Raw genomic sequence first — 111,842 nt, 5'->3', positions numbered from 1 at the left:
CAGGTTTTCGTCGATCAGAGTGTCCCATGGCTTATTCTGAGGCCTGTTTGCCATTCGTTTCTCCCGCAACACCTTTTACCTTCAGGCGTAAGTTAAATTACATTTCTATGGAACAAACGCGAAGACCGTGCGTTTGTTCCATAGAATTTTTGGTGACAGGAGAAAAAAATTGTCGACCTCTACAACAGGACAAGCCCTGACTCTGTCGGACCTCATCGCACCGCATCTGCCCTATTTGCGCCGCTATGCACGTGCGCTGACCGGGGCTCAGTCCTCCGGCGACACCTATGCGGCTTCCACTCTGGAGGCGATCCTGACTGATCCCTCCTGTTTTGATGCGGAAGAAGTCGGAGGCAAAGTCGCCCTCTTCAAAGTGTTCCACAAACTCTGGGGCAGCTCTGGCCAGCCCGTTGCCGAATTTGATGAGGGCCCGCGCGCGCGGGCTTTGCAGCATCTGGCATCTCTCACGCCCAACACCCGCGAAGCGCTTTTGCTGAACACGGTCGAAGCATTTTCCGTCAGTGAAGTCGCTGAGGTCATGGAAATCGAGGCAGATGAGGCAGCACGGCTGATCCAGCTGGCCCGCGACGAGATGCAGCAGGCTGTGACCGGAAAGATCATGATCATCGAGGATGAGGCGATCATTGCGATGGATCTCGAAGGCATTGCTTCCATGATGGGGCATGAGGTGACCGGGATCGCACGGACGCGCAAGGCTGCCGTCAAGCTGGGCGTGGAAGAGAAGCCGGATCTGATCCTTGCGGATATCCAGCTGGCCGATAATTCGAGCGGCATTGATGCCGTGGCCGATCTGCTGGAAGAATTGGGCGATGTTCCGGTCATCTTCATCACGGCCTTCCCCGAGCGCCTGCTGACTGGCGAGCGCCACGAGCCTGCGTTTATGATTGCCAAGCCTTATGTGCCCGATCAGGTAATCTCTGCCATCAGCCAGGCGATGTTCTTTTCATCGACCGATACGCTGACGAGCTGATCGCAGCCTTTGATGAAAGCTGAGAACCCTGGGTAGAGATGTCCGGGGTTTTTTCATGTCTGCAGCTCCGGTCGAATGCGGGGCGAGCAGATATGAAAACGCCCTGCGCACGTTTCAGTCCGCAGGGCGTTTTTCGTGGATGCGCCGCGATTTTACGAGGCGGACATTGCCCTCAGCATCCATGCGGCTTTTTCGTGAAAGGCCGCGCGTTCGGTCGCCAGATCGCCTGTGACCATATCCTTGCGCGCTTCCGCCAGTTCAATGAGCGCATGCAGACGGTGTGCTAGGCGCATGTGGTCACGCTCGAGATCCTTGCACATCTCACCGGCACTCGGCATCTGGCCCAGATCGTCGATTGCGCTGTCCGAAAGCACGCCGCTGATCTTGCCAGACGTCAGGTGCCCAAGGGCCCGGATGCGCTCAGCCAGCTCATCTGCGGCGGCGAACATATCCTGATATTGGGTCTCGGTGAGATTGTGCAGCGAGAAGAACAACGGCCCCTCGACGTTCCAGTGATAAATATGGGTCTTCAGAGTGAGACGGTACGTATCCGCCAGCACGTCGCTCAGCCCTTCGGCAATTGGCGTCGTATCCCGAACACCGGTTTCCACTGGGGCAATTTGCGGTTTCACGTTCAGTGCAGCTGTCATGTTATATCCTTTCGAGCGAGGAAATCTTGGGGTGTCGTCAGCGGCTGCCTGTTAGCGGCGTACAGCGCGAAAGATGATCGCGGCGACGAACAGCACCAGAAAGATGAAGAAGAGGATCTGTGCGATCCCGGCCGAGGCGCTGGCGATACCGCCAAAGCCAAAGACGGCCGCGATCAGCGCGATCACCAGGAATGTCAGTGCCCAACCAAGCATGGGAGTCTCCTTTGCCGTGTTACGTTGCTCGCCCGTTGCGAGCTTCGATAATACAACGGGAACAACGTGCTTTTGTTCCGCTCACGTTCAGGGAAACTTGGGTTTAGTGCCGTGGCAGGGGCGCGACGGTCCGGGCCATGGGCCAGAAATGACGGATTAGCCTGTCCATGCGCGCGCTGGTTTCAGTGCGCCGCTCTTGATGACAGTTTTGGCAAAAACCGACCGTTCAGTCCGCGTATGTCCGCGGTTATTTCAGCGGTTAAAGACCAGTTTGAGCGAGAAAGAAAACTGCGATCCCGGAAGGTCGCGCGGCGCTTTGCGGAAGCGGCGGGCGCTTGCAACCGCACGTAGGGCGGCTTGATCAAAGGCGGCAGAGCCGGAAGACCGGGCAACTCCGTAGTTCAAGAGTTGGCCATCCCGGCTGACCGTTAAGGTGACCACGACGGCAGCGTCGCCACGCCCGCCGGAGGGATAGCGCTGACGGCGTGCGATACTGGCGCGGATCTTTGCACCCCATACGGCCCTGAGCTTGGCTTGTCGGCCTTTGCTGGCGGTGCTCGTCCGTGTCTCGGCGGACGCGCCGGCCTGACTGCCGCCACCGGAACCGGCTGCACGTTGCTCTGCCCGACCTGCGCTGGTGGTCTCGGCTGTCTGTGCCGTTTCGGGAATGTCTTCTGGTTCCGGCTCAGGCTTTGGTTCCGGCGGAGGAGGCGCCGGAGTCGTGTCGATTTCCGGTGTCGCAGTGTCTTTCGGTTCGCTCATGGCCAGCCGGACCTCGGCTCGTTGCGCAGGCACGCTTTCGACCTGTGGCAGCTCTGGCGGCGCAATATCCATATCGGGCGTGTCGAGGGTTTCTTCCAGAACTGGGGGTGTTTCCGGCGGTCGTTCCCACTTTTGCACCATCTCACGGACTGTGGGTGCGGCCCCGGCAAGCGAGATGAGGGCTTCACCGCCCGCCCCAGCATCTTCGCTGCCATCGGCGGGGATGTTTGCAAAAATTGCCACATGCGCCGCGATCGCCAGCGCGGCAAACAGGCTACCTTCTATCCAATGTTTCATTTCGGGCTCACCACCAGTTCGACGCGGGCAAACCCTGCAGCCGACAGATCCCTCAGCAATCCGGCGGCGGTGGCCGCTTCAAGCTCTGCATCGGCCCGCAATTGCAGCACGGCATCAGCTGACGCGAGTTCTGCCAGGCGGGCCAATGCCGCATCGCCGTCCTGCCCGTCAAAAGACAACCTGCCAGCTTTGTCGACATAGAGCGTTGCGTCGGCGTCCAGTGGTGTCTCCAAATCTGCTTCGGGTGGGTTCACCTCAAAGGGATCGGGTTGGGCCAGGCGGGACGTCATCAGAAAGAAGATCAACAGCAGAAAGACCACGTTGATCATTGGAACGATCGACTCCGCGCGTGGGCGGCGGGGGGCGTCTGTCAGGTCCATCAACGACTACTCCACCAACACGACGGAGGTGAACCCTTCGCCGCGCAGCACTTCGGTGAGGGTCACGATGCGTTGCAGGCTCGCGCCGTCCTTGCCGCGCAGGATCAGCACGTCGGCCTTGTCCTCGACCAACGGCGTCAGTGCGACCGCCAGTTCGGTTTCCGCCACTGGTCTGCCGTTCACATAGACCTCGGCCGGCGCCACATCGATCAGGCGGGGTGGGCCGGTGTACTCACCGCCACCCGCCGCAAGCGGCAATGGCAAGGCCGCGTCGATGCCAAAGCGTGACGCCAGCATGAAGAACACCAGCAAAAGGAACACCACGTCGATCATCGGCGTGAGGCTCGGCTTGCGCCGGGGGCGGGCAGGGGTGTCGAACAGCATTGCGGATCATTCCGCCGCAAGTCGGATGGTTTGCGGCTTCTCGGTGACAAACAGACGGGTTGCGCCGTCTTCGACATCGCGGCGAATGCGGTCGATGACCGACTCGAACCACGTCAGCGCCGCAGAGGCAGGAATGGCAACCGCCATACCGGCAGCGGTGGTCAGCAGCGCCTCCCAGATGCCACCGGCCAGCATCGAGGGGTCGGCCTTTGATCCGGCGGCCTGCAGCGCCTGAAAGGCCGCAATCATCCCCATAACGGTGCCAAGGAGACCCAGCAGCGGCGCAATGGTGGAGATCAGTTCCAGCGCGCCAAGGCCACTGCGGGCCGAGCCGAGTTCGCGTTTTGCGACGCGGGCCGTTTCCTCGCGGGCATGTGCATCAGGCATCGACTTCAACGCGGACAGAGCCGCGGCAACCACCTTGGAGCGGACGCCACGGCGACCCTGGACCAGCGTCAGCGCCCGGTCCGCATCGCCTGCCTCATAGGCGGCGACCGCTTGACGGGCCTTGCCTTTCGACCAGGCGCCGATCAGCGCCAGGCGCCAGATTTTCCACAAGATCAGCGCCAACGTAATGACCGACAGGGCGGCAATGGCCCAGATCGAGGGACCGCCGTCACGCAGGAATGTCTTGGCCTCGTCGAAGGCGCCTCGCGCCATTGACGGCAGATCCTGAGCAGACGCCGGTTCGGATGCCGCAGGTGACACATCGTCCGCGTTGGTGCGCGCGACCGGCAGGGCTTCTGACGTCGAGGAGGCCTGCGACGTCGAGGGAGTTGCGGAAGCCCCATCGGTGGCAGGGCTCTCGCTTGTCGTCACCGGGGCAGTCTCTGCAGTGATTGGCGTATCCGGCGTGTCCGGGGAGGTCGGTGCCGCAGGGGCCATCATATCGGTGGCAACGTCAGGAACAGGAGCTTGCGTCGCGGGAGCGTCTGGAGCCGCAGTCTGTGCCGTGGCGAGCACCGGCAGCAGCAGGAATGTCGTAAGAACGAGGGACTTTTTCATTGTCGGCTCCGTCTAGCAAGGCCTGGCACTGATCCCGCTCAGTAAGCGGGGTGCTGGCAGAATGGCTTGGCTACACGATGCGCGCGGTCATGCGATCCGTGATTGGCTAGAAAGAGGCAATGGCCCCACGATTGGCGCCTAATTTAGCATAGCGTTTTTGTCAAGTTAAGGCTGTGCATCAGACTCGGCCGGTCGGGTCCAATAGGCGGCAATATAGTGATCCTTGGCGTTGAGGCCGGCAGATTTCAAATGCGCCCGGACTTTCTGGGCTGCGCTCTTTTCCGCGGCCAGCCAGACCATATGGCCCGGCCAATTCGCAAGCGTCGCAATCGCGAGATCCCCCAGGTCCCTGTCGTTCGAACCGTGATGCTCGATGCGTATTCCGGGGTGATGCGGCATGAGGTAGTCTGCGCTTTCGGGGGTGGTCAGCTCCAGCACCACGCGGCCGGAGGCCTTGGGGCCGAGGGCGTCGAGGATACGTGCGACGGCAGGAAATCCGGTTTCGTCGGCATAGATCATGATCGTCTCGACCTCCGGGATCCCGCCGCCGCCGGGGCCGGTCAGGCCGACACGGCAACCGGGGCTGACGCTGCGCGCCCATTCGGTGGCTCGTCCGCCGTCATGTTCAAAAATGTCAAAGACCAGGCGTCCGGTTGTGAGATCCAGCGCGCGGACCGTATAGACTGGTCGGTGCAGCGTGGCGTCTCCCTTGGGCCAGATCGTTTGGCCGGTCTCCGACAGATAGGGCCATTGCGGCGTGTCCAGAGCCGGGTTCGGCAGGGCCAGGCGGAAGTGAATTGCATCCGTCGTGAAATGGGTCAGATCCTCTGCCTGCGCGGTGACGCGGAGAAATGAGCCGGGAATCCTCTCGACGTGTTCGACGGTGATGAACTGGAAATTCGGTGGCCGGCGGCCGGCGCTTTCCTGTGCATCGGACCAGCAGATTTCTGCGGCGATCTCCGGGGCGAGGTGCTCGATCGTATCGCTGAGGCTTTCCTTCAGCACATAGAGCCAATCCGCACGAGGGGCGCCGATCCTGGCCAGGGAATGCGCGTCACGGCGCTGAAGACTGTAGTTGCCGTATGTGGTCTCGATCTGCACCTCGTCGTCGCTGTCGATCACCACCGGCAGGTCAAACTCTTGCGCGCGCTGCTGAATCACGCTGCGGATGGCGGGAAAGGACAGGCCGGGCAACAGGGTCTGCGCTTCGAAGGAAAATCTCTCTTGCATGGACATGGTAGAGCCTTCTCAGGTTGGAATGACGTGGGGGGTGGCGTGGTTCGGATCGGCGATGATGGTGCAGGGCAGGGCAAAGACCTCCTGCATCATGGTCTCTGTGATGACGTCTTTGGGGTTGCCCTGGCTGTGCACGTGACCACCGCGCAGCGCGATGATGTGATCGCAGTAGCGCGCCGCAAGGTTGATGTCGTGCAGGACCATGGCAACCGTGCGCTCGGTCTGTTGGTTCAGCCTTCGCACCAGTTCCAGAAGTTCGATCTGATGCGGCAGATCAAGGAATGTGGTGGGTTCGTCCAGCAGCAGCAACTGTGTGTCCTGCGCCAGGGCCATGGCGATCCAGGCGCGCTGACGCTGACCACCCGACAGGGTATCGAGCGACCGGTGTTCCATGCCGTCCAATCCCGTCGCCGCAAGGGCAGCGGCCACGGCGGCAGCATCCTCGACCGAATGCTGGCGCCAGGCCGATTGATGCGGGGTGCGACCGCGCAGCACCAGATCGCGGATTGTCAGCCCCTCCGGAGCGACAGGTGACTGCGACAGGATGGCAAGGCGCCGTGCAACGGATTTGCTGTTCTGGCTGGCGATGCACTGTCCATCGAGGATGACTTGCCCGGTGCCCGCCTTCTGCAGGCGGGCGAGGCTGCGCAGCAGGGTCGACTTGCCGCAAGCGTTTGGACCGACGATGGCGGTCACTGCGCCGTCGGGCAGATCGACAGAAAGCTGGTCGAGAACCGTGTTGTGGGCAAAGCGGACGCTCAGGTCCCGGGCGGCGAGGCGAGGTTGGGCGCTCATGATCTAGAGGGCTCCTTTGCGAAATTGGGCGACCAGAAGCCACATGAGAACCGGCGCACCGATCACGGCGGTGAAGACGCCGGCAGGCAGTTGCACCACGGGTACGAGACGGGCGGCGGTGTCCGCGCCGAGGGTGACCAAGGCGCCCACAAGTGCCGCGGCCGCGAGAACCGGTGCGCCGGTGCCAAGCAAGCGACGTGCCACAGGCCCCGCAACAAAGGCGACAAAGGGCAGTGGTCCGGCGACGCTGACCGCAAGCGCGGCAAGGAGCACGCCAATACAGGTGATGACCAACCGCAGGCCGGCCAGACGTAGGCCGAACCCCTGCACGATATCGTCGTTCATGGTCAGACGGCTGAGGGGGAATTGCAGCCAGAGAAGCACGGGGGTCAACAGAAGCAGACCGCCCCAGATCAGCGCGGCATCTGTCAGATTGCGCGCGTTGAGCGTGCCGGTCAGCCATTGCGCCATATCGGCGGCGCGCTGTTCGTCCGTCATGCTCATCAACAGGTCGCTGGTGGCGCCCAAGGTCAGGCTGGCACCGATCCCCACAAGGATCAGCCGATAGGGATCGAGACCCGTGCAGCGCCGCCTGTCCCAGGCCAGCACCAGCACCAATGCCGCCGTCAGCAGCCCTCCCGTCAACGCCCAGGGCAGCACAAAGCGGACTGAACCGAACAGCAGGATAGCCAGCACCGCGCCGCAGCTGGCACCGGCGTTGAACCCGATCACATCCGGCGAGGCCATCGGATTGCGCAGCATGGACTGGAAGATCGCACCGGACAGGCCAAATGCTGCCCCCGCCCCAACGGCGACCAGCACGCGCGGCAGGCGATGATCGAGCAGGATCATCCGGGTGATATCTTCCATGTCGCCGCGCAGCGCGGTCCACAGGTCCGCTGCGCCAACCGGAAAGCTGCCCATGTGCAGGGCCGCAAGGCCGCCGGTCAGAACCAATAGCATCAGGCCGAGCCCGACCAACAGGTTGCGTCGTGCCAGTTGCAGCGACAGTGTGCCGATACGAAGGGTATAGGTCATAGCGCGCGCACTCCCTTGCTGCGGACCAGCCAGATCAGGACTGGGCCGCCGAGGATCGCGGACATCACCCCCGCCTGCATATGTCCGGAGAACAGAGCCGAGCGGGCAAGAATATCGGCTAGGCCCATCAGAAGTGCCCCATAGACCGCGCTATAGAGCGACAGCCAGCGTACATCGGCCGGGGCGGTTGCCCGGGCAAGATGCGGCACGATCAAGCCAATGAACGCAATGGGACCGGCCATCGCGACGGTGGTGCCGCACAAGATCACGATGGCCGCTCCGGTGAGCAGTTGCAGCAGACCGACCCGAACGCCGAGACCCTGGGCCGTGCTTTCGCCCAGTTGCAGCGCGTTGAGGCTGAACCCGGCGACAAAGGCCAGCAGGAGCCCCACGATCAGGAACGGCAGCAGGGTCGAAACCATGTCCAGCGTGACGTTGTCGAAACCGCCCAGAACCCAGACGCGATAGACCTCCAGCGAGGACCGGCTGACCAGCAGCAGGCCGCGGATCAAGGCGTAGAACAGGGCGCTCACTGCGGCCCCAGCGAGGATCAGGCGTCCGGTACGTGACGGGGCGTTGCCGCCCAGTATGAAAACAAGACCCGAGGCCAGCGCGGCCCCTCCAAGAGCGGCCCAGATGAACTGAGCAGGATCGGTGATCCCCAGCGCAATGGTGCAGAGCACCACGCCAAGCGCGGCACCGGCGTTCACTCCCAACAGGCCGGGATCGGCCAGCGGATTGCGGGTGAGCGCCTGCATCAGGGTGCCTGCCACGCCCAGGCTGCCGCCGCAGAGCAGCGCGCCCACCACGCGCGGCAGGCGGATCTGCCAGATGACAATATGATCCGGCGCATCGGGGTCATAAGCCAACAGTGACTGCCAGATATCGCCCCAGCTGACCGGGCGCGCGCCCATCCGCAATGCCAGCAAGACGCTCAGAACCAGTAAGAACAGCCCGGCTGCCAGCCAGATCAGCCGATGCGGCGTCCGGTGTCGGGGCAGGGCGCGGGACGTGACCTCAGCTGTCATCAGCGGGACCTCCTGCAAGAATGCCCGCGGCCCGCGAGGAGGTGACTTCGGTCGCAGGATCACCGTCCATGGCCTGCTCCAGCAGCGGCACCAGCGTGTCGAGCGCATAGTCGAGACTGAGCGGGCTTGAATGCGACAAGGCGGAGGACAGCATCAGGTCGGAGTAGATCTCCCGCCCCTCCGAGTATGCCCGCATGAACCGGCGCAGGGGCAGGCGATTCAGACGGGCCACCGAGGCCCCGCTGTCGAGCCAGATCAGCACATTAGCATCAATCGGAGAAAGGTCCTCGTCCGGCACCTTTACATATGCATGGTTCAAATTGCTCTGGGACCGGATCGCCTGAGGTGTGACAAAGCCAAGTTCGGACAGGAACTTGCCGCGGATGTCATATTCCGTATAGGCGCCTGTGGTGCCAGCCCAGACCATGATGCCAGTTGCGCCCTGCCATTCGGGATGATCGACGCGTACACGGGCGATGCGCTGATTGATGCGGTCAACCACTGCTTCTGCCTTGTCTGACCGCCCTGTGGCCTGGCCCAGCCGCAGCAGCATATCCTGCCATGTCATGCCGTAGTCGCCGGTTCCGGGGGCCGAGGCGACTGTGGGGGCAATTTGCGACAGCAGATCATATTCCCGTCTGGTCATGCCGGACCATTGTCCGACGATCAGGTCGGGCTTCATCGCGGCGATGGCCTCTATGTCGATTTCGCCCTGCATCACAACGGGTGTCTCTTCGCCAAGCGCCTCTTGGCCCCACGGCCAGACGCCAAATTCGAACGGGCCGTACCATTTGCGGAGCGCATAGGGCACCACGCCGAGCGACAGCAGGAAATCATGCCCGATAAAGCTGAGCGAGACCACGCGCGTGGGCTGAGCCTCGATACGTGCGCTGCCATAGAGGTGGTCGATTTCCACCGGAAACGCGTCGGCCGCACTTCTGTGTGGCAGCAACGCAAGGATCACCAGAATGAACAATTGACGCATGGGGCGCCCTTTTCAGGTTCGGGCTGAAGTCGGAACGCCCCCAGACCTGATGGCAGGTCCGGAGGCGCGGTTTTGGTTAGAATTTCGACGTGAGCGTCAGGGACACATTGCGACCCTCGCCGATGTAGCAGGCACCGGATTGGCAGGTGGCAACGTAATTCTCGTCCAGGAGGTTCTGGATGTTCAGCGCCACCTGCCAGTTGTCACGGGAATAGGTCACGGCCGCGTCGTAGAGCGTGTAGGCGGGCGTCTCATAGGTGTCGCTGCCGCCCCACGCGGCCCCGGTGTATCGCACCCCGGCGCCGAGCTTCCAGCCCTGCAGTGTCCCGATTGTTGGCGTGTAGTTGACCCAGAGCGACGCCGCATTCTCGGGCACCTGCCCGATCTGCGCACCGCTGGAGTTTTCGGTGTCGAGGTAGGTATAGGCCGCATCAAAGCTGACGTCGCCGATGCGGTGGAACAGTTCCAGTTCCAGCCCTCTGGCGGTGGCTTCCCCGGTCTGGATTGAGAAACCCGGGTTTGCCGGGTCGCTTACGGTCATGTTGGATTTGGTCAGATCAAACACCGAGGCCACAAAGAGCGTATCGGATCCGGCGGGCTGATATTTCACCCCGATTTCATATTGCGTGCCCTCCGTCGGTTCAAACGGCGTGCCGTTGACGTCACGCCCGACCTCGTCCTGACGGAAGCTCTCTGCGTAGCTGAAGTAGGGGGCAACGCCGTTGTCGAACCGGTAAAGCGCGGCAAAGTTCCCGGTCCATGCGCTGTCGTCTGCGGCGACGGAGGTCGCGCCAAAACTACCGGTGCTCGCCCCGGTCTTGATGCTGCCGTAGCGCAGGCCAAAATCGATGAACAGCCGATCATCCACGACCGCCCGGTTCTGCAAATAGGCCCCCCATTCGGTAATGGAGGTGCCGGGGCTGTCTGTCACGGTGATGCTGGGATAGCCCGTGTACGTCGGGTTGAAGGGATCAATCGGGGCGATTTGCGCGCCATATGCGGTGTCACTGTCGTAGTAGCCGCGCGAATAGCTGGCCCCGATGATGCTGCGCATATCTACCCCACCCAGCGCGTAATTCGCGGTGGCATAGGCGTCGAGTGCAGCAGACTTCATCTCGTTCTCGGCACGGTAGAACGTGCGGTTGATGGTGCCATCGGGATTGTAGCGTCCGTTGGCGGTGTTATCAAAGGCCCACCAGGCATGCTGATAGAGCGCTTCGCCCTCCAGATACCGTGCGCTGGCATCAACGCTCCAGACCTCGTTGAACCTATGGCTCACCATGGCGGTGACGCCGCGCTGTTCACTGTTGAAGACATCAAAGCCGGGCTCGCCGACGAACAATGTATCGTCAAAATAGGTGCCATTGCCAAAGCCGGTGGCAGGCTCAAGCGTGCCGTATAGCGAGGCAAACTGCAAAAGCGGGCTGCCGTCGCTCTTTTGGTAATTGGCGAGCAGCGTCACCTCGGTGTCATCGTTCGGGCGCCAGGTGATCGACGGTGCCAGCGCCAGCGAGTCATCCTGAGAGAAATCGACCGGGGTGTCCGCATTGCGCAGCACTCCAACGATGCGGTAGCGCAATGTGCCGGACGTATTGAGGTCGCCGCTGACGTCAGCCGCGATCTGCGCGCGCTGGTTGGACCCGACGGAGAGTTGCCAGAGGTTGTCGCTGTCCTGTGCGGCGGTTTTTGAGGTGGTGTTGACCACGCCGCCCACGGACCCGCTGCCATACAGCCCTGATGCGGGTCCCTTCAGAACCTCGACGCTGTTCAGCAGGAAGGGTTCTGGTTTGGTATCATTGTAATAGCCGTAGCGGGCGTTGAGGCCATCGTGCAGCGTGGAGGGGGCAAAACCGCGCACGAGCGACCAGTCGGAACGGTTGTCGAGCCCCCATTGCCCCGCCGTGATGCCGGAGGCGTATTGCAGCGCCTGTTCCACGTTGGTGGCACCCCGTTCCGCGATCTGCTGGGCGGTGACAACATGGATCGCCCGAGGGGTCTCAAGGATCGGATCGCCGGTCTTGGCCACTGTTCCGCTGTCGAGCGCCACGCTCTCGCCAAAGAACACCTCGGCGCGGTTGGCCTTTACCAGAATTGGTTCGAGTTCGATAACCTCTGCCGAAGCGGGCAGAGCCGCCATCAAGGCCAGAAAAGATACAGCTGTTGTCCGACGTGCCATTGTGCCACTTCCGCTCGTAGTCGTGTTGGTCTCATGTCTACCTGGCGGAAAAGCTTGGTACGGCTGCGGCTATAAAACCCATATAAAAGAGTCAAGTATTATTGCGTGGCGCGCCCTGCTGTACCCAACGGCAGGCACGCGATGCATCGCCAATGAGCAACAGTATGTGCCGCCCTTCAGCGCTGGTGATCGTGGCGGTTGAGAGTGGGTTGACAGTTTGGTGACGCAGAGTCCTAAATATCCAACATTTTTGAATTTCAGGGACGAAATGCTGTTCTCTCGCCGCCCGACCGAAGACGATACGGTTGTCGCCATGCTCGCCTCTGCGATCCGGCGCGACATTTCCTTTGGCACGCTGCGCCCGGATGAGAAGCTCAAGATCGAAGCCCTGCGCCAACGCTATGGCGGCTCCAACCATTCGATGCGGGAAACTCTGCGGATGCTGGTGTCCGAGGGCATGGTCGAAGCCACAAATCAACGCGGGTTCAGAGTGACCTCTGCAACGGAGGATGATCTTGCCGATATCCTGCTGATGCGGCTCGAGGTTGAGAAGCTGGCCCTGACACGCGCCATGGTTCAGGGCGGTGTCGATTGGGAGGCCTCCGTCGTGGCCTCGCATCACCAGATGATGCGGGCAGAGGATCAGGTGCGCGAGGATCCCAACGACGTCTCCGCGCTGGAATGGGATGAGGCCTGCCGGACACATATGCTGTCTCTGATCGCGGCCTGCAATTCGCCGCGCCTGATCGACATGGCCGGGCGGTTCTATGACCAATCGCGCCGTTTCCGGCTGGCACGTCTGCGCGAGGGGCGAATTGCGTTCGAGGCCCGTCGCACCCGGCACGAAACACTCAAGACAGCCATCATGGACCGCGACACACAAAGGGCTCTGGCGCTTCTGGAGGAGGACATCCGGGCAGACCTGCGCGGCTGACGGAACCAGAGCCAAAGACTAAATTCCAATGGGAGGACAACAGGATGACCTTTAACAGACGACAGACACTTGCGCTCATGGGGGCGGCTGCCGCTTCTGGGCTTGCGGCACCCGCCATCGCATCGGGCAAGAAGCCGGTCGTTGGCGCGCTGAGCCTGACCAGCCACTCCGGCAGCTACATTGCGCTGGAGCGCGGCTACTTCAAGGAGGCTGGCCTCGACGTGGAGCTGAAGTTCTTTCAGGCCGCACAGCCAATGTCCGTGGCGATTGCCTCCGGCGATGTCGACTTTGGCGTCACCGCGATTTCCGGCGGTCTGCTGAGTCTCGCGGACAAGGGCGCGATCAAGGTGATCGGTGGCGCGCTCTCCGAAGAGCCGGGTATCGACGGGCAGAAAATCCTCGTCTCTGATGCGGCGTATCAGGCCGGGCTGACCTCGCCCGCGGGTCTCGACGGTCGGCGCTTTGGCATGACCACGGCGGGATCCTCGTTCCACTACATGGGGTCCAAGATCGCGGGCGCAGAAGGCGGCACGCCCCAGTTTGTGCCATTGCAAAAGGTCGGTGCGATCATCGGCGCATTGAAGTCGGGTCAGATCGACGCCTGGTCCATCGTGCCGCATATTGCCAAACCGCTGGCGGGCTCCGGCGCGGTGCACATCATTGGGGATGTGGCGGATTACCTGCCGAACTATCAGGTCACCACGGTTTTCACCTCTGCCAAGAATGCCAGCGATGAACGTGGCCTGACCGAAAGCTTCCTCAAGGGCTTTGGCATGGGTGTCGCCGACTACAACGCCACCATGGTCGACAAGGAAAACGGCGACGAGGCCATCAACGAGATGGTCGATCTGATCCACAAATACGTCTACACCGACCGCCCGCGCGAAAAGGCCGCCCCCTCGATCATCAACGGCTCCATGCGCCTGAACAAGGATGCGGCGATCAATGTGACATCGGTTGCGGATCAGCTGGCCTGGATGCAGGCGCAGGGTTTGGTGGACAGCGGCATCACGCTGGAGACCTTCCTTGATACCAGCTACGTCGAGACCATCGGCGCCTGAACCGGAACTTCCGGGAGCGGCTCTGGCGCCGCTCCCAAGACAAGGCATATATCTCATGGATATTCGACTGGACGGGATCAGCCATGCCTATGGCGAGACCGAGGTCCTGCGGGACATATCGCTTGATGTGGCCTCGGGGCAGATCGTCTGCCTCGTGGGGCCGTCGGGCTGCGGCAAGTCTACGCTGCTGCGCTTTCTGGGCGGGCTTGAACGGCCCTCGGCCGGGCGGGTGCTGCAACTGGGTACCCCGCCAGAAGGCTGTCTCAACCCGCTGACCTATGTGTTTCAGGACTTCGCCCTGCTGCCCTGGCGCAGCGTGCGTGGGAATATTTCGCTGGTGCTGGAGGATCACGGTATCTGGGGCGCCAAGGCGGATGAGATCATCGCGGATGTGCTCGCGCGCACCAAGCTGACCGATTTTGCCAAGGCACTGCCCAAGCAATTGTCCGGCGGCATGAAGCAGCGGGTGGCGATTGCCCGCGCGCTGGCGGTGAGGCCTGCGGTGATGCTGATGGACGAGCCGCTCTCCGCGCTCGACAGTCAGACGCGCGAATTGCTGATGGATGATCTGATCGCCCTCTGGGAGCGCCAGCCCTTCACCGCCGTCTATGTCACCCACAACCTCGCCGAGGCCGTGCGGCTGGGCCACAAGATCGTGGTGCTGTCGCGCCGGCCGGGGCAGATCCGCGAGGTGGTTGAGATTGCAAAACCGCTGTCAGAGCGCGGATATGCGGATGCGGAGTTGGAGCAGGTACAGAAACACCTCTGGAACCTGATGCGAGACGAGGCCCGCGCGGCGGATGAGGAGCTCTTGAATGTCTGACACGTCTTTGTCGCGCCAACCGCTTGAGGTCCGTTTTCGCGGGGGCGGGTTTGCCCCCAAGGCGCATCGCTGGGTTGGCCTTGCCGTCTTTGCCGTGATCATCGGCTTTGTCGAATGGGGCACGCGGGTCGGCTTCATCTCGGCCCTGACCCTGCCCAAACCCTCCGATGTGCTCGCCACGCTGGTGGAGCTGTGGCAATCGGGCCTGATCGTCAAACATATGGTGCCGTCGTTGACCCGCCTTGCCGTGGGGGCCGCGCTGGGCGCCAGTGTCGGCGTGGGCGTTGGCATTCTGATCGGACTGTTCTCCTTTGTGCGCGCCGGACTGGTGCCGCTGACGGCGGCGATCTTCCCAATCCCGAAAATCGCGCTGCTGCCGCTGTTCGTGATCTGGTTCGGCATCGACGAAGGGTCGAAATACGCGCTGATCGCCTTTGGCACCTTCACGCCCACGGTGGTTGCAACCTATGGCGCGGTGGACAATGTGGATCGCTCCCTGATCCGCATGGGGCAGAGCTTCGGCCTGTCGTGGCTGTCGATCGTGCGCAAGATCGTGTTGCCCGGGGCGATGCCCGGCATCCTCTCCGGTCTGCGGATCAGCCTCGCCATCGCCATCATCCTGCTGGTCGCGGCAGAGATGCTGGGCGCGCAATACGGCATCGGCGCTTATATTCTCGAAGCGGGCTCGCTCTATGATCTGGAGCGGCTGTTTGCCGGCGTGGTGATCCTGTCGCTGCTGGGGGTGCTGACCTCCGGTGCCATCGGCATGATCGAGCGGCGGGTGCTGGACTGGCGGTCCTGACGGGGCGTTGCCAGGCGCGGTGTCAGGCGTTCCAAAGCACCGCGCCCAGGTCCGAGACGTCATAGCCGCCCATGCTGGTTGCGCGCTGGGCAAAGGTTTCAGTCCGGCAGAAGGTCAGAAATGTCTGGAAAGGGGGCTCGAACCAAGCCTTGCGATCCACCAGCAGGGCAAATTCCTCCTGCACCAGCGGGGTAAACCGCAACCCGTAGCTCTGCGCCATCGCCTCAAGGCCAAAGGTCACATCCGCCGCACGCCGGCGCACGCTCTCCACCGCCTCGTCCTCTGACCGGGCCACTTCGGTCAGTGTCAGCTCCGCAAGATCAAGCTGTGCCTCTGCAGCCAGATCACGGAAAAGCCGATCCGTGCCCGATCCCGGTTGGCGCGGGGCAAGACGCAGGCCTTTGATATCGAACAGAGATGCGGGTGCGGGGTGGTCTTCGCGATGGACAAGGCCACGCTGACGGCTGGCAAAGCGGATGAGGACGCAAGTCTGGCCCTTGGCGACACGCTGCGCCGCAGGGATGTTCCAGACGCCGGACTTACTGTCCCGCAGATGCAGGCCCGCTGCGATCCCATCGCCCTTGGCGAACCGCTCCAGCCCGTCCATTGACCCGTCGAAATAACTCGCAAGGCCGGAACGCGACTGCCGAACGGCCCAGTCGAGCAAGGGGTCATGACTGCCCAGCAGAATCTGTGGGCGGTCGACCTGCGGTTGCGGCGCGGCCCCTCCGGACTTGGCCTGCTCGATCCAGCTGCGGATTTCGGCGGCCGGAAACAGTAGCTTGCCAGTGGCACGGGAACAGGGCACCTGGCCTGAGGCCGCCAGATCATAGATCTTGCGTTCCTTCAGGCGCAGCAGCTCCGCCAGTTCGGGGACGGTCAGGTATTCGTGGTCTGGGAAATCGAGATCGGTCATGTCGCAGTCTGTTGGGGGCGGCGAATGTGCCGCCCCGCAGACTCTATCAGTTCTTCGGCGCGTTGGGGAAGAACAGTTGCTGGTCGCTGACTTCATAAGCGGCGATGGCACTCTGGCCATCTTCGGAGATCAGCCAGTCGGCAAAGCTCTTGGCCGCCTCGACATTGACCGAGGGGCATTGCGACGGATTGACCGGGATCACGCCATATTGGTTGAACAGATCGTCGTCACCCTCGACCTTGATCTCATAGTCCTGCTTGTTGCCAAAGCTGATCCAGGTGGCGCGGTCGGTCATTACATAGGCGCCCATGCCGATGCCCGCGTTAAGCGTTGCGCCCATGCCGGAGCCGGTCTCGCGGTACCACTCACCGGATCCGGTCGCCGGATCGACCCCCGCATCAGCCCAGAGCGCGACCTCTTTCTTGTGGGTGCCGGAATCGTCCCCGCGCGAGGCAAACAGCGCCTCGGAGTCGGAGATCTTCGACAATGCACCTTGCACATCATCCATGCCACCGACGCTTGCCGGGTCTGCGGCGGGGCCCACGATGACGAAATCATTGTACATCAGGTCGGTGCGCGTGGTGCCAAATCCCGCCTCGACGAATTTCTCCTCAGACGCCTTGGCGTGGACCAGCAGCACGTCACCATCGCAGTTCTGCGCGTTCTTGATCGCCTGGCCTGTACCGACAGCAACGACATTCACCTGGATGCCAGTTTTGTCCTGAAACATCGGCAGCAGATAGTCGTAGAGGCCCGAGTTCGCGGTCGATGTGGTCGATTGCACGATGATCGACTGGTCGGCGGCAATGGCGCTTGTGGCGAGAGTCAGCGCGACAATGGACGCACCGAAGGACTGGTTCAGCTTCATATGGGATCTCCCTTAAGGTGTTGGTCAGAAAACAAGTCTGCCGTTCAAATAATCCCTCGCCGCAGAGGATTGCGGTTCGGGAAAGAAGTCGCACGCCGGGCTGTGCTCGGCCACGCAGCCGCCATGCAGGAACACCACATCATCGGCGAGACGCTTGGCCTGGCCGATGTCATGGGTGACACAAATCACGCGAATGCCACTGGTGCAGGCGTCGCGCACAATGGCCTCGATCGCCTGGGCGGAGGCAGGGTCAAGGCTCGCGGTCGCCTCGTCCAGCAACAGCACCTCCGGCTCTGTCGCGAGCGCACGGGCCAAGGCAAGCCGTTGGGCCTCCCCGCCGGAAAGACGCCGAGCCGGGTGGCGGGCCTTGTGGAGCAGGCCGACGTGGTCCAGCACTGCGTCGCGCGACCGGCGAGGCTTGCCGCGCGCTTTCAGGACAAAATCAATATTGGCGGCGACGGAGCGGCGCAGCAGAACCGGCTTCTGAAACACCAGAGCCTGCCGTTTGGTGACTTGCGCCGGGGATTGATTGCCCCATGCAATCTGTCCGGATGTGGGCGCGATCAGCCCGTGCAGGATTTTCAGTAGCAGGCTCTTGCCGGCCCCGTTGGGCCCCATGATCGCGGTGCAGCCATGGGGCGCCAGATCCAGATCGAGACCACGCAGGATGGGCGTGCCATCACAGCTCAGTTCGAGCCCGCGCACGCGCAAGGGCAGCAGGTTTGCCTCACGCTGGGCCGGCCGTGCCTGTGGTGCGAAGCCAACGGTGTCGATGCTAGACATAGGCCTGCCTCCGCGCGCTCATCCGTAGGCTCTGCACTGCAGCATTGACCCCCAGTGCGATCACCAGCAGCACCAGCCCAAGCGCCAGCGCCAGCGCCAGATCCCCTTTGGAGGTTTCCAGTGCGATTGCCGTGGTCATCACACGGGTCAGATGGTCGATATTACCGCCCACGATCATGACCGCGCCCACTTCGGCCACAGCGCGACCAAACCCGGCCAAGCCAACGGTCAGCAGCGAGTATCGGGCATCCCACAGAAGTGCTGTGATCGTTTGCACACGGCTCAGACAGAGCGAGCGGAACTGTTCCGCGTACTCCGTATGCAAATCCTCCAGCACCTGCCGGGACAGGGCGGCGACGATCGGTGCGATTAGAATTGTCTGTGCGATGATCATCGCACTTGGGGTGTAGAGTAGGCCCAGAAACCCCAGCGGCCCAGATCGTGACAGGTGCAGGTAGACCAACAGGCCAACCACGACGGGCGGCAGCCCCATCAGGGCGTTCATCAGTACCAGGACCGCGCCACGACCGCGAAACCGACTGATCGCCATCCACGCGCCGACCGGCAACCCTATGAGGCAGGCAAACATCGTGGCACTGAGGCTAACGCGCAGAGACAGGCCGACGATCTCATAGAGATCGGCGTTGCCGGAGGTTACCAGCTGAAGCGCCAGCGAGAAGGCTTCTCCCATATTTTGCAAAATTTACAGCCCGTGCATTTTGTTCCGCATTCAGGTTAGGTGCCGAGCCACGTGAGGAGCAAGTATGTCTGCGCCGTCCTGCGATAAAAGGCGACATCTCGGACATTTTTGGATGCTGAAGGACTGCATAATTTACGGAAGTGGACAAGTTGACCCTGGGTGGTGATGCGATTTCATCAAACCTGGATAGTCCCGCGGCGACGGGAGTCTCTTCGTTATAGGAGGCACACACAACGGGTGGCGCTTGGCTCACTGGTGAATTCAGGCGATTTTCTCTGCCAGAGAGACTGGGTGAGACGGGCCTCGCTTTGAGCGGACGATCCGGTGCGGGCCAGGCAGGTTTTTTGCCCCCCAAGATGTGCATTTGGGGCACGTCCTTTTCAAAAGATGTCAGGCTTTTTCAGTCCTGTTCTGGTACCATCGGCGCGGATTGTGAAAGCCATTGATGTGCTGGAAAACGTCAGCGCCGTTTCTTGGCGCATATGCTGGAGCCTGCGCCATATCATCTCTGCTTCGATGGTTTTGAGGCCACGCTGCCGAGGTTTCACAACAGTTGCCTCTGCCGCGCATCGAGCCCTGGAAGCCGTGCTTGGCACACGGGCTCTTGGCTGTCGTGAGAGCAATGTTGGCAGCCGCGATCCGTGCGGTGGAGGCCGCTTCGGGGAGAACTGGCTTGCATGATCAGACCCCGGCCCCGCCGAGCGGACGGTCAAGAGCTGTCCCTCCGTCCTCGGAGCCATCAGTCGTGGTTCAGGCCGCTGCGACCGAAGCGCTGGGCTTGCTCGACGGTCGAGTGTCCGGAGGGTTGACAGTCAGATGTGCAGGGGGCTGTTCCAGTCGCCAACGTTCGAAGGCGGCATCAAACGCACTTTCGAGGTTGCGTGCATAGCCAGATGTATCAAACAGCGGCGTTCTTCGGCGGTTCACCATTAGTTTGCTCCGCAGCGCCAGCAACGCATCCGGGTCCTGAGCATATTGCAACGCGCGAGCTTCGTAATCGGCGTCATCTTTTGCGATGAGCGTCGGAAGGTTCATCGCGCTCAACAGGCTTGCCCCGACGCGGGCGGCAAATTGCTGTCCGGGGCGTGTGAGAACGGGAAGCCCGGCCCATAGAGCATCGCTGCAGGTCGTGTGCGCGTTGACGGCAAACGTATCGAGAAACAAATCGGCTACTTTTTGACGCGCGAGATGTTCATCCTGCTGCATGCGACCCGCGAAGATCAACCGATCGCCGCAAACGCCCCTGAGCTCAGCTTCGCGGCGCAGGTTGGCTTCCGAGGTCGGTCCACCGGACAGGAGCCATAGCACACTGCCATCGACCTTGGTCATCAGGCGCATCCAGATGTCAAATTCGCGCGGGGTGATCTTGTAGCTGTTGTTGAAGCAGCAGAAAATAAAGCCCTCTTCCGGCAGGCCGCAGTCTGCGCGTGTGAATTGACGGGGCGCGATATGACGCTGGTCGTCGTTGGGCTGATAGCTGTGGGGCAGGCGGATCAGATGCTCTTCGAAATGACGTTCGCTGCCGACGGGGCTCACCACCGAATCGGTGATCAGATAGTCCATCGCCGGGGTGCCCATGGTGCCGGGATAGCCGAGGAATGACATGTGTACGGGGGCAAGGCGGCTGGCAAAAATTCCGCTGCGAGAGCGGCCAGTGAACCCCTTCAGGTCTACCGCGATGTCCAGATCTTCCGCTTGTGCCAGCGCGATCAGGCCGTGATCCGACAGCTGCCCGACCGCGTGAAACTTGTCTGCTGCCTCGCGCGCAAAATCTTGCTGGGTGTCGCTGCGATCAGGTCCATAGGAAAACAGCTGAATCTCGAAGCGCGACTTGTCATGGCTGCGCAGCAGGCCACTCATCAGGTGCATGGTGGCGTGGTTGTGGAAATCGGCCGAAAAATATCCGATGCGCAGCCGGTCGGGGCGCGATGCAGGTCTCGCGGCGCAGGGTGTTGCCGCTTGCGTCGTGGGCATATGAGATTCGGCATATGCGTGTGTGCGCAGCCGCAGCAGGTCTGGATTATCTTCTAGGCCAATGGTCATGAACGGTGCGACAGGCGTGCCGCGCAGGCCAAGATGGCGACGATGGGTCTGATAGTCGGCAATCCAATTGAAATCGTTGAGCATTGCCATGGCATGCAGTTTGTTCGCGCGGATGCGGTCGTCATCCGGGTTGATGGCAAGAAGTTTCGCGAACTGCGCATTTGCCGCTTCAAACTCCCGGTCCAAGCAGAGCATTTGCCCGTAGTTTGAACGCGCCTCATATAGGTCTGGAGCGTGGTCGAGGGCCTGCCTGTACAGTTCTTTGGCGCCGGCAGTGTCCCCTATCTGGCGTTTGGCATTTGCCAAGTTGTAGAGGATGACTGCGTTATCGGGCGCCAGTTCTCGCGCAGCATCGAGCAAAGGGGGCGCGTCTTCTGGGCGTCCTATTTCGGATAGGAAGTTGGCAAAATTGTTCAGCGCCAGCAGGTGATGCGCATCGAGGGTCAGCGCCATCTGATAATGGGTTTCGGCGGCCTTGATATCGCCCTGCACCGCGTAGACATCTGCCATTCCGACGTAGGCTTCGGGGGTGCTCGGGGCCAGTTCGCGTGCACGGTTCAAGCAGGTGAGCGCGTCGTTGAGTGCACGGCGCTTAAGGTGGCACAGGCCTTGGATCGTCCACAGGAAAGCAGACGCCGCATAATGCTGGAGCAATTTGGCACAGGCTGTCGAGGCGTCTTCGTAACGGCCTGCGGCGAAGACAATCGAGACACGCTCTCGCATTGAAGACGGTAGCGGATCGTTGGCGGATTTTGGGTGTAACTGATGGGGTGGCGCCGAATCGGCGAGAGAGCGGGGTGGGGCGCTGTTCTGCGCCGCGGTCATCACATCAGCATTCTGCAGAGAGTGTGCAAAGGTCATGGAGTCCAATCTCATTTTCGCGCTCTATGGTCCCGGCCCTGGCCTGCGGTCATGCAGGAAGGCGCTTCTGCCTACCGGTGAAACTGACTATGAAACGTGAGAATTAAGATTGAATTGACTGCTTCTGGCCGCCATTCAGAGAGGCGGGCCTTGAATTCGCCATGCCGCTCGGTTACATCGCCTTCCAGTCGACAAGAGAGAGTGTGAGAGCCCTATGGCCACCATCAATCCAGTACAGTTCATCCAGCAGGTGCGCGCCGAAGTCAGCAAGGTTGTCTGGCCGACCCGCCGCGAGGTTCTGCTGACCACTGTCATGGTGTTCATCATGGCTGCGCTGACCGCGGTATTCTTTGCATTGGTGGATCTGTTGATCCGCTTTGGCTTGAATGGCGTTCTCGGGATGTTTGGCTAAGGCGCAGCTGCGCGTTTCACCAAGCCTGGCCGCGCCGTAGCCCCTTGATCTTATCCGCACAGGGGGATAGGTCAGCCGATACTGGAAGGGGCGTGCGGCGATTCGCACGCCGCTTTTTGTTGGGCTGCAGCCAAAGGCTGTTTGGAGATATTTGGCAGGTCATTCGCCTGCCGGGAACACAAGGACACTCAGGTTCATGGCGAAACGGTGGTATTCGGTCAGCGTTCTTTCGAACTTCGAAAAGAAAATCGCAGAACAGATTCGCGCCGCGGTCGTGGAGCAGAGTCTCGAGGACGAGATCGACGAGGTTCTGGTTCCCACAGAGGAAGTGATTGAAATCCGGCGCGGCAAGAAGGTTTCGACCGAACGCCGCTTTATGCCGGGCTATGTGCTTGTGCACATGGAAATGTCCGACAAGGGCTATCACCTGATTTCCTCGATCAACCGCGTCACCGGTTTCCTGGGCCCGCAAGGCCGCCCGATGCCGATGCGCGATGCCGAGGTACAGGGCATCCTGGGTCGCGTCGAGGAAGGTGTCGAAGCGCCGCGCACGCTTATCTCCTACGAGATCGGTGAGCGGGTTAAGGTCAACGATGGCCCCTTCGAGGACTTCGACGGCATGGTCGAAGGTGTCGACGACGACAACCAGAAGCTCAAGGTCACCGTGTCCATCTTTGGCCGCGAAACCCCAGTGGAGCTGGACTTCACCCAGGTGACCAAGCAGAGCTGATCCAGTCGTCCGCGAGGACAGCGATCCGAATTTCCCGTTGGGAACATGGCAGTCGGCCCCTATGATGGGGCCGATTTTCTTTTGTTCAGCCGGAGTCTGCCACCGATGAAACTGCTTGTGGTGTCGACCAATGCCGCCCTGACCATGGGAGGCGAGGCGATGAAGGCACTGCAATATGTGCAACAGCTGCTGGCGCAGGGGCGTGACGTTACCCTGATCACCCATGACCGTTGCCGCGCGGCGCTGGCAGGTCAGCTGCCCGAGGGTCGGGTGATCTACGTGCGTGATAGCGCGATGATGAGGGCCTGCTGGCGCACGCCGGGGCTGGCGCGTCTGGTCAACAGTTTCTTCCATCTGGAAGTGGCGCGGATCTGTCGTGACTTCGACCCGGACGGTGTGGTGATCCACTACCTCTGCCCGATTTCACCGGTAGAGCAGCGCTTCCCGCCGAAGGGGTATCGCTATGTGATCGGGCCGCTGTCGGGCAACATCTTCTACCCGCCCGGATTTCGGCATCTGGCCGGGCGCGGGTTGCGGTTGCAGCAGCGGATATACCGACCCTTGCAGAAATTACTGGGCCTTTTCTCGCGACAGTTTGCGCGCGCCGAGCGGGTGCTGGTGTCGGGCTATGATCGCACGCGGGAGGCGCTGGACTGGGCGGGCTGCCCGCCGGGTCGCATCGAGGAGGTCTGGGACGCCGGGCTGAGTGAGGCGCTGTTTGATCGTCCCCGCATCCGCCCGGCAGAGAGCCCGCCGCGTTTTGTTTGGATCGGGCGCATGGTGCCCTACAAAGGGGCCGAGCTGGCGATCCGAGCGCTCTCTCATGCACCGGAACAAAGCCAACTGACCCTATATGGCGATGGCCCGCAACGGGCTGAGCTGGAGGCTTTGGTGCGTGAATTGAACCTCGGTGCGCGTGTGACCTTCGCCGGGTGGTTGCCACATGATGCCCTCGCGGACACGCTGGGACGCTTTCGCGGCCTGATGTTCCCGACCCTGCGCGAGGCGAACGGGATTATCATGCAGGAAGCCATGGCCATCGGTCTTCCGGTGGTGACCCTGCGCTGGGGCGGGCCGTTGGGGTTGGCCGAGGAGGGCGAGGCCTTGTTTGTCGATGCGGGCTCGCAAGGGCAGGTGGTGCGTGATCTCGCCGGCGCCATGCAGAGGCTGGCGTATGAGCCGGATCTGGCAGAGCGTATTTCGCAAGCGGCGCGCGCCAAGGCCGAAGCGGCGTTCCCGTGGGGCCGGGTTGCGGACAGCTGGTATGCCGCTGCACGCGCAGCCCATGACAGGACCGCGGGCGGATCGCAGGAGGGGCGCGCGCGGCACGTTGATGTACCTTCAGGGGTTGATTCCGACCAACATAGGGCGTAACAGCCGCCAATCCGCCCGGTTTCTCAACCGGGTGTGATTCTTGTGGGAGGCCGAGGCGTCGCGACGCGAAGGTCGGACCACGCAACGTAATAAGGCCAAGGGGCGCGCCCTGAGGCTGTTGAATTAGGAGACAACCAGATGGCTAAGAAGCTTGTTGGTTCGATGAAACTGCAGGTTCCTGCAGGTCAGGCAAACCCATCCCCGCCAGTTGGCCCGGCCCTCGGTCAGCGCGGCATCAACATCATGGAATTCTGCAAGGCGTTCAACGCCAAGACCGCAGACATGGAGCAAGGCGCCCCTTGCCCGACCGTGATCACCTACTATCAGGACAAGTCCTTCACCATGGACATCAAGACGCCGCCCGCGTCTTACTACCTGAAGAAGGCCGCCAACCTGAAATCCGGCGCGAGCGCTCCGAGCCGTGAAGTGGCGGGCACCGTCACAGCTGCTCAGGTGAAAGAGATCGCCGAAGCGAAGATGAAAGATCTGAACGCGAACGATATCGAATCCGCGATGCAGATCATCCTGGGCTCCGCCCGTTCCATGGGCATTGAGGTGAAGTAAGATGGCAAAGCTCGGTAAACGTACCCGCGCAGCGCGCGACGCCTTCGCAGGCAAATCGAACCTCACCGTTGAAGAGGCCGTCGCACTGGTAAAGGCAAACGCCGCCACCAAATTCGACGAAACCATCGACATCGCGATGAACCTGGGCGTTGACACCCGTCACGCAGACCAGATGGTCCGCGGCGTTGTTGGCCTGCCCAACGGCACCGGCAAGACCATGCGCGTTGCTGTTTTTGCACGCGGCCCCAAAGCTGAAGAAGCTCAGGCCGCTGGCGCAGATATCGTTGGCGCAGAAGACCTGATGGAAACCATCCAGGGCGGCACCATCGAATTTGATCGCTGCATCGCGACCCCGGACATGATGCCCGTCGTTGGCCGTCTGGGTAAGATCCTTGGCCCGCGCAACCTGATGCCGAACCCCAAGGTTGGCACCGTGACCATGGACGTGAAAACCGCCGTGGAAGCTGCCAAAGGTGGTGAAGTTCAGTTCAAAGCGGAAAAAGGCGGCGTTGTGCACGCCGGCGTTGGCAAAGCGTCCTTCGACGAAGCCAAGCTGGTCGAAAACGTTCGTGCCTTCATCTCTGCCGTGTCCAAGGCGAAGCCTGCAGGCGCCAAAGGCACCTACATGAAGAAAATCGCTCTGTCCTCCACCATGGGCCCGGGCGTGACGCTTGACGTGGACGGCGCTGTTTCCGAGTAATTCGGACACCTCCACTTCCTGAAAAAGAGAGGCGGCACTTTGGTGTCGCCTTTTTTTGTTCTTGATTGGCCGCTATGTGAAGATGCGTTGAGACAGGTGGCTTTGGCGCGCAGATCAGGCAAAATGCGCGGGTTGGTCAACGAAGGTGTGGGAAAAACGCGGAAATGGCAGAGGCTGAGTCACAGGTCTGGCGGGTTGGCGCCATCATGAACGAACCTCTGCCGGAGGTGCTGAAGTTCTGCGCATGGTATCTTGCGCTTGGTGCCGACGAGGTGGTGATCTGCTTTGACAATCCTGATGATCCGGCGATCGACATCTTGTCTGACCATCCTCGCTTGCGCTGTATTTCCTGTACCCCCGCGTTTTGGCAGTCTCTGGGCCTCACCGCTGATGACGCCTTTGTCACCCGTCAGAATGCAGCGCTGACATGGATCTATCAGAAGTATCCTGATGGTTGGTTGCTGAATGTCGATGCGGATGAGTTCTTGTTTTTCGAGGGACGCAGCGTTGCGAACGTGCTTGCGAGCGTTCCCATCGACAAGAAGTCGCTTCGGGTAAAGACCGCCGAACGGATCATGGCGCTGGATGAGGCGGTGCTCACGCATTTCCGTCTGCCGATGGAGCGCGCTGTCCGCCATGCGGTTTACGGCGAAGACGCGCAGCTGTTTGGTCCACGTCGGCAGGGCTTGGTCGGCCATGCGCATGGAAAATCTATCGTGCGCTGCGGTATCGAAGGTCTGGTCCTGCGTCAGCACTGGCCGCGATACCTGCGCTCAGATGGCGCTGACGAAATGGTCCTGCACAATGAGGACGGCGCATACCTGTTGCATATGATCGGTGAGAGCTACGAGATTTGGCGCCACAAGCTGGCTTGGCGCTCGCATGCGCGCGGGTTTACCGATGGGCTGACCGACCGGGTGAAGCTTGCTCAACGCTCCAGCGATCCCGAAGAGGCTTTGCGGGATTTGCATCAGCGGCTTCACCATGCAACACCGGAGCGATTGGCGGCGCTGAACGCGCAGGGCGTGCTCTTGACCCTTTCAATGGATATCGACGCGCTGGTGCGCGAGTACTTCTGGGTGTCAGCATCGGACCTGGATGCTACCGGCAAAGGGCAAGAGACATAAAATGCGCAGCTGTAAAGGGTGAGGGCGGGAGAATGACAACATGGTCCGTGGTCGCGATCCTGAAGGAGCCCTGGCCTGTTCTGGAGCGGTTCATCTCCTGGCATCTGGCGGCTGGCGCGGAGCGTTTGCATCTGGTTTTCGACGATCCTGAGGACCCGTCGATTTCTCGGCTCGATGGTCATCCTGCTCTTGATATTCACCGCGCGACGCCTGACTTCTGGCGGTCTTGCGGCGCCAAGCCTGACGGACACTTTACCCATCGGCAAAACATGTCGATGAACTACCTCTACCAGCGCGCGACCAGCGATTGGGTTTTGAACCTAGATGGTGATGAGCTGGTTTATTGTCGTGACGGTCGGTTGGCTGATCTTCTCGACACGCAGCCTCCCGAGGTTCGCAGTCTGCTTCTAGGCGTGGCGGAGCATGTCGGGCGTCGCGCCGATGGCGCGAGCGACCAGTTCCGTCTCCCCATGTGGCCGCGTCTGTCGCGCCGGGTCTATGGCGAGTTTTCACGCTACATGGAGGGCAACAAGGGGCTGGTGGGGCATACTGTCGGCAAAAGCGTTGTTCGTACTGGCATTGCCTCCAAGCGGTTCCATCCTCATTGGCTGGTGGCAGAAGATGGCACCCGCATCTTGGACAAGAAAATCGTTGCGGAAGATGGCGCCGGGATCCTGCACTTCTATGCTGATCTCTATGACGTGTGGCGGCGCAAGCTTGAGTATCGGGTGCAGGCACAGGCACGCAGTCGACGTACCGAGATCCTCGATGCCTTGCTCGAGATACTGAACACGGGTGATGAGGCGCGGCTTCGGGATTTCTATCAGCGCATGCATCACCTTGATGCGCGACAGGCCAAGTTACTTTTGTCGCGCGATCGCCTGCTGGAGGTGGATGTCACTCATGCACCTCTGTTCGACGGGCCTGCGGAGGGGCGGTCCGAACCTCGCGAGACTGCGCCGTTTTCCAATTAAGGGGTTGGAAATCTGGCTTCGCAGGACTATGTACGGCCCACGGAGCAAAGCGTGCGATTCGTCGCGCGCTTTATTCCTTTTCGTCCAAGAAGGTGGGTGACCAGTCGATCGGGTCTTAATTTCCCTCCTGAGACGGGTAAAGACCAAGATTAGATCGAGGGTTTTCTAGCTCTCGGGCGACTTTGGCTAAAACCCCGTAAAACGGACTGGACCGCCGGACCCCTCGGGGTGCGGCAGAAATGAGCCGGGGCATTTGCCCCTAACTTGGAGAGAACTGTGGATAGAGCCCAGAAAGAGAAAGTGGTCGAGGAACTCGGCCAGATCTTCGAAAGCTCTGGCGTGGTGGTCGTAGCCCACTACACCGGTCTGACAGTTGCCGAGATGCAGGACCTTCGCGCACGTGCTCGTGACGCGGGTGGCTCCGTGCGTGTTGCCAAAAACAGGCTCGCCAAAATCGCCCTCGAGGGTAAGCCGTGTGAAAACATGTCTGACCTGCTGACAGGGATGACCGTACTGACCTATTCCGAAGACCCCGTGTCCGCCGCCAAGGTGGCCGAGGGTTTCGCCAAGGATAACAAAAAGTTTGAGATCCTCGGCGGCGCAATGGGTGAGAACGCTCTTGACCGCGCAGGCGTCGAAGCCGTGTCGAAAATGCCGTCCCGTGATGAGCTCATTGCTCAGATCGCAAGCTGCATTGGCGCACCGGCCTCCAACATCGCCGGCGCAATTGGCGCACCTGCAAGCAACATCGCAAGCATTCTTTCGACCATCGAAGAGAAGGCGGAAGCTGCGTAAGCGGTTGGCACTTAATGACTGGCGTAGGGCGCAAACTGCCCACGTTGGAACACACATCTGTAAACGGAAAGAGCTGATACAATGGCTGATCTGAAAGCACTCGCGGAAAGCATCGTTGGTCTGACCCTGCTGGAAGCACAAGAACTGAAAACCATCCTCAAGGACGAGTATGACATCGAGCCCGCAGCTGGCGGCGCAGTGATGATGGCTGGTCCTGCAGGCGGCGACGCAGCTGCTGAGGAAGAGAAAACTGAATTCGACGTCGTTCTGAAGAACGCCGGCGCATCCAAGATCAACGTGATCAAAGAAGTCCGCGGCATCACCGGCCTGGGCCTCAAAGAAGCCAAAGAGCTCGTTGAAGCTGGCGGCAAGATCAAAGAAGCTGTGTCCAAGGACGAAGCTGAAGAGATCAAAGGCAAGCTGGAAGCAGCTGGCGCCGAAGTCGAGCTGGCCTAAGCTAGCGCGCGGGGACATTTGGGCGCGAATTCACTCTGGATTTTTTCAGGTGACTTCTGCTCTATAGGCCTCGAAATTATTGGCTGGATCCGGGGAAACCCGGGTCCGGCTGAATCTGTCTCAGAAAGGGGCCTTTCTACCGGACGTCAGGTAGGCCCTTTTTTCAGGCGAGGTTCGTTGGATCGGGAGGCCGCCATTCGGGACGGTGGCCATGAATTGATCCAGACCACGCTGTCTCTGACGGACGAGGTGCCGGGGCCCGGCGGCATCCTTGTGTGTTGAGAACTCTGAAAGGTGACATCTGACATGGCTCAATCGTTCCTTGGCCAGAAACGTCTTCGCAAATATTACGGCAAGATCCGCGAAGTGCTGGACATGCCGAACCTCATCGAGGTCCAGAAATCTTCCTACGATCTATTCCTTCGCTCCGGCGATGAAGCCCTGCCGCTCGACGGCGAGGGCATCAAAGGCGTGTTCCAGTCGGTTTTCCCGATCAAGGATTTTAACGAAACCTCCGTTCTGGAGTTCGTGAGCTACGCGCTTGAGCGTCCGAAGTACGACGTCGACGAGTGCATGCAGCGTGACATGACTTATGCGGCTCCGCTGAAGGTCACCCTGCGTCTGATCGTCTTTGATGTCGATGAGGACACCGGCGCCAAATCCGTGAAGGACATCAAGGAACAGGACGTCTTCATGGGCGACATGCCTTTGATGACCCCGAACGGCACATTTGTCGTCAACGGCACCGAGCGTGTGATCGTGTCCCAGATGCACCGTTCGCCGGGCGTGTTCTTCGACCACGACAAGGGCAAGACTCACTCCTCGGGCAAGCTGCTGTTCGCCTGCCGCATCATCCCGTATCGCGGCTCCTGGCTCGATTTCGAATTCGACGCGAAAGACATCGTCTTTGCCCGCATCGACCGTCGCCGCAAGCTGCCGGTGACCACGCTGCTCTATGCCCTGGGTCTCGACCAGGAAGGCATCATGGATGCCTACTACAACACCGTGAACTTCAAGCTTGAGAAGTCGCGCGGCTGGGTCGCGCCGTTCTTCCCCGAGCGCGTGCGCGGCACCCGTCCGACCTATGACCTCGTGGATGCCGCCACTGGCGAAATCATCTGCGAAGCCGGCAAGAAGGTCACCCCGCGCGCCGTCAAGAAGATGATCGACGAAGGCAACATCACCGAGCTGCTGGTGCCTTTCGAGCATATCGTCGGCAAATATGTCGCCAAGGACATCATCAACGAAGAAAACGGCGCGATCTACGTCGAAGCCGGTGATGAGCTGACCTTGGAATACGACAAGGATGGCGACATCATTGGCGGCTCCGTCAAGGAACTGCTGGATGCGGGCGTCACCGACATTCCGGTTCTCGACATCGACAACATCAATGTCGGTCCCTACATGCGCAACACCATGGCGGCAGACAAGAACATGGGCCGCGACACCGCGCTCATGGACATCTACCGCGTGATGCGTCCGGGCGAGCCGCCCACCGTCGAAGCCGCCTCCGCGCTGTTCGACACGCTGTTCTTTGATTCCGAGCGTTATGACCTCTCCGCTGTGGGGCGCGTGAAGATGAACATGCGTCTGGCACTGGATGCAGAAGACACCATGCGCACCCTGCGCAAGGAAGACATCGTCGCCTGTATCAAGGCGCTGGTGGAGCTGCGTGACGGCAAGGGTGACATCGACGACATCGACCACCTCGGCAACCGTCGTGTGCGCTCGGTTGGCGAGCTGATGGAAAACCAGTACCGCGTTGGTCTGCTGCGCATGGAGCGCGCGATCAAGGAACGTATGTCCTCGGTCGAGATCGACACCGTGATGCCGCAGGATCTGATCAACGCCAAGCCCGCCGCTGCGGCTGTGCGTGAATTCTTCGGCTCTTCGCAGCTGTCGCAGTTCATGGACCAGACCAACCCGCTGTCGGAAGTCACCCACAAACGCCGTCTCTCGGCGCTTGGCCCCGGCGGTCTGACCCGCGAGCGTGCCGGCTTTGAGGTGCGCGACGTTCACCCGACCCACTATGGTCGGATGTGCCCGATTGAAACGCCGGAAGGTCCGAACATTGGTCTGATCAACTCGCTGGCGACCTTTGCCCGGGTGAACAAATACGGCTTCATCGAGACCCCTTATCGCGTTGTGAACGACGGTCAGGTGACCGATGAGGTTCACTACATGTCCGCGACCGAGGAAATGCGTCACACCGTGGCGCAGGCGAACGCAAACCTCGACGAGAACAACCGCTTCGTGAATGACCTCGTGTCCACCCGTCAGTCGGGTGACTACACGCTGGCCCCGAACGAAAGCGTTGACCTCATCGACGTTTCGCCCAAGCAGCTGGTATCGGTTGCGGCCTCGCTCATTCCGTTCCTTGAAAACGACGATGCTAACCGCGCTCTGATGGGTTCGAACATGCAACGTCAGGCTGTTCCGCTCCTGCGCGCCGAGGCGCCGCTGGTCGGCACCGGCATCGAGGAAATCGTGGCGCGCGACTCCGGTGCGGCGATCATGGCGAAACGCGCAGGCGTGATCGACCAGATCGACGCCCAGCGTATCGTGATCCGCGCCACCTCCGACCTGGAGATGGGCGACGCGGGTGTGGACATCTACCGCATGCGCAAGTTCCAGCGCTCGAACCAGAACACCTGCATCAACCAGCGTCCGCTGGTGAAAGTGGGTCAGACGGTCTCAAAGGGCGAGGTGATTGCAGATGGTCCGTCCACCGACATGGGTGAACTGGCGCTCGGCAAGAACGTCGTCGTCGCCTTCATGCCCTGGAATGGCTACAACTACGAAGACTCCATCCTGATCTCCGAGCGGATTGCCCGTGACGACGTCTTCACCTCGATCCACATCGAGGAATTCGAAGTCGCCGCCCGTGACACCAAGCTTGGTCCGGAAGAGATCACCCGCGATATCCCGAACGTCGGTGAGGAAGCCCTGCGCAACCTCGACGAAGCGGGCATCGTCTACATCGGTGCTGATGTGGAACCGGGCGATATCCTCGTGGGTAAGATCACGCCGAAGGGTGAAAGCCCGATGACGCCGGAAGAAAAGCTTCTGCGTGCCATCTTTGGTGAGAAAGCCTCCGACGTGCGCGACACCTCGCTGCGCGTGAAGCCGGGCGACTACGGTACTGTTGTCGAAGTGCGTGTCTTCAACCGCCATGGCGTGGAAAAAGACGAACGTGCGCTGCAGATCGAGCGTGAAGAAGTCGAACGTCTGGCCCGTGACCGGGACGATGAGCTCGGCATTCTGGACCGCAACATCTACGCGCGTCTGCGTGACCTGCTGATGGGCAAGACTGCCGTCAAGGGTCCCAAGGGCGTGCGCGGCAACACTGTCATCGACGAGGACCTGCTGGACAACCAGCTGACCCGTGGTCAGTGGTGGATGCTGGCGCTTGAGGACGAGAAAGACGCTCAGATCCTCGAAGCCCTGAACGAGCAGTACGAAGCACAAAAGCGTGCTCTGGATGCCCGTTTCGAGGACAAGGTCGAGAAAGTCCGTCGTGGCGACGATCTGCCGCCGGGTGTGATGAAGATGGTCAAGGTCTTCATCGCCGTGAAGCGCAAGCTGCAGCCGGGCGACAAGATGGCCGGTCGTCACGGGAACAAGGGTGTTATCTCCCGCGTGGTGCCGATGGAGGACATGCCGTTCCTCGCAGATGGTACTCCGGTGGACTTCTGCCTCAACCCGCTCGGCGTGCCGTCGCGTATGAACGTCGGTCAGATTCTTGAAACCCACATGGGTTGGGCCGCGCGCGGTCTGGGTCTGAAAATCGACGATGCGCTGCAGGATTATCGCCGGACCGGTGATCTGACCCCTGTGCGTGACGCCATGCGTGAAGCCTATGGTGAGGATGTCTACGACGAGGGCATCTCCGACATGGACGAGACACAGCTGGTTGAAGCGGCGGGCAACGTGACCCGCGGTGTTCCGATCGCCACGCCGGTCTTCGACGGTGCCAAGGAAGATGACGTCAACGACTCGCTGATCCGCGCAGGCTTTGACAAATCCGGTCAGTCGATCCTGTTCGACGGCCGCACCGGCGAGCAGTTTGCACGCCCGGTTACCGTCGGCATCAAGTACCTGCTGAAGCTGCACCACCTGGTGGACGACAAGATCCACGCCCGTTCCACCGGTCCGTACTCGCTGGTCACCCAGCAGCCGCTCGGTGGTAAGGCGCAGTTCGGTGGTCAGCGCTTTGGTGAGATGGAAGTCTGGGCTCTGGAAGCCTACGGCGCCGCCTACACCCTGCAGGAGATGCTCACCGTGAAATCGGATGACGTCGCCGGCCGGACCAAGGTCTATGAGTCGATCGTCAAGGGCGAGGACAACTTTGAAGCGGGTGTTCCCGAGAGCTTTAACGTTCTCGTCAAGGAAGTCCGCGGCCTCGGCCTGAACATGGAACTCCTGGATGCGGAGGTTGAGGAGTAAGGGCCCCGCGCCCTTACCCCACTCCCCCCTTCCGCAAAATTTGAGGTATCAAAATGAACCAGGAACTGACGAACAATCCGTTCAATCCGCTGACCCCGCAGAAGGTCTTTGACGAGATCAAGGTCTCTCTGGCGTCGCCGGAACGCATTTTGTCTTGGTCCTACGGCGAAATCAAAAAGCCGGAAACCATCAACTACCGTACGTTCAAGCCTGAGCGTGACGGTCTGTTCTGCGCGCGTATCTTTGGCCCGATCAAAGACTACGAATGCCTGTGCGGCAAATATAAGCGCATGAAATATCGCGGCGTCGTCTGCGAGAAATGCGGTGTGGAAGTCACGCTGCAGAAGGTCCGTCGCGAGCGTATGGGCCACATCGAGCTGGCCTCGCCGGTCGCGCATATCTGGTTCCTGAAGTCGCTTCCGTCCCGGATCGGCCTCATGCTGGACATGACCCTGCGTGATCTGGAACGTGTTCTCTACTTTGAAAACTACGTTGTGATCGAACCCGGTCTGACAGATCTGACTTACGGTCAGATGATGACCGAAGAAGAATTCATGGACGCTCAGGATGCCTATGGCATGGACGCTTTCACCGCCAACATCGGTGCTGAAGCGATCCGTGAAATGCTGGCGGCGATCGATCTGGAAGCTGAAGCAGAGCACCTGCGTGCCGAGCTGGCCGAAGCCACCGGTGAGCTGAAGCCCAAGAAGATCATCAAACGTCTGAAAGTCGTGGAATCCTTCCTCGAGTCGGGTAACCGTCCCGAGTGGATGATCATGACCGTGATCCCGGTCATCCCGCCGGAACTGCGGCCGCTGGTTCCGCTGGATGGTGGTCGCTTTGCGACGTCCGACCTCAACGACCTCTATCGTCGTGTGATCAACCGGAACAACCGTCTGAAGCGTCTGATCGAACTGCGTGCGCCTGACATCATCGTCCGCAACGAAAAGCGGATGCTGCAAGAGTCGGTTGACGCTCTGTTCGACAACGGCCGTCGTGGTCGCGTCATCACCGGTGCAAACAAGCGCCCGCTGAAGTCGCTCTCCGACATGTTGAAAGGTAAGCAAGGTCGCTTCCGTCAGAACCTTTTGGGTAAGCGCGTCGACTTCTCCGGTCGTTCGGTCATTGTGACCGGCCCGGAGCTGAAGCTGCACCAGTGCGGTCTGCCCAAGAAGATGGCGCTCGAACTCTTCAAGCCGTTCATCTACTCGCGTCTGGAGGCCAAAGGTCTGTCCTCCACCGTGAAGCAGGCGAAGAAGCTGGTGGAAAAAGAGCGTCCCGAAGTTTGGGATATCCTCGACGAGGTGATCCGCGAGCACCCGGTGATGCTGAACCGCGCACCGACGCTGCACCGTCTTGGTATTCAGGCGTTCGAACCCACGCTGATCGAAGGCAAAGCGATCCAGCTGCACCCGCTCGTCTGTTCCGCGTTCAACGCGGACTTCGACGGCGACCAGATGGCTGTGCACGTCCCGCTGAGCCTTGAGGCCCAGTTGGAAGCGCGCGTCCTGATGATGTCCACGAACAACGTTCTGTCGCCTGCAAACGGCGCGCCGATCATCGTTCCTTCGCAGGATATGATCTTGGGCCTTTACTATCTCACGCTGGCGCGTGAAGGCGTGAAAGGCGAAGGCATGGTCTTTGGCAACCTGGACGAGGTGCATCACGCGCTGAACGCCGGGGTTGTGCATCTGCACTCCAAGGTGACCGTGCGGGTTCCGCAGATCGACGAAGAGGGCAACGAAGTCTTCGAACGCTTTGAGACCACACCGGGCCGTGCCCTGTTGGGGGCTCTGCTGCCGAAGAACGCCAAGGCGCCCTTCGAGCTGGTCAACCGTCTGCTGCGCAAACGCGAAGTTCAGCAGGTCATCGACACCGTCTACCGTTACTGCGGTCAGAAAGAGTCCGTGATCTTCTGTGACCAGATCATGACCATGGGCTTCCGTGAAGCGTTCAAGGCCGGCATCTCGTTCGGTAAGGACGACATGGTGATCCCAGAGAGCAAGTGGACCATCGTCGACAGCACGCGTGATCAGGTGAAAGACTTTGAACAGCAGTACATGGACGGCCTGATCACTCAGGGCGAAAAGTACAACAAAGTCGTGGATGCCTGGTCGAAGTGTAACGACAAGCTGACCGAGGCCATGATGTCCACCATCTCGGCGGTCAAGAAGGACGAGGATGGCTCCGACATGGAACCGAACTCGGTCTACATGATGGCCCACTCCGGTGCGCGTGGCTCCGTGACGCAGATGCGTCAGCTGGGCGGCATGCGCGGCCTGATGGCCAAGCCGAACGGCGACATCATCGAGACACCGGTTATCTCGAACTTTAAAGAAGGTCTGACCGTTCTGGAGTACTTCAACTCCACCCACGGTGCCCGTAAGGGTCTGTCGGATACTGCTTTGAAGACCGCGAACTCCGGTTACCTGACCCGTCGTCTGGTGGACGTGGCGCAGGACTGCATCGTGCGCGAGCATGATTGTGGCACCGAGCGTGCGATCACCGCAGAGGCGGCTGTCAACGACGGTGAAGTCGTGGCCTCCATCGGCGAGCGCATCCTGGGTCGCGTTGCGGCAGATGATGTGAAGCGTCCCGGCACCGAAGAGATCCTGCTGGCCGCCGGTCAGCTGATCGACGAACGCATGGCGGATACAATCGAAGAAGCCGGCGTTCAGTCCATGCGCATCCGCAGCCCGCTGACCTGTGAAAGCGAAGAGGGCGTCTGCGCCATGTGCTATGGCCGTGACCTGGCACGCGGTACCATGGTCAACTCCGGTGAGGCTGTCGGCATCATCGCGGCGCAATCGATCGGTGAACCCGGTACACAGCTGACGATGCGGACGTTCCACATCGGCGGCGTGGCACAGGGTGGCCAGCAGTCCTTCCTCGAGGCGTCCCAGGAGGGCAAGATCGTGTTCGAGAATACGAACACGCTCACCAACTCCAGCGGCGAAGTTCTGACCGTGGGTCGGAACATGAAGCTGATCATCCAAGACGAGCACGGCGAAGAGCGGTCCAGCCACAAGCTGGGCTACGGCACCAAGCTGTTCGTCAAGGAAGGCCAGTCGGTCAACCGTGGCGACAAGCTGTTCGAATGGGATCCCTATACCCTGCCGATCATCGCCGAGAAGCCGGGTACCGCAAAATACGTCGACCTGGTCAATGGCTTGGCTGTGCGTGAGGAAACCGACGATGCCACCGGCATGACCCAGAAGATCGTGATCGACTGGCGTGCGGCACCGAAGGGGTCCGATCTGAAGCCGGAAATCATCCTTGTGGATGCGGATGGCGAGCCGGTGCGCAACGATCTGGGCAACCCGGTGACCTACCCGATGTCTGTGGATGCGATCCTGTCGGCCGAAGATGGTCAGGTGATCGAAACCGGTGACGTCGTGGCGCGTATCCCGCGTGAAGGCGCCAAGACCAAGGACATTACCGGTGGTCTGCCGCGTGTGGCCGAATTGTTCGAAGCCCGTCGTCCGAAAGATCACGCGATCATCGCCGAAATCGATGGTTACGTGCGCTTTGGCCGCGACTACAAGAACAAGCGCCGCATCTCGATCGAGCCCGCGGACGAGACCATGGACGCCGTGGAATACATGGTGCCCAAGGGCAAGCACATCCCGGTTGTCGAAGGCGACTTCGTCCAGAAGGGCGACTACATCATGGACGGCAACCCGGCGCCGCATGACATCCTCTCCATCATGGGTGTCGAAGCGCTGGCCAACTACATGATCGACGAAGTCCAGGACGTTTATCGTCTGCAGGGTGTGAAGATCAACGACAAGCACATCGAGGTGATCGTTCGCCAGATGCTGCAGAAGTGGGAGATCTCCGACTCCGGCGAGACCACGCTGCTCAAGGGCGAGCACGTGGACAAGCAAGAGTTCGATCAGGCCAACGAGAAGGCGCTGTCGCGTGGCAAACGTCCGGCTCAGGGTGCACCCATCCTGCTTGGTATCACCAAGGCGTCGCTGCAGACCCGCTCCTTCATCTCGGCGGCCTCCTTCCAGGAGACCACTCGGGTGCTTACCGAAGCGTCGGTTCAGGGCAAGCGGGACAAGCTGGTTGGTCTCAAAGAGAACGTCATCGTGGGTCGCCTGATCCCAGCCGGTACCGGTGGCGCCACTCAGCAGGTCCGTCAGGTTGCATCCAGCCGTGACAATGTGGTCCTCGAGGCCCGTCGCATCGAGGCCGAAGCGGCTGCTGCCTTGGCGGCACCGATGATGGACGAGGACGCAGGTGATGCGGACTTCCTGGTGGAAACGCCGGAGAGCCGCGACTGAGAAACCTCGGTTTCGACATGATTTGAGGGAGCCCCGCGTCCACCGTGACGCGGGGCTTTTTCGTTTCGCACGCGGGGCGCTGCACGGCCTGCACCAAGTCTCTTGGCAAGGCGGCAGCGGCGTGGTCTCTGTGATGTGAGGACTGGGGGAGAGGAGCAGCGCTGTGGCGGCAACATTCAATATGGTGGGCGTGATCCGCTTTTCGCTTCTGACGCCGACGTTCAACGCTGACCAGTTTCCCGATCTGGAGACGGCGGCGACAGCGCTGTTTGATCCGGCGCGCATGGCACTGCGGCTGCATCTGTTTGAAAACCTCTGCCTGCCTTCGCTGCTGCGACAGGGCGATCCGGACTTCCAGCTGGTGGTGGCGACGTCGAACCGTCTGCCGGATATGTATCTGCAAAAATTGTCAGATCTGCTGGCGCCGCATTCACATCTGCATCTGGTTCAGTTTGGCGCTGCCAACCATTTCCAGATCCTGAAAGACGCCTATGAGCTGATCCCGGATGGCGGCGAAAGCCATCGCATCCTTTTCCGCCTTGATGACGATGATGCGCTGGATGGTGCATATGTGAGCCGAACCAAGCGCCTGGCAGCAGGGCTATTGCCGCTGCAGGCGACGCCCGAGACCGCATATGCCATTGCCAACAACCGGGGCATCTACCTTGTCCGAGAGCCGGGCCAGCCCTCGCAGGTGATCGATAGTTGCGAGCGTGCGCCTTTGTCTGCCGGAACCGCGGTGGTGCGCCCCGTGGCGGGACGGGGCAACCCCTATCGCTACAACCACCGTAAATTTGCCCAGCACTACCCGCTGTTTTCCGATATCTCTGTTCCGGGGTTCCTGCGTACGGTGCATGAGGACAACCATTCCACACCAGCGATGATGGGTCTGACCGGGCGGCAGAGCGAGGCGGAGCTTGACGCTGATCTACGCCAGCACTTCGGCCTTTCCCTCGCGGAGTTGAAAGCCATCTGACATGACCGACCGAATGAACCCGAACCAGAAGGGGGCCCTTCTGATGTTGGGCAGCATGGCCTTCTTCACTTTCAACGACACGCTGGTGAAGCTGGTCGGCGCAACGGTGCCCCTCTGGCAGATCGTGACCATCCGCGGAATTATGGCCAGCCTGCTGCTATTGGTGCTGGCCCGTGCGATGGGCGCTCTGCGTTTCAACTTTGGCCGTCGAGATTGGGCGCTGGTGCTGGCGCGCTGTGCCACCGAAATGGCGGTCACCTATTTCTTCCTGTCGGCGCTGTTGCAGATGCCATTGGCAAATATCACCGCCGTGCTGCAAATGCTGCCCTTGACCGTGACACTCTGTGCTGCGCTGTTTCTGGGCGAAACGGTGGGCTGGCGGCGCAGCTTGGCCATCGCTCTTGGGTTTGTGGGTATGCTGCTGATCGTCCGTCCCGGTGGTGCGGATTTTGGTCCGGCCACGATCTATGCGCTGATTGCAGTCGCGCTGCTGACGATGCGCGATCTGGTCACCCGGCAGATGTCGCCTGCTGTGCCATCGCTGACCGTGACATTCCTGTCGGCCTTTGCCGTTCTTCTGTTTGGCCTCGGTCTCGGCCTTGGCGAGAGCTGGCAGCCGGTTGGCGGGCGTGAATGGCTGTGGCTGTGTGGTACGGCGGTTCTGATCCTGCTTGCTTACCTTTGCGCGGTGATGACGATCCGGGTCGGCGACGTCTCGGCAGTCGCTCCGCTGCGCTACACTGGGCTGGTCTGGGCGCTTCTGTTGGGCTGGGTGGTCTTTGGCGAATTTCCCTCCGGCTTGACGTTGCTGGGGGCGGGACTTGTGGTTGCGGCGGGGCTGTTCACCCTGCTGCGAGAACGTCAGGTGGCGGAGAACACCTGACGCACCTCGGCCTCCTTGATGGCAAAGCGGGCTTCGAATTCTGCCGCCTGCTCTGGTGTCAGAGGGCTTACGGGCACGGGCGCCACAGGTTTCTGCCGGGAATCGTTGGACCCATGGTGGCCACGCACGAACATCGGCGCATCGGACAGGGTAATGGTCGGCATGAAGCGCGGGATTTTCTGATGCGCAAAATTCATGATCGTCAGTGGGGTGCCGCCCCGAACATGCACGCCAAGGGCGGCCACGTAGTAAGGGCGGTGGAGCGCTGCCGCTGCGATCCCCTCTGCGCTGAACTCGGCGACATAGCCCATGTTGAAATCTACAGCCACAGCGCGATGGCGCTCGATCAGCCCTGAACAATCGCTCACCGTTTGGCGTAGCCGCTCGACAAAATCAACCGACACCGCATCGTCGTCATCGTAGCGAAACTGCAGGCAGGGCGCATCGGGATCACGGCGGGCGTCATTCAGGATCGCCTTCATGATCGGGCGCTGCTGACGCGGCGGATGCTTCTGGAGACTGATCTGCGGGATGTCGGCCAGCAGATCGCGTAGCCGGGTTTCGTGATGCGCCGGCAGGCTGTCACCGATGACGATAATCAGATCGAAGTCCTGATCCGTCTGCTCGCGCAGACAGGGCAGGGCGACCGTCTCAAACAGGCGGAACCGCTCTTCCAGCCGGGCCTCGGCGTAGAGAAACGCGATACGTTCCTCGATGCTGTTGTGTTCCACCTGAAAGCCGCCGATGGCAGGGTATGAAAATCGGCACAGCCCAATCACTTGCATTCTACCCCTCCCAAGGCACACAGTCGCCTGAATATGCCGTCCGGCGTGCTTGGCAGCAAGGTCAGGGCCCGAGCGCGACCGGGGCATGTGTTGACAACCCGGGCGACTCTGCATATACGCGCGCTATCCGGTTCGGAGGAGAAGTCCCTCTTACGCCGATATCATATCTGTAGTGGCTCAAGGTCAGGGCACTTTTACCACCCCGACCCTCTGTAAACCCACCGCGACGTTCACCTCGGAATGGGAGCGTTTGCGGTTTTTGCGTTTGCGTAAGTGGCAGAGGCAGATGAATTCGCCGCACGTCTCCGGGCATTCCGGGCCGCGTGCATGACATAGTGTTGCAAAACGGGGAATAACCGGAATGCCAACGATCCAACAGCTGATCCGCAAGCCGCGTCAGCCGAAAGTAAAGCGCTCCAAATCCATGCACCTGGAGCAGTGCCCACAAAAGCGCGGCGTCTGCACGCGCGTTTATACCACCACACCTAAGAAGCCGAACTCCGCTATGCGGAAAGTTGCGAAGGTTCGCCTGACCAACGGTTTCGAAGTGATCTCCTACATCCCGGGCGAATCCCACAACCTTCAGGAACACTCCGTGGTTCTGATCCGTGGCGGCCGTGTAAAAGACCTTCCGGGTGTCCGTTACCACATCCTGCGTGGTGTTCTGGATACCCAGGGCGTCAAAGACCGTAAGCAGCGTCGCTCCAAGTATGGCGCGAAGCGTCCTAAGTAATAAGAAGGATACTGATAGATGTCCCGTCGTCACGCTGCAGAAAAACGCGAAATTCTCCCCGACGCCAAGTTCGGTGACCGCGTTCTGTCCAAATTCATGAACAACCTGATGATCGATGGTAAAAAATCGGTCGCAGAGAGCATTGTCTACAACGCGTTCGACCGCGTTGAAGCAAAGATCAAGCGCGCTCCCGTGGAAGTGTTCCACGAAGCCCTCGACAACGTGAAACCCTCCGTTGAGGTTCGTTCGCGTCGTGTGGGTGGTGCCACCTACCAGGTGCCCGTTGAAGTGCGTCCCGAGCGCCGTGAAGCGCTCGCCATCCGTTGGTTGATCACTGCGGCCCGTGGCCGTAACGAGAACACAATGGAAGAGCGCCTCGCCGGTGAGCTCCTCGATGCTGTACAAAGCCGGGGTACTGCCGTTAAGAAGCGCGAAGACACGCACAAGATGGCTGAGGCTAACAAAGCCTTCTCGCATTATCGCTGGTAACTCTTTAGAGGCTCATCCAAATGGCACGCGACTATCCGCTAGACCGCTACCGTAACTTCGGTATCATGGCGCACATCGATGCAGGTAAAACCACCTGCTCCGAGCGCATCCTGTTTTACACCGGCAAATCCCACAACCTTGGTGAGGTGCACGATGGTGCGGCCACCATGGACTGGATGGAGCAGGAGCAGGAACGCGGTATTACCATCACCTCCGCGGCGACGACCACGTTCTGGGAGCGCACTGAGAACGGCACCGAGCCGGACTCCGAAAAGCACCGCCTGAACATCATCGACACCCCTGGCCACGTTGACTTCACCATCGAAGTCGAGCGTTCGCTCGCCGTTCTTGACGGCGCGGTGTGCGTTCTTGACGCCAACGCCGGTGTTGAACCGCAGACCGAAACCGTGTGGCGTCAAGCTGACCGCTACAAGGTTCCGCGTATGGTCTTCGTCAACAAGATGGACAAGATCGGCGCAGACTTCTTCAACTGCGTCAACATGATCGAAGACCGCACCGGCGCCCGCGCCGTGCCCGTCGGTATTCCGATCGGTGCCGAGACCGAGCTGGAAGGCCTGCTCGATCTGGTGACCATGGAAGAATGGCTGTGGCAGGGTGAAGACCTTGGTGCATCCTGGATCAAGGCTCCGATCCGTGAGAGCCTGCAGGACATGGCCAACGAATGGCGTGGCAAGATGATCGAAGCGGCCGTCGAAATGGACGACGCGGCGATGGAAAACTACCTGATGGATGGCGCCGAGCCTGACGTCGCCACCCTGCGCGATCTTCTGCGCAAAGGGACCCTGGCGATGGCATTCGTGCCTGTTCTGGGTGGCTCCGCGTTCAAGAACAAAGGCGTACAGCCTCTGCTCAACGCTGTGATCGACTATCTGCCCAGCCCGCTGGACGTTGTCGACTACATGGGCTTCAAACCCGGTGACGAAACAGAAACCCGTGACATTCCGCGTCGTGCGGATGACTCCATGGCGTTCTCTGGCCTGGCGTTCAAAATCATGAACGACCCCTTCGTCGGCTCCCTGACCTTCACCCGGATCTACTCCGGCGTGCTGAACAAGGGCGACTCGATCCTGAATGCCACCAAAGGCAAAAAAGAGCGCATCGGTCGTATGATGATGATGCACTCCAACAACCGGGAAGAGATCGAAGAAGCTTTCGCGGGCGACATCATCGCGCTGGCGGGTCTGAAGGACACCACCACCGGTGATACCCTCTGCGATCCCAAAGAGCCGGTCGTTCTGGAAACCATGACCTTCCCGGATCCGGTTATCGAGATCGCCGTGGAGCCCAAGACCAAGGGCGACCAGGAGAAAATGTCTCAGGGTCTGGCACGTCTTGCTGCCGAAGATCCGTCCTTCCGCGTGGAGACCGACCTCGAGTCCGGTCAGACCATCATGAAGGGCATGGGCGAACTTCACCTGGACATCCTCGTTGATCGTCTGAAGCGTGAATTCAAGGTCGAAGCCAATATCGGTGCGCCTCAGGTGGCCTACCGCGAGACCATTGGTCACGAGGTCGAGCACACCTACACCCACAAGAAACAGTCGGGTGGTTCGGGTCAGTTCGCCGAGGTGAAGATGATCATCTCGCCGACAGAAGCCGGTGAAGGCTTTTCCTTCGAATCCCGCATCGTTGGTGGTTCGGTTCCGAAGGAATACATCCCCGGTGTCGAAAAAGGCATCACCTCGGTCATGGACTCCGGTCCGTTGGCTGGCTTCCCGGTGATCGACTTCAAAGTTGCTCTGATCGACGGTAAGTTCCACGACGTGGACTCCAGCGTTCTGGCCTTTGAAATCGCTGCCCGTATGGCGATGCGTGAAGGTATGCGCAAAGCTGGTGCTAAGCTGCTTGAGCCGATCATGAAGGTCGAAGTGATCACTCCGGAAGAATACACCGGTAGCATCATTGGCGATCTGACATCCCGTCGGGGTCAGGTGTCCGGTCAGGAGCCGCGCGGCAACGCAATTGCGCTCGACGCAAATGTGCCGCTGGCCAACATGTTCGGTTACATCAACACCCTGCGCTCCATGTCCTCGGGCCGCGCGCAGTTCACCATGCAGTTCTCGCACTACGATCCGGTACCGCAGAACATCTCTGACGAGATCCAGGCGAAATACGCGTAAGCGTGACGAATTGGGGGGGCGCACAGAGGTGCGCTCCCTCCTTAAAGCTAAAAGGAGGCCATCATGGCTAAGGAAAAGTTCGAACGTAATAAGCCGCACGTCAACATCGGCACCATCGGCCACGTTGACCACGGTAAAACCACGCTGACCGCAGCAATCACCAAATACTTCGGTGACTTCCAGGCCTACGACCAGATCGATGGCGCACCGGAAGAAAAAGCCCGCGGCATCACCATCTCCACCGCACACGTGGAATATGAGACCGAGACCCGCCACTACGCGCACGTCGACTGCCCCGGCCACGCTGACTATGTGAAAAACATGATCACCGGTGCGGCGCAGATGGACGGCGCGATCCTGGTTGTGAACGCAGCTGACGGCCCGATGCCCCAGACCCGCGAGCACATCCTGCTGGGCCGCCAGGTTGGCATCCCGAAGATGGTCGTCTTCATGAACAAAGTTGACCAGGTCGACGACGAAGAGCTGCTGGAGCTCGTCGAAATGGAGATCCGCGAACTGCTGTCCTCCTACGACTACCCGGGCGACGATATCCCGATCATCGCGGGTTCCGCGCTGGCGGCGATGGAAGGCAACAAGCCTGAAATCGGCGAAGAGAAGATCAAGGAACTGATGGCGGCCGTGGATGACTACATCCCGACCCCTGCACGTGCTGTTGACCAGCCGTTCCTGATGCCGATCGAAGACGTGTTCTCGATCTCTGGCCGTGGTACTGTTGTGACCGGTCGTGTTGAGCGTGGCGTGATCAATGTTGGCGACAACATCGAGATCGTTGGCATCAAAGACACCACCACCACCACCTGTACCGGTGTGGAAATGTTCCGCAAGCTGCTGGACCGCGGTGAAGCAGGCGACAACATCGGCGCCCTGCTGCGCGGTATCGACCGTGAGTCGGTTGAGCGTGGTCAGGTTCTGTGCAAGCCGGGTTCCGTGACCCCGCACACCAAGTTCGAAGCTGAGGCCTACATCCTCACCAAGGACGAAGGTGGCCGTCACACGCCGTTCTTCGCGAACTACCGTCCGCAGTTCTACTTCCGCACCACCGACGTGACCGGCACCGTGACCCTGCCGACCGGCACCGAGATGGTGATGCCGGGCGACAACCTGAAGTTCGAAGTTGAACTGATCGCCCCGATCGCGATGGAAGACGGTCTGCGTTTCGCCATCCGCGAAGGCGGCCGCACCGTTGGCGCGGGCGTTGTGTCCAAGATCATCGAGTAATCAGGTCTCCTGATTTTCGAATGGAAAGGGCCTCCCTCGGGAGGCCCTTTTTCTATCTGCGGGGGCTTCTGATGGCGCGGCATCTCGCCATATGGTGTCTTCGCGACTTGGCGCGCCTGTTTTTAAGAGGCTCCGCTTTTCTGACTTGATTTGAACTGAGAATTGGGACGTGATCGACCCATGGTTGAATTTCTATTTTTTGCATTTCTAGTAGCGCTTCTATTTTTTCTCCTGCGGCGTTGGAGCGGGAGGCGGTCAGCCCCATTGGCCATTATTGATGGATCCAATGTTCTGTACTGGAAGGAAAACGCCCTTTCTTTGGAGCCGGTACGGGACGTCATTGCTCTGCTGGAGGCGTCCGGATATCGCCCGTATGTGGTCTTCGACGCGAATGCCGGCTACCTCGTGGTCGGACGGTACCTGAATGGACCGAGCTTCGCGAAGCGGCTTGGTCTCAAGGATGCCGAGGCTCATGTGGTTCCCAAGGGACAGCCGGCGGATCCATATATTCTTCGTATGGCGCGAAAAAGCGGGGGCATTGTTGTGTCACGTGACCGGTTTCGTGACTGGAAAGATGATTTTCCGAAGGAAGTCACCGGACGCCGGCTTGTTCGAGGCGGCTATCGGCGCGACGCGCTATGGCTGGATCTGGACGTCGTCGAAGCTGCTTGAATTGCGCGACGCAGCTGGGGCTGGGAATGCCCCTTGCCAGACTGCCCTAACGGGTGTAATTGGCCCCATCCCGCACTGCGGGAGATGGGCGGGGTGATTCCCGCCTTTTGGGTTCGATGAGGGTGCGTGATGAGCACAGACCCTCCTCTCAACCCCAACGCCTGACTAAAAGGCTATACGATGCAAAGCCAAAACATCCGTATCCGGCTGAAGGCATTTGACTATCGTGTGCTGGATGCGTCCACACAAGAGATCGTCAACACTGCCAAGCGGACCGGCGCCCAAGTGCGCGGCCCGATCCCGCTGCCGAACAAGATCGAGAAATTCACTGTTCTGCGTGGTCCCCACGTTGACAAGAAATCCCGCGATCAGTTCGAGATCCGTACGCACAAGCGTATGCTCGACATCGTTGATCCGACCCCCCAGACCGTGGACGCGCTGATGAAGCTCGACCTCGCCGCTGGTGTGGACGTCGAGATCAAGCTGCAATCATAAGATCGGAGGGTAATTCATATGCGCTCTGGTATTATCGCAAAGAAAGTGGGCATGACCCGCTTGTTCATGGAAGACGGCAAGCAGATCCCTGTGACCGTTCTTTCGCTCGATGGCCTGCAGGTTGTCGCTCAGCGCACCGACGAAACAGACGGTTACACCGCTGTTCAGCTCGGTGCGGGTTCCGCAAAGGTAAAGCGCGTCTCCAAGGCGATGCGTGGTCACTATGCGGCGGCCAAGGTTGAGCCCAAGCGCAAGCTGGTCGAATTCCGCGTCCCCGCGGATGGCCTGATCGAAGTGGGCGCGGAAATCTCCGCCGAGCACTTCCTGACCGGTCAGAAAGTGGACGTGACAGGCACTTCCATCGGTAAAGGTTTCGCCGGTGCGATGAAGCGTCACAACTTTGGTGGTCTGCGGGCCACACACGGTGTGTCGATCTCTCACCGCTCCCACGGTTCCACCGGTCAGTGTCAGGATCCGGGCAAAGTCTTCAAAGGCAAGAAGATGGCCGGCCACATGGGCGCTGCCCGCGTGACCACTCAGAACCTCGAAGTCGTCCGTACCGACGCCGATCGTGGTCTGGTCTTCATCAAAGGCGCTGTTCCTGGTCCGAAATCCGGCTGGGTCACCGTCAAAGACGCCGTGAAGAAGAAAGCACCCGAAGGTCTGCCGTTCCCGGCAGCTCTGAAGACTGCTGCTGAAGCTGCGGCTGAAGCACCCGCGGAAGGGGGTGAAGCATGAAACTTGACGTGATCAAACTGGACGGCGGCAAAGCGGGCGACATCGAACTGTCCGAAGAGCTGTTTGGCCTGGAGCCGCGCGCGGACATCCTGCACCGTATGGTTCGTTGGCAGCGCAACAATGCGCAGGCCGGCACCCACAAGGTGAAGACCCGCTCCGAGACCTCCTACTCGACCAAGAAGATCTACCGCCAGAAGGGCACCGGGGGCGCACGCCATGGTGACCGTAACGCGCCGATCTTCCGTAAAGGTGGTATCTACAAGGGTCCGACCCCGCGTAGCCATGGCCACGATCTGACCAAGAAGTTCCGCAAGCTGGGTCTGCGCCACGCGCTGTCCGCGAAGGCGAAAGCCGGTGAGCTGGTCGTGATCGAGAACGCCGAAGCTGAAGGCAAGACTGCCGCTCTGGCCAAACAGGTTGCAAACCTGGGCTGGAAACGCGCTCTGGTCATCGACGGTGCTGCCGTCAACGAAGGCTTCGCTCGTGCCGCCCAAAACATCAGCGGTCTGGATATCCTGCCGTCGATGGGCGCAAACGTCTATGACATCCTGAAGCGTGACACTCTCGTGCTCACGAAGTCGGCTGTCGAAGCACTGGAGGCTCGCCTGAAATGAGCGCGAAGGCAGAACACTACGACGTGATCCGCAAGCCGATCATCACCGAGAAGTCCACCATGGCGTCCGAGCACGGCGCAGTGGTGTTCGAAGTGTCCATCGGTTCCAACAAGCCCCAGATCAAGGAGGCCGTCGAGGCGCTCTTTGGTGTGAAGGTGAAAGCGGTCAACACGACAATCACAAAGGGTAAGGTCAAACGCTTCCGTGGCTCGCTGGGCAAACGGAAAGACGTTAAGAAGGCCTATGTGACCCTGGAAGAAGGCAACACCATCGACGTGTCCACCGGACTCTGAGATCTGTTTGTCTGAGAATGAAGAAGGCCCCTGCGAAAGCGGGGGCTTTTTTTTAGTGGTGACTTTCGGAAAATTTTGTTTCTGCGGCGCTAAGTACGGCAACAATAGCAGTTCTTACAGCTAGAAGACTCGCCTCTACGCTATCCGCCTCAATGCTTAATTTCTCGCCGATGGGTGACTCGGAACCTGTCATTTCCTTAAAATCAGCATCTACAACACCGCGATTGTGAACGAGCAGATTTCTTTCTTGGTTGAGAAGGTGCAGTCCGTGTCCGAGTGATCTTTGAACCTCCGCCGTCCCAAACAGCGCTTTTAGAACGCCTTTCATTACGCGAAATCGGTCAAGTCTCTTCCCGTCAAACAACGCATTTCCCATCTTCTTGGAAAGGTCGAATCCATGGCTTGAAAGAGTGCCGAACGAAATAGGTTGTTTGCCAATATCGTCCTTAAGCTCTTTGGCGTTCAGTATAGAACTGGCACTGGCTGGAGCTGCATTGACCCAATCAGTGGCAATAGAACGCACAAATGTCTCAAAAACTGTCCAAGTGCCAATAACGGTTTGTGCCAAAAGTTGTTCAGCGGCGATTTGGAGCGCGTCTGTGTATAAATGCGACGCCAGTATATCGATGATGTCGTCCCGAATTTTTGCACGCCCCTTTTCGCTGGATGAAAAATCTTGTGCTTGTTTTTTGGCTGAGCGATAGGCGGCTATCTGTGATTCCGCAGTTGGCTTTTCACCCGCTGAGAAGTTTTTGAGGTTTCTGATTTGTGCCGCGGAGTCAAAACGTTGGAGCAGCGAACTGCTTACTGCGTCGTGAGTTAATGCAAGCGGCAAAGTCGCGGCAGAGAGGACGCTGCCCAACCCCTCTATGGCTGACGCTGTAGAGAGCCTCCATGGACTATCACTTTGGGTAAAGGAGGACAAAGGGACCAAAAAGTCTTCCTTATCCATGAATAGGAATGCAGCCAGCACCTCTCTGGTTCCGATTAACTCTTTTTCTCTATAACGCGCCATGTTGTGATTTGGTGCTCCAATCGTGCTTGCTCTGTTATAGCGTGAAATATCGCTTCGAAAGCACATCTTGGCAACTAAGGTATGGATGCTTCATCCCCCATTGCCACCCCACCCAACCTCTGCTACATCGCACCAATCCTGACAGGCCTCGGATTCGTTCCGGGGCCGTTATCTTTGTCGGGACATTCGACCCAGGGACCTTCGGGGCCCTTCATCGGTCACCTGAACCGGGCGTGGATGCGCCAAGCCAGGGGGCTTTAACATAGCTGGACCAAAGACAAGAACCTAAGGTCTGGCACGCTAAACGGAAGACAGAAAGCATGGCACTTAAGTCGTATAAGCCGACGACGCCGGGCCAGCGAGGGCTGGTTCTGATCGACCGTTCGGAGCTTTGGAAAGGGCGTCCGGTCAAGTCTCTCACTGAGGGTTTGACCAAATCGGGCGGCCGGAACAACACCGGACGGATCACTTCTCGCCGCCGTGGTGGTGGCGCAAAGCGTCTCTACCGGATCGTTGACTTCAAACGGAACAAATTTGATGTCGCCGCGACCGTCGAGCGCATTGAATATGACCCCAACCGCACTGCCTTCATCGCACTGGTGAAGTACGAAGACGGCGAGCAGGCCTATATCCTCGCTCCGCAGCGTCTGGCAGTTGGTGACAAGGTCATTGCCTCCGCGAAGGCAGACATCAAGCCGGGCAACGCAATGCCGTTCTCGGGCATGCCGATCGGTACCATCGTTCACAACATCGAAATGAAGCCCGGCAAAGGCGGCCAGATCGCCCGTGCAGCCGGTACTTACGCTCAGTTCGTTGGTCGTGATGGTGGCTACGCTCAGATCCGCCTCTCCTCGGGCGAGCTGCGCCTGGTCCGTCAGGAATGCATGGCCACCATCGGTGCCGTGTCCAACCCCGACAACTCCAACCAGAACTACGGTAAAGCCGGTCGTATGCGCCATAAAGGCAAGCGTCCGAGCGTCCGTGGTGTGGTCATGAACCCGATCGATCACCCGCATGGTGGTGGTGAAGGCCGGACCTCTGGTGGTCGTCACCCGGTGACACCATGGGGCAAGCCGACCAAGGGCAAGCGCACCCGTAACACCAACAAGGCGTCGCAGAAGCTGATCATCCGCTCGCGTCACGCTAAGAAGAAAGGGCGCTAATCTATGACTCGCTCTGTATGGAAAGGCCCCTTTGTCGATGCTTACGTGCTGAAAAAAGCCGAAGCAGCGCGCGAGTCGGGCCGCAATGAAGTGATCAAGATCTGGTCCCGTCGTTCCACCATTCTGCCCCAGTTCGTGGGTCTGACCTTTGGTGTGTACAACGGCCACAAGCACATTCCTGTCAACGTCTCGGAAGACATGATTGGTCAGAAGTTCGGTGAGTATTCGCCGACCCGGACCTATTACGGTCACGCCGCTGACAAAAAAGCGAAGCGGAAGTAAGTCATGGGCAAGGATAAGAACCCCCGCCGCGTGGCAGACAACGAAGCAATGGCGAAAATTCGCATGCTTCGCACCAGCCCGCAGAAACTGAACCTGGTGGCTCAGATGATCCGTGGCAAGAAAGTGGACAAGGCTCTGACCGACCTCACTTTCTCCAACAAGCGGATCGCGCAGGACGTGAAGAAATGCCTTCAGTCCGCCATCGCGAACGCAGAGAACAACCACAACCTGGACGTCGATGAGCTGATCGTCGCCGAGGCTTGGGTTGGCAAGAACCTGACCATGAAACGCGGTCGTCCGCGGGCCCGTGGTCGCTTCGGCAAGATCCTGAAGCCGTTCGCTGAGATCACCATCAAGGTGCGTCAAGTTGAGGAGCAAGCCTAATGGGACATAAAGTCAATCCGGTTGGCATGCGCCTGCAGATCAACCGCACCTGGGACAGCCGCTGGTACGCTGACACGAAGGACTACGGTGATCTCCTCCTCGAGGACATCAGGATCCGTGAGTTCATCAAGACTGAGTGCAAGCAGGCCGGTATTGCCCGCGTGATCATCGAGCGCCCCCACAAGAAGTGCCGTGTGACCATTCACACTGCGCGTCCGGGCGTGATCATCGGCAAGAAAGGCGCGGACATCGAAGTTCTTCGCAAGAAGATCGCTTCCATGACCGACTCCGAGCTGCACCTCAACATCGTTGAAGTCCGCAAGCCGGAACTCGACGCACAGCTGGTCGGCGAGTCCATCGCTCAGCAGCTGGAGCGCCGTGTGTCCTTCCGTCGCGCGATGAAGCGCTCCGTGCAGAACGCCATGCGTATGGGCGCCCTGGGTATCCGGGTGAACGTTGCTGGTCGTCTGGGCGGCGCTGAAATCGCACGGACCGAATGGTACCGCGAAGGTCGTGTGCCGCTGCACACTCTGCGCGCAGACATCGATTACGCACACTCTGAAGCAACCACCCCCTATGGTATCATCGGTATCAAGGTGTGGATCTTCAAAGGTGAGATCATGGAGCATGATCCTCAGGCGCGTGATCGCAAGGCTCAGGAACTCCAGGACGGTCCGGCACCTCGCGGTGCAGGTGGTAACCGTCGTGGCGATCGCTAAGGAGAACGCGACATGCTTCAGCCAAAGCGTACTAAATTCCGCAAGATGCACAAAGGCCGGATCAAAGGCCTCGCAAAAGGCGGTTCCGACCTGAACTTCGGCACCTACGGCCTGAAGGCAGTGACACCCGAGCGTGTGACCGCCCGTCAGATCGAAGCTGCTCGTCGTGCAATGACCCGTCACATGAAGCGTCAGGGCCGTGTCTGGATCCGTATCTTCCCGGACACCCCGGTGACCTCCAAGCCCGTCGAAGTGCGTATGGGTAAGGGTAAAGGTTCCGTGGACTTCTGGGCGTGCAAAGTGAAGCCGGGCCGCGTGATGTTCGAAATCGACGGCGTCGGTGAAGACATTGCTCGTGAAGCTCTGCGCCTCGCAGCCATGAAACTGTCGGTACAGACACGTATCGTGGTGCGCGAAGACTGGTAATTCCAGTTTTCAGCAACTGAATTTAAAGCCCCCCGCCAGGTGACTGGCGGGGGGCTTTTTCGTTGTTTCAGCGAAGGCCGTGGACGCCTTTGACGCTGACTTTGTGAAGCATAGAGCGTATGTTCACTTTGTGTTCCTATTTTGGCTGGGGGATGGTTCAGGATACAGGAGACCCAAATGAGACCAGGGAACGCAATTTGTGCAGCTGGCTTTGGGGTGGTTTTGATGCTGGTCGGGGCCTGTGATCTGTACCTCCCAGAGGAGCAGGCCCTCAGTGGTGTGACTCCGACGGCCGCATTGCTCCCGATCAGTCAGGCGCCATACCGCTATCAGGATGCGACGTATTGGACGCTGGCAAATGGCTGCACGTATTCGCCTGGGCCGGCCCCACGTGGTGGCTGGCGTTGGTTCTTGGTGGGGAACCCGATGTCGCGAGGCCATGCGATGATCCACGATGGTTGCGATTACACGTTTGATGCCGCGCGCTGAGGGTACTCATTTGGGGGCGGTAGAAAGCGTGGGCCATGCGTACAATAGGCCACCCAATGGCACGAACGTTTCATTCAGCTTTCTGATCTACGGTCATCGTCGAATCCGACACGACAAGAGGACATATCCATGAAATTCGTTACTAGTTTTATTACGGTTGTTGCCCTCGGGGTTTCTGGTGCTGCTCAGGCCGCAGATGTGCGTCTGTTCACCGAGGATTACGCTCCGTTGAACTTTGAACGCGATGGCGAGATCGTGGGGCTTGGGGCAGACCAAGTGTTTGAAATCATGGACCGCGCGGGCATCACCTACGAGGCGGAACTGACGCAGTGGTCGCGCGCCATCGGTCAGGCAGAGCGCCGCCCGAATACCTGCGTTTTCAGCACCACGCACACGCCGGAGCGTGATCCGAAGTTCAAGTGGGTGGAACCTCTTGCCTCGGATAGCACCATTCTGGTCCGCAAGGCTGGCAGCGATATCGCCCCTGCGACAATCGAAGAGGCGCGCAGCTATCGCACCGGAACGCAGACCGGCGATTACACTGTTGGCGTATTGGAAGGCGCGGGATTCGACGCTATTGATCTTGCGCCGACGCAATCGGCCACCTTGAAAAAGCTGCTGCAAGGGCGGATCGACTTGATGGCGACCTCAGGCTCCTTCCTCGAGACGGCGCTCGCGGATGGGGTGGAGATTGAAGAGGCGCTGGTCCTTTCCACCACCATGATGTCACTGGCCTGTAGCCAGAAAACCGATCAGGCGCTGGTGGATCGTATGCAGGCCGCGTTGCAATCAATGATTGATGACGGAACGCAGGCTGAAATCGCGGCCCGCTACAAATAGGGTTTCTCCGAGCCTTGGCGCTCGGTAGGCGCCGCCATTGATCTACATGTCTCGTAACACGCGCACCCTAGGTGCGCGTGTTGTGCTTTCAGCGCGGCATCCCTCTCGCCAAGACGGGCCTCCTTGCGCTATCAGAGCCCCATGGCCCAGATCGATTCCCTCTTTGTGACCCGCCTTTACCGGGCTGCGCTCTCCGAGCACGGCCCCAATATTGATCCGCAGGAAATGCAAACCTCCTGCATCACCATCGCCGAGGACGACGAGGCGGGGCAGGACTGGTGCGAGGAGAACGGCTATCCGGGTTATACCTCCTATGCCTCGCTCACCGATCTGCCATGGCGCTTTCCGATCTTTGCCGACCTGGTCAAATCGCTTGATGCCCATGTTGCGGCCTTTGCTCAGGACCTGGAGCTGAACCTCGACGGGCGGGTGCTGAAGCTTGAGGATCTTTGGATCAACATTCTGCCCGAGGGCGGCACCCATGCGAGCCATATTCACCCGCATTCGGTGATTTCCGGCACCACCTATGTTTCGATGCCGGATGGGGCATCCGCTCTGAAACTGGAGGATCCGCGTCACGCGATGATGATGGCTCATCCGCCGCGCACCAAAGAGTGCCGACGCGAGCTGCGGAGCTTTGTCTACGAGACGCCCAAGGTTGGTGATGTACTGCTGTGGGAGAGTTTCATCCGCCATGAGGTGCCGATGAACATGGCCGAAGATGAGCGAATTTCGGTCAGCTTTAACTATCGGTGGGAGTGACCGCCGCGACGACGTCGCAGCGGTCAGAGTTTACCTAGAAGCGCACACCTAGCGGCGCGCTCAGGGTGTCGCTTGAATTTTGCTGGAATTCTTGCACCACCACACGCCGGTCCAGTCAATCTGATACATCTGATCGTTGATGCCATGCGCCTTGCGATAGTCGTGAATGGCGCGTTGGCAACCTTCAACCGCGCCATAGTCATCGACAATCAGATAGCCGCCGTCAGAAAGCTGCGGGTATAGTGCCTCAATCGCCTGGATGGTGGATTCATACATATCACCGTCCAGCCGAACTACGGCGAAGGTGCCGTCAAGCTTTGGTAGCGTGTCTTTGAACCAGCCTTTCAGAAACTTCACCTGGTCATCCAAGAGCCCGTAGCTGGCGAAGTTTGCCTGTACCTGTTCGACCGAAACCGCCAGTTGTTCATAATTGCTGTGATCATCGCCTGCATCTGCCGGGTAGGCCTCGGCATCGGGGCTGGGGAGACCTTCGAAACTGTCAGCACAATAAACGCTGCGCTCTGTATCGCCGTAAGCTTTGCAGACCGCGCGCATCATGATGCTGGCACCCCCGCGCCAAACGCCGGTTTCAATCAGATCGCCGGACACCCCCTGGAGAACTGCGAGTTCTGTCAGTTCACGGACGTTCTTCAGTCGTTTCGCGCCAATCATCGTGTGTGCTTGACTGGGCCAGTCACGCCCGACCTCACGCAGGCCCGCTCGGTAGGTCTGGCCGGTCCAAGGATCATTCGGAGCGTCGCCATAGATCGTGTTGGCAAGGCACTTTTCCATCAGATCAAGGTATAGTTCTGCTCCGGCTAAGGAGGTCGGGGTGAGTTTGAGAGACGGTTCGTGCTTCATAGTAGGGTCCTTGGCGCTGGAAGATCGGTGCAAAGATATTCAATGCGTTTCATGCAGAAATAGATTCAAATCGTTAAGAAAAGCTCTCATCCTACCGTCTTCGTGCGCTGATCGGAGTCCGGTGACAGGAGATCCGGCGCCCCTGGTTGGCGGTGGATCGAAGAGTGCGTGATGCGGAGGCGCGCAAATCGCGCGCGGCTTCCACCCCGCAAAATCGGGCGAGCGTGACCTGAGGTCGGCGTCGGGGGGATCTATCGGCTGACGTGAGCCGCATTTCCTGCATCTATGTGGGCGTCTGACTGCGCGGGTAGATTGTAAATGTCGTGAAACCTGCATAGCTTCACGCAAAACAATTGCGAGAGGCTTTTTATGGCTCGGCGTTCCCCTTTTGAAATTGGCGGTTTTCACGTTCCCCCCGGCACGCGCCGCACAGTGGACATGCCGGTCAGCGTTCTGTCCGACCACACGCCCGTAAATATGTCCGCCCACGTCATCCATGGTGCGGAAGAGGGGCCAACGCTGTTTGTGTCTGCCGCGATCCACGGGGATGAGGTCATCGGGGTCGAGATCGCCCGACGGTTGCTGCGCAGTCGCCAGTTCGCGCGGTTGAAGGGGACGCTCATCGTGGTTCCGATCGTCAATACGTTCGGGTTTCTGAACCACTCGCGCTATCTACCGGATCGGCGTGATTTGAACCGTTGCTTTCCCGGCAGCGAAGGCGGTTCGCTTGCCAGCCGTTTGGCGCATCTGTTCATGACCGAAATCGTGGCGCGCTCCGATCTTGGCATCGACCTGCATTCTGCCGCCATTCATCGCACCAACATGCCGCAGATCCGGGTGTCGCCAAAGGCGCAGGAGACGCTGGCCTATGCCGACGCCTTTGGCGCACCGGTGGTGATCCGCTCGGGCCTGCGCGAAGGGTCCCTGCGGCATGAGGCGCAGAAGGCGGGCGTCGACATCCTGCTGTATGAAGCGGGGGAGGGGCTGCGGTTCGACGAGCAATCTGCCCGCGTTGGCGTGGCGGGCATTTTGCGGGTCATGCATGCGCTGGGTATGATCCCTGATGACGGTGTGCCCGTGGCCGAAGTGGTGCCGGTGCGCGCCAGCGACTCCAGCTGGGAACGCGCACCCGCAGGTGGTTTGCTGCGCGCCTACAAAACCACTGGCGAGATGGTTGAAGAGGGAGATGTTCTTGGCATCGTCGCCGACCCGTTTGGCGAAGAGGAGATGGAGCTTACGGCCAGTCAGGCGGGCCTTATCATCGGGCGGGCCAACCTGCCCATCGTCAATGAGGGCGATGCCTTGTTCCACATTGCGCGGGTGGTGAACAGTTCCGAGGCCGAAATCCGGATCGAGAGTTTGCACGCGCAACTGGAAGGAGCTGCGATGTTTGATGAGGATGAGATTATCTAGGTCTGCATCTTTACAGAACGGGCGTGCAGCGCAATCGGGCAGAGTATGTTGACTGGCAGCTCGCGGCGGCATGCTTCGCGATCAGTGACAGCGGATGCGTCTTGGTCCACAGCTGCGGTTGCGCGCTCCTTAGAATGCGCGCGCGAACAGGCCGATGATGCGGGTCATATGCTCGCGGGGTAGTGCGGTCGGCTCGACCTCGAAACGGGCCATGAAACCGCGCATTTCCTTGAGGTCGAGGAACTCCTCCAGCACCTGATAGCGTTTGCGGTCCCGGTAGTCGTCAAACAGCAGCGTCACTTTCCGAGTGCAGCGCAGCATGGCCGTCAGGGCGCAGGCGACGCGAAACCTGCCGTCGATCAGGATCAGATCGGGGTGGCGAAACCCCTCAAGATCCCAGACCGACAGCGGGTACTTGTGAAAGCGGTGGTGGTGTTCATTGTCGACCGGGAGACCCCATTTCCCGGTGCGACCGATATTCACATAATGCAGCAAAGGCGGGGACGGCACATCATTCTGGTCGAAGTACTGTTGCATCATGTCGTGCCAGTCACGGCTGCTTTCGACGGAATAAAGCGTCTTGCCGGGCATCTCGGCCCCCAGCACAGTCGAGCCGCCGCTGCCATATTCTAGAATGACATCGGCATTTGCGTAATGGTCCTCCAGCCATGCACAAACCTCCGGTGCGAAAGTCAGCTTCGGTCGCTCAACGGGGGCCACGTCGGAGGCTGATGTGTCCATGTGGGAGGCGGCCTTTGATGGAGGAGTCACAACGCCAGTGCTGGGAGGTCGAGTGTGCAAAGTCAAGCATGCGGCGTATGGACGGCAATAGGCAGGTTGCCCTTGCCCTTCCGGCGTTGCTCCTGTAGAGGGACGCATCGCTCACCGCAATTCGCGAGTCGGATTGTGTCGGGCGATTCTTTTTTCTGCACATTTCCGTGCAGTCTACATAACCCACCAGGGCAAAGGGTGACCCGCCATAAGGGGCCCTCTGGTGCCAAGGAAAGGAACGCAAGGCGATGAACGCCAAGGATCTGCGCGACAAGACCGTGGACGAGCTCCGCGATCAACTCGCAAACCTCAAAAAAGAGAGCTTCAACCTGCGCTTTCAACAAGCGACCGGTCAGTTGGAAAACACTGCAGGCATCAAGGCGGCCCGCCGCAATGCTGCTCGCGTGAAAACCATCCTGAACGAAAAAGCTGCAGCAGCAGCTGAATAAGGAGCTCTACAGATGCCCAAACGTATCCTGTCTGGCGTCGTTACATCCGACGCAAACGCTCAGACCGTGACCGTGTCCGTGGAGCGCCGCTTCACACACCCGGTTCTGAAGAAAACCATCCGTAAGTCCAAGAAGTACCGGGCTCACGATGAACAGAACGCTTTCAAGGTCGGCGACTCCGTACGCATCATCGAATGCGCGCCGAAATCGAAAACGAAACGCTGGGAAGTCATTGACGCCTAAGAGCCTGTAACCACAGGCTCCTGGCGACTTTGCTGATCAGCACAGTCGAAACCCTGGGGGATCACGCCACGCATCGGCGCCCCAAAGGTCGGGAGAAACCACATGATCCAGATGCAAACAAATCTGGATGTAGCTGACAACTCCGGCGCACGCCGAGTTCAGTGCATCAAGGTTCTGGGTGGCTCCAAGCGTAAGTACGCTTCCGTCGGCGACATCATTGTCGTCTCGGTTAAAGAAGCCATCCCGCGCGGTCGCGTTAAAAAAGGGGACGTCCGCAAGGCCGTCGTCGTACGCACCGCCAAAGAGGTTCGTCGTGAAGACGGTACCGCCATCCGTTTTGACCGCAACGCTGCTGTTATCCTGAATAACAACAACGAGCCGGTCGGCACCCGTATCTTCGGCCCGGTTGTTCGCGAACTTCGCGCGAAGAGCTTCATGAAGATCATCTCGCTCGCTCCGGAGGTGCTCTAACTATGGCTGCTAAACTGCGCAAAGGCGACAAGGTCGTCGTGCTGGCTGGCAAGGACAAAGGTCAGGAAGGCACGATTGCTTCCGTCGACCCCAAGGCCGGCAAAGCTGTTGTTGATGGTGTGAACATGGCCATCCGCCACACCCGTCAGTCCCAGACTGCCCAAGGCGGCCGTCTGCCCAAAGCTCAGCCGATCGAATTGTCGAACCTGGCTCTGCTGGACGCAAACGGCAAGGCAACCCGCGTCGGCTTCCGTGAGGAAGACGGCAAGAAGGTGCGCTTTGCAAAAACCACCGGGGAGACTGTCTGATGCTTGACGATGCAACCTACACCCCGCGTCTGAAGGCCCTTTACAAGGACAGCATCCGTGCGTCCCTGAAAGAGGAATTCAGCTACAAAAACGAGATGATGATCCCCAAGCTGGAGAAAATCGTTCTCAACATCGGCTGCGGTCGTGCTGCCGTTAAGGACAGCAAGAAGGCGAAATCGGCTCAGGAAGACCTGACCAAGATCGCCGGTCAGAAAGCGCTGACCACCATTGCAAAGAACTCCATCGCTGGCTTCCGCGTTCGTGAAGGCATGCCGATGGGTGCAAAGGTGACCCTGCGCGGCGAACGGATGTACGAATTCCTCGACCGTCTGATCACCATCGCGATGCCCCGGATCCGCGACTTCCGCGGTGTGTCCGGCACCTCTTTCGACGGTCGTGGCAACTACGCCATGGGCCTGAAAGAGCACATCGTGTTCCCGGAAATCGATTTCGACAAGATCGACGAATCCTGGGGCATGGACATCGTAATTGCCACCACCGCGAACACCGACGCGGAAGCTAAGGCGCTGTTGAAAGCTTTCAACATGCCCTTCAACAGCTGATCGCGGAGAGGAAGAGACCATGGCTAAAAAAGCAATGATCGAACGCGAAAAGAAGCGCGAGCGCCTGGTGGCCAAATACGCTGCCAAACGTGCCGAGCTCAAAGAGATCGCGAACGACGAATCCCGCCCGATGGAAGAGCGTTTCAAAGCGCGCCTTCAACTGGCGAAACTGCCGCGCAACTCGTCGGCAACCCGTCTGCATAACCGCTGCCAGCTGACCGGCCGTCCCCACGCTTACTATCGTAAGCTGAAGGTTAGCCGGATCGCGTTGCGGGACCTGGGCTCGAATGGCCAGATCCCCGGCATGGTGAAATCGAGCTGGTAAGGGAGAGACAATATGAACGATCCTATCGGCGATATGCTCACCCGTATCCGTAACTCTCAAAAGCGTGGCAAATCCACCGTCATGACTCCGGGCTCCAAACTGCGTGCCTGGGTTCTGGATGTGCTGCAATCCGAGGGCTACATTCGCGGCTATGAAGCAGGGACTGATGAACGCGGCCATCCGGCGCTTGAAATCAGCCTGAAGTACTACGAAGGCGAACCTGTCATTCGCGAACTGAAGCGTGTTTCCACGCCCGGTCGTCGCGTTTACATGGGCGTCAATGACATTCCGCAGGTCCGTCAGGGCCTGGGCGTGTCGATTGTCTCCACCCCCAAGGGTGTGATGTCGGATGCAAACGCACGCGCGGCCAACGTCGGTGGCGAAGTGCTTTGCACCGTATTCTAAGGAGGCCTACGTACAATGTCTCGTATTGGTAAAAGACCGGTCGACCTGCCCAGCGGAGTTTCCGCGAGCCTGTCCGGCCAGACCATCGAAGTGAAGGGCCCGAAAGGCGCCCAGAGCTTCACCGCAACCGACGACGTAACCCTCACTGTTGAGGACAACGTGGTAACTGTTGAGCCGCGCGGCAAATCCAAGCGCGCACGTCAGCAGTGGGGCATGTCCCGCACCATCGTTGCCAACATGGTGCAAGGCGTGACCACCGGCTTCAAAAAAGAGCTGGAGATCCAGGGTGTTGGTTACCGGGCTCAGATGCAGGGCAACACCCTGAAGCTGAACCTCGGCTACAGCCACGACGTCGATTTCACTGCCCCGGAAGGTATCACTATTACCGCTCCGAAGCAGACAGAGATCGTTGTGGAAGGTGCAGACGCGCAAGCGGTTGGCGAAGTGGCGGCGAAAATCCGCGACTGGCGTCGTCCCGAGCCCTACAAAGGCAAAGGCATCCGCTACAAGGGCGAGTTCATCTTCCGCAAGGAAGGCAAGAAGAAGTAAGGACGAACACAATGGCAAACAGCAAACGTACCCTGTTTCTGAAGCGCCGCTTGCGCGTCCGGAACAAGCTTCGCAAGGTGAACGCAGGTCGTCTGCGTCTCTCCGTGCACCGCTCGAACAAGAACATCTCTGTTCAGGTGATCGACGACGTCAAAGGTGTAACTCTGGCCGCAGCCTCGACCCTCGAGAAGGATCTTGGTTTTGTTGGCAAGAACAACATCGAAGCGGCGGCAAAAGTCGGTTCCGTGATTGCAGAGCGTGCAAAGGCAGCTGGCGTCGAAGAAGCATACTTCGACCGTGGCGGCTTCCTGTACCACGGCAAAGTGAAGGCCCTGGCCGACGCTGCGCGTGAAGGCGGTCTGAAAATCTAAGTCATCCGGGCGCCCTGCCTGTCGGGGCGCCCGACTGATTTCGAGAGTGGGCCATTTCGGTGGTCCCGATGATCCGGGGGTTGGGCTTTTGTCCGCCCACCAGGATTGGAACAAAGGACGGGGCGGCATGTCCTCCTCGTCACATCATGAAGGAATGCCAAATGGCAGAACGTGATAACCGCCGCGGCAACCGTCGCGATCGCGATGAGACACCGGAATTTGCAGATCGTTTGGTCGCAATCAACCGCGTGTCCAAAACCGTTAAGGGTGGTAAGCGCTTTGGCTTCGCAGCTCTCGTCGTCGTAGGCGACCAGAAGGGCCGCGTAGGTTTCGGCAAGGGTAAGGCGAAAGAAGTACCCGAGGCGATCCGCAAGGCGACTGAGCAAGCCAAGCGTCAGATGATCCGCGTGCCGCTGAAAGAGGGTCGGACCCTCCACCACGACATGTATGGTCGTCACGGCGCCGGTAAAGTGGTCATGCGTACCGCTCCGGAAGGTACCGGGATCATCGCAGGTGGCCCGATGCGTGCCGTCTTCGAAATGCTGGGCATCAAGGACGTGGTTTCCAAGTCCGTCGGCTCTCAGAACCCTTACAACATGATCCGCGCCACCATCGACGGTCTGAAGAAAGAACAGAGCCCGCGCTCTGTCGCTCAGCGTCGTGGCAAGAAAGTTGCGGATATCCTGCCCAAGCGGGACGAGGCTCCGGCCGAGTCCAGCCAAGTGGCTGAAGAAGCGTAAGGAGACTGATCCATGGCTAAAACTATCGTCGTGAAACAGATCGGCTCCCCGATCCGTCGCCCCGCCGACCAGCGCGCAACCCTGATCGGCCTGGGCCTGAACAAGATGCACAAAACCCGCGAGTTGGAGGATACCCCCTCCGTGCGCGGCATGATCAACAAGATCAAGCATCTGGTCGAAATCGTCGAAGAGCGCGGCTAAGCCTCTTTCTCGATTGACCGAAGTACTGAACGCCTCCGGAGAGATCCGGGGGCGTTTTTTGTTGCACGCCTCGGCAATCAGCCTGGATGGATGCCCGCATGGGGCCAGGTGATGGCCAATTCAGATGTCACCGGTGCGGTTCAAAGACCTCCTGGCATTCTGCAGCCCGTGATGTTGCGCAGTATCGGGAGGGCGTTTCCGCGGTGCGGGTCTATGCTGCAGGTGCATAGCGGCTGTTCCGAACTGTCAGTTGTTAGCGCCAACGACCTGCCTTATCTCTCCAAGTGTCAAAAGAACACAACAGACAACAAGAGCCGCGGAAAACCGTCCCGGCTAGAGATTAAGGATCATACAGATGGCACATGCACTGAACACCACCACCACCACCACCACCACCGCGACCTCCTCCCTCATGGCCCGCCTGCGCGGCGTCGCCGAGAGCGCACGGACGTCCTGGGCGCTGCATCGTGAATACAAACGCACATTCAACGAACTCGATTCGCTGACCGACCGTGACCTTGCCGATATCGGCGTCCGTCGTTCCGACATCGTGGACCTGGCCCGGACACACGTCTACGGCGCCTGATACCAACAGCAGACAGTGGCGCGACCCTTCCTCCTCCCTCGGGGTTTGTCGCAGGCTGACGAAAACGCCTCCACATCGTGGGGGCGTTTTTTGTTGCATGGGCAGCGGGCGCTCCGGCCACCGGATTTTCATGCCGGAATGGCATTGTGTTCGGCGAGTTGCGCAGCTCGCGGGCCGGTGTGGCAAGCCGGACCCAAATGGAACAGGACCTTGGGGGTGACGCCCCGGGGTGCGAAACAGATATCTGGTCTTCGCGGAGGGTGACGCCTCCAACCCATTCCGATCCGGCGGCGCCGCCATTCTTTCCATCCGTAAGGCAGGCAGGGCAGATCATCGAAATTGCGAAGACGTCATGAGCCGGCGGGGCAGGGGCCTCATCCGGGCCGAAGCGCGTGGCTAAATCCTGTGTCATTCGCGAGGCATGGCGCTCGTTTGACGCAACGCTGGCCTGCGTGTTGTCGCGATATGCGGCCAGTTTCCGGCACGGCAGGGCGGGGCAATTCCCCTGGCCACTTGATCCGGACCCGCATCCCGTCTATACGCCCACGGTGGCCTCAAAAGAGGCACAGAATCAAAGTCAAAAAGTGCCGTGTCTGACCCGCTTCGCTTCATGGGTTACTTCCGGCTGTAGGAGAAGCGATATGAAACTCAATGAACTGCGCGACAATCCCGGCGCAACCCCGAAACGCACACGCGTTGGCCGTGGCCCCGGCTCCGGCAAGGGTAAAATGGGTGGCCGTGGTATCAAGGGGCAAAAATCTCGTTCCGGCGTCGCCATTAAAGGCTACGAAGGCGGCCAGATGCCCCTCTACCAGCGTCTGCCGAAGCGCGGCTTCAACAAGCCGAACGCCAAGAAATACGCTGTGGTAAACCTCGGCCTGATCCAGAAATTCATCGACGCCGGCAAGCTCGACGCTGCTTCGATCACCGAAGACAGCCTGGTTGCATCCGGTCTCGTCCGTCGCAAACTGGACGGTGTCCGGGTTCTGGCCAAAGGTGAGTTCTCCGCAAAAGCGACCATCGCGGTGACCGGTGCCTCCAAATCTGCCGTTGAGGCAGTTTCCAAGGCAGGCGGCGCCCTGACCGTGGCATCTGAGGCCGCAGCTGAGTAACGGCTTGTGAGCGGCACGTAAGCCGCTTACATAAGTCATCAGTTTTCCCATACGCCGTCCGAGCCGGAAAACGGTTCCGGGCGGCGTTTTCGCAAGAAGAGACCTATTTCATGGTATCAGCAGCAGAACAAATGGCGGCGAACACCAGCTGGGCAGCGCTCGGCAAGGCCACGGATCTGCGCAACCGCATCCTGTTCACGATCGGACTTTTGATTGTCTATCGTTTGGGCACGTGGATTCCCGTGCCGGGAATCGACACCGTTGCGCTGCGTCAGTTCATGGACTCCGCAGGGCAGGGCATCGGCGGTATGGTGTCGATGTTTACCGGTGGCGCACTTGGGCGCATGGGCATCTTTGCCCTTGGCATCATGCCCTATATCTCGGCCTCCATCATCGTGCAGCTGCTGACCTCCATGGTGCCTGCGCTCGAACAGCTTAAAAAAGAGGGCGAGCAGGGCCGCAAGAAGATCAACCAGTACACGCGCTACGGCACTGTCGTGCTGGCGACGGCACAGGCCTATGGACTTGCCGCCTCGCTCGAAGCGGGCGATCTGGCCCTGGATCCGGGCCTGTATTTCCGCATGGCCTGCATGATCACTCTGGTGGGTGGCACCATGTTCCTGATGTGGCTGGGTGAGCAGATCACCAACCGCGGCATCGGCAACGGCATCTCCCTGATTATCTTTGTCGGCATCATCGCCGAGGTTCCCGCTGCCATGGCGCAGTTCTTTGCCTCTGGCCGCTCCGGTGCGATCTCTCCTGCGGTGATCATCGCGGTGATCGTAATGGTGATTGCGGTGATCATGTTCGTGGTCTTCATGGAGCGCGCACTTCGCAAGATCCACATCCAGTATCCGCGTCGCCAGGTCGGCATGAAGGTCTATGACGGTGGCTCCTCGCATCTGCCGGTCAAGGTCAACCCGGCGGGCGTGATCCCGGCGATCTTTGCCTCCTCGCTGCTGCTATTGCCAACGACGATCTCCACCTTCAGCCAGGGCTCCGCGTCGAGCCCGGTGATGAGCTGGCTGCTGGCCAACTTCGGTCCCGGTCAGCCGCTCTACCTGCTGTTCTTCACGTCGATGATCGTGTTCTTCGCCTATTTCTACACGTTCAACGTTTCCTTCAAACCGGATGACGTCGCGCAGAACCTGAAGAACCAGAACGGCTTTGTGCCCGGTATCCGTCCCGGCAAGAAGACCGCGGAATACATCGAATACGTGGTGAACCGCATTCTGGTCCTGGGCTCCGGCTATCTGGCGCTTGTCTGTCTGCTGCCCGAGATCCTGCGCGCCAACTTCGCCATTCCGGTGTATTTCGGCGGCACCTCGGTCCTGATTGTGGTCTCCGTGACCATGGACACGATCCAGCAGGTTCAGAGCCATTTGCTCGCGCATCAGTATGAAGGCCTCATCGAGAAGAGCCAGCTGCGCGGTCGTAACAAAAAACGCACCAAACGGGGACCTGCTCGTCGATGACCAACATCATTCTCATGGGCCCGCCCGGCGCGGGGAAAGGGACGCAGGCGCGTCATTTGGTTGAAACCCGCAACATGGTTCAGCTCTCGACCGGGGATATGCTGCGCGACGCGCAGGCCTCCGGCACCGAGATGGGCAAGAAAGTTGCGGCGATCATGGCCGAGGGCAAACTGGTCACCGACCAGATCGTGATCGGGTTGATCCGTGAGAAGCTCCAAGATGGCTCCGAAGGCGGGTTCATCTTTGACGGTTTTCCGCGCACTCTGCCGCAGGCAGATGCGCTGGAAAAGCTGCTGGGCGAGATGGGCATGAAGCTCGACGCGGTGATCGAGATGCAGGTCGATGACGAGGCGCTGGTTGCCCGCATCACCGGCCGCTCCACTTGCGGCGATTGCGGCGAAGTCTACCACGACCAGACCAAGCCGTGGCCTGCCGATGGCAAATGCGCCAATTGTGGCGGCACCACGCAGAAGCGCCGTCCCGACGACAACGAGGACAGTCTCAAGACGCGTTTGATGGAATACTACAAGAAGACGTCGCCGCTGATCGGCTACTACTGGGCCAAGGGCGATCTGCAGCGCCTGGACGGTCTGGCCTCCATCGACGAGGTTCAGAAGTCCATCGGCTGGATCCTCGGCGATTGACATAAGGTCACGCTCGCAACAAAGTTGAATTGTCCTGCCACGATAACAATCGTGGCGGGACTTTTTGTTTGAATTGGAGATTGGTATGTTGGGACGGCGCTTTACCTGCGAATTCTCGGTGGCGGAGGCCATCGGTCAGCTCATCATCTGGATCATTCTATCCATTGTTACACTCGGGCTGGCGCTGTTCGTGCTGCCGTATTATTTCCTCATGGCGCCGGTGAACCGAACCTATGTGCTGGACGCGGAGGGTGCGAAGATCGCCAAGCTCTCTGTCGAGATCGGCTTTGTTGATATCTTGGGGCACGCGCTCGTGTGGTTGCTTCTGACGATTGTGACGTTCGGACTTGCGTATCTGATATACTGGCCGGCGGTGATAAAGCGTATCCTGAACGCAGTAAAAACAACGGAGCTTTAGCAGGGGAACGGCTTTGGCGCATTGAGGGTTGACCCTTCGGTCAAATGCCAATACGAACCGACATCCCTGCTGGGAATCATTCCAGGCGGGCAATTTTTGTTGTCCACCTGACTACCTCGATACATGCTGGACCCTCGCGCCCTGTGCCGATGGTTGAGTGTTGTGAAAAAAGGTTCTGGAGTTACGGAACCGCAACCAAAAGGAAAGTGACACGTGGCACGTATTGCCGGCGTTAACATCCCGACTTCCAAACGGGTCCCAATCGCCCTCACCTACATCACGGGCATCGGCCCGTCCTCTGCCAAAGCGATCTGCGAGGCCGTTAACATCGACGAAACCCGTCGTGTGAACGAACTCTCCGATGCAGAAGTTCTGGCCATCCGCGAACATATCGACGCAACCTTCACCGTTGAAGGTGACCTGCGTCGCGAAGTGCAGATGAACATCAAGCGCCTGATGGATCTCGGCTGCTACCGTGGCCTGCGCCACCGTCGCAACCTGCCGGTCCGTGGTCAGCGCACCCACACCAACGCTCGTACTCGCAAAGGCCCCGCAAAGGCCATTGCTGGTAAGAAGAAGTAAGGGAGGGTCCTGACAGATGGCACGTGATAAAACCCGCACGAAGCGTAAAGAGCGCAAGAACATCGCCACCGGCGTTGCTCATGTGAACTCCTCGTTCAACAACACCAAGATCCTGATCTCTGACGTTCAGGGCAATGCGATCTCCTGGTCCTCCGCAGGCACCATGGGCTTCAAGGGCTCCCGTAAGTCCACGCCCTATGCTGCGCAGATGGCTGCAGAAGACGCAGGCCGCAAGGCACAGGATCACGGCGTAAAGACCCTCGAGGTCGAAGTTCAAGGCCCCGGTTCGGGTCGTGAATCCGCCCTGCGCGCGCTGGCCGCGGTTGGCTTCAACATCACCAACATTCGTGATGTGACCCCGACTGCCCACAACGGCTGCCGCCCACCGAAGCGCCGCCGCGTCTAAGCGACAGTAAACTCACTGGGGCCTTGCCGCATGCAGGGCCCCAGTACGTCATTAGAAACCTCGGGCGTCTGATCCTTTGGACATGGGGTTCAGACAGGAATGGAGGGAACGCATGATCCATAAGAATTGGGCCGAATTGATCAAGCCCACACAGCTTGAGGTCAAGCCGGGCAATGATCCGGCACGCCAGGCGACTCTCGTGGCGGAACCGCTGGAGCGTGGCTTTGGCCTGACGCTCGGCAACGCGCTGCGCCGTATTTTGATGAGCTCGCTGCAAGGTGCGGCCATCACTTCCGTTCAGATCGACAACGTGCTGCACGAGTTTTCCTCCGTGGCCGGTGTGCGTGAAGACGTCACAGACATCATCCTGAACCTCAAGCAGGTTTCCCTGCGCATGGAAGTCGAAGGGCCCAAGCGCCTGTCGATCAATGCCAAAGGTCCGGCAGTCGTCACCGCAGGCGACATTGCCGAAACCGCTGGCATCGAGGTTCTGAACCGCGAGCATGTCATCTGCCACCTTGACGATGGTGCGGATCTGTTCATGGAACTGACCGTCAACACCGGCAAAGGCTATGTCTCTGCCGATAAGAACAAGCCCGAGGACGCGCCGATCGGTCTGATCCCGATCGATGCAATCTATTCCCCGGTCAAGAAGGTCTCCTACGACGTGCAGCCCACCCGTGAGGGCCAGGTGCTGGACTATGACAAGCTGACCCTCAAAGTTGACACCGACGGCTCCATCACGCCCGAGGATGCGCTGGCTTTCGCAGCCCGCATCCTGCAGGACCAGCTCTCGATCTTCGTGAACTTCGACGAGCCGGAATCCGCAGGCCGTCAGGACGAGGACGATGGTCTCGAGTTCAACCCGCTTCTGCTGAAGAAAGTGGACGAGCTGGAACTGTCCGTGCGTTCGGCAAACTGCCTGAAGAACGACAACATCGTCTATATCGGCGATCTGATCCAGAAGACCGAAGCCGAGATGCTCCGCACCCCGAACTTCGGCCGCAAGTCCTTGAACGAGATCAAGGAAGTGCTGTCTGGCATGGGTCTGCACCTCGGTATGGATGTCGAGGACTGGCCGCCGGACAACATCGAAGAGCTGGCCAAGAAATTCGAAGACAGCTTCTGAGGCTGACTTCGACAGGGGAGGGCCTAGGTCCTCCCCAATAAATTCCCGGACCTGCCGGGGAAAATTCGGGCCTTCCGCCCCAAGGTGAGCAGCCGACACGCATCAGCTGCCTGACAAAGCAAAACGCAAGATAAGGATTTAGAAAATGCGTCACGCACGTGGTTATCGCCGCCTGAACCGTACTCACGAGCACCGTAAGGCCCTGTTCTCCAACATGGCCGGCTCGCTGATCGAACACGAACAGATCAAGACAACCCTGCCCAAGGCAAAAGAACTGCGCCCGATCATCGAAAAGATGATCACGCTGGCGAAACGTGGTGATGTCCACGCCCGCCGTCAGGCCGCGTCCAAGCTGAAGCAGGACAAAGACGTCGCGAAACTGTTCGACGTTCTGGGCCCGCGCTACAAGGATCGTCAGGGCGGTTACGTCCGCATCCTGAAAGCCGGTTTCCGTTATGGTGACATGGCGCCGATGGCGATCATCGAATTCGTCGACCGCGACACTGCCGCCAAAGGTGCTGCCGACAAGGCGCGTCTGGCAGAGTTCGAAACCGCAGACGAAGAATAATATCTCGCGGTCAAGCGACCGTCAGACTTTACCCCGTCCTGGAAACAGGGCGGGGTTTTTGCTTGCGTACTGATGCCGCGCCGATCGGCCAGGCCGATGCCGGGTCAAGCCCGCGCGTCTCTGTGCCGATGAGAGTCCAGTTTTGGTTGGGAGCTTACTCCGTGACCTTCTTCACGAATTGGCTTTTCAGCCCCATCTGTCCGATGCCCGGAACCTTGCAGTCGATGTCGTGGTCGCCATCGACCAATCTGATGCCCCGCACCTTGGTGCCGACCTTCACGACGGTCGAGGACCCTTTGAGCTTCAGGTCCTTGATCACCGTCACCGTATCCCCATCGGACAGGATATTGCCCACGCTGTCGCGCACGGTTGCGGTGTCATCGCCGCCCTCGGCTGATGCGGACCATTCATGACCGCATTCGGGGCAATTCAGCAGCGCATCCACCTGATAGGTATAGGTGGAGGAACATTCGGGGCAGGGGGGGAGTGTATCGCTCATGGGGCTCACTTCAGGAAAGGGATAGGATGCAGGGTGGCGGCGTAGGTTCTGTCGCCCAGACGAATGCCAAGGCCGGTGGCCGCTTCCGCCAGATCACTGCGAATCAACGCGTGACCAATGGTCGTGCCGACGCGCGCAGAGTAGGCAAACTCGGCCACATGTCCCACCTGCTCGTCGCCTTGCCACACCGGGATGGGCTCTCCGGACAGCGGTGGCCGATCCGCGATCAACAGGCCGACCCTCTGGCGGGCAGGAGGATCCGCCGCCATACGTTGCAACGCGGCACGCCCGACAAAGTCATGGCCGCCCTGCAGGTCGATGAGCGGGCCAAAGCCCATCTCAAACGGGCTGGCGCGAAAATCCTGCCAGCGCATGTCGGCGCCATAGGAGATCAGGCCGGTTTCCAGACGCTCGATATCGTTGGGGGCACCGGGGCCGATATCAAACGGCGCGCCAGCCGCCTTGACCCGGTCCCAGAGTTCAACGCCCCGCGATCCGTCCTGCAAGTATAGCTCGAACCCACCCTGTTTCGACCAGCCAGAGCGCGCGAGAACCAGCGGAATGCCGTCCAATTCGGTTTGCCGGAAGCCGAAATAGCGCAGGTCCAGCACCCAGTCGCCAAAGAGCGCGGCGGTGACCTCCTCCGCCTTGGGGCCCTGAATGGCCAGAGGGGAGACATCCGGTTCGCTGACCTCGACGCTCCAGCCGCGTTCACGCCCGATGGCGGCGGCCCAGAGGTGAATGTCGCTGTCTGCCACCGAGAGCCAGTAGCAGTCGTCCGAAAGCTTCAGCAGCACCGGGTCATTGATCAGCCAGCCCGCATGGTCACAGAGCGGCACATAGCGTCCCTGACCCACCTTGGTTTTGGACAGGTCGCGCGGGGTCAGATATTGCGCCAGTCGCCCCGCGTCCGGCCCCTGCAGCTGCACTTGTCGTTGTGCCGCGACGTCCCACATGGCCACGCCGTTGATCAACCTGTCATATTCCCCATCCGGATCGCCGAAATTGCCCGGGATATACATGTGGTTGTATACTGAGAACCCACGCACGCCGTCGCGCACGGTGGCGTCGAAATAGGCGGATTTGCGGATGTTCGGTCCAATGTTGATCGAAAATGACATGGAAGCCCCCGGTGACGACAGGAAATGTTGCTCCTGCATTCCACCGGGGCCTGCCAAGCGCAAGGGGTTTCGACGCGGTCTCAGACCTCGCGCGGGTCGTCGAGGTACATGCGCCAGTTGTGCTTCGGCGCAAATCCAAGCATTTCACGGGCCTTTTTGATTGAATAAAAGGTCTCACGCGGGCCCATGTCGCGGGCCGGAACGCCCTGATAATAGCGCGCGATCAGCTCTGTCGTCGGCCAGTTGACCGAGTGATCGGGATTGGCGACGTTGAAGATCTGATAGCCCAGACCGTCTGTCTCCAGGCAGCACTGCACCATCTGGCCGAGGTCACGGGCGTCGATATAGGCAAAGATATTACGTCGCCGCAAATCCGGGTCCGCCATATAGGCCGGAAAGTTCGCCTTGTACTCGTGCGGTTCGATCACATTGTTGATCCTGAGCCCGTAGATGTCTGCGCCCGTGCGCCGTTGGAAGCATTGCGCGGTGACCTCGCCTGCGACCTTGGACATGGCATAGGAATCCTCCGGCACCACGGGGTGCTCCTCGTCGATGGGCAGATATTCCGGCTTGCGCTCGCCGCCCGCAAAACAGACGCCATAGGTGGTCTCGGAGGACGCAAAGATCACCTTGCGCACGCCCGCCTTCAACGCCGCATCGATCACATTGTAGGTGCCGATGGTGTTGATCCGATAGCATTCGTTGTCTGACTTCATCAGCAGGCGCGGCACGGCGGCGAAATGCACCACCGCGTCAACGGGGGGCGGGCTGCGGTGGTCGTCCATTTCGTCATATCCGGCCCAGGCGTGCATCACGTCATGCATCTGGCCCGCGTCGGTCATATCGGCGATGCGATTGTCTACGCCGGGCAGGTCCAGTGGCGTGAGATCGACGTTGACCACCCGATGCCCCTGGGCCAGCAGATAGGCGATGGCGTGGCGCCCGGCCTTGCCGGACCCTCCGGTGAACAGAATGCGCATGAAAATCCTCCTCGTTTGTCGTGCAGGATAGCGGTAACGGGCGCCGCGTCCAGCACCGGTAGGTTTACTGGCTGTTTCTGGCGGGCGGGCTGACGGTAACGGGATGACGCGCCGGATGGCGATCTGGTTGCCGGGGGAGGGGAGATGTTTTTCAGGGTGACAGATGTGCGAATCTCCGCTAGCGTCCGGTCTATGACCCAACAGTTCGCCCAGTTCTGGTATTACTTTTATCCGCGCCACATGGCGGACGGAGGGTCTTCGCGTTTCTGAATTGAACTGACAGAAACACCAGAATACCGCACCAAACCGCCCCGGGACCAAGGGCGGTTTTTTGTTGTCCAGAGGTCCGACAGGGGCACCCGCCAAAGGATCCACGCCCATGACCACCCTGTCCCAGACACCCACCAATGACCTCCGGATTACCGATATGCAGGAATTGATCTGCCCCGAAGCCCTCGCGGTGAAGCATCCGCTCACCGATGCTGCGCGCGACACAGTTTTGAAATCCCGCGCCAGCATTCAAAAGATCCTGCATGGCGCCGACGACCGACTGGTCGTGGTGGTCGGCCCCTGTTCCATCCACGACCCCGAGGCCGCACTGGACTATGCCCGCCGCCTCGCCCCATTGCGCGCCGAGTTGGGCGACCAGCTTGAGATTGTGATGCGGGTCTACTTCGAGAAACCCCGCACCATCGCGGGCTGGAAGGGTCTGATCAACGATCCCAACCTCGATGGCTCCTTCCGCATCAACAAGGGGCTGTCGACCGCGCGCAAACTCTGCCTCGACCTGAGCGAGATGGGCCTGCCGGTGGGGACCGAATTCCTCGATGCCTCGGTGCCGCAATACATCAGCGACCTGGTGAGCTGGGCCGCAATCGGCGCGCGCACCACCGAGAGCCAGATCCACCGCGAGATGGCCTCGGGCTTGAGCTGCCCGGTGGGGTTCAAGAACGGCACCCGCGGCAATGTGCAGATCGCCATCGACGCGGTGCGCTCTGCCGCGACGCCACATCATTTCATGGCGCTGGCGCCCTCGGGCCTCGCGGCGATTGCGGCCACTGCGGGCAACCCCGATTGTCACATCATCCTGCGCGGGGGCGGTGGCACCAACTATGACGCGGCCAGCATCGATGCCGCCTGCCAGAAGGCCGACGCAGACGGTATTCGCCCGCAGGTGATGATCGACGCAAGCCATGCCAACTCCGCCAAGGACCCGGCAAAACAGCCCGAGGTGCTCACGGATGTGGCCGATCAGATGGCGCAGGGCGAAACCCGCATCACAGGTATCATGATCGAAAGCCACCTTGTGCATGGCCGTCAGGATCTGCCCAAGGACGGGGATCTGTCGAAACTCACCTACGGCCAGTCGGTGACTGATGGCTGCATTGGCTGGGAAGAAACGGAAATCCAGCTGCGCAAACTGGCGAAAGCGGTGGACACCCGTCGCACCCGCGGCGCGCGCCTCGCAGGATAACCGGGTAGGGGGCGGCGACGCACCGCCCCCTGCTCGTTCTGCCAACCACACATGCTTGCAATCATCCGCGCGCCTCCGCATATCATCGGGATCAGAGTAAATTGTCCGGAGGCCCCATGGTCCGCAGTCTTGCCCTTCCCCTGACCCTCGCACTTGTGACCAGCCTGCCGCTTGCGGCGCAGCCCGACACACAAGTGCCGCAGAGCCAGGCCGAAATCTCGCTGGGTTTTGCACCATTGGTCAAAGAGGCCGCGCCAGCGGTGGTGAACATCTACGCCAAGATCATCCGTCAGGACCGCGCCCGCAGCCCCTTTGCCGATGATCCGTTCTTTGATGATTTCTTCCGCCAGTTTGCCCAGCCCCGCCCAAGGGTGCAGAACTCGCTGGGGTCCGGCGTCATCCTGTCCGACGATGGCATCGTGGTCTCGAACTATCACGTGGTCGGAGAGGCGTCAGATATTCGCGTGGTGACCAATGACCGGCGGGAGTATCAGGCGGAGGTGATCCTCGCCGATCAGGCATCAGACTTGGCGATCCTGCAACTTAAGGACGCCGAAGGTCTGCCCTCCCTGGGCCTGCGCGACAGTGACGAGGTCGAGGTGGGCGAGCTGACACTGGCCATCGGCAACCCCTTTGGGGTCGGGCAGACCGTGTCCTCGGGCATTATCTCGGGCCTTGCGCGGACGGGCACCGGCGGCGGGCAGGGGTTTGGCTACTACATCCAGACCGATGCGCCGATCAATCCGGGCAACTCCGGCGGTGCGTTGATTGACGTGAATGGTGACCTCATTGGCATCAACACCCGGATCCTCAGCCGCTCTGGCGGGTCGAACGGCATTGGCTTTGCCATTCCCGCCAATCTGGTACGTGAGTTCGTACGCCAAGCGCGTGAGGGCGAAGGCGAATTTCAGCGCCCCTGGGCGGGGATGACCGGCCAGCCTGTGGATTCCGATCTGGCCGAGGCGCTGGGTCTGGGCCAGGTGGATGGCATGCTGATCTCCGAGTTGCATCCACAAAGCCCCTTTGTCGAGGCGGGTTTTGAGGTCGGCGATGTGGTGCTGGAGGTCGATGGTGAGCCGGTGAACTCCCCCTCGGAGATGGCCTTTCGCCTGTCAGTCGCAGAGCTGGGAGGCACCAGTGCTGTGACGCGGGTGCATCAGGGCGAAACAGAAACCGTTGAGGTCGCCTTGATGGAGGCGCCCAACTCTCCGGCCGCCGATCCGATCACGCTGAACGAGCAAACCCCTATGCCGGGGCTGGTGGTGGGGCAGGTGAACCCGGAGGTGATCACGAAGATGCAGCTGCCGCTGTCGACCGAAGGGGTGGTGGTGATGGACCCCGGCCCCTATGCGGGGCGCGGCGGCGTGCGCGCGGGGGACTTGTTGCTGGCCATCAATGGCGAGGAGATCGCCGCGCCGGAGGATGTGGCGAACCTCTTGATGAACAGTGGTCGTTGGATGCGGCTTGATCTGATGCGACAGGGTCAGCGCGTGTCGCTGCGGTTCCGGCTTTAAAGCGATGGCGGATCTGTTTGACAGCGGGGATGCGGGCGCTCAGAGCGAGCAGGGCGGGGCCAATGACGCTCCGCGCCCGCTCGCGGACCGGTTGCGGCCCCGCACGCTTGCCGAGGTGATCGGCCAGGAGCAGGTGTTGGGCGCAGAGGCTCCGCTGGGTGTGATGCTGTCGTCCGGCAGCCTGTCGTCGCTGATCTTCTGGGGGCCCCCGGGAGTGGGCAAGACCACCATCGCGCGGCTGTTGGCGCAGGAAACCGACCTGCATTTTGTGCAGATCTCGGCCATTTTTACCGGCGTGCCGGATCTGAAGAAAGTGTTCGAGGCCGCCAAGATTCGTCGCCAGAACGGGCAGGGCACGCTGTTGTTCGTCGACGAGATCCACCGCTTCAATAAGGCGCAGCAGGACGGGTTCCTGCCGTATATGGAGGATGGCACCATCCTTCTGGTCGGGGCCACCACGGAAAACCCGAGTTTTGAGTTGAATGCCGCGGTTCTATCCCGTTCGCAGGTGCTGGTGCTGGAACGTCTGAGCCTTGCGGATCTGGAGCGGCTGACGCAGCGCGCGGAACAGGCGCTGGAACGCCGGTTACTGCTGTTGACCGAAGCGCGCGACGCGCTGCATCAGATGGCCGATGGCGACGGGCGGGCGCTCTTGAACCTGATCGAGCAGATCGCGGCCTGGAAGGTGGATCAGCCCCTGGGGCGAGAGGCCCTGGCGACGCGGCTGATGCGGCGGGCGGCGAAATACGACAAATCCGGCGATGAGCATTATAACCTCATCTCGGCGCTGCATAAATCTGTGCGCGGCTCCGACCCGGATGCGGCGCTGTATTGGTTTGCGCGGATGCTGGAGGGCGGCGAAGACCCCAAGTATCTCGCCCGGCGTCTGACACGGATGGCGGTGGAGGATATTGCGCTTGCCGACCCGCAGGCGCAGGCGATCTGCCTGCAGGCCTGGGAGACGTATGAGCGGCTTGGCTCGCCCGAGGGCGAGTTGGCGCTGGCGCAGGCGGTGATCTACCTCGCGCTCGCGCCCAAAACCAACGCCGGCTACATGGCCTATAAGGCGGCGCGACGTCTGGCCAAGGAGACCGGATCAGAGCCGCCGCCTAAACATATCCTCAATGCGCCGACCAAGCTGATGGAACAGCAGGGCTATGGCAAAGGCTATGACTATGACCACAACGCTGAGGATGGGTTCTCGGGGCAGAATTACTTTCCCGACGGGGTGAAGCGGCCTGTGCTGTATCAGCCGGTGGAACGCGGGTTTGAGCGTGAGCTGCGCAAGCGCACGGAGTTCTTTGCCAAGAAGCGCATCCAGCGGCAGGGAGAGTAATTCAGGCTTTGCGGGCAAAACCTGAAGGCCTCCGGCGGGGATATTTCGCTCAGAAGCGGAAAGGCTCAGGCGGTAACCCGCACCCATGTGCCCATGCCTGCGGCGTGATGCGACAGCATATGGCAGTGAAATAGCCAGTCGCCCGGATTATGGGCTTGAAAAGCGATCTCGCGGGTTTCTCCGCGCAGCATCAGGAGCGTGTCGCGCAACGGGCCGAGCGTACCATCCGGCAGGACTTCGGCGAAATGCATGCCGTGCAGATGCATGGCGTGCGGGAATTGGGTGTCGTTCACCATGCGGATGCGGATGGTCTCGCCCAAGCGTGCCGTCACCAGCGGTTCGATAGGGCGGCCTGCGGAGCCGTTGAAGGACCAGAATTGGCCGAGTTTGGCGAGTTCTTCGCCCGAGAGTTCTTCGCCTTTTAAGCTGGCGCTTTGCAGCCACGCCATCGCGCCGCCCTCGGTGATCAGATCGACGCTGCGGGCAGATTTCAGGTCGATGGGGAAGTCGGGGTTCGGCGGTAGTGCATCGGGCGTGGCGCGGCGCGTGCGGGTGCCTGCGGAGACCGGAAAGCGGGCCAGCTCGTAGCCACCATCACGTTCGAACTGCACGAGAAAGGCCTCTTCTCCCGCCGCGGCGGTCACGTCGACAAACAGATCAATGCGCTGGGCCGGGGCGAGGACAAGCTGGTCCGGCAGCGGTTCCGGTGTGGCCAGCGGCATACCGTCATAGGCCATCACCCAGCCCTCAAGCCCCTGTAGCCCGAGGGTGAAGATACGCGCATTGGCACTGTTGATCAGACGCAGACGCAGCCGGTCGCCGGATTTGACGGGGTGGTCCGCCACCATCTTGCCATTGCACAAAAGCACATTGCCCATCCGCCCCGCATGCGACAGGTCGTGCGGGGCGTTGAACTCCGCGTCCACTGCGGCATCGGACGTGACGCGCAGATCGTCGATCACCAGCGGCAGGTCCTGATCCACATCCGGGGTGTCCGGTTCCTCGACGATCAACACGCCCTGAAGGCCGCGTTCGACCTGTTCCACCGATTGCGCGTGGGAGTGATACCAGTAGCTCCCCGCATCAGGCAGGGCGAAATCATAGGTGAAGGTCTCATTCAGTTGGATCGGGTCTTGGGTGACGCCTGGCACCCCGTCCATGGCGTTCTCGATGCGGATGCCGTGCCAGTGCAGGCTGGTGGCTTGCGGCAGGCGGTTCTCCACCTCGGCGATCAGTCGCGCCCCCTGTTTTAGCCGCAGTGTCTCGCCGGGCATGGAGCCGTTGACGCACCACAGATCGGTGGCCGGGTAGGTGGCGGGGGCGATCTGCTGTGTGGCGGGCGCAAGCGTCAGGCGGCGCGGGTTGGCGGCGCTTGCCACGCGGGGCAGGGCGGGGAGGGTCGAGAGGGCGGCAATCTGGGTGAGGACCTGGCGGCGGCTAAGGGGCATGGCGTTTGTCTTTCGTTGCTGTTGCCCGACCCTAGCCGGGGGACTTGGTCGCACAAGTCTTCCACCCACTGGAAGCTTGCGCGATTGTGATCGACTACTGCGCGATCTAGCGCGGTCCGTCCCGCGCGCTGCCCTGCACCCGGTGCAGAGCGGCCATGGGGCAGCAAAACTTGACATCCCGCGCGCTCCGCGCGAAGGGAGCGTGCATGTTGTTGAACGTAATGTATGTGGCGCTTGGAGGCGCGATCGGCGCGACCTGCCGCTATCTGGCAGGATTGGGCGTCATACGCCTGATGGGGCCGACCCCGTTTCCGCTGGGCGTGCTGGGGGTGAACATCCTCGGCTCCGGCCTGATGGGCGTCTTCGTGGTGCTGGCGGCACACAAGGGGCTGACACCGATGGCGCCCTTCGTGATGACCGGCGTGCTGGGCGGGTTCACCACATTCTCGGCCTTCTCACTGGAGGCCGTCACCTTGATCGAGCGTGGGGCCATCGGGCATGCCGCGCTTTATATTGGCCTCTCCGTAGGCCTGTCCATTGCAGCCCTTGCCCTTGGCATGATGGCGGCCAGAGGAGTGCTGACATGAGCGGCGTGCAGATGATCACCGTCACCGAAGACGACGGCGGCCAGCGGATCGACCGCTGGCTGCGGCGTCTTTTTCCCCATGTGAACCAGGGCCGCATCGAAAAGATGTGCCGCAAGGGCGAGCTGCGCGTCGACGGAGGCCGGGTCAAGGCCTCCTCGCGCGTGGAGACCGGGCAGGTGGTGCGTATCCCGCCGCTGGCCGACAGCGACATGAAACCGGCGGAACCGCGCGCGGTACAGGTCTCCGAAGCAGATGCCAAGATGATCCGCAGCTGCGTTGTCTACAAGGACGACGATGTGCTGGTGATCAACAAACCAGCGGGGCTGGCGGTGCAGGGCGGCTCCGGCACCACCAAACACGTTGACGGCCTGTCCGAGGCGCTGCGCTTTGACGCCGAAGAAAAGCCGCGGCTGGTGCACCGGCTGGACAAGGATACCTCCGGCCTGCTGGCGCTGGCGCGCAATCGCAAGGCGGCGCAGGGCCTGACAGCGGCCTTCCGGCACAAGAACACCCGCAAGATCTACTGGGCGCTGGTCGCAGGTGTTCCCACACCTTACCTCGGTGAGATCAAGACCGGGCTGGTCAAAGCCCCCGGTCATGGCAAATCCGGCGAAGGCGAGAAGATGATCCCGGTCGAGACGCGCGACATCGATTCGACGCCGGGCGCCAAGCGGGCGCATACCTTCTATGCCACGCTCTACCGGGTGGCGAGCCGCGCCAGCTGGATCGCGATGGAGCCGGTCACCGGGCGCACCCACCAGCTGCGGGCGCATATGGCGGGCATGGGGCATCCGATCATTGGGGATGGCAAATACGGCGGGTCCGGTCAGGAAAACCTCGGCGATGGCTGGGGCGCGCAGATCGGCGGGCTGATCTCCAAGAAACTGCACCTGCACGCACGCCGCTTGCAGTTCGCACACCCAGTGACCGGTCGGGTGGTGACGGTGACCGCCGCGCTGCCGGATCATATGAAAGAGAGCTGGGACACCTTTGGCTGGACCGAGGACCTGGCCGCCGATGATCCCTTTGAGGCGTTGTTTTGAGCGGAGCCACCACCGGGCCCTTGCGGCTGATCCTGTTTGATGTGGATGGCACCCTGGTGGACAGCCAGGGCACCATCGTCGCTTGCATGACGGAGGCCTTTGTGGCCGAGGGGCTGGAGCCACCGCAGCGCGCGGCGATCCTGTCCATCGTGGGGCTGTCGCTGCCGCAGGCGCTGGCGCAGCTGGCGGCCACGCAGACCGTCCCGGTTCAAGAGGCCTTGGTCGCCGGGTACAAACGCGCCTATCAGGCTGCGCGGCTGCGCGAGGGGGCGGCGCATTCGCCGCTTTATCCCGGGGCGCGGGCCGCATTGGATACGCTGCATGCGGTGCCGGAGTATCTGCTGGGGGTGGCCACCGGTAAATCCCAGCGCGGGCTGGACGCGCTGATCGAAGGGCATGATCTGACGATGTTCGTGACCCGTCAGGTGGCCGATCATCACCCGTCAAAGCCGCATCCCTCAATGATCCTGACCGCCATGTCAGAGACCGGAATTCCACCGGCGGATACGGTGATGATTGGCGACACTACATTTGACATGGAAATGGGCCGCGCCGCCGGGGTGACGACCATTGGCGTTGACTGGGGCTACCATGCGGCTGCGCATCTGCGCGCCGATCACATGCTGTCGGATTTCGGCGCGCTGCCGGGTCTGTTGCGCCGGATCTGGCCGGACTGACGCTGTTGCGACAGCGCCCGAGACGAAGAAGGACTGACCTAGATGAGTGAATGGAAACAGAAGCGATTCTGGAAAGAGGTGAGCGTCGAGGACGAAGGCGCGGGTTTTGCCGTGGCGCTGGACGGGCGACGCGTGAAAACACCGGCAAAAACCGCGCTGGTGGTGCCGACGCGGGCGCTGGCTGAGGCGATTGCCGCCGAGTGGGACGCGCAGGACGAACAGATCGACCCGCTGTCGATGCCGTACACGCGGTCGGCCAATGCGGCGATCGACAAGGTGGCGGTACAGTTCGCCGAGGTCGCCGATATGCTGGCGGAATACGGCGACAGCGATCTGTTGTGTTACCGCGCCGAAAGCCCCGAGGGGCTGGTGCAGCGCCAGAGCGAATCCTGGGATGCGGCGCTGGACTGGGCCGAGGCTGCGCTGGGCGCACGTCTGTTGCCGCGTGCCGGCATCCTGCATGCGCCACAAGACGGGGCTGCGTTGGAGGTCCTGCGCGGGCGGGTGCATCAAATGACGCCGTTCCAGCTGGCGGCGTTTCATGATCTGGTCGGGCTGACCGGCTCGCTGGTGCTGGGGTTTGCCACGGCCGAAGCCTGGCGACCACTGGATGAGATCTGGGAGATTTCCCGCATCGACGAGCGTTGGCAGGAAGAGCTGTGGGGCGAAGACGAAGAAGCCCAGGCGATGGAAGCGCAGAAGAAACAGGCGTTTGAACATGCGGCGGCCTTCTACGGGCGGGTCTGATTCCGCGCCACGTCTCTTGCGTCAGCCGGACCAATCGTCGGACCGACTGCTGGTGTGAGTGGCGCCTGCGCCTCATGCGGATATCGGCCAGGGTGAGTCGGGAAACCGGCCAACCCGTGCGCAATAATACTGCGGCGTCCAAGGCGGGCGCCGCATGTTATTTTTGCGACATGCAGAATCGCAAAGCCGATGCCACAAAAATACCAAACCCACGTCGATCTAGGTGAACTGCCCATTGAATTTGGTGATCCTGCACTTGACGTACGTTGATGAATCCGCCCAAACTCGACCTCGAAAACGGGGTGAAGCCCGTTTCAAACAGCCCGCACCGTGACGGGGTGGGTGATAAAGAACCACCAACTCAGGTGGATATTCAGGAAGAGGTAACTATGAACAATTCCGTATTCTTTGGCGCGCTAACCGTGGCCGGTCTTGCAGCTGGTGCTGCAGCTGCTGGCACGCTGGATGACGTCAAAGCACGCGATCAGCTTAACTGTGGGGTTTCAACTGGTCTGGTCGGCTTCTCCGCTCCGAACGCCAACGGCGAGTGGGAAGGCTTTGACATCGCAGTCTGCCGCGCCGTCGCAGCAGCCGTTCTCGGAGATCCGAACAAGGTCGAATACGTGCCGACCACTGGTAAAACCCGCTTTACCGCGCTGGCCTCCGGCGAGATCGACATGCTGGCCCGCAACACCACCTGGACGTTCTCTCGTGACGTCGACCTGAAGTTCGAATTTGCCGGCGTGAACTACTACGACGGTCAGGGCTTCATGATTCCGAAGGAACTGGGTGTGTCCTCCGCCAAGGAACTCGACTTTGCCACGGTCTGCATCCAGACCGGCACCACGACCGAGCTGAACCTCGCGGACTTTTTCCGTGCCAACAACATCACCTATGAACCCGTTCCGATCGAGACCAACGCAGAAGCGCGTCAGCAGTACCTTGCGAACGCCTGTGACGTTTACACCACGGACGCGTCCGGCCTGGCCGCAACACGTGCCACGTTCGACGATCCGGGCAACCACGTGATTCTGCCGGAGATCATCTCCAAAGAGCCGCTTGGTCCGCTTGTCCGTCATGGTGACAACGAGTGGGGCGACGTCGTGCGCTGGACCCTGAACGCGCTGGTTGGCGCCGAAGAGCTGGGCATCACCTCCGCCAACCTGGCTGAAAAAGCTGCTGGCACCGAAAACCCGGAAATCAACCGTCTGCTTGGTACCGAAGGCAACCTGGGCGAGATGCTCGGCCTAGACGCCGACTGGGCGCAGAACGCTCTGTCCGCTGGTGGCAACTACGGTGAGATCTTCGCCAAGAACATCGGTGAGGACACGCCGGTCGGTCTGGCGCGTGGTCTGAACGCTCAGTGGACCGATGGCGGCCTGCTCTACGCACCGCCGTTCCGCTAAGTTACGCAACCGGAAAGGGCGCGGGGAGATCCTCGCGCCCTTCTTCCCAGTAAAATAACGAAATCTGCGACCAGTCACAGAGCGAGGGAAAACCTTGCCGGGAGGATTGGAACTGCAGGCCTCGGGGATCCCTACATATGTCGACTTTGTCTGACCCGCCGAAACAGAGTTTTCGGTTGTCGATGCTGATTTACGATACCCGCTATCGTTCGGCGACCATTCAGGTGGTTGCGATGATCGGGTTTCTCATCCTCGTTGGATGGGTGATCAGCAATACCGTTCAAAACCTTACAGATCTGGGCAAAGAGCCTAGCTTCAGTTTCCTGTCAGAGCCCGCCGGCTATGACATCAACCAGCGTCTTCTGGACTATGACAACCAGGACAGCCACATGCGGGCCGCCCTGATCGGTCTGCTGAACACGCTGCTCGTTGCCTTTCTCGGCTGTATCACCGCGACCGTCCTTGGTGTGATCATTGGCGTGCTGCGCCTGTCCTCGAACTGGCTCGTCGCACGGCTGATGACTGTCTATGTGGAGATGTTCCGCAATGTGCCGGTCCTGCTCTGGATCGTCTTCATCATGGCGATCATGATCGAGACCCTGCCGGCCCCAAGCGCGTTCAGGGGAGACAACTCTGATGCGGCCATGCATGTTATGGACAGCGTGGCGCTGACCAATCGCGGCGTCTATGTGCCTGAACCGCTGTTCCACAACTCGCTGGGCAATGTCTCGGTGTTTGGTGATGCCGCCGTTCGTTTCGATATCTCGCTTGATCTCATCGCGTTTCTGATCGTGTTGGGTGGCAGCCTCTTTGTGTCCACGAAGATCCGTCAATGGGCCGATGCAAAGCAGGAGTCCACCGGGTTGCGTCCAACCATATGGCACATCCGTGCCGCGGTTGTTCTGCTGCCCTCTGTGCTGCTGCTGTTGGTCTTGGGTTTTCATCTTGGCTATCCGGAGCTGAAGGGCTTCAACTTCCAAGGCGGCACCCATATGCGCAACTCGCTGATCGCGCTGTGGCTGGCCTTGTCGCTCTATACGGCAGCCTTCATTGCCGAGATCGTGCGCTCTGGTATCCTTGCGATCTCCCAGGGGCAAACAGAGGCGGCTGCGGCCCTTGGCCTACGTCCCAAGCGGATCATGAACCTCGTGATCCTGCCGCAGGCGCTGCGGGTCATCATTCCGCCGCTGATCTCCAACTATCTGAACCTGACCAAGAACTCCTCGCTGGCGATTGCCGTTGGCTACATGGATCTGACCGGTACATTGATGGGGATCACCATGAACCAGACCGGACGGGAGTTGGAAACCGTCATGCTTGGTATGCTCGTCTATCTGACGATCAGCCTGCTGATCTCCAGCTTCATGAACTGGTACAACAATCGCGTTAAACTGGTGGAGCGGTAATATGAGTGACATTTCTTTTGTACGCACTGAGATGCTGCCGCAGAAGGATCCGCCAGCCAGTGCTGTCGGTGTGGTGGGCTGGATGCGCGCCAATCTGTTCTCCGGTTGGTTCAATTCGATCCTGACACTGGTTGCGTTGTACTTCGTGATCCAACTCTTGATGGGGCTGTTCCATTGGGCTTGGGTGCCGACATGGTCGGCGGCCTCGCTGCCCGAATGCCGCGATATCTTTGAGCAGCTGGGACGGACCGGGCACAATGCTGGGGCGTGCTGGGGCGTGATCGCCGAGCGCTGGCCGCAATTGCTGTTCGGCTTCTATCCAAACGGAACGGAAGAGGGGACGGTGGATCAACGCTGGCGTCCGATTCTGGCCTTTGTGTTGCTGGCCGTGGCGCTGGCCCCGATCCTCTACTCGGACCGGGTGTCGGGCAAGCTGATCTATTTCTCGGGCGCCTATCCTTTCATCATGCCATGGCTGCTGTGGGGCGGCACGATCTGGACGCCAGTTGCGGTTGCTCTGGGGTTCGTGGTGGGCTTTGTGGTCTACAAGTGGCTCCTCAAGAGCACTTCGGAGCTGATCGCGCTGATTGTCGGTGTCGTATCGGCGGTGCTTTGGTGGATGTTTGCCGCGTCATTGCTGTCTTCGGAGCTTGCCTCGATCATGCCGCTCGCGTTGGAACCGGTGCAATCGCGTGCCTTTGGCGGCTTCATGCTGTCGATTACCATCGGGGTGGTGGCCATTGGCCTGTCGCTGCCGATCGGGATCGTGTTGGCACTGGGCCGGCAATCGGATCTGCTGATCGTCAAGACGCTTTGCGTGTGCTTCATCGAGTTCATCCGCGGCGTGCCGCTGATCACGCTTCTGTTTGTGGCCTCGACGCTGTTGAACATCTTCATGCCGCCGGGCACCAACTTCGACATCATCATGCGCGTGTTCATCATGGTGACGCTGTTTGCCTCCGCCTATATGGCCGAGGTGATCCGGGGAGGTCTCGCCGCTCTGCCGACGGGTCAGTATGAGGGCGCCGACAGTCTCGGTCTCAACTACTGGCAGGCACAGCGTCTGATCATCATGCCGCAGGCACTGAAGATCTCGATCCCGGGCATCGTTTCTACCTTCATCGGCGTGTTCAAGGACACCACCCTTGTGTCGGTCATCGGTCTCTTCGACCCGCTGAACCTCACCAACGCCATTCGTGCTGACGCCGATTGGAACGGCCTCGTGTGGGAGCTTTACGGCTTTATCGCGTTCCTGTTCTTCGTCTTCTGCTTCGGCATGTCCCGTTATTCCATGTATCTGGAGCGCAAACTCCAGACTGGCCACCGATAAGGAGTTCAACAGATGTCTGAACTTGCTCTCGACCGTCAAATTGATCGCTCCAAGATGAAAGTCTCGGATGAGGTCGCAATCCAGATCTCCGATATGAACAAGTGGTACGGGTCTTTCCATGTGCTGCGCGATATCAACCTGACGGTAAATCAGGGTGAACGCATCGTCATTGCCGGGCCTTCGGGCTCCGGCAAGTCCACCCTGATTCGCTGCCTGAATGCTCTTGAGGAGCACCAGGCGGGGAATATTCTGGTGGATGGGACGGAATTGTCGAATGACCTCAAGAATATCGACAAGATCCGCTCCGAGGTTGGCATGGTGTTTCAGCACTTCAACCTGTTTCCGCATCTGACGATCTTGGAAAACTGCACGCTGGCGCCGATCTGGGTGCGCAAAACGCCCAAGAAAGAAGCCGAGGAGCGTGCGATGCATTTCCTCGAGAAGGTGAAGATCCCCGAGCAGGCCGACAAATACCCCGGCCAGCTTTCGGGCGGACAGCAGCAGCGTGTGGCGATCGCGCGCAGCCTGTGCATGATGCCACGCATCATGCTGTTCGATGAGCCGACCTCGGCGCTGGATCCGGAGATGATCAAAGAGGTGCTCGACACCATGATCGAGCTGGCCGAAGAAGGTATGACCATGCTCTGCGTGACCCATGAGATGGGCTTTGCCCGTCAGGTGGCGAACCGTGTGATCTTTATGGATGCCGGGCAGATCGTGGAACAGAACGAGCCGGAAGAGTTCTTCAACAACCCGCAGAGCGAACGTACCAAGTTGTTCCTCAGTCAGATCCTCGGTCACTGAGGACCTGCTTTTGCTGCTGAATTGAGAAAAGGCCGGGCATTGCCCGGCCTTTTCACTTATCTGGTGATGGCAAGGGGGCGCTGCCCCCTTGTCGGCCCCTGCGGGTCCGATCCCCCGAGATATTTTTGAAAAGCTGAAAGATAGGCCGAGCGCGCGCCCATGAGTGGCACGGAAATGCGCAATGGCGCGGAAGCGGGCAGCGCCACATGGATGCCACCCGCCTGCCGCCCTTGAGCCCGTTAGCAGCTTCGACGCATTACAATCTCCGGGTGGCCGAAGAAGTCGTTGAGCCGTTCCTCTTCCGCCTCGAATCCATATGCCGTGTAAAAACCGCGGGCGGCGTGATTTGCGGAAAAAACGCACAGGCTTAGCTCTGAACGGGATTGTGCGGCGTGGTTCAGCAGGGCACGGCCAAGGCCCTTGCCTTGGTGCGCTGGAAGCACAAAGAGCCCACCGACCTCCGTGCCGAGCAGGGCGATGAAGCCGACCGCAGTGCCGTTGGCTTCGATCATCCATGTTTCTGCAAGGTCGAGGAATTGGTCGCGGATCATGGCTTCTGCCTGATCGGTGTGTTCGGTGCTCAGAAACGGGTGAGCGATTGCGCTTGCGCTGCGCCAGATGTGGAGGACTGTCGGTTTGTCCGACGATGTGTAGGGTCTGATCATTGTCAGGAATATCCCGTCGTTGGCCGCGCTGAGGCGGCGAATGAATTGAGTGTGAGAAGCGCACATCAACAGGAGCGGCCTAAGCAGCGACCGCTCGTGTGTGTTTAAAAGTGCGTCAGCGGCGCCGCAGCGCCCACATCAACGGGACATCAAATCTCCTGTTTCGATGTGCCTTAGATTACGCGCGGGCCGGGGGTGCCGCAATCACTATTCGCCCAGAAGTTCGCGGGGCACCACGAAATCGAGCACCCTGCCAGATGCGGTTTGCAGCTGATCCCAGGAGGCGATCTCGAACTGCACCATCAGTGTGGCGCCGGTCGGATAGTCCTCAAAGCGGGAATGAGCGGGCGGGTGTTTCACGATGTCATGGGCGAACTGCATCAGGCCGGGATTGTGACCGAGCAGTAGCACATTCGGTTTCGAAGCCTCGCGCAGGACGTCGAAAATGATCTGGGCGCTGGCGTGGTAGAGACGCTCGGTGAAGGTCGCAGGGGCGGGGAGCTCCATCAGCTCGTAGGTTTCACGGGTGCGCTGTGCAGAGGATGACAGGACCTGTTGCGGCTGCGCGCTCTGTTGGCGTAACCAATTGCCCAGGGCGCCGGCAGAGCGACGGCCCCGTTTGTTGAGAGGTCGTGCATGGTCGCTTGGTGCGTCGGTGTTCCACGCGGATTTGGCATGGCGGGTCAGAAACAAGGTGCAGGTCATGGGCGATGAAAATATCTCATGTGGTGGGTATTTTGCGCTGTTGGGCGCCCGGCACCGGCACTGAGCGGGCAGGCCCGGCGCGCAATGCAGCCCGATGCCATGCACTCCGCTCCCTGCGGCGTATCAAGGTGGTCGTGACAGGCTGCCAGCTTGTAGGGGCCGGCGTCAACCAGTGCGTGTGCCGGGCATGTAGAAAGGCAAGGGAGGGCGACACAGGTTTCACAGGGCGAGCGCGTGTGCCGGGGCGTCGGGAGGGCAAATATCTCGTCAAAGTGAAGCGCTCCTCGATAGGAAATCAGCATGCCGACCTCATCATGCACCAGCATTTGCGACGGGGATGTGAAAGCACGACCAGAGGCCAGCGCCCAGGCAACGAACGGCGCGTAAGGCGGCTCACCGAAGGGAAAATATACATTGATCGCCTGCAGCTGCTCTGCCAGGGCGGTCAGCACGCGGGTGGAATAGCGATCAATGGGATCGGGCGACGCGTCGGTGCCTTCGGGCGCAGCGCAAAACTTGTCCCAAAAGGTGCTGGCTGTACCGATCAGAAGCAGCGTTCCATTGGCAACTCCGGGCACCGGCACACGCTCTGGGTGAATGCCGCCATAGATCATCAGGCCATGCCGGCGAAGCACAGCCAGGATGCGGTGGTAGCGATCTGTCGCGGCGGAATGTTCTGGTGGCGGGACATCAGTCATACCCCCAGCAGACGCGGAATTGGCCGCCCCTGGCAAGCGCGCAAACGACAGTCGGCCTGTCGTCTTTAACACTGGCAATTTTAGTTGCGAATCATGGATCCGGCGCCATGGTCGGTGAACAGCTCTAGCAGAACCGCGTTTGGCACCCGGCCATCGACGATGGTGCAAGCCCGCACGCCACCGCGTACCGCGGCCAGCGCGGTTTCGGTCTTGGGGATCATCCCACCGGCGATCACGCCCTCGGCGGTCATGGCATCCACATCCGCGGCCGTGAGCTCTGTCACAACAACGCCATCCGCGTTCTTGACCCCGGCGACATCGGTCAGCAGCAACAGCCGGTCGGCGCGCAGCGCGGCGGCAACGGCCCCGGCGGCGGTATCGCCGTTGATGTTGAACGTGCCGCCCTCGGCGCCGGAACCGATCGGCGCGATGACGGGGATGAACTCTTTCTCGAACAGGTTCTTCAGCATGTCGGCGTTCACCTCCGACGGGGTGCCGACGAAGCCAAGCGCGGGGTCGGTCGGTTCGCAGGTGATGAGATTGGCATCCTTGCCCGACAGACCGATACCCTTGCCGCCCTGCGCATTGATCGCCTGCACAATGCGCTTGTTGACCATGCCGGACAGGACCATTTCGACCACTTCCATGGTGGCGGCATCGGTCACACGCTTGCCGTTGACGAATTCGGAGCGGATCTGCAGCTTGTCCAGCATTGCGTTGATCATGGGGCCGCCGCCATGCACGACAACCGGGTTCACCCCAACCTGACGCAGCAGGACCACATCGCGGGCAAAGCTCTCCATGCCCTCGTCGCTGCCCATGGCGTGACCGCCGAGTTTGATCACCACGATGGCGTCGTCATAGCGCTGCAGATAGGGCAGGGCGCTCGATAGGGTTTCGGCAGTGGCAATCCAGTCGCGGTTCATGTCTTGGGTCTTCATCGCTGTCAGGTCCTGATGCCCCGGACCGTGCCGGGGTGGGGTGTTACAAGGGTGTTACGCATTTCCGCAGCATCTGCCAAGGATGATCTGGCACGGGATGGTCTACGCGGCATTGCCGTCACGGGTGCGGGTGCTAGTGTCGTGGACATTGAGTCACCCGCGAAAGGATCCGCGCCATGCGTCGCAAAACCCTGCTTTTGACCGGCGCAAGCCGCGGTATCGGCCATGCCACCGTGCGCCGGTTCAACGCCGAGGGCTGGCGGGTCATCACCTGTTCGCGCCAGCCGTTTCCAAAGGAATGTCCCTGGGGCGGCGGGGAGGAAAACCATGTGCAGCTGGATCTGTCGGACCCTTCGGATACCATCAACGCCGTTGGGGTGATCCAGGAACGGCTTGAGGGCGGCAAGCTTGATGCGCTGGTGAACAATGCCGGCGTCTCACCCAAGGGGCCGGAGGGGGAGCGGCTGAGCACGCTCAACACCGATCTGATGGATTGGGCCAAGGTGTTTCACGTCAACTTCTTTGCCTCGGTCGTGCTGGCGCGCGGCCTGAAGGAGGAACTGGCAGCGGCGAAGGGATCGGTGGTCAACGTAACCTCGATCGCTGGCAGCCGGGTTCATCCCTTTGCGGGTGCGGCCTACGCCACCTCAAAGGCGGCGCTCGCGGCGCTGACGCGGGAGATGGCGCATGACTTCGGTCCGCTTGGGGTGCGGGTGAACGCGATCGCGCCGGGCGAGGTCGAGACCTCCATCCTCAGCCCCGGCACCGACAAGATCGTCGAGCAGTTGCCGATGCGCCGTCTGGGGCAGCCGTCGGAGGTGGCGGATGCGATCTATTTCCTCTGTTCGGAACACAGCAGCTATATCTCCGGCACCGAGATCGAAGTGAACGGCGCGCAGCACGTCTGACGCGGCCTTTATTGGCGGGCCGCTGAAGGTCCATCGTGTGGGAGATCCCTCCGCAGCGGTGAGACTGCGGAGGGCAAACCGTCAGCTGACCACGCGCTTCAGGCGGGGCAGGTTCGACAGGATCAACACATCCAGTGCAAGCACCGCCAGCAGCGTCAGACCCACCAGCGGGAAGGCCAGTGAGGCAAAGAGCCCGATCAGCACTGCCCCTTTCCAGAACGGCAGATCCTGCGGTACCGGCGGCGCTGCAAGGCGACCGGCGCGCGTGGGGCGGCGTTTTAGCCACATGACCACGCCTGAGACACAAACAAAGATCACCGACAGGCAGAACACGGTGTTCAGCACAATATTCCACAGACCCATGTCGCCTTCGTGGAAGGCTATGCCCACGGCCATGGACTTGCCCGCCAGCGAATAGTCGGAGAATTGGACATCGGCGAGGATCTTGCCGGTGAACTGGTCGACATGCACGGTACGGTCACAGGTCGGGCAGGCGCTGTCGTTGCTCATGCTGTCCTGGTTGAGAGTGAAAACACCGGCGTCATCGCGCGGGAACACGATGCGGAAACGGCCCTGATAGCCAAGCGCGCGGCCAAGCGCATAGATGCTGTCTGCCGTGGCCACGGTGCCTTCAGGCAGGCCTGTGATCCCTGCGTCTGATCCGGATTCGGGCATCGGAGTTTGCTCCAGCGCCCAAGGTACGTCCTTCATGGCGCCATGGTTCATGTGACCGGCATGGGTGTTGTCCGACAGGGGCACCGCATCCCATTTCTGCGCGGGAAAGGTCGACCAGGCCTGCACGAACCGCTCGCCCCAGATGCCCGCCCAAGACAGACCAGAGACAAGAAACACCACCAATATCAGCGAGATATAGACGCCGATCACCGCATGCAGGCTCTTCCACAGGGCGCGGCCCTTCGCGGCAAGCCGGGGAACAAAGGCGGAGGTCCAGTCCCCACGCGGCCACCAGAGGTAGAGGCCAGTCAGCACCAGCACGATGGCCAGACCGGCCGCGATTTCGATCAGCCGGTCACCTGTGTCGCCGATCAGCAGGGTGCCATGGATGTCGGATAGGAAATCATACCACCCGGCGCGGCGATCCCAGCTTTCCACGACCTCGGTCGTGTAGGGATCGACGGCGACCATGCGGTTGCCGCCTTCCACGGCGACCCGCACGACGGCGGCGCGGTCGTCGGCCTTCGGGCCGATCCACTCAATCAGTGTGGCGCCGGGAATGGCATCCACTGCAGCTTGGGTTTGCAGCTCGATGGGCTGCACGGTCTCGCCGACAGGCACGGCGACATACTCGCCGTCACGCCCGTCAAAGACCGAGATATACATCATGCCGAGGCCGGTGAGCGCCAGCATGATGAGGAAGGGGATCACGTAGAGGCCAGCGTAGAAGTGCCAGCGCCATGCGGCGAAATAGAATTTTTGCGACAGGTTCGGGGCGGCAGGACGGCTGTCCATGCCTGCGGTTTGGCTCAGTGCCATTGAGAGAGATCTCCATACCAAAAAGGGGCCGGGCCCTGGGGCTCGGTGCAGTCAAGATGACGATGTTTTGGGATCAGGAGAGGGCGGGCGGACCGCGTGCATCATAGCGCCAGTGAAACCCGGCGGTGTGATGAGTGAAAGGGGCGCGGAACCACAGGTCCCGCTCCGGCCCCATCAGGGGCAATGGCAACTCGACCGCCTGATGCGCCGCCAGCGGCGGGTGTGAGGCGAAGGGGCAATGTCGATTGCTGTGGTCGTCCTCTTCATGCGCTGGCGTATCATCATCGAGTTCGACCCACATCTCCTGTGGGCCGTCCCCGGTACAGAGCACAAGCAGCATCTTGCCGTCCTGCGCCGACATCGGCATCCAGCCCGCCGGAACCAGTCCGGCGATCAGGATGGCCAGCAGGCCCCAGTATGGCACAAGGCGGCGCAGAGGCTTAGTCCAGATGCGCGATGATGGATCGCAGGGTGGCGATGCCATCGCCCTTTTCCGAGGAGGTCAGCACGATCTCGGGATAGGCTGCGGGATGTTTGGACAGCGCCTCGCGCACCTGATCGAGGATCTTGGCGCGGTCCTTGTCCTTGACCTTGTCGGCCTTGGTCATCACCACCTGGAACGTCACGGCAGAGGTGTCCAGCAGCTTCATGATCTCTTCATCGACCTTCTTCACGCCATGGCGGGTGTCGATCAGCACAAAGGCGCGGCGCAGGGTTTGGCGGCCGGAAAGATACTGTTTCAGAAGGCGCTGCCATTTCTCCACCACCGCCAGCGGCGCATTGGCATAGCCATAGCCGGGCAGGTCAACGAGGTAGAGCTCTGGCCCTTGGGTGAAGTAGTTGATTTCCTGCGTGCGTCCCGGTGTGTTCGAGGCACGGGCCAGGCCCTTGGTGCCGGTCAGCGCGTTGATCAGCGAGGATTTCCCGACATTGGAACGCCCGGCAAAGCAGACCTCCATCCGGTCTGCAGGCGGCAGGCCGGACATGGCGACCACGCCCTTTACGAATTCCGATTGCCCGGCAAAGAGCTTGCGCCCTGTTTCATGGGCGATGGCTTCGGGCTCTTCAGCGAGGGGGAAGGGCAATTGCATCAAAGAACCTCTATGGTGTCGGCGAGAGCGATTTCGCCATCGCACAGGACCTTGGCGCGGATGCCAAAATCGGTGTGACCCCAATGTTCGCGCAGGGCCTTGAGCGTATTGGCATCGCGCGCGCCGGTGTCGGGGTTTGTTTCCGTGGCGCGGCAGCGGGTGATCCGGTCGACCACCTGAAGGCGCACTGTGCCGATTTGCAGCGTCTTGCCGATCCAGTCGAATTCGGCGAACGGCTCGGTGCCATCAATCCAGAGATTGCCGCGAAAGCGACGCGGGTCCAGCTCTTGCCCCAGAGCGTCGCCAAGGGCGCGCAGGGAGGCGAGAGACAGAATGGAGAGTGCGGGGAAGCTTGCATCGGCCATGCCGCCCTCCGGGGCGGAAATCAGGCTGTGTGGCTGCGGACGCTCCGCCGGGTAGATCGGTTGGAGCCACTCCACAAGCCGGTCGCTGTCGCTGTCGCTGGCAGGGTTCAGGGTGATCTCACCCTGTTTCGGGTGGCGCAGGGTAATCCGGGTGCCCTCGGCATCGGTGCGGGTCTCGGCGGTCACGGCCATCAGTTCCGGACCGAAACAGCCCCGCGCAAAGTTGCGACAGGGCTGCCATGCGCCGGTATCTTCTGCCTTGCCCGTCAACACGGCCCAGGCCCTGTCCAAAGGCATGGGTCCGCCTGTTTCCAAACGGACCCCTGTGAGTGGTTCGGCCCCGATCCCCTTGATCGGGTGCCGCCACATTTGTTTGACAGTTGCTGTCATTCTTTCTCTGCCTTGGGCTTCTTCTTGAAGCTGGACTTGATGTTGCCAAAGACATCCGGCGAATACCCGTGCTTGCGCATGATCAGATACTGCTGGGTGAAGGTAATCACGTTGTTGGTGATCCAGTAGACCACGAGGCCCGACGCAAAACCACCCAGCATGAACATGAAGACCCAAGGCATCCAGGCAAAGATCATCGCCTGCGTTTCATCCGTGGGTGCCGGGTTCAGCTTTTGCTGCAGCCACATGGAGACACCGAGCAGGATCGGAAGGACGCCGATGAACACCAGCGCAAGGATCGAATCCACAGGCGGTGCCCCCCAGGGCAACAGGCCGAAGAGGTTGTAGAGCGACGTCGGATCGGGCGCAGAGAGGTCGCGGAAAACACCAAAGAAGGCCGAGTGGCGCAGCTCCAGCGTCACGAAGATCACCTTGTAGAGGGAGAAGAAGATCGGGATCTGGATCAGGATCGGCAGACAGCCTGCCGCCGGATTGACCTTCTCGCGCTTGTAAAGCTCCATCATCTCCTTCTGGACCTTCTGGCGGTCGTCACCCGCGCGTTCGCGCAGCTTTTCCATCTCCGGCTGCAGTTCTTTCATCCGCGCCATGGAGGCGTAGGATTTATAGGCCAGCGGGAAAACAAGGATCTTCAGGAGGAAGGTGAGCGCGATGATTGCGACGCCCATGTTGCCGATGGCAGCGTTGAGCCAGTGCAGCACCGCAAAGATCGGCTTGGTGAAGAAGAAGAACCAGCCCCAGTCGATGGAGTCGAGGAAGCCGTCGATACCGCCGCGCTCATACTCGCGGATGGTGGCCCATTCCTTGGCGCCGGCAAACAGCTGCGTGCTGGCAGCGGTGCTCTCGCCCGCGGCGAGCGTGACCGTCGGCAGCACCACATCGGTCTGATAGATGTCGCGGCGCTCGTCATATTTGGCAATGGAGCGGAAGGCGTCGCCGGGGCCTGGGATCAAGGTCGACATCCAGTAGTGACCGGTGAAGCCAATCCAGCCATTTTCGGTGACGGGCGTGACCTGAGCCCGCGAGCCGTCGCGCGGATCCGGGTCAAAGTCGGCCATGTCGTCATAGTCGATCTCGGCGAGTTCACCATCGGCCATGGCGACCACACCTTCATGCAGAATGAAGAAGTTTTCGAGGTTGGTCGGCAGGCCATGACGGGCAAGGGTGCCGTAGGGGGCCAGTGCGACAGAGCCGCCGGTCTGGTTGGTGACCGACTGGGTGATCGAGAACATGTAATCCGCGTCGATGGCGATTTCGCGGGTGAAGGTCAGCCCGTTGCCGTTGTCCCAGGTGAGGGTCACCGGGGTCTCCGGGGTCAGGGTCGCGCCGTCCTCTGCCTGCCACTCGGTATTTGCGGTGGGCACGTCTTCGATGCCGAGACCGGTGCCGGGGGCCCAGCCATAGAGCGCGTAATAGGCATTTGCGTCGCCTGCGGGCGACAGCAGGGTCACGATGGGCGAATCATCGTCCAGCGTCTCGCGGTAGTCTTTCAGCTTGAGGTCATCGATACGTCCGCCCGTGAGCGAGATGGAGCCTTCGACACGGGGGGTGTTGATCTCCAGGCGCGGTGTGTCCGCAACGGTCTGCGTTTCGGTGGCAGCCGCGTCGACCTCACCGGTTGCCGCACCTGCTGCGGGCGCGGCAGCAGGGGCTGATGTCCCGTCTGGGGCCGCGATGGTCTCTGCCACCTGGGCCTCCGGTTGCGGAGCCTCTTCCGGGGGAGGAAAGAAGAAGTACCAGCCGAGAATCACGAGGAAACTCAGAGCGGTTGCGAGCAGTAGATTCTTGTTCTGATCGTCCATCTGGACAGCCACCTCATGCATGCAAAGACAGGGTGTGGTTCAACAGAGGTCGGTCATGAAGGTCAAGGGAAATCCGGGCACGGCAAGGGTTGCAAGGGGGCGAATCCCCAAAAAACATTGGGAATCACGCGTCGAGCCGCATCAAGGCAGGTTTAGTGGCTCTGGCGGCCAATCACTGGAGCGTCCTGCAGTTTCGCCTCATGCGCCACCACCCAGTCCAGTGTTTGGTCGAAGGGCATCGGGCGTCCGATGCCAAAGCCCTGCACATGATCGCAGCCCAGTTGCGCCAGCAAAGCGTGCTCGCCTGCGGTCTCCACCCCTTCACCAAGGGTTTTCAGCTCCAGCCGTTCAGCCATGGTCAGAATCGCGGCAATCAGCTTCTGTTGTTCGGGGTCATGATCGGCCTTGGTCACGAAACTGCGGTCGATCTTGATTCGCGACACCCGGAACCGGCGCACGGATGCGATGGAGGCATGGCCCGTGCCAAAGTCATCGAGGTCGATCTGGCAGCCCATCTCTCCCAGCGCGGTGATGTTGCGGGCGACCACCTCGTCTGGTTGATCGGTGACCACGGTCTCCAGCACTTCGATCGTCAGCCGATCCGGGGTAAGGCCGAACCGGTCCAGCTCCCACCGGATGCGGTTTACCAGCGCCGGGTCACGCAACTCGTCAGTGGCGAAATTTACCCCGACAGAGGGTACATCCAAGTCTGCCGCATCCCAAGATTTGATCGCGATCAGCGCCTGCTGCACCATTTGCTGGCTCAGTTTCGGCAGCAGCCCGGCCTCTTCCAATGCAGGAAGGAAGACAGAAGGCGCGATCATGCCCTGGACCGGGTGAAACCAGCGTGCGAGCGCCTCAAAGCCAGAGACGCGACCTGTGTCAGTGCTGAGCTGCGGTTGGAACCAGGCCTGGATCATGCCGGATTCGAGAGCCTGTGCGGCTTCTTCCTTCAGCGTGTCGCCATGATTGAGATGAATGTGGGTGTCGCTGGAGAAGGCGCGGATGCTCGATGGTCCGACGCTGAGCGCCTCGTCCAGTGCGGCGACGGCACAGTCGAGCCAGCTGCTGGTTGCCCCCTTTGGGACGCGGTGACGCTGGCAGATGCCGATGGAGCAGGACACAAACAGCGAGGATCCGTCGAACGGAACAGGTTCCTCGATGCGCAACTGCAGCCGGCCGGCGAGCTGTATACAGAGTTCCAGATCCAGTTGCATGATCGGGGTGAGGCAAATGGCAAACCGGTTGCGGTCCAGTCGCGCCACCGTATCGCGGTGACGCACGACAGCGCCGATCCGTTCCACCACGCGCTGTACAACAACATCCCCCGCGTCTTGACCATGGGCGGCCAACAGCTCGTCGTAATCGTCGATCTCGATCACCAGCAGGGCGGATTTCAGTCCGCAGTCCTCGGTGCGGGCAAACACGTCCTTCACATGGCTGTCAAAGCCCGGGGCCACCATCAGGCCGGTCAGGCCGTCGCGACCGGGGGCAGGCCGCGTGGCGCGGGTGAAGCTGCCCAAGAGCGCCAGCGCAACCGGCAATCCCAAGGCAACCATCATCAGCGCGCGTTCGCCACCGAACCAGAAAGCCCCGAGCGTCATTGCAGGCAAGAAAGCCAGCATAGGCGGGCCGAACACCACCTGCGAGATTCCGTCCCTGGCCCGCTGAAGGAGACGTGAATTCGGGAGTTTCATAGCAGTGGGACCTTTCGACTTCGCCGGTGGCTCTGGCTTAGACTAGGGTCCGGGTCTGACCGAGGAGTTAACGCAGTTGCGGGATTTCCTCAGAATCGTCCATATCGTCGAAATTTTTAAGGGTCAGCCCTGTGAAATCAAAGAGTTTTGGATCCAGAAGATGCGACGGACGCGCATTCATCAGCGCTCTGAACATCACCTGACGACGTCCGGGGCTGTTTGATTCCCAACCATCGAGGATCTGTTTCACCTGCTGGCGCTGCAGCCCGTCCTGACTGCCGCAAAGATCGCAAGGGATGATGGGATAGTTCATCGACCGCGCAAATTTTTCGCAATCGGCCTCCGCCACATGGGCGAGTGGGCGGAACAGGAACAGGTCGCCTTCTTCATTGACCAGCTTGGGCGGCATGGTGGCGAGGCGGCCGCCATGGAAGAGGTTCATGAAGAACGTCTCCAGGATGTCATCCCGGTGATGGCCGAGCACAACCGCCGAGCAGCCTTCCTCGCGCGCGATGCGATAAAGGTTGCCGCGCCGCAGTCGCGAGCACAGCGCACAATAGGTCCGTCCGGCGGGGACCTTGTCGACAACGATGGAATAGGTGTCCTGATACTCGATCCGGTGCGGGACCTGCATTTTTTCCAGGAACTCCGGCAACACTGTCGCCGGGAACCCTGGCTGGCCCTGATCGAGGTTGCAGGCCAGGAGATCAACAGGCAGCAGTCCGCGCCATTTCAGCTCATGAAGTACGGCGAGCAGCGTATAGGAGTCCTTGCCGCCAGACAGGCAGACCAGCCACTTGGGAACGGAGCCGTCTTCGCGGTGTTCGACCATGCCGTATTGCTCCACCGCCTCGCGCGTCGCGCGCACGATCCGCTTGCGGAGCTTCTTGAACTCGGTGGTCTGTGGCGCGCCGTGAAACAGCGGGTGAATGTCGTCTTGATCCTGATCCAGCATATCCGCCGGGTAGCGCCTGTCTGAGCGCTTGCCAAGTAAAACCTGCATGGCTCGCTGCAAACTGATGCAAGTGTTTTCGATCCGGGGCGGGGTACCAAGCGTATCATAGGTATCGAACGCAAGGAGGGGTCAGGATGAAACTGCTATGGCGCGGCGTGGCTGCGAGTGTTGGTGTGGTTGCGCTCTTGGGGCTTGGCAGCTGCGGGCGGCCCTCTCTGGAGGATGCCAAGCTCAGCGATCGCCAGCTCAATCTTGAGGAATATTTTGACGGAAAAACAGTCGCATATGGGCAGTTCAAGGACCGGTTCGGCACCGTGCGCCGCCGCTTCAAGGTCGAGATCGACGGGGCGTGGGATGGCAAGACACTCACGTTGAAGGAACAGTTCGCTTATGCGGATGGAACCGCAGAGGTCCGCAACTGGAGCCTCACCAAGACCGGTGACGACAGCTGGACCGGAACAGCGCCGGGCGTGCAGGGGCAGGCCACCGGGCGCGAAGTGGGCGATACCTTCAACTGGACCTACACCATCGACCTGCCCATGCCGGACGGCGAGACTATGCGGGTCGCGTTTGATGACTGGATGTGGCTGCAGGAGGACGGGCGGCTGTTGAACATCGCCTATATGGAGCGGTTCGGGGTGACCCTCGGCGAGGTGACGATCTTCTTTGAGCAGCGCCCTTGAGGTCCCCCTTGATGTCGGGGTGAGAGTTGATCTTTAGGAATCGTGCTTGCAGCTGCAGTCATGGTCCGGATCGGCCCCCGGAACCGGATCATAGCCGGAGCTGCCAAAGGGGTGACAGCGCCCGATGCGGCGCAGCATCAGCCATGTGCCGCGAATAGGGCCGTGGCGCTCCAGTGCCTCCAGCGCGTAGGCTGAACAGGTGGGCTGATAGCGACAGTTGAAGCCCACCCAGGGACTGAACAACAGCCGATAGCCGCGCACGGGCAGTGCGATGAGGTGAGCAAGAAAGCGCATGGGGTCTGACATAGGGGGCTGCCGACGGGCGTGCAACCGCGCTTGATCGCGGCGTCTGGGTCTACATAGCCCAATGCTGGCGGAGACATGCCAATGCAGCCGAGGTGTGCGGAAGCGCGCGCGTTCGTCGGATGCGTTGAGGCGTTAGGACCTGTGGATCTTGCGCAGAGCGTAAAGGAAGTCTTTTTGCATCTGCTCGAAGGGACGCGTCGTGGTTTCTCCCGCGCGACCGATCAGCACGTAGTCCCAGCCGGGCTGGCCGTGATCCTGCAGCAGAAGCCGTGCGATTTCGCGCAGGCGGCGTTTGGCACGGTTTCGGGTGACCGCGTTGCCGACCTTCTTGGAGCAGGTATAACCCACGCGAAAGGGGCCGTCGTCATCACGCTTGCGCCCCTGCACCATCATCGACTGAGTGCCCTGCTTGCGCGCCCGGGCGGCAGCGATGAAATCACCGCGTTTGGTCAGGATCTCCATTCCCGCCCGCACCTTGGCCGGTCGGGCTGGGCGCGGCGCGCGCGTGGTCACGGTAGGGGATGCGACAGATGCGCAAACGGACACCGCCGGAGGCTGTGTCCCTTGGTCAGCAATGCCATCCATGGGAGCCTCCGGCGGTGTCATGTCCGTCAGAACCTGTCTCTGAGCGCGGTATTATGCGCTCAGGGACTTGCGGCCACGTGCGCGGCGCGAGTTCAGAATCTTGCGGCCGCCTTTGGTGGCCATGCGCGCACGGAAGCCGTGACGACGTTTGCGAACCAAGTTCGAAGGCTGAAAGGTGCGTTTCATCGCTCCGGTCTCCAATTATATATCATCGGGTACGGCGCGGAATGGCCCCCCGGGGTCTATCTCGAAGCCCGGTCTCTAGACGCCTGTCGCCGCTCTGTCAAACCCAATGGGCGCAATTTCCGCCTTGCCTGCCATATTTCCGTTAAAAAACGCGTTCTGCCACGGATGCGTCGCGGTAAATCATCAGGAAGCTGGCTGATATCACCTGCGCAGAGGGAATCACCAGCATGGAAATGTTTCAGTTTTGCTGTTCCCGGGGTCGGACGATCACGAAACAGCGGATTGCCTTCAAGCGGACGTGAGGGAGGCTGCGCCACTCTCGCCAGCACCACATCTTCGACGCTAGAGCAATGGGCATGATGACCATTCGGGGTAGCCCAGCGTGCGGCCCCCATCCCTGCAAGGATCTGACGACGATGGACGAGACACCAAGCAACCTTTCCCGCAAAAGCTGGCTTCGGCATGTGCCACTGGCGCTGGTGGGCCTCGTCGCCATCGTTGGAGCGGTCACATTGGGGGATGTGCTGTCCTTTGACACATTGCGTGACAACCGCGAGGCGCTGCTGGCGTTCCGGGACCAGAATTATGCGGTCATGGCACTGACCTTCCTTGCCGCCTATATCGTGATTGTTGCCTTTTCATTGCCGGGGGCGGCTGTGGCCTCGGTCACTGGCGGTTTCCTGTTTGGTCTGGTGGCAGGCACAGGAATCAACGTGCTTGCCGCCACCGTAGGTGCGATGGCAATCTTCCTCGCCGCCCGCTGGGGGCTAGGGGCGACGTTGTCGGCCAAAATGGAGGCAAGCGAGGGCCGTATCCACAAGCTCAAGACTGCGCTGCACGATGCAGAGGTCGAAGTGCTGCTTCTGTTGCGACTGGTGCCGGCGGTTCCTTTCTTTGTTGCCAACCTGCTGCCGGCGCTTGTTGGGGTGAAGATCTGGAATTTCTTCTGGACCACGGCGTTGGGGATCATACCCGGCGCCATTGTCTTTACCTGGATCGGGGTCGGGCTGGGCGAGGTGTTTGACCTTGGTGGCAGCCCGGATCTGAGCCTCTTGTGGGAGCCGCATGTGATGGGGCCGATCCTCGGACTATGCGCATTGGCGGCTCTGCCCATTCTGGTCAAAATGTTGCGCGGCAAGAAGGAACTTTGAAGAATGAAGTCGATTACCTGTGATCTCCTCGTCATCGGCGCAGGCTCTGGCGGGCTGTCTCTGGCAGCAGGGGCCAGCCAGATGGGCGCTGATGTGGTTTTGCTCGAAGCGCATAAGATGGGCGGTGATTGCCTGAACTACGGCTGCGTGCCCTCCAAGGCGCTGCTGGCCAGTGGCCATGTCGCCCATGCGCAGGCGCATGGGAGCGCCTTTGGTATAGAGGATCATGCGCCAGACGTGGATTACGCCGCCGCAAAGGGGCATGTGCAAGAGGTCATCGACACCATCGCGCCGGTGGACAGCCAAGACCGGTTCGAGGGCTTCGGGGTGCGCGTCATCCGCGAGACAGGGCGCTTTGTCAGTCGCACGGAGGTCGAGGCCGGTGATACCCGTATCCGGGCGCGCCGGATCGTTGTGGCCACCGGGTCAAGCCCGTTTGTCCCGCCGATCCCGGGGCTCGCGGATGTGGAGTACCTCACCAACGAGACGCTCTGGTCCCTGACGGATCGCCCCGACCACCTGATTGTCATCGGCGGCGGTCCCATCGGCATGGAAATGGCGCAGGCGCATCATCGCCTCGGCAGCAAGGTCACGGTGCTGGAGGCGCAAGACGCGCTGGGCAGGGATGATCCGGAGGCCGCGGCCTTTGTGCTCGACCACTTGCGCGGCGAGGGGATTGACGTGCGGGAGCAGACCTCGGCAGAGGCTGTCCGTCAGCAGGGCGACCAGATCGTGGTGGAAACCAGCGCCGGGCCTGTCACCGGCTCGCATCTGCTGGTGGCAGTCGGGCGGAAACCCAACACGGAGGGGCTGAACCTCGACGTGGCAGGGGTGGAAACCACCAAAACCGGCATTCAGGTGGGCGCAAACCTGCGGACGACCAACCCAAGGGTCTATGCCATCGGCGATGTGGCCGGGCAGGGGCAGTTCACCCATCTGGCGGGGTATCATGCCAGCGTCATCATCCGGTCGCTGTTGTTTGCGCTGCCTGCAAAGGCCAAGACGGCGCATATCCCGCGCGCCACTTATACTGACCCGGAAATCGCGCAGGTAGGCCTCACGGAGGCAGAGGCGCGGTCAGAATATGGCGGCAGGTTGGAGGTGGCGCGGTTCGACTACGGTCACAATGATCGCGCCATTGCCACCCGGCGGGCGACGGGTTTCATCAAGGTGATGGTGGTTGCGGGCCGCCCGGTCGGGGCCACCATTGCAGGTCATCAGGCGGGGGAGTTGATCGCCACATGGTCGCTGGCCATCGCCAATCGCCTCAAGATGAGCCAAATCGCCGCAATGATTGCACCTTATCCGACCATCGCGGAGCTTAACAAACGGGTCGCAGGCGCGTATTTCTCCCCGAGACTATTTGAGAATTCCGTCATAAAGCGGGTTGTCCGGTTCGTGCAGCGCTGGATACCCTGAGGCGAAAACGGGGACGCATGTTAAACACGCTTTCGGGCCGATTTCTGATCCTGACGACGGTCTTCGTGATGTTGGCCGAAGTGTTGATTTTTGTCCCCTCCATTTCCCGTTTCCGCCAGGACTATCTGGAGGACCGCCTGCAACGCGCTCAGATCGCCTCTCTGGCGTTGCTGGCAGACGATATGATCGAGAGCGATCTGGAAAAGGAACTGCTGGAAAACGCAGGCGTCTATAACGTGGTGCTGCGGCGCGACGAGATGCGACAGTTGGTGCTCTCCTCGCCGATCCCGCGGCCCATCGGCGCGACATTCGATCTGCGTGACGCCGGAGCGCTGATCCTGATCGGGGATGCGTTGACGCGTCTTTACACACCACAAAACGATATCATTCGGGTGATCGGCGCGCCGGTGCGGGATGCGGGGCTGCTGATCGAGATCACCATGCAGACCGCGCCGCTTCGGGCCGAGATGATCGACTACGGCTTGCGCATCTTGCTCCTGTCGGCGGTCATCTCGGTGCTGACGGCTGTCCTGCTGTTCATTGCGGTGCGCATGGTGCTGGTGAAACCCATCAAGGGGGTGATCGGCTATATGCAGCGCTACGCGGCGGCACCGGAGGATGCCCGCGGCATCATCACCCCCAAGGCCGGTGTGATCGAGCTGCGCGAAGCCGAGGAGGCGTTGCAGAAGTTGCAGATCGAGCTGACCCATGCGTTGAAGCAGCGGGAACGGCTGGCACAGCTCGGTGGTGCCGTGGCCAAGATCAGCCATGACTTGCGCAATATCCTGACCTCTGCCCAGCTGTTCACGGACCGGATCGAGATGAGCGAAGACCCTTTGGTGCGTCGTCTGGCACCAAAGCTGGTGAACTCCATCACCCGTGCGGTCTCCCTATGTGAAGGGACACTGGCGTTTGGCCGCGCAGAGGAGCCGTCCCCCACCTTCGGACGGGTCTGTCTGAGCGAGGTCGTGGATGATGTGGCAGAGAGCGAAAACCTTGCAGCCTCGGATGTGACGGTGGAAATCGTGAATGCGGTGCCGCTGCCAACTATGATCCGCTGTGACAAGGAACAGATCTTCCGGGTGATCATGAACCTCGTGCGCAATGCGCGTCAGGCGATCATTGCCACCGGTCGTGACGGGCGCATCACCGTGTCCTTGCGCGAAGACGAAAACGACTGGTGGATTGTGATTGATGACACCGGTCCGGGGCTGCCGAAGAAAGCGCAAGACAACCTCTTCACGCCGTTTCAGGGCGGTGCGCGCAAAGGCGGCTCCGGTCTTGGTCTTGCCATCGCGGCGGAGCTTGTCAAAGGGCACGGCGGACAGCTTGCGCTGATTGCAACGGGGGGCGAGGGGACCACCTTTGAGGTCTGCCTGCCAAAGGGCGACGGCGCGGTCTGAGGGTGTTCGCAGGCCTGTCGGATTTTTTTCCATTTTGGGGTTGCACCTCCCTCGGGCCAAGAGTAAACCCCGCAATTAGTGGACCGATAGCTCAGCTGGATAGAGTACTTGACTACGAATCAAGGGGTCGGGGGTTCGAATCCTCCTCGGTCCGCCACTTCCCCCTTTGTTGAACGTCAGACGAAATTGACCTAGGCGTCATAAACTGACCCAATCCACTGTTTTTGCCGTGTGGCTTGTTGCGTTGATCTGACCTTCCATTCGGAAAATCAGGACTGATTTGCAGGTTCAGTCGGCGAAGCCGCCTGTTCCTGCTGATCTGCCACGTGGCGAACGCGGGAGGGGGCGAGGCAATGCTATTCGACCGGGTTGGTGCGGCCCGCAGGCGTAGCCGAGGACACGGCCCGGTCTAATCGGATTGCCCGAGGGGGAGGGCAGCGCCCTCTCCCTGACGGCCAGGGGCGTTTGGCTTGTCCAAACCCCGCTGGCCCACAAAACAGAAGCGGCGGGGCCATCAGCCCCGCCTCAGTGTTGCGGTCATTCAATTTTGAAAACTGAGTTCACAGGTTGCGGGACTTAATCGCTAGTGCTGATACCCGCATCAATGGCCGTAGCCAGCCCATTTCAAGACATTCACGCGAGGCGGATCGGTGCCAATGCTGCAGGCGCGAAGGAAACCAAAAGGTTTCCCAGGAGCGGACCTTCAGACTGTCTCGACAGATTGGAAAGATGCTGCGCCTCGCATGAATGTCAGCGAAGCGCAGACAGCGGACTTTGCAAACTCGATAAATTGGCGCAACCCGCTGAGGTTTTCTGCTGGGTACAGCCCGCCGTTCCTGCCATTCGCTGCAGCCGCGAGTTTCTGAAGCCGGTGAGCACCCAGAATGCCTGTACCTCTCAGAGGTTTCAAAGGTCTCAGCCTGCCCTTTTCTACATTTGTCTAAAGTGCATTATGAGGAACTGTTGCATGCTCAGGCGTGAAAAACTCAATCCGGGATCCACACGAATTCTCCGGCTGACACGAAAGAAACTACCATACTCAAGCCGACCATCTATCTCGACACTTCATCTTGGAATCATCTCCTCAGTGGCAAGATGACTTCGCTTGGCGGGGTCATGGGTAGGCCGGATTTGTGCATTCCATGTTATTCCACTCAAAGTATCGAAGAACTTCTTGGGGCACGCGACGAAAAGAAAAGAACCGCTTTGGATCTGCAACTTGACGCGGTTGGTGCCAAGTGTCTTGAGACACTCTCGGAAACCGAAGGCGGTATGCCGACGGGCTACACGATAAGTGTTAAGGACCGCGAGCAACGAGGCCAAATCTATGACGATATGCAGAGGTTCTCATCCGTCGGCGGCTTCGGTCTTGGCGATCTGCTTCAAAAAAGCATCGGCGGGATTTCCTCGTTGCCCTACGATGATATTCTAAGGAAGGCACAGGAAGACATCGAGTGTCTGCTAGATCTTGATGTGTCAGGGTTGCCCCTCGAACTGGCTGACACCCTGTTAGACGCAGCGGCGAACATGAAGGAACGGGCACGTCAAAATCAACATGAGCTTCACGAGCTAATGAAACTCCAGGACGATTTCAGACTTCAACAGTTGGCCCCTGCTAGCATCAACAACTTTACGGGGTCAGGGGCGTTTGAAAGGATCATTGAGACCGCAAGGTCCCAAGAGGGCACCTTGGCCTTGGTAGAAGAATTCCTCAACAAGCCTACACGAATACCCCCGAAGCGCGCCGATGCGCACCTTGGCACCCCATGTTGGGAACAAGTCTTTAGAAGTTCCCATTTGCTATTCCTGCTAGGCTATTGGCGGGAGCCAAAGCATCGGAAAGACACAGAGCGCGCGCGCGTCGATTTCTCTGGCGGCCAAGCCGACATTTCCCACATTTCAAATGCATTCTTTTGCAGTGTTTTCCACACTTCAGATAAGCCTCAAGCCCAGCTCGCGGCGGCTGTGTATGACCACCTCAACGTCCCGACAGCCGTTATCCTATACGCCCCCAAAAACGATGTTGAAACTGTGCTCTACACACCGACACGCATTCAGGTAATTGATGAGTGAGGTCCGAAACCTAACGCAATTTAGTATTCTGACGCTTATATGCGTGACAGAGACAGGCAAGGGAGCGTCACGTAATTGCAGCTTTGGCGACTTCCTGTCCCATGAATTCGGAGGCCATCAAATAAAGAAATTGTGTCGGCTGGTTTGAGAAGAATTCGAAAACAAATGGACCGATGGAACTCTTCAATATTTGGTCGAACTGTTCTGGTTTGTAACGCGTTATCGATCCAAAGAAGAAAGTAGCAAGGTAGATGGTCAAAAGTTGGTTTAACAGGACCTGCCTAGTAGTTGGGAGATAGATATAGTATTTTCGGTAGGGTGGATAGGAAGTCACGCTTCGCCAAAGACGTTGTCGTGCATCGTTGCTGATCAGAGAAAGCACTTGGGAGGGACGGTGCCCGTAGTGTCTCGTGGCAGTAGTTTCGGCTTCGATGATGCGCCGACCGTCAATTGTGGCTGAACATTTCACATTTCGCCACGTCCCTGCTGTGCCGAGGTTCTTGGAAAGGTCGGTTAGTCCATAACCGAGGCGGGTGAAGTCGTCTGCGTAAGCCCGGACCCGAAGCCAAACCTCCTGATCCGCTGTATCTTGCATATACTCAATCCGTTCCAAACTAATAAATTTTTCTTTTACAGCATCAGCTTGACAGTAGATTCGGTGACCGATCAGTACTTGAGCGAGGAAATCCTGTGAGCGAACTTCAACGCTTGTCTTTGGCGCGACCGGTGTTGGCAAGGGCGCCCCAATAGCTTGTGCGAACATGACGAAGGCACTGCCTCCGGGGTTCTTGGTAATGTCGATTGATACAGTTCCGTGTATCGCGCCTGGCGTTGTCGGGAGCTTTTCTGAGAGGCCATGATGAACCCTTCCAAGCGGAGTGCCTTTGCGCGCCACCGACAGGCATTTTGCGAGGTTTAAAAATGAATAGTAGAGCAGCAACGGTTTTGCAGCGCTTACGTCCGAATTCTGGGCTGCGATGAAAAAGTCACGGCCCTGAACGAGAAAAGCAAGAGCTTGCCGTCGCGCATTCGTATCGGTCAACTTTTCCAATTTGTGCTGAATGATATTCCATGGCTCAGTCACAAATAAGCTGGAGTGGACGCCTTCGCGCTTGGTTCCCTGGAACGTTGGAAAGAATGAAAACGTTGCGGGGCGCTGCCTGATGTGTACCACTTCTCCAGCTCTCGCATCGACCAATTTCATAAATGCCTCCTCTAGATATCATCATACAGCTAAAGCCTGAAAAGAGGACCGCCATAAAGGAAATTCTTAGGAGTCATCCTTCATCGCAGATTGGTATCTTATTTTCAACGTACGCGCAGTTTCCTAGCTGCGCCGTTTGGCCTGCCTGGGCGGGCCACCTCAGCCGGGTTGTTAGGCTTCGCCGACCTTCGTGCGTGGCGAAACATCGCACCGGATAACCATGCAGTTCAGAAAGTCCGCTTCCAAGAAATTTTCCGTTGGACTTTGCGTCTGCAGCAGAGCCTTCGCTGCACCTCTCATGAATGTCGTGGTTGGGCTGCTGGCGTCATCTGGCAGCTTGAATGTGGTGCGGATCCGCTGCACCCTTGCAGCCGCACAGCCGCACAGCCGCACAGCCGCACCGCCGCAAGTCGGCTTGGAGCCCATACTTCCAAATGCTGCGCTGAGTTCGAAGGTCAGCTTACATGTGGCTGCGTGTTGACCAGCCAAACAGCTTCTTCTAAAAATACCTTCAACCGAGGAGTGCTCTGCCAGTGATCAAATAATTCCCAACTCATTCAGAAGCCGAATGGCTTTTAGGGAAATTATTTATCAGGAGCATCTCATGCATCCCATAATTTATGACGTTGCCATTTCGCTGGACGGTTTTATCTCCGGCGTGTCTGGAGACATATCGAAATTCGCGCCTGAAGGGCCTGTGGTAGACGACTACTTAAAGCGCCTTGAGACCTACAAAACGGCAATCATGGGCCGAAACACCTACGAGTTCGGGTACGATTTTGGCCTTAAACCCGGTCAAAACCCCTATCCACATATGAGGACAGTCGTTTTCTCCGACACTTTGGAGTTACCTGAACAGGCCGAAATCTCAGTTCTTCGCAGTCCTACACCTGAGGCGATTTTGTCATTGGCGCGCAACGCGAGTGGCCCGTGTATCTTTGCGGAGGTGGCGATTTCGCAGGGTGGATGCTGGACCACGGATTAATCGACCGGCTCATCCTCAAGCGCGCGCCGTGTGTCCTAGGGAGCGGCACACCTCTCTTTGGGGCGTGCGCTCGGCCCATAAGCATGTCTCGGATCAGGACTGAGACATATGAGAATGGGTATCTTCTCGAAGAGTTCGAAGCCTGATCGAGCTCAAGAAGCGGACAGTCTTTCATGAAGTGCGACTGTCCGCTTCGTCCGCTTCACCGACCTTCGTCCTCCGAAAATGCTGCGCCATAGACGAACGGCCGGTTTGGTGAAGCTGCGGCGCGGAAGCGGCGTGGTAGGTAGAAGGCGGCTCTGGGCCGCTAGTTTCTGGCGCAGGTAAACGAGCTTATCGATATACGCAGTCTTCTGGGTCAGAAATGCTTGACGTTTGGGTCAGAATTGGAAGACGCAGCCCTACCGTTCCCTCAGGTTTTGGCCGTTGATTGAGTCAAAGGTGTTCGACGTCCCACACCCTTGTTGAACGTCAGACGAAATTGACCTAGGCGTCATAAGCTGACCCAATCCACTGTTTTTGCCGTGTGGCTTGTTGCGTTGATCTGACCTTCCATTCGGAAAATCAGGGCTGATTTGCAGGTTCAGTCGGCGAAGCCGCCTGTTCCTGCTGATCTGCCACGTGGCGAACGCGGGAGGGGGCGAGGCAATGCTATTCGACCGGGTTGGTTCGGCCCGCAGGCGCAGCCGAGGACACGGCCCGGTCGAATCGGATTGCCCGAGGGGGAGGGCAGCGCCCTCTCCCTGACGGCCAGGGGCGTTTGGCTTGTCCAAATCCCACTGGCCCACAAAACAGAAGCGGCGGGGCCATCAGGTCCGCCTCCGTGTTGCGGTCATTCAATATTGAAAACTGAGTTCACAGGTTTGGGACTGAACCGCTAGTGCTGATACCCGCATCGATGACCGTAACCAGCCCGAACACGACACCCACGCAAGGTGCACCGATACCTTTGCTGCAAGCGCGAACGATCTCCTGAGAGCGGACCTTCGAACGGCTCCGATAACCAGGGCGATGCCGCGCTCAGCTCAGATGTCAGCAAAGCGCAGAGAGCGCCCTTTGCAGACTTGGCCGTTTCACGAAACGAACTGAGGTTTTGTGCTGCGGCCGCAGCACGCCAGTTTCTGCTGTTCGCTGCGGCCGCGAGGTTCTGAAACCGGTGAACTTACACAGTGCGGAGACTTTGTCGCGCAAATCGGTTTGTGAGCGCACTTCCCATTTCCCCGGACAGACTTGCCCTACGGGCACTGTGACAGGTTACCAATGGCGGTGTAGCCATTAATGACGGCGATGTGGATTTGGGGTTCGGCGATGGGCAGTTGCGACGACACCTATCTGCCCACCCGCACCGGGTAAAATCTCAGAGAGCTTCGCGATCAGTCAGCTTTCACACCGACCTCCGATTTAGTTTCACCTCAGAACTGATATTCCAGCCTGAAAGAGACCCCATAGCTGTCATATCCACTGGCTCCAATCCCGTCGTAGTAGGATTGGATTTGGAACTGTCCGCCATTCACCATCCTATGCATCATTCCCAGGTCGATACGGGCACGCCCCCCTTCGTAGTCAGGGCTAACCGATGCAGCATGCCCTGACCCGTTGACGAACGAACCAATGGCTTCGACGCCACCAGTCAGGGTCATCTCACCTTCCCCGGTGTAAAGGGGCATCGGGGCAACAAAAGCGAGCCCCGCCTCGATCTGCCCAAGCTCAACGGTCTGTTTAGGTATCCGGTTGCCGGGTGTGTCCGTATAAGCGGATTGAGCCTCTCGGGCATAAGATGCCTTCAGGCTTGGAATGAGATCGACCTCCCCGTAGTCCAGCACACCGGAAACCTGAAGCGAAGCGAGCAATCGATTGGTGTCAAACTTGTCGGTATACGTGCCGAATGGGGTGATTTTGTTTGAGGACTGCCCGTAGAACAGCCGTCCATCAAAGTAGAGGTCTTGCTCAGGAAGGCGAGCAACAAAATACGGACCAGCAAGCCAGCCGGCACCTTGGACTTTAGCCGCGCCATCTGTCTGATCCATGTGGTCAAACTGCAGCATGCCGCCAACAAGCAAGTTCGGATTGATCGTTATATGACTACCGATTGAGCCAAACAGATATGTCAGATCACGGTCGCTTTCATTCGTCCAAGAACCGTTCAACATCATCCAGACCGGAGCGTCCGACCGGTTGGCAAAGTTGAAGGTCCCCGTCCCTCGGGACACCTGACTATTGAGACGCCCGGTTTCCGATCCCAACAGCAAATGTGCGAGCTCCGGTTGGTTTTTAAGCAATAGATCAACACGTGATTGCATGAACTGAGAAATCTGGGTCTGTGTCTCAGTGATCGTCGTGTCCCTTACACTGAGTGTATTTGACATCTCATTGCCATTGCCTGCGGCATCTGTGGCAGCCCCTGCGGGAACAGAGACGGTGACATCACCTCCACCTGTTGCAGAAAGCGTCGCGACCCAGGCAGTACCTGTTCCGGACAAGGAGGTAAGCGTGGCATTGCTAAAGTTGAGTTCGGACCCGTGAAAACCCGTGACTGGTTCTGAGAATGCAATGCTAACGACCACGCGATCTCCGGCGGCCACCTGTGTCGAATTGGTCGTCAAGGTGACCGTAGGGGCTTCGTTGTCCGTGATGGTAACCGTAAAACTGACCTGTGTCGCAACATTGCCCGCACTGTCTGTTGCGTCCATCGTCACCGTGGTCACACCAAGAGGGAAAACATGTGGCCCGGTCAGAATGGTACTGCCTGCACGATAGGTAATGGACGGTGTGGGGCCGCTGTTATCGGTGACCGAACCCAAATTGGTGACATCCAATGTGGCGGTATTTGCGCCAGCATCGGTGGGCGCGGATTGAGCACCGGGTGTTGTGATCACCGGCACTTCACCATCCGTCACGGTAACCGTAAAGCTCTGTTGAGCCGCCGCATTGCCCGCCCCGTCAGAGGCATCCATCGTCACCGTGGTCACCCCAACCGGAAAGGCATGAGCCCCGGAAAGAGGCGTGCCGCCAATGGCATAGGTAATGGTTGGCGTGGTGCCGCTATTGTCCGTGACCGACCCCAGTGACGTGACATCCAGCGTCGCGGTATTTGCGCCAGCATCGGTGGGCGCGGATTGAGCACCGGGTGTTGTGATCACCGGCACTTCACCATCCGTCACGGTAACCGTAAAGCTCTGTTGAGCCGCCGCATTGCCCGCCCCGTCAGAGGCATCCATCGTCACCGTGGTCACCCCAACCGGAAAGGCATGAGCCCCGGAAAGAGGCGTGCCGCCAATGGCATAGGTAATGGTTGGCGTGGTGCCGCTATTGTCCGTGACCGACCCCAGTGACGTGACATCCAGCGTCGCGGTATTTGCGCCAGCATCGGTGGGTGCGGATTGCGCACCGGGTGCTGTGATCACCGGCACTTCACCATCCGTCACGGTGACCGTAAAGCTCTGCTGCGCCGCCGCATTGCCCGCCCCGTCAGAGGCATCCATCGTCACCGTGGTCACCCCAACCGGAAAGGCATGAGCCCCGGAAAGAGGCGTGCCGCCAATGGCATAGGTAATGGTTGGCGTGGTGCCGCTATTGTCCGTGACCGACCCCAGTGACGTGACATCCAGCGTCGCGGTATTTGCGCCAGCATCGGTGGGTGCGGATTGCGCACCGGGTGCTGTGATCACCGGCACTTCACCATCCGTCACGGTGACCGTAAAGCTCTGCTGCGCCGCCGCATTGCCCGCCCCGTCAGAGGCATCCATCGTCACCGTGGTCACCCCAATCGGAAAGGCATAAGCCCCGGAAAGAGGCGTGCCGCCAATGGCATAGGTAATGGCTGGCGTGGTGCCGCTATTGTCCGTGACCGACCCCAGCGACGTGACATCCAGCGTCGCGGTATTTGCGCCAGCATCGGTGGGCGCGGATTGCGCACCGGGTGCTGTGATCACCGGCACTTCACCATCCGTCACGGTGACCGTAAAGCTCTGTTGCGTCGCCGCATTGCCCGCCCCGTCAGAGGCATCCATCGTCACCGTGGTCACCCCAACCGGAAAGGCATGAGCCCCGGAAAGAGGCGTGCCGCCAATGGCATAGGTAATGGTTGGCGTGGTGCCGCTATTGTCCGTGACCGACCCCAGTGACGTGACATCCAGCGTCGCGGTATTTGCGCCAGCATCGGTGGGCGCGGATTGAGCACCGGGTGTTGTGATCACCGGCACTTCACCATCCGTCACGGTAACCGTAAAGCTCTGTTGAGCCGCCGCATTGCCCGCCCCGTCAGAGGCATCCATCGTCACCGTGGTCACCCCAACCGGAAAGGCATGAGCCCCGGAAAGAGGCGTGCCGCCAATGGCATAGGTAATGGCTGGCGTGGTGCCGCTATTGTCCGTGACCGACCCCAGCGACGTGACATCCAGCGTCGCGGTATTTGCGCCAGCATCGGTGGGCGCGGATTGAGCACCGGGTGTTGTGATCACCGGCACTTCACCATCCGTCACGGTAACCGTAAAGCTCTGTTGAGCCGCCGCATTGCCCGCCCCGTCAGAGGCATCCATCGTCACCGTGGTCACCCCAACCGGAAAGGCATGAGCCCCGGAAAGAGGCGTGCCGCCAATGGCATAGGTAATGGTTGGCGTGGTGCCGCTATTGTCCGTGACCGACCCCAGTGACGTGACATCCAGCGTCGCGGTATTTGCGCCAGCATCGGTGGGTGCGGATTGCGCACCGGGTGCTGTGATCACCGGCACTTCACCATCCGTCACGGTGACCGTAAAGCTCTGCTGCGCCGCCGCATTGCCCGCCCCGTCAGAGGCATCCATCGTCACCGTGGTCACCCCAACCGGAAAGGCATGAGCCCCGGAAAGAGGCGTGCCGCCAATGGCATAGGTAATGGTTGGCGTGGTGCCGCTATTGTCCGTGACCGACCCCAGTGACGTGACATCCAGCGTCGCGGTATTTGCGCCAGCATCGGTGGGTGCGGATTGCGCACCGGGTGTTGTGATCACCGGCACTTCACCATCCGTCACGGTGACCGTAAAGCTCTGCTGCGCCGCCGCATTGCCCGCCCCGTCAGAGGCATCCATCGTCACCGTGGTCACCCCAATCGGAAAGGCATAAGCCCCGGAAAGAGGCGTGCCGCCAATGGCATAGGTAATGGCTGGCGTGCTGCCGCTATTGTCCGTGACCGACCCCAGCGACGTGACATCCAGCGTCGCGGTATTTGCGCCAGCATCGGTGGGCGCGGATTGCGCACCGGGTGCTGTGATCACCGGCACTTCACCATCCGTCACGGTGACCGTAAAGCTCTGCTGCGCCGCCGCATTGCCCGCCCCGTCAGAGGCATCCATCGTCACCGTGGTCGCCCCAATCGGAAAGGCATGAGCCCCGGAAAGAGGCGTGCCGCCAATGGCATAGGTAATGGCTGGCGTGGTGCCGCT

117 protein-coding genes and 1 tRNA gene (2 of these 118 running past the window's edge) are annotated in these 111,842 nt (G+C 60.2%); 76 read left to right on the top strand and 42 right to left on the bottom strand.

The features are described 5' to 3' along the window. Window positions 1-54: the start of a hypothetical protein gene (locus R1T40_RS14500; protein ID WP_317384617.1), read on the bottom strand. It extends 144 nt beyond the left edge of the window; 54 of the gene's 198 nt are visible here — the first part of the coding sequence; it begins with the start codon at window positions 52-54; the stop codon falls past the left edge of the window. A gap of 115 nt (window positions 55-169) precedes the next feature. Between R1T40_RS14500 and R1T40_RS14495 the strand changes: the two genes are divergently transcribed. Next, window positions 170-991, top strand: a complete 822-nt coding sequence (locus R1T40_RS14495) for a response regulator (RefSeq protein WP_317384616.1) — start codon at window positions 170-172, stop codon at window positions 989-991. Window positions 992-1,143: 152 nt separating this feature from the next. On the opposite strand, the gene R1T40_RS14490 is transcribed toward R1T40_RS14495, so the two are convergent. The 12 genes from R1T40_RS14490 to R1T40_RS14435 form a co-directional block, all read right to left on the bottom strand. After that, window positions 1,144-1,641, bottom strand: coding sequence for a Dps family protein (locus tag R1T40_RS14490; protein ID WP_317384615.1), 498 nt, complete (start codon window positions 1,639-1,641; stop codon window positions 1,144-1,146). A gap of 51 nt (window positions 1,642-1,692) precedes the next feature. After that, window positions 1,693-1,854 (bottom strand): DUF1328 domain-containing protein, encoded by a 162-nt coding sequence (locus R1T40_RS14485; protein ID WP_106164937.1) that lies wholly within the window; start codon window positions 1,852-1,854, stop codon window positions 1,693-1,695. Between the two features lie 252 nt (window positions 1,855-2,106). Further along, the gene (locus tag R1T40_RS14480) at window positions 2,107-2,913 is read right to left on the bottom strand and encodes an energy transducer TonB (protein ID WP_317384614.1); all 807 of its coding nucleotides are present in this window, start codon (window positions 2,911-2,913) and stop codon (window positions 2,107-2,109) included. Continuing rightward, on the bottom strand, window positions 2,910-3,293 hold the full coding sequence (locus tag R1T40_RS14475) for an ExbD/TolR family protein (protein WP_317384613.1): 384 nt from the start codon (window positions 3,291-3,293) through the stop codon (window positions 2,910-2,912). Before R1T40_RS14475 ends, R1T40_RS14480 begins: the two co-directional genes overlap by 4 nt. A gap of 6 nt (window positions 3,294-3,299) precedes the next feature. Then, window positions 3,300-3,677 (bottom strand): ExbD/TolR family protein, encoded by a 378-nt coding sequence (locus R1T40_RS14470; protein WP_317384612.1) that lies wholly within the window; start codon window positions 3,675-3,677, stop codon window positions 3,300-3,302. A gap of 6 nt (window positions 3,678-3,683) precedes the next feature. Further along, window positions 3,684-4,682: a MotA/TolQ/ExbB proton channel family protein gene (locus R1T40_RS14465; protein WP_317384611.1), complete on the bottom strand. Its 999-nt coding sequence runs from the start codon at window positions 4,680-4,682 to the stop codon at window positions 3,684-3,686. Between the two features lie 165 nt (window positions 4,683-4,847). Beyond that, the gene (locus tag R1T40_RS14460) at window positions 4,848-5,918 is read right to left on the bottom strand and encodes a siderophore-interacting protein (protein ID WP_317384610.1); all 1,071 of its coding nucleotides are present in this window, start codon (window positions 5,916-5,918) and stop codon (window positions 4,848-4,850) included. Window positions 5,919-5,930: 12 nt separating this feature from the next. Continuing rightward, the gene (locus tag R1T40_RS14455; protein ID WP_317384609.1) at window positions 5,931-6,713 is read right to left on the bottom strand and encodes an ABC transporter ATP-binding protein; all 783 of its coding nucleotides are present in this window, start codon (window positions 6,711-6,713) and stop codon (window positions 5,931-5,933) included. 3 nt (window positions 6,714-6,716) lie between these two features. After that, window positions 6,717-7,751 (bottom strand): FecCD family ABC transporter permease, encoded by a 1,035-nt coding sequence (locus R1T40_RS14450; RefSeq protein WP_317384608.1) that lies wholly within the window; start codon window positions 7,749-7,751, stop codon window positions 6,717-6,719. Then, on the bottom strand, window positions 7,748-8,779 hold the full coding sequence (locus R1T40_RS14445) for a FecCD family ABC transporter permease (RefSeq protein ID WP_317384607.1): 1,032 nt from the start codon (window positions 8,777-8,779) through the stop codon (window positions 7,748-7,750). Before R1T40_RS14445 ends, R1T40_RS14450 begins: the two co-directional genes overlap by 4 nt. Beyond that, window positions 8,769-9,764: an ABC transporter substrate-binding protein gene (locus tag R1T40_RS14440; RefSeq protein ID WP_317384606.1), complete on the bottom strand. Its 996-nt coding sequence runs from the start codon at window positions 9,762-9,764 to the stop codon at window positions 8,769-8,771. The genes R1T40_RS14445 and R1T40_RS14440 overlap by 11 nt, the downstream gene beginning before the upstream one ends. A 76-nt stretch (window positions 9,765-9,840) precedes the next feature. Beyond that, window positions 9,841-11,940: a TonB-dependent siderophore receptor gene (locus R1T40_RS14435; RefSeq protein ID WP_317384605.1), complete on the bottom strand. Its 2,100-nt coding sequence runs from the start codon at window positions 11,938-11,940 to the stop codon at window positions 9,841-9,843. Window positions 11,941-12,208: 268 nt separating this feature from the next. On the opposite strand from R1T40_RS14435, the gene R1T40_RS14430 reads away from it, so the two are divergent. Genes R1T40_RS14430 through R1T40_RS14415 form a run of 4 tightly spaced genes read left to right on the top strand, consistent with a single transcriptional unit; the run spans window position 12,209 to window position 15,560 of the window. Beyond that, on the top strand, window positions 12,209-12,874 hold the full coding sequence (locus tag R1T40_RS14430) for a GntR family transcriptional regulator (protein ID WP_317384604.1): 666 nt from the start codon (window positions 12,209-12,211) through the stop codon (window positions 12,872-12,874). A 44-nt stretch (window positions 12,875-12,918) separates the two neighbouring features. Next, window positions 12,919-13,935 carry an ABC transporter substrate-binding protein gene (locus tag R1T40_RS14425; RefSeq protein WP_317384603.1) on the top strand — a complete coding sequence of 339 codons (1,017 nt, stop codon included), beginning with the start codon at window positions 12,919-12,921 and terminating at the stop codon, window positions 13,933-13,935. A 55-nt stretch (window positions 13,936-13,990) separates the two neighbouring features. Continuing rightward, window positions 13,991-14,758, top strand: coding sequence for an ABC transporter ATP-binding protein (locus R1T40_RS14420; RefSeq protein ID WP_317384602.1), 768 nt, complete (start codon window positions 13,991-13,993; stop codon window positions 14,756-14,758). Further along, window positions 14,751-15,560: an ABC transporter permease gene (locus R1T40_RS14415; protein WP_317384601.1), complete on the top strand. Its 810-nt coding sequence runs from the start codon at window positions 14,751-14,753 to the stop codon at window positions 15,558-15,560. Before R1T40_RS14420 ends, R1T40_RS14415 begins: the two co-directional genes overlap by 8 nt. Before the next feature lie 22 nt (window positions 15,561-15,582). On the opposite strand, the gene R1T40_RS14410 is transcribed toward R1T40_RS14415, so the two are convergent. The 5 genes from R1T40_RS14410 to R1T40_RS14390 all read right to left on the bottom strand — a co-directional run bounded on the left by R1T40_RS14410 (window position 15,583) and on the right by R1T40_RS14390 (window position 21,731). Continuing rightward, window positions 15,583-16,476: a helix-turn-helix transcriptional regulator gene (locus R1T40_RS14410; protein WP_317384600.1), complete on the bottom strand. Its 894-nt coding sequence runs from the start codon at window positions 16,474-16,476 to the stop codon at window positions 15,583-15,585. A 46-nt stretch (window positions 16,477-16,522) separates the two neighbouring features. Beyond that, window positions 16,523-17,344: a substrate-binding domain-containing protein gene (locus R1T40_RS14405; RefSeq protein WP_317384599.1), complete on the bottom strand. Its 822-nt coding sequence runs from the start codon at window positions 17,342-17,344 to the stop codon at window positions 16,523-16,525. A gap of 24 nt (window positions 17,345-17,368) precedes the next feature. Continuing rightward, window positions 17,369-18,127: an ATP-binding cassette domain-containing protein gene (locus tag R1T40_RS14400; RefSeq protein ID WP_317384598.1), complete on the bottom strand. Its 759-nt coding sequence runs from the start codon at window positions 18,125-18,127 to the stop codon at window positions 17,369-17,371. After that, on the bottom strand, window positions 18,120-18,827 hold the full coding sequence (locus R1T40_RS14395) for an ABC transporter permease (RefSeq protein WP_317384597.1): 708 nt from the start codon (window positions 18,825-18,827) through the stop codon (window positions 18,120-18,122). Before R1T40_RS14395 ends, R1T40_RS14400 begins: the two co-directional genes overlap by 8 nt. Window positions 18,828-19,577: 750 nt before the next feature. Continuing rightward, window positions 19,578-21,731 carry an O-linked N-acetylglucosamine transferase, SPINDLY family protein gene (locus tag R1T40_RS14390; RefSeq protein ID WP_317384596.1) on the bottom strand — a complete coding sequence of 718 codons (2,154 nt, stop codon included), beginning with the start codon at window positions 21,729-21,731 and terminating at the stop codon, window positions 19,578-19,580. A 214-nt stretch (window positions 21,732-21,945) separates the two neighbouring features. Between R1T40_RS14390 and secE the strand changes: the two genes are divergently transcribed. The 13 genes from secE to R1T40_RS14325 all read left to right on the top strand — a co-directional run bounded on the left by secE (window position 21,946) and on the right by R1T40_RS14325 (window position 39,457). Continuing rightward, window positions 21,946-22,143, top strand: coding sequence for a preprotein translocase subunit SecE (gene secE, locus R1T40_RS14385; RefSeq protein WP_106164957.1), 198 nt, complete (start codon window positions 21,946-21,948; stop codon window positions 22,141-22,143). 196 nt (window positions 22,144-22,339) lie between these two features. Further along, on the top strand, window positions 22,340-22,873 hold the full coding sequence (gene nusG, locus R1T40_RS14380) for a transcription termination/antitermination protein NusG (RefSeq protein ID WP_106164958.1): 534 nt from the start codon (window positions 22,340-22,342) through the stop codon (window positions 22,871-22,873). 105 nt (window positions 22,874-22,978) lie between these two features. Beyond that, complete coding sequence (locus R1T40_RS14375) at window positions 22,979-24,247, top strand: glycosyltransferase family 4 protein (RefSeq protein ID WP_317384595.1); 1,269 nt, start codon at window positions 22,979-22,981, stop codon at window positions 24,245-24,247. Between the two features lie 138 nt (window positions 24,248-24,385). Next, on the top strand, window positions 24,386-24,811 hold the full coding sequence (gene rplK, locus R1T40_RS14370) for a 50S ribosomal protein L11 (RefSeq protein ID WP_106164959.1): 426 nt from the start codon (window positions 24,386-24,388) through the stop codon (window positions 24,809-24,811). Window position 24,812: 1 nt separating this feature from the next. Then, window positions 24,813-25,511 carry a 50S ribosomal protein L1 gene (gene rplA, locus R1T40_RS14365; RefSeq protein WP_106164960.1) on the top strand — a complete coding sequence of 233 codons (699 nt, stop codon included), beginning with the start codon at window positions 24,813-24,815 and terminating at the stop codon, window positions 25,509-25,511. A 206-nt stretch (window positions 25,512-25,717) separates the two neighbouring features. Further along, the gene (locus tag R1T40_RS14360) at window positions 25,718-26,638 is read left to right on the top strand and encodes a glycosyltransferase family 2 protein (RefSeq protein WP_317384594.1); all 921 of its coding nucleotides are present in this window, start codon (window positions 25,718-25,720) and stop codon (window positions 26,636-26,638) included. A 32-nt stretch (window positions 26,639-26,670) separates the two neighbouring features. Continuing rightward, window positions 26,671-27,612 carry a glycosyltransferase family 2 protein gene (locus R1T40_RS14355; RefSeq protein ID WP_317384593.1) on the top strand — a complete coding sequence of 314 codons (942 nt, stop codon included), beginning with the start codon at window positions 26,671-26,673 and terminating at the stop codon, window positions 27,610-27,612. Window positions 27,613-27,888: 276 nt separating this feature from the next. Further along, window positions 27,889-28,407, top strand: a complete 519-nt coding sequence (gene rplJ / locus R1T40_RS14350) for a 50S ribosomal protein L10 (RefSeq protein WP_106164963.1) — start codon at window positions 27,889-27,891, stop codon at window positions 28,405-28,407. 81 nt (window positions 28,408-28,488) lie between these two features. Next, window positions 28,489-28,863 carry a 50S ribosomal protein L7/L12 gene (rplL, locus tag R1T40_RS14345; RefSeq protein ID WP_106164964.1) on the top strand — a complete coding sequence of 125 codons (375 nt, stop codon included), beginning with the start codon at window positions 28,489-28,491 and terminating at the stop codon, window positions 28,861-28,863. A gap of 306 nt (window positions 28,864-29,169) precedes the next feature. Then, complete coding sequence (gene rpoB / locus R1T40_RS14340; protein WP_106164965.1) at window positions 29,170-33,309, top strand: DNA-directed RNA polymerase subunit beta; 4,140 nt, start codon at window positions 29,170-29,172, stop codon at window positions 33,307-33,309. A gap of 53 nt (window positions 33,310-33,362) precedes the next feature. Beyond that, on the top strand, window positions 33,363-37,598 hold the full coding sequence (rpoC, locus tag R1T40_RS14335) for a DNA-directed RNA polymerase subunit beta' (RefSeq protein WP_317384592.1): 4,236 nt from the start codon (window positions 33,363-33,365) through the stop codon (window positions 37,596-37,598). Window positions 37,599-37,761: 163 nt separating this feature from the next. Then, window positions 37,762-38,574, top strand: a complete 813-nt coding sequence (locus tag R1T40_RS14330) for a glycosyltransferase (RefSeq protein WP_317384591.1) — start codon at window positions 37,762-37,764, stop codon at window positions 38,572-38,574. Between the two features lies 1 nt (window position 38,575). Continuing rightward, entirely contained in the window at window positions 38,576-39,457 is an 882-nt protein-coding gene (locus R1T40_RS14325; protein WP_317384590.1) for a DMT family transporter, read from the top strand. Here the strand turns inward: R1T40_RS14325 and R1T40_RS14320 are convergent. Further along, window positions 39,436-40,242: a putative rhamnosyl transferase gene (locus R1T40_RS14320; RefSeq protein ID WP_317384589.1), complete on the bottom strand. Its 807-nt coding sequence runs from the start codon at window positions 40,240-40,242 to the stop codon at window positions 39,436-39,438. The two genes, R1T40_RS14325 and R1T40_RS14320, sit on opposite strands and share 22 nt — an antisense overlap. A 361-nt stretch (window positions 40,243-40,603) precedes the next feature. On the opposite strand from R1T40_RS14320, the gene rpsL reads away from it, so the two are divergent. From rpsL to R1T40_RS14275, 9 genes are all read left to right on the top strand, one after another. Then, window positions 40,604-40,975 (top strand): 30S ribosomal protein S12, encoded by a 372-nt coding sequence (gene rpsL, locus R1T40_RS14315; protein ID WP_005621086.1) that lies wholly within the window; start codon window positions 40,604-40,606, stop codon window positions 40,973-40,975. An 18-nt stretch (window positions 40,976-40,993) separates the two neighbouring features. Then, window positions 40,994-41,464: a 30S ribosomal protein S7 gene (rpsG, locus tag R1T40_RS14310; protein ID WP_106164970.1), complete on the top strand. Its 471-nt coding sequence runs from the start codon at window positions 40,994-40,996 to the stop codon at window positions 41,462-41,464. Window positions 41,465-41,484: 20 nt separating this feature from the next. Beyond that, a complete protein-coding gene (gene fusA / locus R1T40_RS14305) occupies window positions 41,485-43,605 on the top strand; it encodes an elongation factor G (RefSeq protein WP_106164971.1) in 2,121 nt (706 codons plus the stop codon). A 63-nt stretch (window positions 43,606-43,668) separates the two neighbouring features. Further along, window positions 43,669-44,844, top strand: coding sequence for an elongation factor Tu (tuf, locus tag R1T40_RS14300; protein ID WP_317384588.1), 1,176 nt, complete (start codon window positions 43,669-43,671; stop codon window positions 44,842-44,844). Window positions 44,845-45,108: 264 nt separating this feature from the next. Continuing rightward, window positions 45,109-45,516, top strand: a complete 408-nt coding sequence (locus R1T40_RS14295; RefSeq protein ID WP_317384587.1) for an NYN domain-containing protein — start codon at window positions 45,109-45,111, stop codon at window positions 45,514-45,516. Between the two features lie 180 nt (window positions 45,517-45,696). Beyond that, window positions 45,697-46,011 (top strand): 30S ribosomal protein S10, encoded by a 315-nt coding sequence (rpsJ, locus tag R1T40_RS14290; protein ID WP_058289455.1) that lies wholly within the window; start codon window positions 45,697-45,699, stop codon window positions 46,009-46,011. Window positions 46,012-46,029: 18 nt separating this feature from the next. Beyond that, window positions 46,030-46,749, top strand: coding sequence for a 50S ribosomal protein L3 (gene rplC, locus R1T40_RS14285; RefSeq protein WP_106165244.1), 720 nt, complete (start codon window positions 46,030-46,032; stop codon window positions 46,747-46,749). Then, window positions 46,746-47,363, top strand: a complete 618-nt coding sequence (gene rplD / locus R1T40_RS14280; protein ID WP_106165243.1) for a 50S ribosomal protein L4 — start codon at window positions 46,746-46,748, stop codon at window positions 47,361-47,363. Before rplC ends, rplD begins: the two co-directional genes overlap by 4 nt. Continuing rightward, entirely contained in the window at window positions 47,360-47,656 is a 297-nt protein-coding gene (locus R1T40_RS14275) for a 50S ribosomal protein L23 (protein WP_106165242.1), read from the top strand. The genes rplD and R1T40_RS14275 overlap by 4 nt, the downstream gene beginning before the upstream one ends. Before the next feature lie 52 nt (window positions 47,657-47,708). Here the strand turns inward: R1T40_RS14275 and R1T40_RS14270 are convergent, their stop codons facing one another. Then, window positions 47,709-48,671: a hypothetical protein gene (locus tag R1T40_RS14270; protein WP_317384586.1), complete on the bottom strand. Its 963-nt coding sequence runs from the start codon at window positions 48,669-48,671 to the stop codon at window positions 47,709-47,711. 320 nt (window positions 48,672-48,991) lie between these two features. On the opposite strand from R1T40_RS14270, the gene rplB reads away from it, so the two are divergent. From rplB to R1T40_RS14230, 8 genes are all read left to right on the top strand, one after another. Then, window positions 48,992-49,834: a 50S ribosomal protein L2 gene (rplB, locus tag R1T40_RS14265; RefSeq protein WP_106165240.1), complete on the top strand. Its 843-nt coding sequence runs from the start codon at window positions 48,992-48,994 to the stop codon at window positions 49,832-49,834. Window positions 49,835-49,837: 3 nt separating this feature from the next. Next, complete coding sequence (rpsS, locus tag R1T40_RS14260; protein WP_106165239.1) at window positions 49,838-50,116, top strand: 30S ribosomal protein S19; 279 nt, start codon at window positions 49,838-49,840, stop codon at window positions 50,114-50,116. Window positions 50,117-50,119: 3 nt separating this feature from the next. After that, the gene (gene rplV, locus R1T40_RS14255; RefSeq protein ID WP_005621907.1) at window positions 50,120-50,500 is read left to right on the top strand and encodes a 50S ribosomal protein L22; all 381 of its coding nucleotides are present in this window, start codon (window positions 50,120-50,122) and stop codon (window positions 50,498-50,500) included. Next, window positions 50,500-51,219: a 30S ribosomal protein S3 gene (rpsC, locus tag R1T40_RS14250; RefSeq protein WP_106165238.1), complete on the top strand. Its 720-nt coding sequence runs from the start codon at window positions 50,500-50,502 to the stop codon at window positions 51,217-51,219. The genes rplV and rpsC overlap by 1 nt, the downstream gene beginning before the upstream one ends. Window positions 51,220-51,231: 12 nt before the next feature. Then, window positions 51,232-51,645 (top strand): 50S ribosomal protein L16, encoded by a 414-nt coding sequence (gene rplP / locus R1T40_RS14245; protein WP_106165237.1) that lies wholly within the window; start codon window positions 51,232-51,234, stop codon window positions 51,643-51,645. A 177-nt stretch (window positions 51,646-51,822) separates the two neighbouring features. Continuing rightward, the gene (locus tag R1T40_RS14240; RefSeq protein WP_317384585.1) at window positions 51,823-52,134 is read left to right on the top strand and encodes a hypothetical protein; all 312 of its coding nucleotides are present in this window, start codon (window positions 51,823-51,825) and stop codon (window positions 52,132-52,134) included. A 129-nt stretch (window positions 52,135-52,263) separates the two neighbouring features. Next, window positions 52,264-52,974 (top strand): substrate-binding periplasmic protein, encoded by a 711-nt coding sequence (locus tag R1T40_RS14235; protein ID WP_317384584.1) that lies wholly within the window; start codon window positions 52,264-52,266, stop codon window positions 52,972-52,974. A 141-nt stretch (window positions 52,975-53,115) separates the two neighbouring features. Continuing rightward, a complete protein-coding gene (locus R1T40_RS14230) occupies window positions 53,116-53,736 on the top strand; it encodes a TIGR02466 family protein (protein WP_317384583.1) in 621 nt (206 codons plus the stop codon). Between the two features lie 60 nt (window positions 53,737-53,796). On the opposite strand, the gene R1T40_RS14225 is transcribed toward R1T40_RS14230, so the two are convergent. After that, on the bottom strand, window positions 53,797-54,597 hold the full coding sequence (locus tag R1T40_RS14225) for a TylF/MycF family methyltransferase (RefSeq protein WP_317384582.1): 801 nt from the start codon (window positions 54,595-54,597) through the stop codon (window positions 53,797-53,799). 369 nt (window positions 54,598-54,966) lie between these two features. On the opposite strand from R1T40_RS14225, the gene R1T40_RS14220 reads away from it, so the two are divergent. Next, window positions 54,967-56,010, top strand: coding sequence for a succinylglutamate desuccinylase/aspartoacylase family protein (locus tag R1T40_RS14220; RefSeq protein WP_317384581.1), 1,044 nt, complete (start codon window positions 54,967-54,969; stop codon window positions 56,008-56,010). Window positions 56,011-56,139: 129 nt separating this feature from the next. On the opposite strand, the gene R1T40_RS14215 is transcribed toward R1T40_RS14220, so the two are convergent. Then, window positions 56,140-56,751 (bottom strand): hypothetical protein, encoded by a 612-nt coding sequence (locus tag R1T40_RS14215; RefSeq protein WP_317384580.1) that lies wholly within the window; start codon window positions 56,749-56,751, stop codon window positions 56,140-56,142. A gap of 278 nt (window positions 56,752-57,029) precedes the next feature. Here R1T40_RS14215 and rpmC point away from each other — a divergent pair, with 278 nt between their 5' ends. The 20 genes from rpmC (at window position 57,030) to rplQ (ending at window position 68,326) form a co-directional block, all read left to right on the top strand. Then, on the top strand, window positions 57,030-57,230 hold the full coding sequence (gene rpmC / locus R1T40_RS14210; RefSeq protein WP_106165231.1) for a 50S ribosomal protein L29: 201 nt from the start codon (window positions 57,030-57,032) through the stop codon (window positions 57,228-57,230). A 12-nt stretch (window positions 57,231-57,242) separates the two neighbouring features. Then, on the top strand, window positions 57,243-57,473 hold the full coding sequence (gene rpsQ, locus R1T40_RS14205) for a 30S ribosomal protein S17 (protein ID WP_106165230.1): 231 nt from the start codon (window positions 57,243-57,245) through the stop codon (window positions 57,471-57,473). A 102-nt stretch (window positions 57,474-57,575) separates the two neighbouring features. Beyond that, window positions 57,576-57,944, top strand: a complete 369-nt coding sequence (gene rplN, locus R1T40_RS14200) for a 50S ribosomal protein L14 (protein WP_042456818.1) — start codon at window positions 57,576-57,578, stop codon at window positions 57,942-57,944. A 2-nt stretch (window positions 57,945-57,946) separates the two neighbouring features. Beyond that, window positions 57,947-58,252: a 50S ribosomal protein L24 gene (rplX, locus tag R1T40_RS14195; RefSeq protein ID WP_106165229.1), complete on the top strand. Its 306-nt coding sequence runs from the start codon at window positions 57,947-57,949 to the stop codon at window positions 58,250-58,252. Then, window positions 58,252-58,815: a 50S ribosomal protein L5 gene (gene rplE, locus R1T40_RS14190; RefSeq protein WP_106165228.1), complete on the top strand. Its 564-nt coding sequence runs from the start codon at window positions 58,252-58,254 to the stop codon at window positions 58,813-58,815. Before rplX ends, rplE begins: the two co-directional genes overlap by 1 nt. 19 nt (window positions 58,816-58,834) lie before the next feature. Then, window positions 58,835-59,140, top strand: a complete 306-nt coding sequence (gene rpsN / locus R1T40_RS14185) for a 30S ribosomal protein S14 (protein WP_106165227.1) — start codon at window positions 58,835-58,837, stop codon at window positions 59,138-59,140. A gap of 12 nt (window positions 59,141-59,152) precedes the next feature. After that, on the top strand, window positions 59,153-59,545 hold the full coding sequence (gene rpsH / locus R1T40_RS14180; RefSeq protein WP_106165226.1) for a 30S ribosomal protein S8: 393 nt from the start codon (window positions 59,153-59,155) through the stop codon (window positions 59,543-59,545). Between the two features lie 15 nt (window positions 59,546-59,560). After that, window positions 59,561-60,094, top strand: coding sequence for a 50S ribosomal protein L6 (rplF, locus tag R1T40_RS14175; RefSeq protein WP_106165225.1), 534 nt, complete (start codon window positions 59,561-59,563; stop codon window positions 60,092-60,094). Window positions 60,095-60,105: 11 nt separating this feature from the next. Continuing rightward, entirely contained in the window at window positions 60,106-60,465 is a 360-nt protein-coding gene (rplR, locus tag R1T40_RS14170; protein ID WP_106165224.1) for a 50S ribosomal protein L18, read from the top strand. A gap of 161 nt (window positions 60,466-60,626) precedes the next feature. Continuing rightward, the gene (rpsE, locus tag R1T40_RS14165; RefSeq protein ID WP_106165223.1) at window positions 60,627-61,205 is read left to right on the top strand and encodes a 30S ribosomal protein S5; all 579 of its coding nucleotides are present in this window, start codon (window positions 60,627-60,629) and stop codon (window positions 61,203-61,205) included. Window positions 61,206-61,217: 12 nt separating this feature from the next. Beyond that, complete coding sequence (gene rpmD / locus R1T40_RS14160; RefSeq protein WP_106165222.1) at window positions 61,218-61,406, top strand: 50S ribosomal protein L30; 189 nt, start codon at window positions 61,218-61,220, stop codon at window positions 61,404-61,406. A gap of 355 nt (window positions 61,407-61,761) precedes the next feature. Further along, window positions 61,762-61,992, top strand: a complete 231-nt coding sequence (locus tag R1T40_RS14155) for a DUF1127 domain-containing protein (RefSeq protein ID WP_317384579.1) — start codon at window positions 61,762-61,764, stop codon at window positions 61,990-61,992. A gap of 641 nt (window positions 61,993-62,633) precedes the next feature. Then, complete coding sequence (gene rplO / locus R1T40_RS14150; RefSeq protein ID WP_106165220.1) at window positions 62,634-63,104, top strand: 50S ribosomal protein L15; 471 nt, start codon at window positions 62,634-62,636, stop codon at window positions 63,102-63,104. Window positions 63,105-63,214: 110 nt separating this feature from the next. Further along, on the top strand, window positions 63,215-64,579 hold the full coding sequence (secY, locus tag R1T40_RS14145) for a preprotein translocase subunit SecY (protein WP_106165219.1): 1,365 nt from the start codon (window positions 63,215-63,217) through the stop codon (window positions 64,577-64,579). Beyond that, a complete protein-coding gene (locus R1T40_RS14140; protein ID WP_106165218.1) occupies window positions 64,576-65,223 on the top strand; it encodes an adenylate kinase in 648 nt (215 codons plus the stop codon). Before secY ends, R1T40_RS14140 begins: the two co-directional genes overlap by 4 nt. An 85-nt stretch (window positions 65,224-65,308) precedes the next feature. Further along, window positions 65,309-65,641 (top strand): DUF6693 family protein, encoded by a 333-nt coding sequence (locus R1T40_RS14135; RefSeq protein ID WP_106165217.1) that lies wholly within the window; start codon window positions 65,309-65,311, stop codon window positions 65,639-65,641. A 213-nt stretch (window positions 65,642-65,854) separates the two neighbouring features. Then, complete coding sequence (rpsM, locus tag R1T40_RS14130) at window positions 65,855-66,223, top strand: 30S ribosomal protein S13 (protein WP_106165216.1); 369 nt, start codon at window positions 65,855-65,857, stop codon at window positions 66,221-66,223. 16 nt (window positions 66,224-66,239) lie between these two features. After that, entirely contained in the window at window positions 66,240-66,629 is a 390-nt protein-coding gene (gene rpsK, locus R1T40_RS14125; RefSeq protein ID WP_106165215.1) for a 30S ribosomal protein S11, read from the top strand. Between the two features lie 112 nt (window positions 66,630-66,741). Beyond that, window positions 66,742-67,758 (top strand): DNA-directed RNA polymerase subunit alpha, encoded by a 1,017-nt coding sequence (locus R1T40_RS14120; protein ID WP_005621805.1) that lies wholly within the window; start codon window positions 66,742-66,744, stop codon window positions 67,756-67,758. 145 nt (window positions 67,759-67,903) lie between these two features. Further along, entirely contained in the window at window positions 67,904-68,326 is a 423-nt protein-coding gene (gene rplQ, locus R1T40_RS14115; RefSeq protein WP_106165214.1) for a 50S ribosomal protein L17, read from the top strand. Window positions 68,327-68,480: 154 nt separating this feature from the next. Here the strand turns inward: rplQ and R1T40_RS14110 are convergent, their stop codons facing one another. From R1T40_RS14110 to R1T40_RS14100, 3 genes are all read right to left on the bottom strand, one after another. After that, window positions 68,481-68,825, bottom strand: coding sequence for a zinc ribbon domain-containing protein YjdM (locus R1T40_RS14110; protein WP_106165213.1), 345 nt, complete (start codon window positions 68,823-68,825; stop codon window positions 68,481-68,483). A 5-nt stretch (window positions 68,826-68,830) separates the two neighbouring features. Further along, the gene (locus R1T40_RS14105; protein WP_317384578.1) at window positions 68,831-69,946 is read right to left on the bottom strand and encodes a glycine cleavage T C-terminal barrel domain-containing protein; all 1,116 of its coding nucleotides are present in this window, start codon (window positions 69,944-69,946) and stop codon (window positions 68,831-68,833) included. 80 nt (window positions 69,947-70,026) lie between these two features. Beyond that, window positions 70,027-70,926, bottom strand: coding sequence for an NAD-dependent epimerase/dehydratase family protein (locus R1T40_RS14100; protein WP_317384577.1), 900 nt, complete (start codon window positions 70,924-70,926; stop codon window positions 70,027-70,029). A gap of 379 nt (window positions 70,927-71,305) precedes the next feature. Here R1T40_RS14100 and R1T40_RS14095 point away from each other — a divergent pair, with 379 nt between their 5' ends. The 3 genes from R1T40_RS14095 to R1T40_RS14085 all read left to right on the top strand — a co-directional run bounded on the left by R1T40_RS14095 (window position 71,306) and on the right by R1T40_RS14085 (window position 75,250). Beyond that, window positions 71,306-72,400, top strand: coding sequence for a 3-deoxy-7-phosphoheptulonate synthase (locus R1T40_RS14095; protein WP_106165210.1), 1,095 nt, complete (start codon window positions 71,306-71,308; stop codon window positions 72,398-72,400). 116 nt (window positions 72,401-72,516) lie between these two features. Further along, entirely contained in the window at window positions 72,517-73,914 is a 1,398-nt protein-coding gene (locus tag R1T40_RS14090) for a trypsin-like peptidase domain-containing protein (RefSeq protein ID WP_317384576.1), read from the top strand. A 4-nt stretch (window positions 73,915-73,918) separates the two neighbouring features. Further along, window positions 73,919-75,250, top strand: coding sequence for a replication-associated recombination protein A (locus R1T40_RS14085; protein ID WP_317384575.1), 1,332 nt, complete (start codon window positions 73,919-73,921; stop codon window positions 75,248-75,250). A gap of 65 nt (window positions 75,251-75,315) precedes the next feature. On the opposite strand, the gene R1T40_RS14080 is transcribed toward R1T40_RS14085, so the two are convergent. Then, window positions 75,316-76,698, bottom strand: a complete 1,383-nt coding sequence (locus R1T40_RS14080) for a multicopper oxidase family protein (RefSeq protein WP_317384574.1) — start codon at window positions 76,696-76,698, stop codon at window positions 75,316-75,318. 206 nt (window positions 76,699-76,904) lie between these two features. Between R1T40_RS14080 and crcB the strand changes: the two genes are divergently transcribed. The 8 genes from crcB (at window position 76,905) to R1T40_RS14040 (ending at window position 84,698) form a co-directional block, all read left to right on the top strand. After that, window positions 76,905-77,285, top strand: a complete 381-nt coding sequence (gene crcB, locus R1T40_RS14075; protein WP_317384573.1) for a fluoride efflux transporter CrcB — start codon at window positions 76,905-76,907, stop codon at window positions 77,283-77,285. Beyond that, a complete protein-coding gene (locus R1T40_RS14070; protein ID WP_317384572.1) occupies window positions 77,282-78,328 on the top strand; it encodes an RluA family pseudouridine synthase in 1,047 nt (348 codons plus the stop codon). The genes crcB and R1T40_RS14070 overlap by 4 nt, the downstream gene beginning before the upstream one ends. Next, window positions 78,325-79,005, top strand: a complete 681-nt coding sequence (locus tag R1T40_RS14065) for an HAD-IA family hydrolase (RefSeq protein WP_317384571.1) — start codon at window positions 78,325-78,327, stop codon at window positions 79,003-79,005. Before R1T40_RS14070 ends, R1T40_RS14065 begins: the two co-directional genes overlap by 4 nt. 42 nt (window positions 79,006-79,047) lie before the next feature. Continuing rightward, entirely contained in the window at window positions 79,048-79,752 is a 705-nt protein-coding gene (locus tag R1T40_RS14060) for an ATP12 family chaperone protein (RefSeq protein WP_317384570.1), read from the top strand. Window positions 79,753-80,141: 389 nt separating this feature from the next. After that, window positions 80,142-81,158: an amino acid ABC transporter substrate-binding protein gene (locus R1T40_RS14055; protein ID WP_106165202.1), complete on the top strand. Its 1,017-nt coding sequence runs from the start codon at window positions 80,142-80,144 to the stop codon at window positions 81,156-81,158. Between the two features lie 137 nt (window positions 81,159-81,295). Then, window positions 81,296-82,564 (top strand): amino acid ABC transporter permease, encoded by a 1,269-nt coding sequence (locus tag R1T40_RS14050; protein WP_106165201.1) that lies wholly within the window; start codon window positions 81,296-81,298, stop codon window positions 82,562-82,564. A 1-nt stretch (window position 82,565) separates the two neighbouring features. Next, the gene (locus tag R1T40_RS14045; protein ID WP_317384569.1) at window positions 82,566-83,894 is read left to right on the top strand and encodes an amino acid ABC transporter permease; all 1,329 of its coding nucleotides are present in this window, start codon (window positions 82,566-82,568) and stop codon (window positions 83,892-83,894) included. Window positions 83,895-83,906: 12 nt separating this feature from the next. Beyond that, complete coding sequence (locus R1T40_RS14040; RefSeq protein WP_106165199.1) at window positions 83,907-84,698, top strand: amino acid ABC transporter ATP-binding protein; 792 nt, start codon at window positions 83,907-83,909, stop codon at window positions 84,696-84,698. 239 nt (window positions 84,699-84,937) lie between these two features. On the opposite strand, the gene R1T40_RS14035 is transcribed toward R1T40_RS14040, so the two are convergent. The 4 genes from R1T40_RS14035 to argB all read right to left on the bottom strand — a co-directional run bounded on the left by R1T40_RS14035 (window position 84,938) and on the right by argB (window position 87,707). Then, window positions 84,938-85,363 carry a GNAT family N-acetyltransferase gene (locus R1T40_RS14035; protein ID WP_317384568.1) on the bottom strand — a complete coding sequence of 142 codons (426 nt, stop codon included), beginning with the start codon at window positions 85,361-85,363 and terminating at the stop codon, window positions 84,938-84,940. A gap of 207 nt (window positions 85,364-85,570) precedes the next feature. Further along, entirely contained in the window at window positions 85,571-86,068 is a 498-nt protein-coding gene (locus R1T40_RS14030; RefSeq protein ID WP_317384567.1) for a SixA phosphatase family protein, read from the bottom strand. Continuing rightward, window positions 86,065-86,766: a ferredoxin gene (locus R1T40_RS14025; protein WP_317384566.1), complete on the bottom strand. Its 702-nt coding sequence runs from the start codon at window positions 86,764-86,766 to the stop codon at window positions 86,065-86,067. The genes R1T40_RS14030 and R1T40_RS14025 overlap by 4 nt, the downstream gene beginning before the upstream one ends. A gap of 80 nt (window positions 86,767-86,846) precedes the next feature. Next, window positions 86,847-87,707, bottom strand: a complete 861-nt coding sequence (gene argB, locus R1T40_RS14020) for an acetylglutamate kinase (protein WP_317384565.1) — start codon at window positions 87,705-87,707, stop codon at window positions 86,847-86,849. Window positions 87,708-87,883: 176 nt separating this feature from the next. Here argB and R1T40_RS14015 point away from each other — a divergent pair, with 176 nt between their 5' ends. Beyond that, window positions 87,884-88,615, top strand: coding sequence for an SDR family NAD(P)-dependent oxidoreductase (locus R1T40_RS14015; RefSeq protein WP_106165194.1), 732 nt, complete (start codon window positions 87,884-87,886; stop codon window positions 88,613-88,615). A gap of 81 nt (window positions 88,616-88,696) precedes the next feature. On the opposite strand, the gene R1T40_RS14010 is transcribed toward R1T40_RS14015, so the two are convergent. From R1T40_RS14010 to ttcA, 7 genes are all read right to left on the bottom strand, one after another. After that, window positions 88,697-90,109, bottom strand: coding sequence for a PepSY-associated TM helix domain-containing protein (locus tag R1T40_RS14010; RefSeq protein WP_106165193.1), 1,413 nt, complete (start codon window positions 90,107-90,109; stop codon window positions 88,697-88,699). Between the two features lie 73 nt (window positions 90,110-90,182). After that, window positions 90,183-90,593 carry a DUF2946 family protein gene (locus R1T40_RS14005; protein ID WP_317384564.1) on the bottom strand — a complete coding sequence of 137 codons (411 nt, stop codon included), beginning with the start codon at window positions 90,591-90,593 and terminating at the stop codon, window positions 90,183-90,185. Then, entirely contained in the window at window positions 90,550-91,200 is a 651-nt protein-coding gene (yihA, locus tag R1T40_RS14000) for a ribosome biogenesis GTP-binding protein YihA/YsxC (RefSeq protein WP_106165191.1), read from the bottom strand. The genes R1T40_RS14005 and yihA overlap by 44 nt, the downstream gene beginning before the upstream one ends. Beyond that, entirely contained in the window at window positions 91,200-91,955 is a 756-nt protein-coding gene (locus R1T40_RS13995; RefSeq protein WP_317384563.1) for an MOSC domain-containing protein, read from the bottom strand. The genes yihA and R1T40_RS13995 overlap by 1 nt, the downstream gene beginning before the upstream one ends. Next, complete coding sequence (gene yidC / locus R1T40_RS13990; RefSeq protein WP_317384562.1) at window positions 91,952-93,775, bottom strand: membrane protein insertase YidC; 1,824 nt, start codon at window positions 93,773-93,775, stop codon at window positions 91,952-91,954. Before yidC ends, R1T40_RS13995 begins: the two co-directional genes overlap by 4 nt. A gap of 152 nt (window positions 93,776-93,927) precedes the next feature. Further along, the gene (locus R1T40_RS13985; protein WP_317384561.1) at window positions 93,928-95,400 is read right to left on the bottom strand and encodes a putative bifunctional diguanylate cyclase/phosphodiesterase; all 1,473 of its coding nucleotides are present in this window, start codon (window positions 95,398-95,400) and stop codon (window positions 93,928-93,930) included. A 139-nt stretch (window positions 95,401-95,539) separates the two neighbouring features. Further along, window positions 95,540-96,427, bottom strand: a complete 888-nt coding sequence (gene ttcA, locus R1T40_RS13980) for a tRNA 2-thiocytidine(32) synthetase TtcA (RefSeq protein WP_317386985.1) — start codon at window positions 96,425-96,427, stop codon at window positions 95,540-95,542. Window positions 96,428-96,561: 134 nt separating this feature from the next. Between ttcA and R1T40_RS13975 the strand changes: the two genes are divergently transcribed. Further along, window positions 96,562-97,110, top strand: a complete 549-nt coding sequence (locus tag R1T40_RS13975) for a DUF3833 domain-containing protein (protein ID WP_317384560.1) — start codon at window positions 96,562-96,564, stop codon at window positions 97,108-97,110. 33 nt (window positions 97,111-97,143) lie between these two features. On the opposite strand, the gene yidD is transcribed toward R1T40_RS13975, so the two are convergent. The 3 genes from yidD to rpmH form a co-directional block, all read right to left on the bottom strand. Beyond that, window positions 97,144-97,404: a membrane protein insertion efficiency factor YidD gene (gene yidD, locus R1T40_RS13970; RefSeq protein ID WP_106165187.1), complete on the bottom strand. Its 261-nt coding sequence runs from the start codon at window positions 97,402-97,404 to the stop codon at window positions 97,144-97,146. 144 nt (window positions 97,405-97,548) lie between these two features. After that, window positions 97,549-98,022 (bottom strand): ribonuclease P protein component, encoded by a 474-nt coding sequence (gene rnpA, locus R1T40_RS13965; protein ID WP_317384559.1) that lies wholly within the window; start codon window positions 98,020-98,022, stop codon window positions 97,549-97,551. Between the two features lie 30 nt (window positions 98,023-98,052). Beyond that, a complete protein-coding gene (gene rpmH / locus R1T40_RS13960) occupies window positions 98,053-98,187 on the bottom strand; it encodes a 50S ribosomal protein L34 (RefSeq protein ID WP_106165185.1) in 135 nt (44 codons plus the stop codon). A gap of 416 nt (window positions 98,188-98,603) precedes the next feature. Between rpmH and R1T40_RS13955 the strand changes: the two genes are divergently transcribed. From R1T40_RS13955 to R1T40_RS13935, 5 genes are all read left to right on the top strand, one after another. After that, on the top strand, window positions 98,604-99,338 hold the full coding sequence (locus tag R1T40_RS13955; protein ID WP_317384558.1) for a TVP38/TMEM64 family protein: 735 nt from the start codon (window positions 98,604-98,606) through the stop codon (window positions 99,336-99,338). A gap of 3 nt (window positions 99,339-99,341) precedes the next feature. Then, entirely contained in the window at window positions 99,342-100,757 is a 1,416-nt protein-coding gene (locus R1T40_RS13950; RefSeq protein WP_317384557.1) for a dihydrolipoyl dehydrogenase family protein, read from the top strand. A gap of 17 nt (window positions 100,758-100,774) precedes the next feature. Further along, complete coding sequence (locus R1T40_RS13945; protein WP_317384556.1) at window positions 100,775-102,160, top strand: sensor histidine kinase; 1,386 nt, start codon at window positions 100,775-100,777, stop codon at window positions 102,158-102,160. An 80-nt stretch (window positions 102,161-102,240) separates the two neighbouring features. Beyond that, a tRNA-Arg gene (locus R1T40_RS13940) sits at window positions 102,241-102,317 on the top strand. 938 nt (window positions 102,318-103,255) lie between these two features. After that, entirely contained in the window at window positions 103,256-104,233 is a 978-nt protein-coding gene (locus tag R1T40_RS13935; RefSeq protein WP_317384555.1) for a hypothetical protein, read from the top strand. A gap of 67 nt (window positions 104,234-104,300) precedes the next feature. Here R1T40_RS13935 and R1T40_RS13930 read toward each other — a convergent pair whose 3' ends face one another. Then, window positions 104,301-105,437 carry a YaaC family protein gene (locus R1T40_RS13930; protein ID WP_317384554.1) on the bottom strand — a complete coding sequence of 379 codons (1,137 nt, stop codon included), beginning with the start codon at window positions 105,435-105,437 and terminating at the stop codon, window positions 104,301-104,303. Window positions 105,438-106,041: 604 nt separating this feature from the next. On the opposite strand from R1T40_RS13930, the gene R1T40_RS13925 reads away from it, so the two are divergent. Then, a complete protein-coding gene (locus R1T40_RS13925) occupies window positions 106,042-106,422 on the top strand; it encodes a dihydrofolate reductase family protein (RefSeq protein WP_317384553.1) in 381 nt (126 codons plus the stop codon). Beyond that, on the top strand, window positions 106,404-106,568 hold the full coding sequence (locus tag R1T40_RS13920) for a hypothetical protein (RefSeq protein ID WP_317384552.1): 165 nt from the start codon (window positions 106,404-106,406) through the stop codon (window positions 106,566-106,568). The genes R1T40_RS13925 and R1T40_RS13920 overlap by 19 nt, the downstream gene beginning before the upstream one ends. Window positions 106,569-107,834: 1,266 nt before the next feature. Here R1T40_RS13920 and R1T40_RS13915 read toward each other — a convergent pair. Then, window positions 107,835-111,842 carry the 3' portion of an HYR domain-containing protein gene (locus tag R1T40_RS13915; RefSeq protein WP_317384551.1) on the bottom strand. The gene runs 471 nt beyond the window's last position, so 4,008 of the gene's 4,479 nt are visible here — the last part of the coding sequence; its start codon lies off the right edge, out of view; the stop codon is at window positions 107,835-107,837.

The sequence above is a fragment of the Tritonibacter scottomollicae genome, from assembly GCF_032924845.1.
GTDB classification, from domain to species: Bacteria; Pseudomonadota; Alphaproteobacteria; order Rhodobacterales; family Rhodobacteraceae; genus Epibacterium; species Epibacterium scottomollicae.
This window is presented reverse-complemented; position numbering and strand designations above follow the sequence as displayed.

Bases quoted from the DNA above. Each gene is read 5' to 3' on its own strand.
- R1T40_RS14080 (WP_317384574.1), bottom strand. From the start codon at position 76,698: ATGCCCCTTAGCCGCCGCCAGGTCCTCACCCAGATTGCCGCCCTCTCG.
- R1T40_RS14070 (WP_317384572.1), top strand. From the start codon at position 77,282: ATGAGCGGCGTGCAGATGATCACCGTCACCGAAGACGACGGCGGCCAG.
- rpsQ (WP_106165230.1), top strand. From the start codon at position 57,243: ATGCCCAAACGTATCCTGTCTGGCGTCGTTACATCCGACGCAAACGCT.
- R1T40_RS14090 (WP_317384576.1), top strand. From the start codon at position 72,517: ATGGTCCGCAGTCTTGCCCTTCCCCTGACCCTCGCACTTGTGACCAGC.
- R1T40_RS14120 (WP_005621805.1), top strand. From the start codon at position 66,742: ATGATCCATAAGAATTGGGCCGAATTGATCAAGCCCACACAGCTTGAG.
- rpmH (WP_106165185.1), bottom strand. From the start codon at position 98,187: ATGAAACGCACCTTTCAGCCTTCGAACTTGGTTCGCAAACGTCGTCAC.
- R1T40_RS14355 (WP_317384593.1), top strand. From the start codon at position 26,671: ATGACAACATGGTCCGTGGTCGCGATCCTGAAGGAGCCCTGGCCTGTT.
- R1T40_RS14095 (WP_106165210.1), top strand. From the start codon at position 71,306: ATGACCACCCTGTCCCAGACACCCACCAATGACCTCCGGATTACCGAT.
- rplV (WP_005621907.1), top strand. From the start codon at position 50,120: ATGGGCAAGGATAAGAACCCCCGCCGCGTGGCAGACAACGAAGCAATG.
- rplA (WP_106164960.1), top strand. From the start codon at position 24,813: ATGGCAAAGCTCGGTAAACGTACCCGCGCAGCGCGCGACGCCTTCGCA.
- rpsC (WP_106165238.1), top strand. From the start codon at position 50,500: ATGGGACATAAAGTCAATCCGGTTGGCATGCGCCTGCAGATCAACCGC.
- R1T40_RS14270 (WP_317384586.1), bottom strand. From the start codon at position 48,671: ATGGCGCGTTATAGAGAAAAAGAGTTAATCGGAACCAGAGAGGTGCTG.
- rpsJ (WP_058289455.1), top strand. From the start codon at position 45,697: ATGCAAAGCCAAAACATCCGTATCCGGCTGAAGGCATTTGACTATCGT.
- R1T40_RS14010 (WP_106165193.1), bottom strand. From the start codon at position 90,109: ATGGCACTGAGCCAAACCGCAGGCATGGACAGCCGTCCTGCCGCCCCG.
- R1T40_RS14320 (WP_317384589.1), bottom strand. From the start codon at position 40,242: ATGCAAGTGATTGGGCTGTGCCGATTTTCATACCCTGCCATCGGCGGC.
- R1T40_RS14415 (WP_317384601.1), top strand. From the start codon at position 14,751: ATGTCTGACACGTCTTTGTCGCGCCAACCGCTTGAGGTCCGTTTTCGC.
- R1T40_RS14275 (WP_106165242.1), top strand. From the start codon at position 47,360: ATGAGCGCGAAGGCAGAACACTACGACGTGATCCGCAAGCCGATCATC.
- yihA (WP_106165191.1), bottom strand. From the start codon at position 91,200: ATGCAATTGCCCTTCCCCCTCGCTGAAGAGCCCGAAGCCATCGCCCAT.
- R1T40_RS13925 (WP_317384553.1), top strand. From the start codon at position 106,042: ATGCATCCCATAATTTATGACGTTGCCATTTCGCTGGACGGTTTTATC.
- rplL (WP_106164964.1), top strand. From the start codon at position 28,489: ATGGCTGATCTGAAAGCACTCGCGGAAAGCATCGTTGGTCTGACCCTG.
- R1T40_RS14450 (WP_317384608.1), bottom strand. From the start codon at position 7,751: ATGACCTATACCCTTCGTATCGGCACACTGTCGCTGCAACTGGCACGA.
- R1T40_RS14045 (WP_317384569.1), top strand. From the start codon at position 82,566: ATGAGTGACATTTCTTTTGTACGCACTGAGATGCTGCCGCAGAAGGAT.
- R1T40_RS14400 (WP_317384598.1), bottom strand. From the start codon at position 18,127: ATGTCTAGCATCGACACCGTTGGCTTCGCACCACAGGCACGGCCGGCC.
- R1T40_RS14055 (WP_106165202.1), top strand. From the start codon at position 80,142: ATGAACAATTCCGTATTCTTTGGCGCGCTAACCGTGGCCGGTCTTGCA.
- R1T40_RS14060 (WP_317384570.1), top strand. From the start codon at position 79,048: ATGAGTGAATGGAAACAGAAGCGATTCTGGAAAGAGGTGAGCGTCGAG.
- rpsE (WP_106165223.1), top strand. From the start codon at position 60,627: ATGGCAGAACGTGATAACCGCCGCGGCAACCGTCGCGATCGCGATGAG.
- R1T40_RS14410 (WP_317384600.1), bottom strand. From the start codon at position 16,476: ATGACCGATCTCGATTTCCCAGACCACGAATACCTGACCGTCCCCGAA.
- R1T40_RS14460 (WP_317384610.1), bottom strand. From the start codon at position 5,918: ATGTCCATGCAAGAGAGATTTTCCTTCGAAGCGCAGACCCTGTTGCCC.
- rpmC (WP_106165231.1), top strand. From the start codon at position 57,030: ATGAACGCCAAGGATCTGCGCGACAAGACCGTGGACGAGCTCCGCGAT.
- R1T40_RS14225 (WP_317384582.1), bottom strand. From the start codon at position 54,597: ATGAAGCACGAACCGTCTCTCAAACTCACCCCGACCTCCTTAGCCGGA.
- R1T40_RS13945 (WP_317384556.1), top strand. From the start codon at position 100,775: ATGTTAAACACGCTTTCGGGCCGATTTCTGATCCTGACGACGGTCTTC.
- R1T40_RS14105 (WP_317384578.1), bottom strand. From the start codon at position 69,946: ATGTCATTTTCGATCAACATTGGACCGAACATCCGCAAATCCGCCTAT.
- rpsN (WP_106165227.1), top strand. From the start codon at position 58,835: ATGGCTAAAAAAGCAATGATCGAACGCGAAAAGAAGCGCGAGCGCCTG.
- rpsH (WP_106165226.1), top strand. From the start codon at position 59,153: ATGAACGATCCTATCGGCGATATGCTCACCCGTATCCGTAACTCTCAA.
- R1T40_RS13995 (WP_317384563.1), bottom strand. From the start codon at position 91,955: ATGACAGCAACTGTCAAACAAATGTGGCGGCACCCGATCAAGGGGATC.
- R1T40_RS13975 (WP_317384560.1), top strand. From the start codon at position 96,562: ATGAAACTGCTATGGCGCGGCGTGGCTGCGAGTGTTGGTGTGGTTGCG.
- rpmD (WP_106165222.1), top strand. From the start codon at position 61,218: ATGGCTAAAACTATCGTCGTGAAACAGATCGGCTCCCCGATCCGTCGC.
- yidC (WP_317384562.1), bottom strand. From the start codon at position 93,775: ATGGACGATCAGAACAAGAATCTACTGCTCGCAACCGCTCTGAGTTTC.
- R1T40_RS14230 (WP_317384583.1), top strand. From the start codon at position 53,116: ATGGCCCAGATCGATTCCCTCTTTGTGACCCGCCTTTACCGGGCTGCG.
- rplN (WP_042456818.1), top strand. From the start codon at position 57,576: ATGATCCAGATGCAAACAAATCTGGATGTAGCTGACAACTCCGGCGCA.
- R1T40_RS14420 (WP_317384602.1), top strand. From the start codon at position 13,991: ATGGATATTCGACTGGACGGGATCAGCCATGCCTATGGCGAGACCGAG.
- ttcA (WP_317386985.1), bottom strand. From the start codon at position 96,427: ATGCTGGATCAGGATCAAGACGACATTCACCCGCTGTTTCACGGCGCG.
- R1T40_RS14005 (WP_317384564.1), bottom strand. From the start codon at position 90,593: ATGGCATCGCCACCCTGCGATCCATCATCGCGCATCTGGACTAAGCCT.
- R1T40_RS13920 (WP_317384552.1), top strand. From the start codon at position 106,404: ATGCTGGACCACGGATTAATCGACCGGCTCATCCTCAAGCGCGCGCCG.
- R1T40_RS14360 (WP_317384594.1), top strand. From the start codon at position 25,718: ATGAACGAACCTCTGCCGGAGGTGCTGAAGTTCTGCGCATGGTATCTT.
- argB (WP_317384565.1), bottom strand. From the start codon at position 87,707: ATGAAGACCCAAGACATGAACCGCGACTGGATTGCCACTGCCGAAACC.
- R1T40_RS14050 (WP_106165201.1), top strand. From the start codon at position 81,296: ATGTCGACTTTGTCTGACCCGCCGAAACAGAGTTTTCGGTTGTCGATG.
- R1T40_RS14375 (WP_317384595.1), top strand. From the start codon at position 22,979: ATGAAACTGCTTGTGGTGTCGACCAATGCCGCCCTGACCATGGGAGGC.
- rpsK (WP_106165215.1), top strand. From the start codon at position 66,240: ATGGCACGTGATAAAACCCGCACGAAGCGTAAAGAGCGCAAGAACATC.
- R1T40_RS14155 (WP_317384579.1), top strand. From the start codon at position 61,762: ATGGCACATGCACTGAACACCACCACCACCACCACCACCACCGCGACC.
- R1T40_RS13950 (WP_317384557.1), top strand. From the start codon at position 99,342: ATGAAGTCGATTACCTGTGATCTCCTCGTCATCGGCGCAGGCTCTGGC.
- R1T40_RS14240 (WP_317384585.1), top strand. From the start codon at position 51,823: ATGAGACCAGGGAACGCAATTTGTGCAGCTGGCTTTGGGGTGGTTTTG.
- R1T40_RS14140 (WP_106165218.1), top strand. From the start codon at position 64,576: ATGACCAACATCATTCTCATGGGCCCGCCCGGCGCGGGGAAAGGGACG.
- R1T40_RS14220 (WP_317384581.1), top strand. From the start codon at position 54,967: ATGGCTCGGCGTTCCCCTTTTGAAATTGGCGGTTTTCACGTTCCCCCC.
- rplE (WP_106165228.1), top strand. From the start codon at position 58,252: ATGCTTGACGATGCAACCTACACCCCGCGTCTGAAGGCCCTTTACAAG.
- R1T40_RS14390 (WP_317384596.1), bottom strand. From the start codon at position 21,731: ATGACCTTTGCACACTCTCTGCAGAATGCTGATGTGATGACCGCGGCG.
- R1T40_RS14040 (WP_106165199.1), top strand. From the start codon at position 83,907: ATGTCTGAACTTGCTCTCGACCGTCAAATTGATCGCTCCAAGATGAAA.
- R1T40_RS14135 (WP_106165217.1), top strand. From the start codon at position 65,309: ATGTTGGGACGGCGCTTTACCTGCGAATTCTCGGTGGCGGAGGCCATC.
- R1T40_RS14100 (WP_317384577.1), bottom strand. From the start codon at position 70,926: ATGCGCATTCTGTTCACCGGAGGGTCCGGCAAGGCCGGGCGCCACGCC.
- R1T40_RS14490 (WP_317384615.1), bottom strand. From the start codon at position 1,641: ATGACAGCTGCACTGAACGTGAAACCGCAAATTGCCCCAGTGGAAACC.
- R1T40_RS14455 (WP_317384609.1), bottom strand. From the start codon at position 6,713: ATGAGCGCCCAACCTCGCCTCGCCGCCCGGGACCTGAGCGTCCGCTTT.
- R1T40_RS13985 (WP_317384561.1), bottom strand. From the start codon at position 95,400: ATGCTGGCTTTCTTGCCTGCAATGACGCTCGGGGCTTTCTGGTTCGGT.
- R1T40_RS14465 (WP_317384611.1), bottom strand. From the start codon at position 4,682: ATGAAAAAGTCCCTCGTTCTTACGACATTCCTGCTGCTGCCGGTGCTC.
- R1T40_RS14425 (WP_317384603.1), top strand. From the start codon at position 12,919: ATGACCTTTAACAGACGACAGACACTTGCGCTCATGGGGGCGGCTGCC.
- tuf (WP_317384588.1), top strand. From the start codon at position 43,669: ATGGCTAAGGAAAAGTTCGAACGTAATAAGCCGCACGTCAACATCGGC.
- R1T40_RS14445 (WP_317384607.1), bottom strand. From the start codon at position 8,779: ATGACAGCTGAGGTCACGTCCCGCGCCCTGCCCCGACACCGGACGCCG.
- R1T40_RS14435 (WP_317384605.1), bottom strand. From the start codon at position 11,940: ATGGCACGTCGGACAACAGCTGTATCTTTTCTGGCCTTGATGGCGGCT.
- R1T40_RS14035 (WP_317384568.1), bottom strand. From the start codon at position 85,363: ATGATCAGACCCTACACATCGTCGGACAAACCGACAGTCCTCCACATC.
- rpoB (WP_106164965.1), top strand. From the start codon at position 29,170: ATGGCTCAATCGTTCCTTGGCCAGAAACGTCTTCGCAAATATTACGGC.
- rplD (WP_106165243.1), top strand. From the start codon at position 46,746: ATGAAACTTGACGTGATCAAACTGGACGGCGGCAAAGCGGGCGACATC.
- R1T40_RS14110 (WP_106165213.1), bottom strand. From the start codon at position 68,825: ATGAGCGATACACTCCCCCCCTGCCCCGAATGTTCCTCCACCTATACC.
- R1T40_RS14030 (WP_317384567.1), bottom strand. From the start codon at position 86,068: ATGACCTGCACCTTGTTTCTGACCCGCCATGCCAAATCCGCGTGGAAC.
- R1T40_RS14235 (WP_317384584.1), top strand. From the start codon at position 52,264: ATGAAATTCGTTACTAGTTTTATTACGGTTGTTGCCCTCGGGGTTTCT.
- R1T40_RS14405 (WP_317384599.1), bottom strand. From the start codon at position 17,344: ATGAAGCTGAACCAGTCCTTCGGTGCGTCCATTGTCGCGCTGACTCTC.
- R1T40_RS14485 (WP_106164937.1), bottom strand. From the start codon at position 1,854: ATGCTTGGTTGGGCACTGACATTCCTGGTGATCGCGCTGATCGCGGCC.
- rnpA (WP_317384559.1), bottom strand. From the start codon at position 98,022: ATGACACCGCCGGAGGCTCCCATGGATGGCATTGCTGACCAAGGGACA.
- rplX (WP_106165229.1), top strand. From the start codon at position 57,947: ATGGCTGCTAAACTGCGCAAAGGCGACAAGGTCGTCGTGCTGGCTGGC.
- yidD (WP_106165187.1), bottom strand. From the start codon at position 97,404: ATGCGCTTTCTTGCTCACCTCATCGCACTGCCCGTGCGCGGCTATCGG.
- R1T40_RS14085 (WP_317384575.1), top strand. From the start codon at position 73,919: ATGGCGGATCTGTTTGACAGCGGGGATGCGGGCGCTCAGAGCGAGCAG.
- rplR (WP_106165224.1), top strand. From the start codon at position 60,106: ATGGCAAACAGCAAACGTACCCTGTTTCTGAAGCGCCGCTTGCGCGTC.
- R1T40_RS14430 (WP_317384604.1), top strand. From the start codon at position 12,209: ATGCTGTTCTCTCGCCGCCCGACCGAAGACGATACGGTTGTCGCCATG.
- rplB (WP_106165240.1), top strand. From the start codon at position 48,992: ATGGCACTTAAGTCGTATAAGCCGACGACGCCGGGCCAGCGAGGGCTG.
- R1T40_RS14215 (WP_317384580.1), bottom strand. From the start codon at position 56,751: ATGGACACATCAGCCTCCGACGTGGCCCCCGTTGAGCGACCGAAGCTG.
- rpsS (WP_106165239.1), top strand. From the start codon at position 49,838: ATGACTCGCTCTGTATGGAAAGGCCCCTTTGTCGATGCTTACGTGCTG.
- crcB (WP_317384573.1), top strand. From the start codon at position 76,905: ATGTTGTTGAACGTAATGTATGTGGCGCTTGGAGGCGCGATCGGCGCG.
- R1T40_RS13935 (WP_317384555.1), top strand. From the start codon at position 103,256: ATGACTTCGCTTGGCGGGGTCATGGGTAGGCCGGATTTGTGCATTCCA.
- rpsG (WP_106164970.1), top strand. From the start codon at position 40,994: ATGTCCCGTCGTCACGCTGCAGAAAAACGCGAAATTCTCCCCGACGCC.
- rpsL (WP_005621086.1), top strand. From the start codon at position 40,604: ATGCCAACGATCCAACAGCTGATCCGCAAGCCGCGTCAGCCGAAAGTA.
- rplO (WP_106165220.1), top strand. From the start codon at position 62,634: ATGAAACTCAATGAACTGCGCGACAATCCCGGCGCAACCCCGAAACGC.
- rplC (WP_106165244.1), top strand. From the start codon at position 46,030: ATGCGCTCTGGTATTATCGCAAAGAAAGTGGGCATGACCCGCTTGTTC.
- R1T40_RS13955 (WP_317384558.1), top strand. From the start codon at position 98,604: ATGGACGAGACACCAAGCAACCTTTCCCGCAAAAGCTGGCTTCGGCAT.
- rplP (WP_106165237.1), top strand. From the start codon at position 51,232: ATGCTTCAGCCAAAGCGTACTAAATTCCGCAAGATGCACAAAGGCCGG.
- rplQ (WP_106165214.1), top strand. From the start codon at position 67,904: ATGCGTCACGCACGTGGTTATCGCCGCCTGAACCGTACTCACGAGCAC.
- nusG (WP_106164958.1), top strand. From the start codon at position 22,340: ATGGCGAAACGGTGGTATTCGGTCAGCGTTCTTTCGAACTTCGAAAAG.
- R1T40_RS14470 (WP_317384612.1), bottom strand. From the start codon at position 3,677: ATGCTGTTCGACACCCCTGCCCGCCCCCGGCGCAAGCCGAGCCTCACG.
- R1T40_RS14325 (WP_317384590.1), top strand. From the start codon at position 38,576: ATGACCGACCGAATGAACCCGAACCAGAAGGGGGCCCTTCTGATGTTG.
- R1T40_RS13930 (WP_317384554.1), bottom strand. From the start codon at position 105,437: ATGAAATTGGTCGATGCGAGAGCTGGAGAAGTGGTACACATCAGGCAG.
- R1T40_RS14480 (WP_317384614.1), bottom strand. From the start codon at position 2,913: ATGAAACATTGGATAGAAGGTAGCCTGTTTGCCGCGCTGGCGATCGCG.
- secE (WP_106164957.1), top strand. From the start codon at position 21,946: ATGGCCACCATCAATCCAGTACAGTTCATCCAGCAGGTGCGCGCCGAA.
- R1T40_RS14440 (WP_317384606.1), bottom strand. From the start codon at position 9,764: ATGCGTCAATTGTTCATTCTGGTGATCCTTGCGTTGCTGCCACACAGA.
- R1T40_RS14475 (WP_317384613.1), bottom strand. From the start codon at position 3,293: ATGGACCTGACAGACGCCCCCCGCCGCCCACGCGCGGAGTCGATCGTT.
- secY (WP_106165219.1), top strand. From the start codon at position 63,215: ATGGTATCAGCAGCAGAACAAATGGCGGCGAACACCAGCTGGGCAGCG.
- rplF (WP_106165225.1), top strand. From the start codon at position 59,561: ATGTCTCGTATTGGTAAAAGACCGGTCGACCTGCCCAGCGGAGTTTCC.
- rpoC (WP_317384592.1), top strand. From the start codon at position 33,363: ATGAACCAGGAACTGACGAACAATCCGTTCAATCCGCTGACCCCGCAG.
- rplK (WP_106164959.1), top strand. From the start codon at position 24,386: ATGGCTAAGAAGCTTGTTGGTTCGATGAAACTGCAGGTTCCTGCAGGT.
- R1T40_RS14025 (WP_317384566.1), bottom strand. From the start codon at position 86,766: ATGACTGATGTCCCGCCACCAGAACATTCCGCCGCGACAGATCGCTAC.
- R1T40_RS14015 (WP_106165194.1), top strand. From the start codon at position 87,884: ATGCGTCGCAAAACCCTGCTTTTGACCGGCGCAAGCCGCGGTATCGGC.
- fusA (WP_106164971.1), top strand. From the start codon at position 41,485: ATGGCACGCGACTATCCGCTAGACCGCTACCGTAACTTCGGTATCATG.